Source organism: Stenotrophomonas rhizophila (genome assembly GCF_007667275.1).
Classification (GTDB): Bacteria; Pseudomonadota; Gammaproteobacteria; order Xanthomonadales; family Xanthomonadaceae; genus Stenotrophomonas; species Stenotrophomonas maltophilia_AE.
Genome location: NZ_VDQT01000001.1, coordinates 456,091 through 571,433 on the forward strand (window position 1 = coordinate 456,091; position 115,343 = coordinate 571,433).

Below are 115,343 nucleotides of genomic sequence, written 5' to 3' on the forward strand. Positions count from 1 at the left end.
CCACCCTGCAGTCCGACGACAGCCACGCCGGCGCCGACCTGAACCTCGACGTCATCCTCGACGTCCCGGTCACCCTGTCGCTCGAAGTCGGCCGCGCCCGCCTGCCGATCCGCAACCTGCTGCAGCTCAACCAGGGCTCGGTGGTCGAACTCGAACGCGGCGCCGGCGAATCCCTGGATGTCTTCGTCAACGGCACCCTCATCGCCCACGGCGAAGTCGTCGTCATCAACGACCGCTTCGGCGTGCGCCTCACCGACGTCGTCAGCCCCAGCGAACGGATCCGGAGACTGCGTTGATCGCCTCGGCCCTCCTCGCCACCGCCGCCCACGCGGCCAAGGTCGGCCAGCATGCCGCCGCCGCGCCCAGCATGTTCGGCGCCGTGCTGGCCCTGCTCGGCGTCCTGGCCCTGATCGTCGGCCTCGGCTGGGTGCTCAAGCGCATGCCCGGCAGCGGCTTCAAGCCCGCCGAAGGCCTGCGCGTGGTCGCCAGCCTCAACGTCGGGGCCAAGGAACGCGTCGTCGTCGTCGACGTCAACGGCCAGCAGCTGCTGCTCGGCGTCACCGCCGGCGGCATCAGCACCCTGCACCAGCTGCCCGAATCCCTGCCCACCCCGGAACCGGCGCGCCTGCCGGATCTGAAGAACCTGCCGAATTTCGCCCAGCTGCTGCAACAGCGGCTGCGCAAGGACAAATGATCATGCGTCGCCTCCGAGCATCCTGCATCCGTTACCTGCCGCTGCTGTTCGCGCTGCTGCTGTGCGCCCTGCCCGCACTGGCCTGGGCCGCGCCCGGCGCGCCCGCCGTGCCCAACCTGCCCGACGTGAACGTCGGCAAGATCGGCGGCGCACCGGTCAGCCTGCCGCTGCAGACCCTGCTGCTGATGACCGCGATCACCCTGATCCCGTCCATGCTGCTGGTGCTCACCGCCTTCACCCGCATCATCATCGTGCTCGGCCTGCTGCGCCAGGCACTGGGTACCGGCCAGACCCCCTCCAACCAGGTCCTGCTCGGCCTGGCCCTGTTCCTCACCGCCATGGTCATGCTGCCGGTGTGGCAGAAGGCCTGGGGCAGCGGCATGGCGCCCTACCTCAACGGCGAGATCGACTTCCAGACCGCCTGGACCCTGACCACCCAGCCGCTGCGCGCCTTCATGCTGGCCCAGATCCGCGAAACCGACCTGATGACCTTCGCCGGCATGGCCGGGCACGGCACCTACGCCAGCCCCGACGCCATCCCGTTCCCCGTGCTGGTCGCCTCCTTCGTCACCAGCGAACTGAAGACCGCCTTCGAAATCGGCTTCCTCATCTTCATTCCCTTCGTGATCATCGACCTGGTCGTGGCCAGCGTGCTGATGTCGATGGGCATGATGATGCTCTCGCCGATGCTGGTCTCGGCCCCGTTCAAGATCCTGCTGTTCGTGCTGGTCGACGGCTGGGTCCTGGTGGTCGGCACCCTGGCCGCCAGCTTCAACGCCGTCTGAGGTTGCCATGACCCCCGAACTTGCCCTGACCGAACTGCGCGGTGGCCTGATCACCGTGTTGTGGGTGGCCGGCCCGCTGCTGCTCACCGTGCTGATCGTCGGCGTGGTCGTCGGCGTTGTGCAGGCCGCCACCCAGCTCAACGAACCCACCATCGCCTTCGTCGCCAAGGCCGCCGCGCTCACCGCTGTGCTGTTCGCCCTCGGCAGCCTGCTGATTGGCCATCTGGTCGAATACACCGTCCTGCTGTTCCAGCGCATCCCGCACCTGATCGGATAGCAGCGCGATGGATTCGGCAACCCAGATGGCGGCCGACGGGCTCAACGCCTTCGGCATGATCGGCACCGTGCTGTGGACCATGCTGCGCATCGGCGCCATGATCATGGCGATGCCGCTGGTCGGCAGTCGCGCCGTCCCCTCGCGGGTCAAGGTCATGCTGTCCGGCGCACTGGCCATCGCCCTGTCGCCGATGCTGCCGCCGGTACCGGCCTGGACCGGGTTCGATGCCGCCACGGTGCTCAGCATCGCCCGCGAACTGGCCATCGGCATCTCCATCGGTTTCCTGCTGCGGCTGGTGTTCGAAGCCGGCGCGATGGCCGGCGAACTGGTGTCGCAGGGCACCGGCCTGGCCTTCGCGCAGATGAGCGACCCGATGCGCGGCGGCACCTCCGGTGTCATCGGCCAATGGTTCTACCTGCTGTTCGGCCTGTTGTTCTTTGCCGCCAACGGCCATCTCGCGCTGATCTCGCTGCTGATGGACAGCTACAAAGCCGTGCCGATCGGCACCGCGTTGCCCGATATCGACGCCTTCCTGAATGTCGCGCCGATGTTCCTGCTGCAGGTGCTCCGTGGTGCACTCACCCTGGCCCTGCCGCTCACCGTGGCCATGCTGGCGATCAACCTCGCCTTCGGCGTGCTCTCCAAAGCCGCGCCCGCGCTCAACCCGATCCAGCTCGGCCTGCCCGTCGCGCTGTTGCTGGGCCTGTTCCTGCTGACCGTGCTGGCCGGCGAAATGGGCCCGCCCGTGCAGCGCCTGTTCGACGCCGCCTTCCAGGCCGCCGACAGCGTCACCCACTGAGGCCGTCGCGAAAAACATACGGCCGGGTACGTCGCCGGCGTGATGGTCGCGTGATCAAAAACCGGGTTTTTGGCAGATTTTGCGCTTGCCTCGCCCGTGCCGATGTCGTCTCATGCGGCTACGGCAGGGGGAACGTGCCGGAGCAGTAGTCGGCATCGCAGCGCGCGAGCCAGACAAATTTGTCTGCTGCCTGAGCCAGGGAGAGTCAGCATGCTGATCGGCAGTTACACCCCGTGGTTGGTCGTGGTCTCGCTGGTGGTCGCCATCCTCGCGTCGTTCACCGCGCTGGACATGGCCAACCGGGTCACCACCGCCCCGTCCCCGCGCATCAGCGTGCTGTGGCTGCTGGGCGGCGGTTGCGCCATGGGCCTGGGCATCTGGTCCATGCACTTCATCGGCATGCTGGCGTTCCGCCTGCCGATCCCACTGGGCTACGACCTGCCGCTGACCGCGGTATCGCTGCTCGCCGCGGTGGCCTCATCGATCTTCGCGCTGTGGCTGGTTTCGCGGCCCACCCTGCCGCATTCGCGGCTTGCGCTGGGCGCGGTCCTGATGGGCTGCGGCATTGCCAGCATGCACTACATCGGCATGGCGGCGATGCTGATGCGGCCCGGCATCGAGTACCACGCCGGTTGGTTCACCTTGTCGGTGCTGGTCGCGGTTGCCGCCTCGTGGGTGGCGCTGTTCGTGGCCTTCCGCCTGCGCCACAACGACACCCGGCTGCACCACCGGATCGTGCCCGCGGTGCTGCTCGGTACCGCCATCGTCGGCATGCACTACACCGGCATGGCCGCCGCACGCTTCCCCGCCAACAGCATCTGCGGCGCCGCCGCCGGCGATGGCCTGCAGACCCAGTGGCTGGCCGCGCTGGTGATGGTGCTGACCATCGCGATCCTGGCCGTGGTGCTGCTGGTGTCTTGGCTGGACCAGCGCCAGCAGGCCCAGCTGCTGCGGCTGCGCAACCAGCGCCTGCGCAGCTCGCTGGACGACGCCGAGGCCGAACTCAGCCAGGCCGCGCTGCACGACCCACTGACCCACCTGCCCAACCGCCTGCTGCTGCAGCAGCATATCGACCAGGCACTGGTCGATGCCGAGCTGCGCGGCGGTCGCTTCGCAGTGATGTTCATGGACCTGGACGGATTCAAGCAGGTCAACGATGCCTATGGCCACCAGACCGGCGACTCGCTGCTGGTGGCGGTGGCCGCCCGCACCCGCCAACTGCTGCGCCCGACCGACGTGCTGGCGCGCCTGGGCGGTGACGAGTTCGTGCTGGTGGTGGCCATCGAGAACGACGAGGACGTGGCCGCGGTGGCCAACCGCATCCTGCAGGCGATCGGCAAGGGCAACCTGGTGCCCAGCCACGACCTGCAGATCACCGCCAGCATCGGCATCGCCATCTGCCCCGACCACGCGGCCAGCGAGCGCCAGCTGATGGGCTATGCCGACGCGGCGATGTACCAGGCCAAGGAAGCCGGCCGCAACGCCTACGTAGTGTTTGCCGCGTGGATGAGCGACAGCGCCGAACAGCAGTTCCGCCTGCTGGCCGACCTGCGCCGTGCGGTCGAGTTGAAGCAGCTGTTCCTGCAGTACCAGCCCAAGGTCCGGGTCAGCACCCACCAGGTGTGCGGCGCAGAAGCGCTGCTGCGCTGGCAGCACCCCGAGCACGGGCTGATTCCGCCCGACCGCTTCATCCGCCTGGCCGAACGCAGCGGGGTGATCAACGACCTCGGCCGCTGGGTCCTCAACGAAGCCTGCCAGCAGGTGCGGCGCTGGCACGACGCCGGCCACGACAGCTGGTCGGTGTCGATAAACCTGTCGCCGATCCAGTTCGGTTCACCCAACCTGCTGCAGGAGGTCAGCGACGCGCTGGAGAGGCATCGGGTCGAGCCGCGCCGGCTGGTGCTGGAGATCACCGAAAGCGCGGTGATGCGCGATACCGACACCAGCCTGCGCCTGCTGCAGTCGCTGGCGCGGCTGGGCGTGGGCATTTCCATCGACGACTTCGGCACCGGGTACTCCAGCCTGCTCTACCTCAAGCGGCTGCCGGCCACCGAGATCAAGATCGACCACGCCTTCATCCGCGACCTGGAAAACAGCTCCGAAGACGTGGTGATCGTCTCGGCCATCGTCGCCCTGGGTCACGCACTGGACATGGACATCGTCGCCGAAGGAGTGGAAACGGCCGGCCAGCGCTCGTACCTGGAGCGGCTCGGCTGCGACTTCCTGCAGGGCTACCTGCTCGGCCGCCCGGTCGACCCGGAGCGTTTCATGCAGCTGCACGACCTGCCCCGCCCGCGCATGTCGTTGGCCCCGGAGCTGAACACCCTCGGCGGCGGGCATTTCCTGGATTGAGGTGCCAGCCACGCAGGGCGTGGCTCTACGGGCGTTTCCTGGACTGATGCGCCAGCCACGCAGGGCGTGGCTCTACGGGCATTTCCTGGATTGATGCCCAGCCACGCAGGGCGTGGCTCTACCCGCCGTCGTGGCGTTGCGCCGACCACCCCGTAGAGCCACGCCCTGCGTGGCTGCGCACCGTCCATGTTCCCTACGTCGCTCGCGCGCGATACCGGGACGCTTACGCGAAGCGCAGGATCGCGACCCCGCTGACGATCAGCCCGGCGGCCATCCAACGGCGCCTCGGTACGCGTTCGCGCAGCACCCAGGCCGAAATCATCATCGCGAACACGATGGAGGTTTCACGCAGTGCTGAGACCATCGCCACCGGCGCCTGGGTCATTGCCCACAGCGCCAGCCCATAGGCACTCAGCGTACCCACGCCGCCCACGAGACCGTACTGCCAGTTCGACCGGGCGTAGGCCAGCAGCTGCGGCCGGCGCCTCCACAATGCCCAGAGCGGAAGCGGCAGGCCCGAGAGCAGGAACAGCCACAGCGTATAGGCGACCGGCGATCCCGACTGGCGTGCGCCCCAGGCGTCCACCAGCGTGTAGGTGGCAATCACCCCGGCGTTGGTCAACGGAAGCCCCAGCTGTCGGCGCACCAGTCCGTGCGCCATCGACAGTATCCCGGCACAGATCAACGCGATGGCCAGCCACGCCGCGACCGGCAGCGATTCACCCCACAACAGTGCCGCCAATACCGCCACCACGATCGGCGCGCAGCCCCGCATCACCGGGTAGGCCGCACTCATGTCGGTCCGCTGATAGGTGCGCGCCACCAGCACGTAGTACCCCGCCTGCAGCACCGTCGAGGCGGCCAGCCACGGCCAGCTGCGCGGATCGGGCGGGCGGGCGAAGGGCAGGCAGATCGCGGCGATCAGCGCCGCCGTGCCGGTGACCAGGATCGTGGTCAACAGGGTGTCGCTCCCGCGCTTGACCACGGCGTTCCAGCTGGCGTGCAGGAACCCGGCGAACAGGACCAGGCAGAACAGGAGGGGCGACATCGGCATCCGTGGCAATGACGGGGTTGGTAGGGTCGCATTCCAATCGACCGCACGTACATCCCCGCGTTCCGGAACGGTTCTTGCACCACCCCGGATAACCCCCGTGGTGCCCTGCCCCGATGTCCGAAAACGAAGAAGCCGGCGAAAAAACCGAACAACCTACCGAAAAACGCCTGCGCGATGCCCGTGAAGAGGGCAACATCCCGCGTTCGCGTGAGCTGGCCACCGCCGCGGTGTTCGGCGCCTCGGTGCTGGCGCTGATGGCGTTTTCCGGCAGCATGGCCAGCGGCAGCAGGGAATGGATGAAGGCCGCGCTGAGTCCCGAGCCCGGACTGCGGTTCGAGCCGCAGGGGCTGTTCAGCCACTTCGGCCACCTGTTCCTGCAGCTGATGCTGGCGATGTGGCCGCTGCTGCTGATCTGCCTGCTGGCCAGCTTCCTGGCGCCGGTGGCGATGGGCGGGCTGCGCTGGTCGAACAAATCGCTGATGCCCCAGCTCAACCGGCTCAGCCCGATGGCCGGCATGAAGCGCCTGTACGGGCCCGAAGCCATCGCCGAGTTCATCAAGTCGCTGCTGCGCATCCTGTTCGTCGGCGCTGCCGCCGGGCTGGTGGTCTGGCACGGCATCCGCTCCCTGCGCGACCTGATCCACCAGCCGCTGGAAGCGGCGATGGTCAACGGCCTGGGCTTCACCCTGAAGCTGATGCTGGCCACCGGCGGCGCGATGATGCTGCTGGCCGCCATCGACGCCCCGTACCAGCGCTGGAACTGGATGCGCAAGCTGAAGATGACCCGTGAAGAGCTGCGCCGGGAAATGAAGGAGAGCGAGGGCAGCCCCGAAATGAAGGGCCGGATCCGGCAGATGCAGCACCAGCTGGCCAATCGCCAGATGATGGAAGCGGTGCCCAGCGCCGATGTGGTGGTGGTCAACCCGACCCACTACGCGGTGGCCCTCAAGTACGACGGTGGAAAAATGGGCGCCCCCACGGTGGTGGCCTTGGGCGTGGACGAAACCGCCCTGCGCATCCGTGAAGTGGCCGACGGCAACAAGGTCGCCATCGTCTCGGCGCCGCCTTTGGCACGCGCCTTGTATCGGGAAGGTCAACTTGGAAAGGAAATCCCCGTGAGACTGTATTCGGCCGTTGCCCAGGTGCTGTCCTACGTCTACCAGCTGCGTACCTGGCAGGGCGGGCCGATGCCCGCGGCGCCGAACGTGGACATCGATGAGTTCGGCAAGGGAGGCCGCCCATGAGCGCCCAGCCTGCCGGCATGAACACCCGACGCGCCCTGGACATGATCCGCCAGGGCCTCGGCGCCCCGCTGATCGTGCTGGCCCTGCTGGCCATGGTGGTGGTACCGCTGGCCGCGCCGGTGCTGGACGCGCTGTTCACCTTCAACATCGCTATCTCGCTGATGGTGCTGCTGGCGGTGGTGTACGTCAGGCGTCCGCTGGACTTCACCATCTTCCCGATCGTGCTGCTGATCACCACCATGCTGCGGCTGGCGCTGAACGTCGCCTCCACCCGCGTGATCCTGCTCAACGGCCAGAACGGCCACGAAGCCGCCGGCAAGGTGATCGCCGCCTTCGGCGAATTCGTGATCGGCGGCAACTACGCGGTAGGCATCGTGGTCTTCGCGATCCTGACCATCATCAATTTCGTGGTGATCACCAAGGGCGCCGGCCGCGTCTCCGAAGTGACCGCGCGCTTCATCCTCGACGCCATGCCCGGCAAGCAGATGGCGATCGACGCCGACCTCAACGCCGGTTTGCTGACGCGCGAGGAAGCCAAGGTCCGCCGCGAAGAAGTCCGCGAGGAAGCCGACTTCTACGGTGCGATGGACGGCGCCAGCAAGTTCATCCGCGGCGACGCCATCGCCGGCATCCTGATCCTGTTCATCAACCTGCTGGGCGGGCTGGCGGTGGGCGTGCTCCAGCACGGCATGCCGTTCGGCGAAGCCGCGGCTACCTATACCCTGCTCTCGATCGGTGACGGCCTGGTGGCGCAGTTGCCCGCCCTGCTGGTGTCCTCGGCGGTGGCGATGCTGGTCACCCGCGCCTCGCGCTCGCAGGACATGGCCCAGGCCATGATGGGCCAGGCCTTCGGCCAGCACCGCGCGCTGAGCATTACCGCCTTCATCCTGATCCTGGTGGGCCTGGTGCCGGGCATGCCCAACGTCGCCTTCTTGACGCTGGGTGCCATCATCGGCTTCATCGCCTGGAAGCTGTGGAAGAAGAGCACCGCGGCTGAACGCGCCGCCGCCGCCCCGGCCGCGGCCGGCCCCGGCACCGCGCTCGGCCTGCCCGCAGGCACCCCCTCGCCCACCGCCGAACTGACCTGGGACGAGCTGCGCCCGGTCGACCCGCTGGGCCTGGAAGTGGGCTACCGGCTGATCCCGCTGGTGGACAAGAACCAGGGCGGCGAGCTGATGGCGCGGATCAAGGGCGTGCGCCGCAAGCTCACCCACGACATCGGCTTCCTGATTCCCTCGGTGCACATCCGCGACAACCTGGAACTGGGTGCCACCGCGTATCGCCTGCTGATCCACGGCGTGCCGGTGGCCACCGCCGAGATCCACCCCGACCGCGAACTGGCGCTGGACCCGGGCAGCGCGCTCGGCGCGCTGGAAGGCATCGCCGGCAAGGACCCCGCGTTCGGCCTGGACGCCACCTGGATCCAGCCGCACCAGCGCGCCCACGCCGAATCCATGGGATACACGGTGGTCGACCCGGCCACCGTGGTCGCCACCCACCTCTCGCACCTGATCCGCGAACACGCCCCGGAACTGCTCGGCCACGAAGAGGTCCAGCAGCTGCTGGCCAACCTGGCCAAGAGCGCGCCCAAGCTGGTCGAAGACCTCACCCCGAAGGCGCTGCCGCTGTCGGTGGTGGTGCGGGTGCTGCAGAACCTGCTGATCGAGCGCATCCCGGTGCGCCAGCTGCGCAAGATCGCCGAGTCGCTGGTGGAGCACGCGCCGATGAGCCAGGACCCGGGCGTGCTGACCGCCGCCGTGCGCAACGCACTGGGCCGTTTCATCGTGCAGGAGATCGCCGGGATGTCGGCGGAGCTGCCGGTGTTCACCCTCAACCCGCAATTGGAACGTGTCTTGCAGGAGTCCACCCAGGGCAACGGCGCCGCGCTGGAACCCGGACTCGCCGAGCGACTGCACCAGAGCCTGGCCGAATGTGTCGGCAAGCAGGAAGCGAAGAACGAGCCCGCGGTGGTGTTGGTGCCCGGTCCGGTACGTGCCGCGCTGGCACGGCTGGTACGCCACAGCGTTCCGTCGCTGTCCGTGCTGGCCTACAGCGAGGTGCCCGAGGACAAGCGGCTGAAGCTGGTCGGCACGATCAGCTGAGCCGGAACTCCGACAGCAACGCGTCAGAAAACAGACACCCCCATTTCGTATTCACCGCAGCAGGACAAGAAGGGAACCCCGGACCGTGCAGACCACCGACAACCAGCGCTTCCCTTCCACCCCCCAGCCCCAGTCCCGGTACCACAGCATGAAAATCAAACGCTTCGTCGCTCCCGATATGCGCTCGGCCATGAACCTGGTGCGCAAGGAACACGGTCCGGATGCCGTGATCCTGTCCAATCGCCGGATCGAGGAAGGCGTGGAGATCGTGGCCGCGGCGAACTATGACGAAGGCGCGGTGCAGCGTGCGCTGGAAGCGGCGCGCAAGGACGTGGCCCCGCCGCCGCCGGCCCCGCGCCCGCGCAATGCCGCCGATGCGGTGATCGCTGCGGTCACCCGCCGCAAGGCACCGCTGGCCGCGCCGGAACCGGTGGCCGCCACCACCTCGGCCGTGGCCGCCCTTGCCCGCGCCGCGGTCGGTGCCACCGGCCGCACCCTGGATACCGCCAACGAAATCGTACCGCCGCGGGGCAGCGCCGGTTTTGCGGCGACCCTGGCCCGGGCTGCGGTGCAGCCGGCCCGCGCCGATGCCCTGCCGGAACAGATCTTCGCCCCGTTCAACGTCGAACAGGCCGCCGCCCACGACGCAGCGCCGGGCCCTGCCCGGCAGAGCCACGAGGTAGCGCCGGGCTCTGCCCGGCCAGTGATCGAAGACGCACCGTCTCCGGTCCGCGCCACCCCCACTGCCCCCGCCAACCGCGCCCGCTTCATCATCGACCCGCCGCTGGACGATGCCCCGCTGTTTGAAATGCATGCCCCGGCCGGCCGCAGCCTGCCGCCGCAGCTGCCGCAGCTGCCGCAGATGCCGCCGCAGCAGATGCAGCGCGCACCGCTCGACGCGCCGCTGGCCCCGCTGTGGGAAACCGTGCCGGTGGTGGCCGCCCCGCTGAGCCCGGCCATGGCGATCGACGACTCGGCGGTGTTCGCCCCGCCGGCGCCGGTCGCGATGATCGAAACCGCCGCACCGGTCGTCCCGGCGTCGCCCGCCGTACCGGTCGCGGCGCCGGCGCTGCCGCCGCTCCAGGCCGCCGACGAACCGACGGCGGTCGCCGAGGTCGTGGAGGCCGCGCCGGCACCGGTTACCCCCGCCACCCCGCCCACGCTGACCCTGGTCCGCGACGACGAAGAGCTGCGCCAGCTGCGCCATGAAGTGGCCGGCATGCGCCATGTCATCGAGCGCGAGATGAACCGCTTCACCGACGAGCGCCTGCGCGGTTCGGCCGTGCGCGCCGCCGCGCTGGACCTGATGGACGAGTACGGCTTCGACGCCGGCATCTGCCGCGACGTGGCCCTGCAGATTCCGCTGGACACCGAAGCCCACCGTGGCCGTGGCCTCATGCTGGGGCTGCTGTCGAAGAAGCTGCCGATCGCCCCGGTCGACCCGCTGGAAGCCGGTGGGGTGATCGCCCTGGTCGGCCCGACCGGTGCCGGCAAGACCACCACCATTGCAAAGCTGGCCTCGCGCTTCGCCGAAGCGCATGCCGCCCGCGACGTCGCCCTGGTCACCACCGACACCGCCCGCATCGGCGCCCGCGAACAGCTGTACGGCTTCGGCCGCCAGCTCGGCATCGCGGTGCACGAAGCCAACAGCGGCAGCGACCTGGCGCAGCTGCTGGAACGCCTGAAGGACTACAAGCTGGTGCTGATCGACACCGCCGGCCTGGGCCCGCGCGACCGCGCCCTGGCCGCCCAGCTGCAGTGGCTGCGCGCCGCCGGGCAGGTCCGCACCCTGCTGGTACTGCCGGCCAACACCAGCTTCAGCGACATGGACGAAGTGGTCCGCCGCTTCAGCGCCGCCAACCCGCAGGGCGTGGTGCTGAGCAAGCTCGACGAGACCGGCCGCTTCGGCACCGCGCTGTCGGTGGCGGTCGACCACCGCCTGCCGATCACCTGGGTCACCGACGGCCAGGACGTTCCCGAAGACCTGCACCGGGCCAGTGCGGCCAATCTTGTACTTCGCCTTGAAGATTTGCGCCGCGCGGCCGATATGCCCTGCAACCCGGAGTTGAACCATGCCGTCGCGTGAGTATGAAAACCTGACCAGGACCTTCCCGTTGTCGGCCACCCGCAGCCAGCCGCTCGGCCCGGTGCGCACCATCGCCGTGACCGGCGGCAAGGGCGGCGTGGGCAAGACCAACGTGTCGGCCAACCTGGCCGTGGCGCTGGCCGGCATGGGCAAGCGCACGCTGCTGCTGGACGCCGACCTCGGCCTGGCCAACATCGACGTGATCCTGGGCCTGCAGCCCAAGCTGACCCTGGCCGACCTGGTCGCCGGGCGCTGCACCCTGGACGAGGTGATCCTGGAAGGCCCCAACGGCGTGCTGGTGGTCCCGGCCGCGTCGGGCCGCCGGCACATGGCCGAGCTGCAGCCGGCCGAGCACGTGGGCCTGGTCAACGTGTTCTCCGAACTGGAACGCGAGCTGGACTTCATGGTGGTGGACACCGCTGCCGGCATCACCGACGGCGTGCTGACCTTCTGCCAGGCCGCGCAGGACACCGTGGTGGTGGTCTGCGACGAACCGGCTTCGATCACCGACGCCTACGCGCTGATCAAGGTGCTCTCGCGCGAGCGCGGCGTGGACCGCATCCAGGTCGTGGCCAACATGGTGCGCGATCCCAACGAAGGCCGCGTGCTGTACGAAAAGCTCAGCCGGGTGTGCGAGAAGTTCCTGGCCGACGTGTCGCTGAACTACCTGGGCTGCGTGCCGCAGGACGACTGGCTGCGCCTGTCGGTGCAGCGCCAGCAGCCGGTGGTGAAGGCCTATCCGTCCAGCCCGGCCGCGCAGGCGATCGCCGAGATCGCCCGCCGCACCGCACGCTGGCAGGCCCCCACCGAGCCGCGCGGCGGGGTCGAGTTCTTCCTGGAGCGCATCCTCAAGCAACGCGGGGTGGCCGCATGAAAGGCGCCGCACAATACAAGGAGGTGCAACGCGCCGCCGCCAACGAGTGCATTGCCCAGCACTCGGACCTGGTCCGGCGCATTGCCCACCACCTGGCCGCGCGCCTGCCGGCCAGCGTTGAAGTGGACGACCTGATCCAGGCCGGCATGATGGGCCTGATCGAGGCCTCGCGCAGCTACGACGCCGACCAGGGCGCCTCGTTCGAAACCTACGCCTCGATCCGCATCCGCGGTTCGATGATCGACGAGATCCGCCGTGGCGACTGGGTGCCGCGGTCGGTGCACCGCCGCGCCCGAGATGCCGCCTCCACCATCCGCCGCCTGGAGCAGAGCACCGGCCGCGCCGCCAGCGCCACCGAAGTGGCCGCGGCGATGGACATGCCGCTGCCCGACTACCTGCGCCTGATGGAAGACGCCGCACGTGGCCAGGTGCTGAGCCTGGAATCGCGGATCGAAGACCAGGGCGAGCTGGACACCGTGGCCCAGGGCGGCCCGACCCCGCAGCAGGTGCTGGAGCGCGGCGAGTTCGGCCGCGAACTGGGCCATGCGATCGGCCTGCTGCCCGAGCGCGAACAGCTGGTGCTGTCGCTGTACTACGAGCAGGAACTGAACCTGAAGGAGATCGGCGCGGTGCTCGGGGTCAGCGAGTCCCGGGTCTGCCAGATCCATGGCCAGGCAGTGCTGCGCCTGCGTGGCCGACTCAAGATCTTCGAGGCGGCCGACGCCGGCCTCGAAAACAACTGATACCGAGGAAAGTGCTTTGAACAAGAACATGCGTATCCTGATCGTCGACGACTTCTCGACCATGCGTCGTATCGTCAAGAACCTGCTGGGCGATCTGGGCTTCACCAATACGGCCGAAGCCGAGGACGGGCATGCCGCGCTGGCCCTGCTGCAGAGCCAGCCGTTCGATTTCGTGGTCACCGACTGGAACATGCCGGTGATGACCGGCATCGACCTGCTCAAGGCGATCCGAGCCGACGCCAAGCTCAAGACCCTGCCGGTGCTGATGGTCACCGCCGAAGCCAAGCGCGAGCAGATCATCGAAGCCGCCCAGTCCGGCGTGAACGGCTACATCATCAAGCCGTTCACCGCGCAGACCCTGGAAGAGAAGCTCGGCAAGATCTTCGAGCGCCTGGCGGCGAGCGCCTGATGGAAACGCTTCGCGACAAATCGGCGCTGGTGCAGCGCCTGCAGGATGCCCTGGCCGCGCTGGAAAGCGGCGACGAAGCCGGCTGGCGCCGGGAAATCGACGCGCTGGCCGCACTGCGCACCCAGCCGATGATGGCCGGCCTCAACCGGCTTGCGCGCGAACTGGGCCAGGCGCTGGGCGAACTGCCTACCCTGCCCAGCGAAGCCGGCGAGCTGGATGATGCCTGCGCACGCCTGGACCACGTGGTGGCGATGACCGAACAGGCCACCCACCGCACCTTGGACCTGGCCGAGGAATGCCGTGCGCTCACCGAGCAGCTGCGTGCTAACGGGCTCAGCCCGGATCAGGACCAGCAGCTGGACCGCATCCGCCACAACCTCACCGAGATCGCGCTCACTCAGAGCTACCAGGATCTGACCGGGCAGATCATCCGCCGCGTGGTGGGGATCGTGCGCCGCGTGCACGAAGGCTTCGGTGCGCTTGGCCTGCCGCCGCCGGACGAGGCCGCCGCACGCCAGCGCGACAACGGCCTGGCCGGCCCGGCCGTGACCGGCCTGGACCGCCACCAGGTGTCGCAGGTGGACGCCGACGACCTGCTTTCCGATTTGGGGCTTTGAAACCATGAGTGCTGTTCCGGACGACATTGCTGCAGACTTCATCCTCGAGGCCCAGGAGATCCTGGATCGCCTCGGCGAACAGCTGGTGTCGCTGGAGCAGTCGCCCCAGGACAGCGACCAGCTCAACGCGGTGTTCCGCGGCTTCCACACCCTCAAGGGCGGTGCCGGCTTCCTCGGCATCCAGGCGATGGTGGAACTGTGCCACGCCGCCGAGGAAACCCTGGGCATGGCCCGTTCCGGCCAGGCCGTGCTGCAGGCGCATCACTTCGATGCCGCGCAGCAGTCGCTGGACTACCTGCAGTCGATGCTGGATTCGGTGGCCGCCGGCACCGAGCCGGGCTACGCGCCGCCGGCGCTGATCGCGCAGTTCGACGTCAACGGCCCGGCCGTGCCCGCAGCGGTGGCGGCCGCCACCCCGGCCAACCCCGACCTGATCACCGACGACGAGTTCGAAGCGCTGCTCGACACCCTGCACGGCGGCGCCGCACCCACCGCCGTGACGCCCACGAAAAAGGCCGACGACGGGCTGATCGGCGAAGACGAATTCGAAGCACTGCTCGACCAGCTGCATGGAGGCGCCGCCCCCGGCGCGCTGCAGGCAGCCGCGCCCGCGCCGGCACCTCGCCCGGCTCCGGCACAGGCACCGGCTGCAGCCAAGCCGGCCGCCAACAAGCCGGTGGCCGAAGCCGAACACACCGTGCGCGTGGACACCAAGCGCCTGGACGCCATCGTCAACCTGATCGGCGAACTGGTGCTGTCGCGCAACCGGCTCAAGACCCTGCGTGCACGCCTGCACGACGAAGAACTCGACCGTGCCGTGTCGACCCTGGACATCGCCACCGCGCGCCTGCAGTCGGCGGTGATGCGCACCCGCATGCAGCCGGTCGGCAAGGTGTTCTCGCGCTTCCCCAAAGTGGCCCGCGACGTGGCCCGCAACCTGAAGAAGGAAGTGGAGCTGGAACTGGTCGGCGCGGAAACCGAGCTGGACCGCAACCTGGTCGAAGCACTGGCCGACCCGCTGGTGCACCTGGTGCGCAATGCGATCGACCACGGCATCGAAATGCCCGACCTGCGCGAAGCGCAGGGCAAGACCCGCAGCGGCAACGTGCGCCTGTCGGCACAGCAGGAAGGCGACTACGTCAGCATCGAAGTGCAGGACGACGGCGCCGGCATCGACCCCGAGCGGCTGCGCGCCAAGGCCCGCGAGAAGGGCCTGATCGACCCCGAAGCCGCCGCCCGGCTGAGCAGCGAGGAGTGCCTGCACCTGGTGTTCCTGCCCGGGTTCTCGACCAAGCAGGAAGTCACCGACATTTCCGGCCGCGGCGTCGGCATGGACGTGGTGCAGTCGCGCATCCGCGAGCTGAGCGGGCAGATCCAGATCCAGTCCGAACTGGGCCGGGGCAGCCGTTTCCTGATCCGGGTGCCGCTGACCCTGGCGATCCTGCCGACCCTGCTGGTCCAGGCCGGCGAGGACATCTACGCGCTGCCGCTGGCCCGCGTGATGGAGGTGCTGCATGCACCGAACACCTCGCTGGGCTGGTTCGACGGCCGCGCCGTGCTGGACCGCCGCTCGCACACCCTGCCGCTGGTCGACCTGCGCCATTGGCTGGACGTGGAACCGGCCGCCTCCTCGCTGCTCACCATCGTGGTGCTGCAGGCCGGCGAAGCGCGTTTCGGCCTGGTCGTGGACCAGGTGCGCGGCCGCGAGGAAGTGGTGATCAAGCCACTGCCCAAGGCCCTGCGCGGGCTGCGCGGCTACGCCGGCGCCACCCTGATCGGCGACGGGCGCATGTCGCTGATCCTCGACGTGGACGGCCTGCGCTGAACGCAGCCGGGCAGAGCCCGGCGCTACGCCGTAGAGCCGGGCTCTGCCCGGCTGAACAACCCGCGTGGCTGAACCGCCGCCCCCCCCCCACCTCAAGACCCCCCCACGCGCGCCGATAACGGAACAATGGACAGACTCAGCCTCATTGGACTTTTCCTCGCCCTGGCCTCGCTGGTCGGCGGCAGCATCCTCAAGGGTGCCGGGCTGGCGTCGCTGTGGTCCCCTGCCGCTTTCGTGATCGTCATCGTCGGCACCATTGCCGCGATCCTGCTGCACACCTCCCCGGCGGTGTTCAAGCACGCCTTCAAGATCGTCAGCTGGGTGGTACGCCCGCCGAGCAGCGACCGCGCCGAGCTGATCCGCCAGATCGTGGAATGGAGCAACATCGCCCGCCGCCAGGGCCTGCTCGGCCTGGAAGCGCAGGTCGACGCCCAGGACGACCCCTTCCTGCGCAAGGGCCTGCAGCTGCTGGTCGACGGCGTGGAGCCGGAAACCATCCGCCACATGATGGAAATCGAACTCAGCAGCCAGGAAAGCCGGGACCTGGCCGCGTCCAAGGTGTTCGAAGGCATGGGCATCTATGCGCCCACGCTGGGCATCATCGGCGCCGTACTGGGCCTGATCGCGGTGATGAAGAACCTCGCCGACCCGAGCAAGCTCGGCCACGGCATCGCTGCCGCGTTCACCGCCACGATTTACGGCATCGGCTCGGCCAACCTGCTGTTCCTGCCGGTGTCGGCCAAGCTCAAGAGCGTGATCCACCACAACAGCCGCGACCGCGAAATGATCATCGAAGGCCTGATCTCGATCGCGCAGGGCGAAAACCCGCGCAACATCGAAACCAACCTGTCCGGGTTCCTGCACTGACATGGCCCGGCGCAAGGCCCACGAAGAGCATGCCAACCATGAGGCCTGGGCGATCCCGTACGCCGACCTCATGACCCTGCTGCTTGCCTTCTTCGTGGTGATGTACGCCATCTCGTCGCTCAACGAAGGCAAATACCGGGTCATGGCCGACGCGCTCACCACCGCGTTCGGTGGCGCGCCGCGCACGATCAACCCGGTCCAGGTCGGCAACCAGCAGGTGCAGGGCGGCGGCTGGGACAGTCCCTCTGTGATCAAGGCCGGCAACCGCGTGGGCCCGTCGGCACCTTCGCCAAGCAACGACCCCACCCTGCTGCCGGCGATGGCCTCGCAGATGCGCATGCCGGTCTCGGTGCACAACCAGGAACAGCTGCAGCGCGCCGAACGCCAGCTCAACGGCATCGCCGACCGCCTCACCGCCACGCTGGCGCCGCTGATCGACCGCGGCATGATCACCGTGCGCCGCACCGAGCTGTGGATCGAAGTGGAGATCAACAGCGACATCCTGTTCACCACCGGCTCGGCCACGCTCGACGTGCATGCGCGCGACACCCTGTCCTCGCTGGCCCAGGTGCTGCACGACGCCCCCAATGGGGTGCGCGTGGAAGGCCACACCGACGACGTGCCGATCGCCACCGCGCTGTTCCCGTCGAACTGGGAACTGTCGGCGGCGCGCGCGGCGAGCGTGGTACACCTGTTCGCCGACCAGGGCGTGCAGCCGGCACGGCTGGCGATGGTCGGCTACGGCCAGTTCCGTCCGCGCGAAGACAACGCCAGCGCGCAGGGTCGCAACCGCAACCGCCGGGTCATGGTGATCATCCTGGCCGATACCGCACAGGGCGTGGACCCGCTGGGTCCGCAGCTCACCGCCGAAACGAGCGCCGCGCCGGCCTCGACGCCGGCCGCCCCCTCCCCTGTTTCCCCCCTCGCGCCGGTGCAGCTGCCACCGGTGCCGGCCGGCAGCCGCGTTGGCGCCGCCGTTCCCCCCGCAATGAAGGAGTGAACCGATGCGTATCTGGGCAATCGCCAACCAGAAAGGCGGCGTGGGCAAGACCACCACGACCCTCGCGCTGGGCCGCGGCCTGGCCACGCTGGGCCACCGCGTGCTGCTGATCGACCTGGATCCGCATTCGTCGCTGACCCGCGCGTTCAACGTACCGCTGGACCCGCCGCCGGCCGGCGTGCTGGAACTGTTCGGCACCCCGCCGGCGGAACTGGGCGCGCTCGCCCACCACAGTGACGTGCCGGGCCTGGACTACATCTGCGCACAGGCCGCGCTGGCCACGCTGGAGCGCCGCAGCGCCAACCAGCCCGGGCTGGGCCTGGCCCTGCAGAACGCCATGGCCCGCCACCAGGACCAGCACGACTACATCCTGCTCGACTGCGCGCCGACCCTTGGCCTGCTGATGATCAACGCACTGGCCGCGGCCGACCGCCTGATCATCCCCACCCAGGCCGAACCGCTGGCCTTGCACGGGCTGGATGGCATGGTCCGCACCGGTGAGATGGTCGAGCGTTCGCGCCGCCGTCCGCTGCCGATGTCGATCCTGCCGACCCTGTTCGACCGCCGTACCCGCGCCGGCAACGAAACCCTGAAGCTGATGCAGGACCGCCACGGCCAGCGGGTCTGGGAAGACGCGATCCCGGTCGACACCCGCATCTGCAACGCCGCCAGCCTGACCGTGCCGCTCACCTCCGACGACTATCCCGGCCGCGGCCTGCTCGCCTACCGCCGCGCCCTGGACTGGATCCGCGCCGACGACGCGCAGCAGATGGAGCGCGCCGCATGAGCAGCACCGGCGTACTCGACGACTATCTGGTGGAACTGCTGGGCGACGCGGTGCCGGACGCGCCGGTCGTGGCCGCCCGCGCCGACGACGAAGACGGCGTCGGCGTTGCCGACGCCATCCGTGCCGAGTTCGCGGCGGCCCAGGCGCCCACCGGGTTCGACACCCCCACCTCACCGGGCGCACCGGCCAACCTGGCACTGCTGGATGAGCTGTTCAACGATCCCGCCCTGGGTCCGGTGAGCGCAGCGCCCGTCGCCGCCGCCTTCGACACCCCAACCTCGCCTGGCGCGCCAGCCAACCTGGCACTGCTCGACGAACTGCTCAACGATCCCGCCCTGGGCCCGGTCGGAGACGCGCGGCCGGGCTGGGACGACCTGCCCGCCGAGGAGCTTCAGCCCAGCGCGCCTGTCGCCGCGACGCCGGCACCCGTCGTTGCTTCCGAGCCTGTGCGCGTCGCCGCGCCGGTGCCCGCCCCGGTCGCCGCACCGGCGCCGGTCGCTGCGCCAGCGCCGGTCGTGCCGAGACCGGTTGCGCGCAGCGTCGCAGCGTCGCCGACGCCGGCGCCGTCCGGCCGCCCCAGCAGCTGGCAGGAACTCCAGGCCCAGGCCCGCAACCCCGCCTCCAGCCCGCGCAGCGACCGCCGCGCCAGCGAGCGCGCCTCGCGCTGGCTGCGCCTGCGCTGCGGTGCACAGGCCTATGCGCTGGAGCTGTTGAAGGTTCAGGAAGTGGTGCTGCCGGTACCGCTGCTGCCGCTGCGCGGCACCGCCTCGGCCATGCTGGGCATCATGAACCTGCGCGGCCAGGTGGTGCCGGTGATGGACCTGGGCATCCACCTGGGTGCCGGTCCGGCCCAGGACGACGCCAACACGCGCATCGTGGTGCTGGAAGAGAACGGCGAAACCATGGGCCTGCGCGTGTCGGCCGTGGAAGACGTGGCCAACCTGACCGATTCGCAGATCGAGCCGCCCGACACCGCCCGCATCTGCCAGATCTCCAACGACCTGTTCCGGGGGGTGGCGCGGGTCACCGCGCAGCCGATGATCCTGCTGGATGCCACCCAGCTGTTGAATTAGGAATGTGGCCGGCCGTGCGTGGGACATGCATGGCGTGTCGCTACGTCGCCGCAGTGTAGGGACACGCCATGCGTGTCCGCGGCATGTCCGGCAGCATCGGAACAATACCCCCCCTAAAGGTTTCGGAATTCAAGCCGTTATTGACCTTGGAACCGTTTGTCCGGAGCAACGATGAGCACTGTGGCCCTGGGTGATGATCTCGGAATCGAGAGCAGCACCGAGCTCAAAACACGCCTGGCCCCCTTGGTGGACCAGGGCGGCGACCTGACGCTGGACGCCAGCCAGGTCGGCCGTATCCATACCGCGTCGGTGCAGGTCCTGTGCGCGTTCGTCGAAGCCCGCCGCCAGGCCGGCAACCCGACCGCATTCGAGGGCTGCACCAGCACCTTCCGCGACGCCGCGCGACTGCTCGGCGTCACCCAGGCCCTGGGCCTGGATGCAACCCATGACAACCTGAAATCTGTGGAGAACGCGGCATGAGCGCACGTATCTTGGTGGTGGACGACTCGGCGTCGATGCGCCAGATGGTTTCCTTCGCCCTCACCTCGGCCGGCTTCTCCGTCGAAGAAGCCGAAGACGGCGCGGTCGCGCTCGGGCGCGCCAAGGGCCAGCGCTTCAACGCGGTGGTGACCGACGTGAACATGCCGAACATGGACGGCATCTCGCTGATCCGCGAACTGCGCCAGCTGCCGGACTACAAGTTCACCCCGATGCTGATGCTGACCACCGAGTCCGCCGCCGACAAGAAGTCCGAAGGCAAGGCCGCCGGCGCCACCGGTTGGCTGGTCAAGCCGTTCAACCCGGAACAGCTGGTCGCCACCGTCCAGAAAGTCCTGGGCTGATCCCGCCCCGCCCCTTCCTTCCCCTTTGGTAACCGGACCCGAACTGCCATGAGCATGGACCTGCAACGCTTCCACGCCACCTTCTTCGAGGAAAGCCGCGAAGGCCTGGACGCCATGGAAGCCGGGCTGCTGGCACTGGAATCGGGCCAGCAGGATCCGGAAATCATCAACTCGGTGTTCCGCGCCGCGCACTCGATCAAGGGCGGCGCCGGTACCTTCGGCTTCGACGCCATCGCCGCGCTGACCCACGTGCTGGAAACGCTGCTGGATGAGCTGCGCGCCGGCAAGCGCGCGCTGGAAGCCACCGCGGTCGATGCGATGCTGTCCTCGGTGGACGTGCTGCGCGCCCTGCTGCGCGAAGCCGAACACGGCCAGCCGGCCGACCCGCAGGCGGTGTCCGCGATCAAGGCGCGGCTGGAAGCGGTCCTGTCCGGCCAGGCCGCCGCTACCGCGGCACCGGCAGCAGCCAAGGTCGACGACACCCCCGAAGCGTGGCAGATCGGCTTCGTGCCGGCACCGTCGCTGTTCATGAGCGGCAACGATCCGCTGCGGATCATCCGCGAACTGGAACACCTGGGCTCGCTGCAGGTCGCCGCGCGAATGGAGCGCCTGCCCGGCTTCGACCAGCTCGACCCGCTCGAGGCCCACCTGGCCTGGGACCTGGGCCTGGTCGGCAAGGTCCCGCGCAGCAAGATCGAAGACACCTTCGCCTGGGTCGTGGACGACTGCGAACTGGACATCCGCCCGGCCGCACCGCCGAGCCTGGCCACCAGCGCCCCGACTGCAGCGCCTGCCGCCGTGGCCGCACCCGCAACCGCCGCGCCTGCGGCCGCCAGTGCCCCGGCCGCCGCGCAGGAAGCGGAAAGCTCGATCCGCGTGGCGGTGGAAAAGGTCGATGCGCTGATCAACCTGGTCGGCGAACTGGTCATCACCCAGGCCATGCTCAAGCAGGTCTCCAACGCCCTGGACCCGGTCCACGCCGAACAGCTGTTCGCCGGCCTGGACCTGCTGGAACGCAATACCCGCGACCTGCAGGAAGCGGTGATCGGCGTGCGCATGCTGCCGGTGGACGCCGTGTTCCGGCGCTTCCCGCGCCTGGTCCGCGACCTCTCCTCGCGCCTGGGCAAGCAGGTGCGCCTGCGCACGATCGGTGAAGGCACCGAACTGGACAAGGGCCTGATCGAAAAGATCGCCGACCCGCTGGTCCACCTGGTGCGCAACTCGATCGACCACGGCCTGGAAATGCCCGACGTCCGCCGCGACGCCGGCAAGGACGAGACCGGCACGATCACCCTGGCGGCATCGCACCAGGGCGGCCACATCGTGATCGAAGTCAGCGACGACGGCCGCGGCTTGAACCGCGACAAGATCCTCGCCAAGGCGCACGAGCGCGGCCTGGCCGTGCCGGACAACCCCACCGACGCGCAGGTCTGGGACCTGATCTTCCAGCCCGGCTTCTCCACCGCCGATGCGGTCACCGATCTTTCCGGGCGTGGCGTGGGCATGGACGTGGTCCGCCGCAACATCCAGGCGCTGGGCGGCGAAGTGCAGCTGGAAAGCCGCACCGGCAACGGCACCCGCGTGCTGATCCGCCTGCCACTGACCCTGGCCATCCTCGACGGCATGACCGTGTCGGTGGCCGGCGAAACCCTGATCCTGCCCCTGGCCTACGTGCTCGAAGCGCTGCAGCCACAGGCCGAAGACGTGCGGTCGATGGCCGGCGAAGGCCGCGTCCTGCGCGTGCGCGGTGAATACCTGCCGATCCTGTCGCTGAGCGAGTACTACGGCTACGGCCGCCGCGCCAGCGACGACTCGCTGGTGGTGGTGGTCGAAGGCGACGGCCAGAAGATCGCGCTGGAAGTGGACGAACTGGTCGGCCAGCAGCAGGTCGTGGTGAAGAACATCGAGAACAACTACCGGCGCATCGGTGGCGTGTCCGGCGCCACGATCCTGGGTGATGGACGCGTGGCACTGATCGTCGACATCGGCGGCCTGGTGCGCTCGCTGCGCGTACCGCAGGCGGCGTAAAAACAGCCCGGTAGCGCCGGCCGTTGGCCGGCTGGAACGCCCCCGTTGATGACGGGGGCGTTTTTGTTTGTCGGCGTCTGAACGTTTCATGGAAAAACGTGATGTCGGTCGGCACCGATACGGACGCGTATCCACGACCCATTCGCCACCGCATGGCAAAACCGTTGGCATTGCTTGCTTTCGCAACCATCGGCTGCAAACCGCAGCGCAGCGTGGACCTCGAAAAAATGTGACGTCGCGCGCTCAAGAAACCGGCCCGAGCCGCCGTTATCCGCAATAGCGATGACACATTCATCGCCCGCCTTACGCCCTGCCGCTTCGCCGCTTTCGCCTTTCGCCCTTCCGCACAACGTTTCCACGGCTGTGCGTCCCTGCCCTGCCCGGAGTTTCCCGCATGAAGTGGTTCCATGATCTGCCCATCAGCCGCAAGCTCGCGGTCGGGTTTGCCCTCACCACCGTGATGACCATCGGGCTGGGCGTGTTTGCCCTGCTGCGTCTGAACGGCGTCAACGCCGAGCTGGCCGAAATGGCGAGCAACGACATTCCCTCGGTGCAGCACCTGGGCGAAGTCCGCGCACAGCTGGGCGAGTTCCGCACGTTCGAACTGGCCCAGCTCACCATGCTCGACCAGGCCGACAAGGTCGCGGACTACAACAAGCGCATGGACGCCACTGCCAAGATCGTCCGCGACGAGCTGAATGCCTACGCCGCGCTGCCCGCCGGTGAGGAAGAGAAGGCGCTGTACCGGAAGGTGGCCGCCGACCTGGAGGTGTACTTCGCCGCCAACGCGGAAATGCGCACCGCCATCGCCGCCGCCGACGGCGTGCTCGCGCAGCAGATCTCCGACGAGAAGTCGCGACCGGCACGCCGCGCCATGTTCGAACACCTCAAGGAACTGGGTGCCTTCAGCAGCGGCCTGATGCTGTCCAAGATCGACGCCGCCAACGCGACCCACCGCGCCAGCGTGATGGCGATCATCATCACCGTCTCGCTGCTCACGCTGCTCGCCGTGGCCATGGGCGTGGTGATCTCGCGCGCCATCACCGGGCCGATCCGCCAGGCCATGCATGCCATCCAGTCGGTGGCGCGTGGCGACCTGTCGGTCAACATTCCGTCCAGCACCACCGCCGATGAAGCCGGCCGCATGCTGGCCGCTACCCGCGACATGACCCAGATGCTGCGTCGCTATTCCAGCGAAACCCAGCAGATGGTTGAAATGCACGCCGGCCCCGACATCAGCCACCGCATCCCGGAAGACTTCCCGGGCGTGTACGGCCAGCTCGCGGTGGGCGTCAACACGGTGATCTTCGAGCACCTGGATTCGATCCGCGACGCGATCGACGTGCTCAACCAGTACGCCGCTGGCGACCTGTCGCGGGACGCGCGCCGCCTGCCCGGCACCCGCGCGATCCTGCACGAATCGATGGACGCGGCCAAGGCCAGCCTGCTGGCGATCAATACCCAGATCCAGACCCTGGCCCAGGCCGCTGCGGCCGGCGACTTCAGCCAGCGCGGCGACGCCCAGCGCTTCGATCACGATTTCCGGATCATGATCGAACACCTCAACACCATGATGGACGTGGCCGACGGCAACCTCTCGCAGCTGTCGCACCTGCTGCAGGCCATTGCCAACGGCGACCTCACCGCCCGCATGCATGGGGAGTTCCACGGCGTGTTCGCCAGCATGCGCGACGACGCCAACACCACCGTCGCGCAGCTGACCCGGATCGTCAGCCGCATCCAGCATGCCTCGGGCAGCATCAGCACCGCCGCCGGCGAAATCGCCTCGGGCAACAACGACCTGTCGCGCCGTACCGAGCAGCAGGCCGCCAACCTTGAAGAAACCGCCGCCTCGATGGAGGAACTGACCTCCACCGTGCGCCAGAATGCCGAACACGCGCGCCAGGCCAACCAGCTGGCGATCGGCGCGCATTCGGTGGCGTCGCAGGGCGGTGAGGTGGTCGGCAAGGTGGTCAGCACCATGCACGAGATCGACGCCTCCTCGCGCCGCATCGCCGACATCATCACGGTGATCGACGGCATCGCCTTCCAGACCAACATCCTGGCGCTGAACGCGGCGGTGGAAGCGGCGCGTGCCGGCGAACAGGGTCGCGGCTTCGCCGTGGTCGCCTCCGAAGTGCGCACCCTGGCCCAGCGCTCGGCCAGTGCGGCCAAGGAGATCAAGGGCCTGATCGACGAATCGGTCGGCAAGGTCGCCGAAGGGTCGGCACTGGTCAACCAGGCCGGCGCCACCATGGGCGAGATCGTGGCGTCGGTACAGCGCGTGACCGACATCATGGCCGAGATCTCGGCCGCCTCGCAGGAACAGTCGGCCGGCATCGAGCAGGTCAACCAGACCGTGATGCAGATGGACGAGACCACCCAGCAGAACGCTGCGCTGGTGGAGGAAGCCACGGCGGCGGCGCGTTCGATGGAAGAGCAGGCCGGTCAGCTCAACGACGCGGTGGCGCTGTTCAAGCTGGATGGCCAGGCGGTGGCCGCCGCCGTGCCCACGCCGGCCATCGCGGGCGGACGTCCTGCCGCGGCACGTCCGCGCAGCGCGCCGGCACCGGTGCGCCGGCCGGCGGTGCGCGAACCAGCGCTGGCGGGCGAAGGCGACTGGCAGGAGTTCTGATCGCAACGGTCCGTCACCCTCGACACCCCGCTCCGGCGGGGTGTCGTCGTTGTGGCGTACCGCACTCCATTGCACCGCACAAAAGGCCCTACACAGATTCGCCCTACATTATTGTGAACCGCTGCCGATAAACGGACAGAGACCTGATTTCGCACGAAATCTGTACCCGCCCAACGCAGCAGAGTCCATGTCTGAAGGCAGCCTTGAAACCCACGACGCGTCCCACGCCGACCACGATGACGGCGCGGACGATCGTTACCTGGTCCGCAACCCCCGGCAGATCCGCCAGCTGCTGCAGGCGTTGATCGACCAGCGCTCGCTGCTCACCGCCCACCTGGGCGGCCGCGACCAGTCGTTCCCGACCGCGATCCTGGAGCTGGACGAGGACGACGACTACCTGCTGCTGGACGGCAGCCCGTCCGAATCCTCCAACCGCGCGGCCGAAGAGGCCGGCCACCTGCTCTGCTTCGCCCAGCTGGACCGGGTGATGGTGCGCTTCCGCCTCGACCACCTGGAGCGCACCGGCGGCCACGGCCACGTGGCGTTCCGCGTTCCCTTCCCCACCGAACTGGTGCACCTGCAGCGTCGCGAGCTGTACCGGTTGGAGACGCCGGTCACCGACTCCCCGCACCTGCTGTTCCCGATCAACGAGGACCGCAGCGAAGCCCTGCACCTGCGCGTGGTCGACATCAGCGGCGGCGGCCTGGCCGTCACCGTACCGGCGAACTGCAACGCGTTCTCGCTCCAGAAGCGCTATGACGCCCGCCTCGACATGCCCGACACCGGCGCCATGCAGGTCTCGCTGATCGTCTGCAACCAGCTGGCGCAGAAACTCCCCAACGGCGTGGAAATGAAGCGCATCGGCATGCGTTTCGACGGCCTGCCCCGCGGCGGCGACAGCGCCATCCAGCGCTACATCTTCCGCATCGACCGCCAGCGCAGCGCCCGCAAGAACGGCGAATGACAGCGACGTAGGAACCGATTGGGAGGCCGGGCAGGTCCGACCCTTGGTCGGACGCTCTTCCCTAAAGTCGTCGCGATCCAGGCCGATATCCGGAATGACGCCCCGGTTTTCCGACCGCCACGCCCGACCCAGGATTCCTTCCATGAACGACAGCAACCCCAACGCCGCCAGCAGCGGTGGCGAGTACCTCAGCTTCACCCTCGGCGCCGAGCACTACGGCGTGGACATCCTCAAGGTCCAGGAAATCCGCGGCTATGACTCGGTCACCCGCGTCCCCGACGCCCCCGACTACATCAAGGGCGTGATCAACCTGCGCGGCACCATCGTCCCGGTCATCGACCTGCGCCTCAAGCTGCGCCTGGACGACGCGCGCTATGACGCCTTCACCGTCATGATCGTGCTCAACGTCGACAACCGCGTCGTCGGCATCGTCGTCGACAGCGTCTCCGACGTGATTCCGCTCAGCGCCGACCAGATCCGCCCCACCCCCGAATTCGGCGCCGCCGTCGATACCCGCTTCATCTCCGGCATCGGCACCCAGGACGACCGCATGCTGATCCTGCTGGATATCGAAACCCTGCTCGACAGCGCCGACATGGGCCAGCCTGCCGCCGTCGAAGACGCCGCCGCCTGACCCACCCCCCATCGCGCCGATCGGATCGATTTTCGTTCAACAAAAATCCTTCAGTTCTGTCGCGAATGGCCGATAGCTGGATTCAGGAACCGGCTGCGTGGGCTCACCCACCACCGGGCCAACTATCCATATCCCCCGGAGAACCTCCCGATGAAGACCCTGCCCACCCTGCTTTCGATCGCCGTCCTCGCTGCATCCGCCTCCTCCGCCTTCGCCCAGTCGGCCGAAATGATCCCGCCGGAGCTGGCGGCGCGTTCGGTCGGCAAGGACGGCATGGTCTGCGGCAAGGTCGAAAAGGCCCGCTACGCCGAAGGCTCCGAAGGCCAGCCGACCTTCCTGTACATGGGCGGCGCCTTCCCGCGCCACACCTTCTCGGCCCGCATCGCCGGCGAAAACCGCGGCAAGTTCAGCTTCCCGCTGGAAACCCTGGAAGGCAAGACCGTCTGCGTGATCGGCAAGATCGCCCGCGACGCCTCGCGCGCTGAAATCGAAGTCAGCTCGCCGTCCGGCCTCAAGCTCGCCAACATCAAGTAATAGCCCCATGCCCTGCCACGCCGGCCCGCGCCGGCGTGGTCGTTGCAACCGGGCCTGATGCCCGGACGCGTCTGCCACCGGAGAGTGCACCACCATGCAATGGATCAAGAACCTCAAACTGATGCCGAAGTTGATGCTGACTTTCGGTGTAATCCTGCTGGTGATGCTGCTGCAGGGCGTGGTCGCCTACCGTGGCCTGCACTCCCTCAACAACGTAACCACCGAACTGGCCGGCAACCGGATGGAAAGCATCCGCATGGCCGGCGAGATGCGCGGCATGCTCGGTGAATACCGCAACTCCGCCTACCAGGGCCTGATCCGAGCCAGCGACGACGTCAAGGCCGAAGCCAAGACCCGCGCCGCCGACCTGCGCGGCAAGATCGCCGCCTCGATGAAGAAGTATCCCGAGCTGATCGACAGCCCGCAGCAGAAGAAGCTGTTCGACGCCTTCGCCAAGGACTGGAACGACTCGCTCGCTTCCTACGACGCCGTCACCGAAATGCTCGAGCTGGACCTGCCGGACGACGCCATCGATACCTTCGTCGGCGAAACCCGCACCAAACACCTCAAGGCCTCCGCCGCCCTGGAGACCCTGATCGCCGAAGACAACCGCCTTGCCCGCGCCTCGCGCGAAGAAGCGGAAAGCACTTACGCCACCTCCGCCACCCTCACCGTCATCGCCCTGCTCGGCGGCGCCGCGCTCGGCCTGGTGCTGGTCTACCTGTTCGCCCGCTCGCTGGTTGGCGCCGTCCGTGGCGCGGTGCTGGTGTCCAACGAAGTGGCCGGGGGCAAGCTCGATGGCCATATCGACGTCAGCCGCAAGGACGAAGTCGGCGACCTGATGCAGGCCATGCAGCGCATGCAGCGCGACCTGCGCGATCGCACCGAAACCGAACAGGCCGTGGCCCGCGAGAACCTGCGCATCCGCACCGCGCTGGATTACAGCTCCACCGGCGTGTACCTGACCGACAACCACCTCAACATCGTCTACGCCAACCGCGCCCTGGAACAGACCCTGTCCCAGTACCAGGACGAACTGCGCAAGCAGCTGCCGGACTTCGACGCCAGCACCTCGCTGGTCGGCCGTCCGTTGACCGTGCTCGAGCACCGTGGCGAAATGGACGCCGGCCTGCTGGCCAACCTCAAGCAGCACGGCGTGGCCCGCCGCGCCATGCAGTTCGGCGACGCCCAGTTCGCGCAGGTCGTGTCCACCATCCGCAATGAAGAAGGCGAAAGCGTCGGCCACGTGGTCGAATGGCGCGACCGCACCCCCGAAGCACTGGTGGAAGCCGAAGTGGCGCGCGTCATCGCCCAGGCCGCTGCCGGCGACCTGTCCGGCCGCATCACCGCCGAAGGCAAGGATGGCTTCTTCCTGCAGCTGGCCCAGCAGATCAATGGGCTGCTCGACGCCAACGCCTCCAGCATCGAACAGATCTCCGGCCTGCTCACCGCGCTGTCGCAGGGTGACCTGACCGTGCGCATGCACGGCGAGTTCGAAGGCGTGTTCGCCACCATGCGCGACGACGCCAACGCCACCGCCGAACAGCTCAGCGGCATCGTCACCCGCATCAAGCAGTCCAGCCAGGCGATCAGCTCGGCCGCCAGCGAAATCGCCACCGGCAACAGCGACCTTTCGCGCCGTACCGAACAGCAGGCCGCCAACCTGGAAGAAACCGCTGCCTCGATGGAGGAACTCACCTCCACCGTGCGCCAGAACGCCGAGCATGCCCGCCAGGCCAACCAGCTGGCCATCGGCGCGCACAGCGTGGCCTCGCAGGGCGGTGAAGTTGTCGGCCAGGTGGTGACCACCATGAGCGCGATCCAGACCTCGTCCAAGAAGATCGCCGAGATCATCTCGGTGATCGACGGCATTGCCTTCCAGACCAACATCCTGGCACTGAATGCCGCGGTCGAAGCGGCGCGTGCCGGCGAACAGGGCCGCGGCTTCGCCGTGGTCGCCTCGGAAGTGCGCACCCTGGCCCAGCGCTCGGCCGGTGCGGCCAAGGAAATCAAGGGCCTGATCGACGACTCGGTCGGCAAGGTCAATGACGGTTCGGCCCTGGTCCAGAAGGCCGGCGCCACCATGGGCGAGATCGTCGCCTCGGTGCAGCGCGTGACCGACATCATGGCCGAGATCTCGGCGGCCTCGCAGGAACAGTCGGCTGGTATCGAGCAGGTCAACCAGACCGTGGTGCAGATGGACGAAACCACCCAGCAGAACGCCGCGCTGGTGGAAGAAGCCACCGCCGCCGCGCGTTCGATGGAAGAACAGGCCGGCCACCTCAGCGACGCCGTGTCGATCTTCCGCCTGGACGAGCAGGACCAGGTCGCCGCCGCCCCGGCGCCGGCACCGGCACCGCGCCCGGTGGCCCGTCCGGCCGCCACCGCCGCACCGGCACGCAAGCCGACCAGCCGCGCGGTCGCCGCCGAACTTGCCGAAGGCGACTGGCAGGAGTTCTAAGCCGCACGGCAGGCTGCCGCAGCGGAAACGCAAGGCCCCGATGTTCCGGCATCGGGGCCTTTGCATGTTTGGAGCTGAATACGCTCAGCTCACGCACCTCAATAGCTGCGGTTTTCTGCCGATAACAACAGTGCCTCGACATGTTCGTCGACGTCGGCCCCCACGGCCTCCGCCCGCTCTCCAGGCATAGCAGTACGCCCCCGTTCGAAAAGACCCCATGCCCATGAATCTTTCCAGCCGCTTCTCCAACCTGTCCGTCCGCGGCAAGTTGAACCTGCTTACCGCCCTGATCGCCATCGGCGTGATCGCCCTGGCCATCATTGCCGCGCGCATGCAGTACCTCGACCTGGCCGAGACGCGCAAGGAAGGCCTGAAGACCCAGGTCGAACTGACCTACGGCATCTTCGACCATTACAAGCGCCTGGCCGGCACCGGCGAACTCACCGAGGAAGCGGCAAAGGCGGCTGCCCTGCAGGCACTGAACAGCATGCGCGCCGACGGCGACAGCGCCTACTACAACGTCCTGGCCACCGATTACACCCTGCTCATGCACCCCTTCGCCCCGACGCGCGTCGGCAAGGTGCAGAAGGACTACACCTCCAAGGATGGCGTGCCGATCTACCTGCAGCAGGTGGACATGGCCAAGACCGGCGGTGGCTTCACCTACTATTCCACCACCAAGCCGGGCAATGGCGACGCGCTGATCGAAAAGGCCACCTACGCCGGCATGTATGCCCCGTGGCAATGGGTGGTCACCAGCGGCGTGTACATGGACGATGTGCAGTCCGATGCACTCGCCTTCACCGGCATCATGGCCGGCAGCGGCGGCGCGCTGGTGCTGGTGGTGCTGGCCCTGAGCTGGCTGATCGGCAACCGCATCACCGGTCCGCTGCGCCAGGCCACCGGCGTGGCCGAAAGCATCGCCCGAGGCAAGCTGGACACCCGCATCGGCGCGCAGGCCCAGGACGAACCGGGTCGCCTGCTGGAAAGCATGGGCCGCATGCAGCAGCAGCTGCACGCAGTCATCGGCGCCCAGCGCGAGATGGCCAGCCAGCACGACGCCGGCCAGACCGGCTATCGCATGGACGAGACCGCGTTCCCGGGCGAATACGGCCTGATGGTGCACGAAACCAATACCCTGGTCGGCGCCCACGTGCAGACCATGCAGGACGTGCTGGCCGTGGTCCAGCGCTATGCGGTCGGCGACCTCAGCGCCGACATCGCCCGCTATCCGGGCGAGAAGGCAGCGATCAGCACCACCGTGGACGCGGTCAAGCACAACCTGGCCAGCATCAATGCCGAGATCAAGCGCCTGGGTGCGGCCGCCGCCGCTGGCGACTTCAGCCAGCGCGGCGACGTCGCCCGCTTCGATCATGACTTCGCGCAGATGATCGCCAGCCTCAACGCGATGATGCAGGTCAGCGACGACAACCTGGGCAAGCTCTCGCAGCTGCTCTCGGCCATTGCCGAAGGCGATCTCACCGCACGCATGCACGGCGAGTTCCAGGGCGTGTTCGCGACCATGCGCGACGACGCCAACGCCACCGTCGCCCAGCTGACCCAGATCGTCGGCCAGATCCAGGAAGCGGCGGGCAACATCAACCTGGCCGCGGGCGAAATCGCGACCGGCAACAGCGACCTGTCGCGCCGCACCGAACAGCAGGCCGCCAACCTGGAAGAAACCGCCGCCTCGATGGAGGAACTCACCTCCACCGTGCGCCAGAACGCCGAACATGCGCGCCAGGCCAACCAGCTGTCGATCGGTGCGCACAGCGTGGCCTCGCAGGGCGGTGAAGTGGTCGGCCAGGTGGTCACCACCATGAGCGCGATCGAAGCCAGTTCCCGGCGCATCGCCGAGATCATCTCGGTGATCGACGGCATTGCCTTCCAGACCAACATCCTGGCGCTGAACGCCGCTGTCGAAGCGGCCCGCGCCGGCGAACAGGGCCGTGGCTTCGCCGTGGTCGCCTCGGAAGTGCGCACCCTGGCCCAGCGCTCGGCCGGCGCCGCCAAGGAAATCAAGGGCCTGATCGACGACTCGGTGGCCAGCGTCGCCGACGGTTCGGCGCTGGTCCGGCAGGCCGGCACCACCATGGGCGAGATCGTCGCCTCGGTGCAGCGCGTGAACGACATCATGGCCGAGATCTCGGCGGCCTCGCAGGAACAGTCGGCCGGCATCGAGCAGGTCAACCAGACCGTGGTGCAGATGGACGAAACCACCCAGCAGAACGCCGCGCTGGTGGAGGAAGCTACCGCTGCGGCACGGGCCATGGAAGAACAGGCCACGCAGCTGGCCGACGCAGTGTCGATCTTCCGCCTCGACAACCAGGTCGCCGCGGCAGTGAGCGCCGTGGCCGCACGGGTGGCGCCGCCGGCGCCGCTGCGCAGCGTGAAGCCGGTGGTCGCGGCGAAGACGTCGGCAGCGAAGCCGTCCGCCGCCCCGCGTGCCGCGCGCACCACCCCGGCCGACGACGGCAACTGGCAGGAATTCTGACGTAGAGCGGGGCTCTGCCCCGCTGTCCGCCGCCCTCCCCTTCTTCCGAGTCCGTCCGTGACCACGCCCACCGCACCTGCCTCCGCCAGCACCCAGAACAGTCGTGAATTCGAGTTCGCCGACCGCGACTTCCGCCGCATCTGCGACCTGATCTACCAGCGTGTCGGCATTTCGCTGGCACCGGCCAAGCGCGACATGGTTTACGGGCGCCTGTCGCGGCGCCTGCGTGCGCTCGGCCTGCGCAGCTTCCAGGACTACCTGGACCAGCTGGAAAGCCAGGGCGGCGACGAGTGGCAGGCGTTCACCAACGCCCTGACCACCAACCTGACCGCGTTCTTCCGCGAACCGCACCACTTCGAAAAGCTCGACACCGAACTGCGCGCGCGCAGCGGCCGCGGCACCCTGCAGCTGTGGTCGTGCGCCGCGTCCACCGGCGAGGAGCCCTACTCGATGGCGATCACCGCCTGCGAGGCGTTCGGCACGCTCAAGCCACCGGTACGGATCCTCGCCACCGACGTCGACACCCAGGTGCTGGCCACCGCCAGCCGCGGCGTGTACGCCATCGACCGCGTGTCCGGGCTCGATCCAGCAATCAAGAAGCGCTACTTCCAGCGTGGCAGCGGCCCCAATGAAGGCCAATGCCGCGTGCACCCGGCGCTGCGCGAGCTGATCGAGTTCCGTCCGCTGAACCTGCTGGCGCCCCGCTATGACGTCGGCGGCCCGTACGACGCGCTGTTCTGCCGCAACGTGATGATCTATTTCGACAAGCCCACCCAGCGCGGGATCCTCTCGCGGCTGATCCAGCACATGGGCGACGACGGCCTGCTCTACACCGGCCATTCGGAGAACTACCTGCACGCCGCCGACCTGATCCAGCCCTGCGGGCGCACCCTGTACAAGCGCGCACCCGGGGCCCCGGCATGAACCTGGCCGCCCGCAACGACGACGTGATGCGCTACTTCGACAGTCGCTTCAAGGTCACCGCCGCCAAGCTGCTGCCGACCCAGTACCTGGTGGTGGACGATGACACCGCGCTCACCACCACCCTGGGCTCGTGCGTGGCCGCGTGCCTGCGCGACCCGGTGCTGAAGATCGGTGGCATGAACCACTTCCTGCTGCCCGAAGGCAATGTCGGCGACGGTGCCCCGGCGCGTTACGGCAGCTACGCCATGGAACTGCTGATCAACGACCTGCTCAAGCGCGGCGCGCACCGCAAGCGCCTGGAAGCCAAGGTGTTCGGCGGCGCCAACGTGCTCAAGGGCTTCACCAGCAACCCGGTCGGCACCCGCAACGCCGAGTTCGTGCGCCAGTACCTGCAGGCCGAGCACATCCCGGTGCTGGCCGAGGACCTGTGCGGCATCCACCCGCGCAAGGTGTGGTTCTTCGCCGACACCGGCCGGGTGGTGGTGCAGCGCCTGCCGCACGCACACGAAGCCGAAGTGGCCGCGACCGAATCGGCGGTGCGTGCGCGCCTGTCCAAGGCCCCGGTCACCGGTGGCGTGGAGCTGTTCGAATGATCACCGGTGCACCCTGCAGGGTCTTGATCGTCGACGATTCGGCGGTAGTGCGGCAGATGCTGAGCGAGATCCTCGCCAGCGACCCCGGCATCGAAGTGGTCGGCACCGCCGCCGACCCGCTGCTGGCACGCGAGAAGATCAAGCGCCTGGCCCCGGACGTGATCACCCTGGACGTGGAAATGCCGCGCATGGACGGGCTGGCGTTCCTGGAAAACCTGATGCGCCTGCACCCGCTGCCGGTGGTGATGATCTCCTCGCTGACCGAGCGCGGCGCCGACACCACCCTGCAGGCGCTGGCGCTGGGCGCGGTGGACTTCGTGTCCAAGCCCAAGCTCGACGTGGCCCGTGGCCTGCAGGGCTACGCCGAGGAGATCATTGGCAAGGTCAAGATGGCCGCGCGCTCGCGCGTGCGCACCCTGGCCCGACCGATCGCCCCGCGCGTGACCCTGGACCCGATCGCCGCCACGCCGAAGCGCTCCATGCAGTTCCGCACCACCGACCGCCTGATCGCCATCGGGGCTTCAGCGGGCGGCACCGAGGCGCTGCGCGTGGTGCTGGAGGGCATGCCGGCTGATGCCCCGGCGGTGCTGCTTACCCAGCACCTGCCCGCCACCTTCAGCACCGCGTTCGCCGAGCGCCTGGACCGCCATTCGGCGATGTCGGTGCGCGAAGCCAGCGATGGCGAAGCCGTGCTCCCCGGCCATGCCTACCTGCCCCCGGGCGGCAAGCACCTGCGGGTGATCCGTGACGGTGCGCGCTGGCGCTGCCGTATCGATGACGGCCCGGCCGTGAACCGGCACAAGCCGGCCGTGGACGTGCTGTTCCGTTCCGTGGCCGAAAGCGCCGGTGCCAACGCCATCGGCGCGATCCTCACCGGCATGGGCGACGACGGCGCCCGTGGCCTGCTGGAACTGAAGAACGCCGGCGCGCCCACCCTGGTGCAGGACGAAGCCACCAGCGTGGTGTGGGGCATGCCAGGCGCCGCGTTCAAGCTTGGTGCCGCCGAAGAGCAGGTACCGCTGGAGCGCATCGCAGAACGCCTGATGGCGTTGGCGCGGGGGTAACGCCCCGACGCTGCGCGTCGCCGCACGACCAACGGTCGTGCGCTACCGGGCCCGACCTGGTTGCACGACCAACGGTCGTGCGCTACCGGACCCGACCCGGTAAGTCACGACCGTTGGTCGTGACGCTCTCAACCGTCACGCCCAATACAACCGCATCGGGTTGTCCACCAGCAGCCTCTGCTGCAACCCGGCGGTCACCGCGATCCGCGGAATGACATCCACCAGCGTGCCGTCATCGGGCATGTGCGATTTCAGGTTCGGGTGCGGCCAATCCGTGCCCCACAGCACCCGATCCGGGAACTGCTCCACCAGGTAGCGTGCGAACGGCACCACATCGTCATACGTCGGTGGCCCGGACTGCGACAGCCGTTCCGGACAACTCACCTTCGTCCATACGTTCGGATGCTCCCGCATCAGCCGCACGAAGCGCTGGAACTCCGGGCCGTCCACCGGCTGGCTCACATCCGGCCGCCCCATGTGGTCCACCACCACCGTGGTCGGCAGCGAGGTGAAGAAATCCCAGCGCTCGGCCAGGTCGGCGGCCTCGAAGTACACGACAACATGCCAGCCCAGCGGCGCGATCCGTTCAATGATGGCGTGGTAGTACGCATCCGGCTTCGGATCCACCAGCCGCTTCACGAAATTGAAGCGCACCCCGCGTACACCCGCCTCGTCCAGCTCGCGCAGTTCTTCATCGGTGACCGTATCGCGCACCGTGGCCACGCCGCGCGCGCGGCCGTCGGCACTGCGCAGCGCATCCACCAGCGCCCTGTTGTCGGCACCGTGGCAGGTCGCCTGCACGATCACGTTGCGCTCGAACCCCAGATGATCGCGCAGCGCGAACAGCTGCGCCTTGCCCGCATCGCAGGGCGTGTACTTGCGCTCGGGCGCATACGGGAACTGGTCCCCCGGGCCGAACACATGGCAATGTGCATCCACCGCGCCTGGCGGCGGCACGAACACCGGCCGGCTCGGGTCGGGGCAGAAATCCAGCCAATCGGCATCCTTCACGAAGTCCGCCATTACAGCCCCCTTGCCTTCAGCTGCGCATCCAACCTCGGGTACACCCGGCGCGCGTTGCCCGACAGCACCTTGCTTCGATCCGCTGCCGACAGCCCCAGCGCTTCCACATAGCGCAGGGTGTCGTCGAAATACTGCCCGGTTTCCGGGTCGATGCCACGCACCGCGCCGACCATCTCCGAGCCGAACAGGATGTTGTCGATGTCGATCACCTTGAACAGCAGGTCCATACCGGGCTGATGGTAAACGCAGGTGTCGAAGAACACATTCTTCATCACGTGCTCGTTCAGCGGCGGCTTGCCCAGCATATCGGCCAGGCCGCGGAAGCGACCCCAGTGGTAGGGCACCGCGCCGCCGCCGTGCGGAATGATGAAGCGCAGCTCCGGGAAGTCACGGAACAGGTCGCCCTGCAGGAACTGCATGAACGCGGTGGTATCGGCGTTGAGGTAATGCGCGCCGGTGGCGTGGAAATTGGCATTGCAGCTGCCGGACACGTGCACCATCGCCGGCACGTCCAGCTCCACCATTTTCTCGAAGAATGGATACCAGGCGCGGTCGGTCAGCGGCAGCCCGGTCCAGTGCCCGCCCGACGGGTCCGGATTGAGGTTGCAGCCCACGAAGCCCAGTTCGTTGACACAGCGCTCCAGCTCGGCGATCGAGTTCGCGATCGGCACGCCCGGCGACTGCGGCAGCTGGCACACGCCGATGAAGGTCTCCGGGTACAGCGCCACCACCCGCGCGATCAGGTCGTTGCAGCGCCGGGTCCATTCCGCGCTCACCGCCTCGTCGCCGATATGGTGGGCCATGGTGCTGGCACGCGGCGAGAAGATCGTCATGTCCGCGCCGCGCTCGCGCAGCAGGCGCAACTGGTTGCCCTCCACGCTCTCGCGCAGTTCGTCGTCGCTGATCACCGGGTACACCGGCGCCGGCAGCGATGGGTCGTTGAAATGCGCCACCTGCGCCTTGCGGAACGCATCGTGGCTGGCGGGGGCGGTCGTGTAGTGACCGTGGCAATCGATGATCATGTGGGGCCTCGTGGGGGAGGAATTACCAGCCGAACAGCTGGGCGAAGTGGACGTCCACGCGCAGGCCGACGATCAACGCGTCGGGGATGTCGGTGCTGCGGGTCGGCGCGTAGATCGGATCCGGGTTGATCACATACTGCAGGTTGGGCATCAGCCGGATGCCCTTGTGCACCGCCCAGCCATAGCTGAGCTCGGCGATGATCTCGTCGGCATTCGGCGCACCGCTGCCGCCGTTGCGTGCGCGGCGGTCGCGCAGGAACGCGATCTGTTCATCGCTGAAGTGGGTGTTGGACACGAACATCGCCAGGGTGTCCTGGTCGCGGCCGGCGAAGGTACCGGTCTTCACGAAGCCGACCGCGGCGAACTGGTCTACCGGGGCTTCGTTGCCGGTGTTGACGTAGGCGCGGGCGAACAGCGCCAGGTTGCGCTTGCCCTCCCCCCGCCACACGGTCTGGTCGGCCATCGCGTACCAGCCCGCGCGTGCGCCCTCCTGCATCGCCGTGGGCTTGCCGGTCAGCGCGGCGGAGTTGCCGTTGGCGTCGAAATAGGAGCTCTTGCCGCCATCGGTGTTGCGGTACATGCCCAACCGGTAGGTGCGCGGCAGGCGGTCATTGGCGAAGCTGGTCTGGTAGCCGGCCTCATAGGCCGTGATGGTGCCGGTGCCCTCGCCCACGGAGAAGTCCAGGCCGTTCTTCCCCGCCTTGTTCAGCTCGTTGTTGTAATCGAACGCGCCGCCCTGCACATACCAGCGATCATTCACGTCGTAGCGCAGGATGCCGGCCCAGGACGAGTTCGGGAACGCGGTGATGCCCAGGTCGGTGATCGCGCCATACGGGGTGAGGCACATGGCGTTGCTCATGAACACGCAGTTGAGCGCGGAATTGTTGAAGTAGCTGTTCACCGGCGCGCGGCCAGCGGTGATGCTCAGGCCGTTGTCGAAGCGGTGGCGCACGGTCAGCCGGGTCAGGCGACCCCCGGCCACCGGCCGCCAGGTCTGCTGCGCGCTGATCGAATTTCCGATCTTTTCGCGCGCCAGGTTGCGCCCGGCAAACCAGGCCCACTGCGCGTCCACGTCGGTGTTGTGCACGCCGAACAGCGCGTCCAGGTCGAACTTCGACTGGGCCATGATCCAGTACGAACCTTCGGTGCCCTGCTCCACCCCGCCTACGGGGTTGGAGGCGACGTTACCAACGACATCGAGGGTCAGGTCGACGCCTTTGGGCAGGGTGCCCTCGGCGGCGGCCGGTGCGGCCAGCGCAGCGCTCAGCAGCAGCGCCAGCGGGGTGTGACGGAGGATGGACATGGAATCTCCCTCCCCGCTGCCGTGGGCAGCGGGTTCAATGCATAGGGGGGGGCGCCGCGGGCAGCCCGCGGCGCGTCGGTCAGGCCTCGCGGACGCCCAGATGGCGCAGGCGGGCGCGGCGGGTGCCGATCTGTTCGGCCATCACCTTCTCGTCCAGCTTGCCTTCCCACTTGGCGATCACCAGCACCGCGATCGCGTTGCCGACCAGGTTCACGAAGGTCAGGCCTTCGGCCAGGATGCGGTGGATGCCCAGGATCAGCGCGATGCTGGCCACCGGAATCGTCCCGGTGGTACCCAGCGTCGCCGCCAGCACCACGAACGCCGCACCGGCCACGCCGGCGGCGCCCTTGGAGGTGAGCAGCAGTACCGCGATCAGCCCCAGCTGGTGCCACACGGTCAGCTCGGTGTTGGTCGCCTGGGCCAGGAACAGCGCCACCGTGGTCAGGTACAGGCAGGTGCCATCGAGGTTGAACGAGTAGCCGGCAGGAATCACGAAACCCACCACGCCCTCTTCGCAGCCCAGCTTCTTCATCTTCTCGATCAGGCGCGGCAGGACGGTTTCGGTGGAGGTGGTGGCCGCCACGATCACGATTTCATCGCGCAGGTAGGCCAGCAGCCGCCACAGGCTGGCGCCGGTCCACCAGCACACGGCGCCCAGCACGAACACCGTGAACGCCGCGCAGACCACGAAGAACTCGATGATCAGCTCACCCAGCGACAGCAGCGAACCGGCGCCGAACTGGCCCACGGTGAAGGCGATGGCACCGAACGCACCGATCGGCGCGAAATACATGACATAGCCGATGATCTTGAACAGCGCAGCAGAGGTGCCTTCGATCACCTTCATCACCGGCGCGCCGCGCTCACCGATGGAGGCCAACGCCACACCGAACAGCACCGCCACGAACAGCACCTGCAGCACGTGCGCTTCAGTGAACGCACTGACCAGCGTGTTGGGGATGATCGCCATGACGTACGACACGATCGACTGGTCGTGCGCGGTATGCACATAGCCCTGGATGCTGGCCATGTCGATGGTGGCCGGGTCGATGTTCATGCCGGCGCCGGGCTGCCAGAGATCCACCGCCACCAGGCCCACGATCAGCGCCAGGATGGTGATCACCTCGAAATAGATCAGTGATTTCAGCGCGAGCCGACCCACGCTGCGCATGTCGCGCATGCCGGCGATGCCGTGCACCACCGTCACGAAGATGATCGGGCCGATCATCATCCGGATCAGCTTGATGAAGGCATCGCCAAACGGCTTCATCGCCGAACCCCAGTCTGGCTGCAGCCAACCCAGCACCACGCCGATGATGGTGCCGGCCAGCACCTGGAACCACAATTGGCCGAAGACGCCGAAGCGGCCCTGCCGCTTCTCAACAACAGTCATGACAACCCTCCCAGGTCATAAGAATAGAGACGTCGCGCGTATTCAGTCGAACAGCACGCCGTCGAACAGCTTTCGGGCGGTGCGCAGGATGGCCGCTGCGGCCACCTGCCCGTCGGCATCGCGTTCCAGCACGCAGCCGGTGCTGCCGCTGGGGTGTTCGATGTCCAGCTGCAGGCGGCTACCGTCTGGCACCACCGCGAGCGCATGGGCCGGTGAGCTGGGCAGCAGGCAGGCCGTGGCCACGGTGACCGCGCCCAGCACCCCGATGGAGGCGTGGCAGCGGTGAGGTATGAACGAACGCACGCAGATCGCGCCACCGTCGCGCGGGGCAGCCACCAACATCATCTTGGGCACCGACTGCGCGCTGACATCGCCCAGGTTCATCAACGGCCCAGCCTGCAGGCGGATCGCCTCCAGTCGCGCCTTCAACGTGTGATCGGCATCCAGCGTGGCGCGGTCTTCGTACCCGCTCACGCCCACATCGCTGGCGCGCAGCACCACGCAGGGCATGCCGTTGTCGATCAGGGTGAGCTCCACCCCGTCGAGCACATCTACCGCGTTGCCGGTCGGCAGCAACGCGCCGCAGCTGGAACCGGCGATGTCGGCGAAGGTTAGCGGAACAGGCGCTGCTGTGCCCGGCACACCGTCGATCCGCGCCGAACCGTCGTAGCGCACCTGGCCGCCGGGCGTCTGTACGTTGGCGATGGCTACCTTGCCGGTGTTCACCATGAAGATGCGCACGTCGGTGCTTTCGCCGGTGGACTGCACGAGCCCGCGTTCCAGCGCGAACGGCCCGACCCCGGCGAGCAGGTTGCCGCAGTTCTGTGCGTCGCTCACGACGGCCTGGTCAACGAACACCTGCAGGAACAGGTAATCCACGTCCGCGCCGGGGTGGCGCGAGGGCGAAACCACCGCGACCTTGGAGGTCAGCGGGTCGGCGCCGCCCATGCCATCGATCTGGCGTGGGTCCGGCGAGCCGTACGCGCGCAGCAGGAACGCATCGCGCGCAGCCGCATCGGCAGGCAGGTCGCTGGCCAGGAAATAGCCGCCCTTGGACGTGCCACCGCGCATCCACATGGCGGGCACGCCCTTACTCATAGCGCAGGCCCTTGGCCGCCAGCCGTTCGCGCATCGCGTAGATGTCCAGGCCCAGCTCGCCCTTGGCCAGGCGTTCGCGCTTCTCCGCCTCGCGCGCCTCGCGCGCCTGGGATTCGGCGGCGACACGTGCCGCATCGGCACGCGGCACGATACATACGCCGTCATCGTCGGCGATCACCACGTCGCCGGGGTGGACCAGCGCGCCGCCGCACACCACAGGGACGTTGACCGAGCCGAGTGTCTCCTTGACCGTGCCCTGCGCGTGGATGGCCCGGCACCAGACCGGAAAGCCCATCGCGGTCAGGTCACGCACATCGCGCACGCCGGCATCAATCACCAGTCCACGGCAGCCACGCACCTGCGCCGAGGTCGCCAGCAGGTCGCCGAAGTAGCCGTCGGTGCAGTCGCTGGTCGGCGCCACCACCAGCACATCGCCCTCGCGCAGCTGCTCCATGGCCACATGCATCATCCAGTTGTCGCCGGGGGGCACCGACACGGTGATGGCGCTGCCGGCAATGCGGGCGCCGCTGAAGATCGGGCGCAGCCGCGGGTGCAGCAGGCCACTGCGGCCCTGCGCCTCATGCGCGGTGGCCACGCCTGCCTGGGCCAGGAGCTGGAGTGCGCCGGCAGCGGCGCGTTCGACACGGGTGACGACGCGGGACATCCATCCATCCTTCTATGACGATGATGAAGTCTTGTCCGCCAGCGCCCACCCCCTCAAGATCGATTTCCGCAACAGCCATTGGGTTTGGTTATAGTTGATCCATGAAACGGCCGTTTGAGCTGAACCTGAAGCATCTGCATGCGCTGGTCGCCGTGCACCACCACGGCGGCATCAGCGCCGCTGCGCCGCACGTGAATCTTTCCCAGCCCGCGTTGACCCAGGCCATAGCCCGCCTGGAGACCCAACTGGACGCATCCCTCTTCGACCGCCAACCCGGCGGCATGGCGCCCACCGAAGCGGCGGAACTGCTGGTGCCCCGCATCGAACGTGCATTGGGGTACATCGCCGATGGCGTGCGGGTGGCACGGCGTGCGCAGCGCCTGCCTGCGTTGCCTGCCGTTGAGCGACGCGTCACGCTCGGCCAGCTGCGCGCACTCGTGGCGGTGGATGACGCCGGCAGCTTCACCCTGGCTGCAGCGCGCGCCGGCATCTCACAGCCAGCGATCTACCGCGCCGTGCATGAGCTGGGTACCGCCATCGAAACCCCGCTGACCGAACGCCACGGCAAGACCGTGCAGACCACCCCGGCCGCCACCCGCATGCTTCGGTTGGTGCGGCTGGCGTTGTCCGAACTGGCAGCGGGCCTGGATGAAGTGGCCCTGCTGCGCTCCGAACAGGGCGGCAAGGTCACGCTCGGGGTGATGCCGCTGGCCCGCGCGATCCTGCTGCCACAGGTATTGGCGCGCTTTGCCCGCGCCCACCCGGGTGCAACGGTCAACGTGATCGAAGGGCCTTATGCGGAACTGCTGGGCGATCTGCGCGCCGGCAGCCTGGACCTGTTGATCGGTGCGATGCGCGACACCCTGCCCGTGCGCGATGTCGCGCAGGAAGGCCTGTTCGACGATGACCCGGTGATCGTCGCGCGCAGCGGGCACCCGCTGGCCGGCAGCGACCCGCTCGACTTCGACCGGCTGCTGGCTTTCCCGTGGGTGATCGCCGCCACCGGCGCACCTGTGCGCGCCCGCTGGGAACGCATGTTCCGCCAGCATGGCCACGAACCGCCGCGCCTGCGCATCGAATGCGGCTCGGTGCTGATCACCCGCGGCCTGCTGCTGGAAGACGACTGGCTCACCCTGATGTCACGCGACCAGTTCGTGATCGAACGCCGCGCCGGCCTGCTCAGCGAAATCGGCAGCGCCGGCGACGACCTGCGCCGCCGCATCGGCCTCACCACGCGCGCCGACTGGCATCCCACCCGCCTGCAGCAGGCGTTCGTGGAAACCTTCCGTGCCGTCTGCGCCGAACGCAGCAACGATGCCGACAACGCGTGGCCATTCCGCTATCTGACCCCCTGAAGACTGCCCCGGCGGTATCGGGGTCGCGTCATGGCGGCTTCGGATGCTTGATCCGCGCGTTGCGCGGTTGCCACGCATGGCGTGGCACTACGAATTGCTGGCGAACGCGATAGGGCCTGGATTCGTCACAAGCGGGCGACCAAACAAAAACCCCCGGTTCTCACCGGGGGCTTTCGTTCAACACATCAGGCGATCAGGCTCAGGCGGCAACCGTCTTGGCCACGTCCTGGTAGTCCTCGATCTGGTCGAAGTTCATGTAGCGGTAGATGTCCTTGCTGCTGGCATCCAGCACGCCGATGTCGGCCATGTACTCTTCCTTGGTCGGGATGCGACCCAGGCGCGAGCAGATCGCGGCCAGCTCGGCCGAACCCAGGTACACGTTCGAGTTGCGGCCCAAGCGGTTCGGGAAGTTGCGGGTAGAGGTCGAGAACACCGTCGCGCCCTCGCGCACCTGTGCCTGGTTGCCCATGCACAGCGAGCAGCCCGGCATTTCCATGCGCGCACCAGCGGTGCCGAAGGTGCCGTAGTGGCCTTCCTTGGTCAGCTCCGACGCATCCATCTTGGTCGGCGGTGCGACCCACAGCTTGGTCGGGATATCGCGCTTGCCTTCCAGCAGCTTGGCGGCCGCACGGAAGTGACCGATGTTGGTCATGCACGAACCGATGAACACTTCATCGATGGCCGCACCGGCCACGTCCGACAGCGTCTTGACGTCGTCCGGATCGTTCGGGCAGGCCACGATCGGCTCGTGGATGTCGGCCAGGTCGATCTCGATGACGGCGGCGTACTCGGCATCGGCATCCGGCTCCAGCAGCTCCGGATTCGCCAGCCACGCTTCCATCTTCTCGATGCGGCGCGCCAGCGAACGGGCGTCCTGGTAGCCTTCGGCGATCATCCACTTCAGCAGCGTGATGTTGCTGGTGAGGTACTCGATGATCGGTTCCTTGCTCAGGTGCACCGAGCAGCCGGCAGCCGAACGCTCGGCCGAGGCGTCGGACAGTTCGAACGCCTGCTCGACCTTCAGGTCCGGCAGACCTTCGATTTCCAGGATGCGGCCGGAGAAGATGTTCTTCTTGCCCGCCTTGGCGACGGTCAGCAGGCCCGACTTGATCGCGTACAGCGGAATCGCGTTGACCAGGTCACGCAGGGTCACGCCCGGCTGCATCTTGCCCTTGAAGCGCACCAGCACCGATTCGGGCATGTCCAGCGGCATCACGCCGGTGGCAGCAGCGAAGGCGACCAGGCCGGAACCGGCCGGGAACGAGATGCCCACCGGGAAACGGGTGTGCGAATCGCCGCCGGTGCCGACGGTGTCGGGCAGCAGCATGCGGTTGAGCCAGCTGTGGATCACGCCGTCGCCCGGGCGCAGCGAGATGCCGCCACGGGTGGAGATGAACTCCGGCAGCGTGTGGTGGGTCTTGACGTCCACCGGCTTCGGGTACGCGGCGGTGTGGCAGAACGACTGCATCACCAGGTCGGCCGAGAAGCCCAGGCAGGCCAGGTCCTTCAGCTCGTCACGGGTCATCGGGCCGGTGGTGTCCTGCGAGCCCACCGAGGTCATCTTCGGTTCGCAGTAGGTGCCCGGACGCATGCCCTGGCCTTCCGGCAGGCCACAGGCGCGGCCGACCATCTTCTGCGCCAGCGAGAAGCCCTTGCCGGTGTCCGGCGGGTCCATCGGCAGCCGGAACAGGTCGGTCGGGGCCAGGCCCAGCGCTTCGCGCGCCTTGGCGGTCAGGCCACGGCCGATGATCAGCGGAATGCGGCCACCGGCGCGCACTTCGTCGAACAGCACGTCGGACTTCACCTGGAACTCGGCGATGACCTGGCCATCCTTAAGCGCCTTGCCGTCGTACGGGCGCAGCTCGACAACGTCGCCCATGTTCATCTGCGACACGTCCAGCTCGATCGGCAGCGCGCCGGCATCTTCCATGGTGTTGTAGAAGATCGGTGCGATCTTCGAGCCCAGGCACACGCCGCCGAAGCGCTTGTTCGGGATGAACGGAATGTCCTCACCGGTGAACCACAGCACCGAGTTGGTGGCCGACTTGCGGCTCGAACCGGTACCGACCACGTCGCCCACGTAGGCGACCAGGTGGCCCTTGTCCTTCAGCGATTCGATGAACTTGACCGGGCCGCGCTTGCCGTCTTCTTCCGGCTCGATGCCATCGCGCTTGTTCTTCAGCATGGCCAGCGCGTGCAGCGGGATGTCCGGGCGGGTGGTGGCGTCCGGGGCCGGCGACAGGTCGTCGGTGTTGGTTTCGCCGGTCACCTTGAGCACGGTGATGGTCAGGCTCTGCGGCACTTCCGGGCGGCTGGTGAACCACTCGGCATCGGCCCAGCTCTGCAGCACGCCCTGGGCGTTCGCGTTGCCGGCCTTGGCCTTTTCCTGCACGTCGTGGAAGGCATCGAACACCAGCAGGGTGTTCTTCAGCGCGGTGGCGGCGATCGCGCCGACCACGGCGTCGTCCAGCAGCTGCACCAGCGGCGCGACGTTGTAGCCGCCCAGCATGGTGCCCAGCAGTTCGGTGGCGCGCTCGCGCGAGATCAGCGCGTTGGTTTCGCTGCCGAAGGCGATGGCGGCCAGGTACGAGGCCTTGACCTTGGCGGCGTCATCGACGCCGGCCGGCACGCGGTGGGTGAGCAGGTCGAGCAGGAACTCGGCCTCGCCTGCCGGCGGGTTCTTCAGCAGTTCAATGACGTCGGCCGTCTGCTGGGCGCTCAGCGGCAGCGGCGGGATGCCAAGCGCGGCGCGCTCGGCTACGTGGTGGCGGTAGGCTTCCAACATGACAACTCCCGGGAAATTCTTTGAAAAGACTTCGGTTGAATACGGCGGTTGAGTTACGGGCTCAGGCTTGCGGCACGATCAGCTTCAGGCCCTTGAAGTAGTCGCGGTAAAATTTGTCGTTCCAGGTGATCAGGCCGTCGCACTGCAGCAGTGCGTGCGCGCCGACCATGAAATCGTCGATGCCGCGGCGGTCGCTGCCGCGCTGGCGATGGCGGCGGTGCATCTCGCCGGCGCGCAGTGCCGACTTGGCTTCCAGCGGGCTGAAGCGGATGCCCATTTCCTCAAGCGCTTCCTGCACTTCGGCACCACCGCGCAGCGCGGCGCAGATCTCGGCCAGCACCACGCCGCAGATCACCACCCGCCCGCCGACCAGGCTCTGCCGCAGGCAGGCTTCCACCGCGTCGGCCTGGGGGCCGTTGCTGAGCAGTTCGATCACGACCGGGGAATCGACGGCGATCATGCGGGGCTCATTCGGGGTCGCGCACGGCAACGACGGCCGCTTCGGCGGAATCGAACCCGTCCAGCGCGAACTTGCCGCGTGCACGCGAAATGGCGTCGTCGACGCTCTTGCGCAGGATGATGCGGCTGCCGTCGAGCTCCACTTTCAACTGGGTGCCCTTGGTCAGGCCGAGCGCGTCGCGGACCGCCTTGGGCAAGGTGATCTGTCCGCGTTCTGCAACGGTGGCTTCCATCGGTAGGCCCTCCAAAGTATGCACAAATTATACATACTTCCCCGGGCATACTTCTACCCAGCCCTGTTCAGGAACGCTGTCCCGGAACCGCCAGCGCCCTGCCACGCCAATGACATGGGCGATACATACGTATAGGTAGCCTGATGCCCTGCCGACGACCGAGGCTTGGCTGAAGGGTTCATACTGACCCCCAGGCCGGAATGTGGTCACCGGCAACCGCAAGCAGGCCCGCAGGGGCCACTGCAAGCCATCCGCAAAAGGAGTTTCCCCGCATGAGCGATTCGTTCTCCACCCGCAGCCAGCTGGACGTCGCCGGCAGCACCTACGACTACTTCAGCCTGCCCAAGCTCGGACAGCAGTTCGACATCTCCCACCTGCCCTACTCGATGAAGATCCTGCTGGAGAACCTGCTCCGGCACGAGGACGGCGGCGCCACGGTGGGCCGCGAGCACATCGAAGCGGTGGCGAAATGGGACCCGAAGGCCGAGCCGGACATCGAGATCGCCTTCATGCCGGCCCGCGTGGTGCTGCAGGACTTCACCGGCGTACCCTGCGTGGTCGACCTGGCCGCGATGCGCGACGCGGTGGTCAAGCTGGGTGGCCGCCCGGAACAGATCAATCCGCGGATTCCCTCCGAACTGGTCATCGACCACTCGGTGCAGGTGGATGTGTTCGGCACGCCTGACGCCCTGGACCTCAACGGCAAGATCGAATTCCAGCGCAACCAGGAACGATACGGCTTCCTGCGCTGGGGCCAGAAGGCGTTCGACAACTTCAAGGTGGTGCCGCCCAACACCGGCATCGTCCACCAGGTGAACCTGGAGAACCTGGCGCGGGTGGTGATGACCGCGGACAAGGACGGCAAGGCCGTTGCCTACCCGGACACCGTGTTCGGCACCGACAGCCACACCACCATGATCAATGGCATCGGCGTGCTCGGCTGGGGCGTGGGCGGCATCGAGGCCGAAGCGGCCATGCTGGGCCAGCCCTCCTCCATGCTGATTCCGCAGGTGGTGGGCTTCAAGCTCACCGGCCGCCTGCCCAAGGGCGCCACCGCCACCGACCTCGTGCTGACCGTTACCCAGATGCTGCGCAAGCACGGGGTGGTCGGCAAGTTCGTCGAGTTCTTCGGCGAAGGCCTGCAGCACCTGCCGCTGGCCGACCGCGCCACCATCGGCAACATGGCGCCGGAGTACGGCGCCACCTGCGGCATCTTCCCGATCGACAACGAATCGCTGACCTACCTGCGCCTGTCCGGCCGCAGCGAAGCACAGATTGCACTGGTTGAAGCCTATGCCAAGGCCCAGGGCCTGTGGCACGACGCCGACACCGCACCCGCCAGCTACAGCGCCACGCTCGAACTGGACATGGGCGAGGTGAAGCCGTCGCTGGCAGGCCCCAAGCGCCCGCAGGACCGCGTGCTGCTGCAGGACGTCAAGCAGAACTACCGCGACAACCTGGGCGGCCTCACCACCAACCGCGACAAGCGCAATGAAGACGTGGCCACCTTCGTCAACGAAGGAGGCGGCGCCGCGGTCGGCAACGAGCAGCTGGCCAAGGGACATGCCGACGTCGAACTGGACGGCAACCGCTTCCGGCTCAAGGACGGCGCTGTGGTCATCGCCGCGATCACCTCCTGCACCAATACCTCCAACCCGGCGGTGATGATCGGCGCCGGCCTGCTGGCCCGCAACGCCGCCGCCAGGGGCCTGGACCGCAAGCCGTGGGTGAAGACCTCGCTCGGCCCGGGCTCTCGCGTGGTCACCGACTACCTGGAAAAGGCCGGCGTACTCACCGAGCTGGAAAAGATCGGCTTCTACGTGGTCGGCTATGGCTGCACCACCTGCATCGGCAACTCCGGCCCCCTGCCCACCGAAATCAGCGCCGGCATCGCCAGCGGCGACCTGGTGGTGACCTCGGTGCTGTCGGGCAACCGCAACTTCGAGGGCCGCGTGCACCCCGAGGTGAAGATGAACTACCTGGCCAGCCCGCCGCTGGTGGTGGCCTATGCCATCGCCGGCACCACCGACATCGACCTCACCACCGAACCGCTCGGCACCGGCAGCGACGGCCAGCCGGTGTACCTGCGCGACATCTGGCCCAGCAACAAGGAGATCGGCGACGTGATCGCCGCCACCATCGGGCCGGAGATGTTCAAGCAGAACTACGCCGACGTGTTCAAGGGCGACAGCCGCTGGAACAACATCCAGTCGCCCGACGGCGACCTGTACGAATGGGACGGCAGCTCCACCTACATCAAGAACCCGCCGTACTTCGAGGGCATGACCATGCAGGTCGGCCATATCGACGACGTGCACGGGGCGCGGGTCATGGGCCTGTTCGGCGACTCGATCACCACCGACCACATCTCCCCGGCCGGAAACATCAAGAAGGATTCCCCGGCAGGTCGTTTCCTGCAGGAACGCGGCGTGCAGCCGGCCGACTTCAACAGCTACGGCAGCCGCCGCGGCAATGATGACGTGATGGTGCGCGGCACCTTCGCCAATATCCGCATCAAGAACCTGATGTTCGGTGGCGAGGAAGGCGGCAACACCCTGTACTTCCCGCAGGATGGTGGCGAACCGCAGAAGCTGGCCATCTACGACGCGGCGATGAAGTACAAGGCCGAGGGCGTGCCGCTGGTGGTGTTCGCCGGCAAGGAATACGGCACCGGCTCCTCGCGCGACTGGGCGGCCAAGGGCACCAACCTTCTGGGCGTGAAGGCGGTGGTCGCCGAGAGCTTCGAGCGCATCCACCGCTCCAACCTGGTCGGCATGGGCGTGCTGCCGCTGCAGTTCAAGGCCGGCGAGAACGCCCAGTCGCTGGGCCTGGACGGCTCGGAAGTGGTCGACATCACCGGCCTGGCCGATGGCGCCAGCAAGACCGCAACGCTCACCGCCACCCGTGCCGACGGCACGGCCAGGAGCTTCGAGGCCCACGTCATGCTGCTGACCCCCAAGGAAGTGGAGTACTTCAAGCACGGCGGCCTGCTCCAGTACGTCCTGCGCCAGCTGGCGGCCCGCTGAGCAAGCCTGCCTTCGTAGAGCCGGCCTCTGGCCGGCTCTACACGTACCCTGCACGCTTTATTCACAACCTCTTCGCGTTTTCCATTCGGCCCGGTATGCTGCCGGGGACCGAAACGACGGATACTGTCCGCCGGCATCACACCATCAACGTTTCCTGGAGGGGGAATATGAGTCTGGAACGTCCCTGGCTGAAGAGCTATCCGAACGGCGTACCTGCCGAAATCGACGTCAACGAGTTCCATTCGGTCTCGGCCGTGTTCGACGCCTCGGTGGCCAAGTACCGCGACCGTCCCGCCTATTCCAGCTTCGGCAAGGTGCTCACCTATGGTGAAACCGACGCCCTGGTCGAACAGTTCGCCGCCTACCTGCTGGGCGAACTGAAGCTCAAGAAGGGCGACCGCGTCGCCCTGATGATGCCCAACTGCCTGCAGTACCCGGTCGCCACCTTCGGCGTCCTGCGGGCCGGCCTGACCGTGGTCAACGTCAACCCGCTGTACACCGCGCGCGAGCTCAAGCACCAGCTGGTCGACTCCGGCGCAGCGGTGCTGGTGGTGGTGGACAACTTCGGCGACACCGTGCAGCAGGTCATCGCCGACACCCCGATCAAGCAGGTCATCACCACCGGCCTGGGCGACATGCTCGGCCTGAAGGGCGTGGTGGTGAACTTCGTGCTGAAGTACATCAAGAAGATGGTGCCCAACTACACCCTGCGCGGCGCCATCCGCTTCAACCAGGCGTTGAAGCTGGGCAGCGGCCACACCCTGCCGAAGGTGGAACTGGACCACGACGACGTGGCCTTCCTGCAGTACACCGGCGGCACCACCGGCGTGGCCAAGGGGGCAATGCTCACCAACCGCAACCTGGTCGCCAACATGCAGCAGGCGTCGGCGTGGATTTCCGCGTCGGGCATCGAAATGGGCAAGGAAGTCATCATCACCGCCCTGCCGCTATACCACATCTTCGCACTGACCGCGAACGGACTGGTCTTCATGAAGTTCGGTGGCTGCAACCACCTGATCACCAACCCGCGCGACATGAAGGGCTTCGTTAAGGAGCTCAAGTCGACCCGCTTCACCGCGATCACCGGCGTCAACACGCTGTTCAACGGCCTGCTCAACACCCCCGGCTTCGACGAGGTGGACTTCTCCTCGCTGAAAGTCACCCTGGGCGGCGGCATGGCGGTGCAGCGCGCCGTGGCCGAGCGCTGGAAGAAGACCACCGGCGTCACCCTGGTCGAGGCCTACGGCCTGACCGAGACCTCACCGGCGGCCTGCATCAACCCGCTCGACCTGCCTGAGTACAACGGCGCGATCGGCCTGCCGATTCCGTCCACCGACGCCTGCGTGAAGGACGACAACGGCGCCACCCTGACGCCGGGCGATGTCGGCGAGCTGTGCATCCGCGGGCCGCAGGTGATGAAGGGTTACTGGCAGCGCCCGGAAGACACCGCCAAGGCCATCGACGCCGACGGCTGGCTGCACACCGGCGACATGGCGCGCATGGACGAGAACGGCTTCTTCTACATCGTGGACCGCAAGAAGGACATGATCCTCGTGTCCGGCTTCAACGTGTACCCGAACGAAGTCGAAGACGTCATCGCGATGATGCCGGGCGTCCTCGAAGTGGCAGCGGTCGGCGTACCGGACGAGAAGTCCGGCGAAATCGTCAAGGTGGTCATCGTCAAGAAGGACCCGAACCTGACCGCCGAAATGGTCAAGGAACACGCCCGCGCCAACCTCACCGGCTACAAGCACCCGAAGATCGTCGAGTTCCGCAAGGAACTGCCGAAGACCAACGTCGGCAAGATCCTGCGCCGCGAGCTGCGGGATGCGCCGGCGGCGTAACCAACCTGCGCCAGGTAATACCCGGAACGCCCGCCCACCAGCGGGCGTTCTGCTATCCAGCACCGGCGCCATACCAACGCGTAGTGACACGCCATGCGTGTCAATCAGCCCAAGATCCCTCAACCGTATCCGACCGGCATCGCCTCACCAGCCACCTCCCAGACACCCGGGATTCTTCCAACACCTCAAGTGGCGCCACAGCCAGCCATTTCTCCTTGCACCGTCTCAACCAACATCGGCTCGAACCACCATGAAGTTGCACCCTTCCATCCGCTCACAAGGAGTCGTAAAGAAGCGCGAACAGGATGATCATGAAGGACAACATCCCTGCGTCCAGAAGCCGCGTCGCCAGACGATGCAAGCTCTCCACCTCCCTGCTCAGCCCCACCCCGTCCAGCTTCCCCGCGCGAACGTCACGCAACGCCTTGTATGCAACCTGCAACCCAGGAGAGGCACTGGACGCGCCCCTCTTCTGCCATAGCCCCGGATGGTCACGAGCAAGTCGCATCTTGAACTCATAAAGCAGATGGAAATAAGCAGGATAGGTAAACAGCATTCCGAACAGCGCGGCCAGGACAATCGAGGTCATGATCAGATCTCAATCTGAGCCTTCGTAAAGGACGGAGCGACTGCATTGACCGCCCGCGTTGGTGTCCACCACCTCATCAGACACGATTTTTCCCGGAAATCCGAAGCCGGAACAAGTGCCGTGGACGTGGTCTGCATTTACTTCCCTACGTCCGCCGTCCATCCTTGAGTGATGTCTCTAGCCTTCTGCTGGAAGGGATCTTCTGCAGTAGCCCTTTCCGCTCACTCCATATTGGAGGGTATCCAGACGGCTCTTGGCGATTTTCTTTGCCTGGTCATCGGCTTCTGACTCCAACACCCTCAGCAGCAAGGCCTCAGCTTCCGCACAATCAGCCTCATTTTCCATCACCGAAAGACGACCAGAGAGGTTGATCATTGCCATGGGTTCATTCATAGCTGCACCCCTCCTCAACCAGTAAAGCGATCTGCTCGAATCAGAGACAGCCCATTGATAATGGTTGATGAGCCTGGTGACAGCCGAAACATCGCCCGTGTCAGCACTCCGTTCCAACTGTGTGACTTGCTCATTGCTCAAATAAAATCGTCGCCCAGGCGATCCCGAGTCGTCAGTCGACTCATCATCGCCGCCCAGGGAGCAGGACAACAACGGAACGACAAGCAGCACAACCAACAAGATCCTGGTGATCGGACAGGTATTCAATGCGAACCCCCTTTGCCTCCTCGTCTGCACGAAATGCTTTCGCCACGTTATAGCCAACAATCAATTGCGAGCCTTCCCAACGGAGAATGATCGACTCACCCTCAAACACGGCCACCCGGTCGCGATACTCGTCCAACTTGGCACCCGTCTTTCCCAGCAGAAGCCGCACCGCAGCAGATGTAGTCGCGCGACATTGAACAAGCATGGCCTCGGCCACAAGCCTCCTACCCGGACTTTTGGCCTGCGCCACGAGCGTACTATCACAATCGAAGATGCCTTCCAACGAGCAGCCAACGGATAGTAGGGCGAAGACCAGAAGTGTGGATAGGATCAGGCTTATCTCCACGATTCTCACACTGCCGAAGTCCTCGCTGAAGCGAACTCATATCAATGGATGTCAACTATCGCAGCATCGGCCTTCCGAACATCGAAGGTGAGAGCGCGCGGGAGCAGCACACCATCCACAATCGGGAAGGGATCCGGATTGTCCTTCAACAGGACATTCTCGAAGGTAACACTCCAAACATCGCCGCCATCCACCACCGTCCCGCCCTCTTGAGGCAGGAAGACACTCTTTGGATATCGATCATCTAAAACCAGAAGTGCGACCTTCTTCGCATACGTTTCAGACGCAAAAGGCTGAGAGCTGTTCAATGCAATCATTGCGATGCTTTGATCCATGGCCTTTCCGGCACTGGAACACCCAGGAGCAGCAAAGAGGAGTGCAGCCACTACAGCTACAAGCAGGCATGAGCGGGATTGGAGCTTCATGGATTGCTCGGTCGTGCTTGGATGTGCGCGGATCGGTCAGGACTGCGCGTCAGCATCTGCATGAGCAACCAGTTGGAAAAACTTCGTGAATCCTGCAGGGCCTCTGGAGGCGCTGCCGACCTCAACTCCTCCTCAGCCCCCTCAGTGAACGCCTTGGATCTTTCGATAAGTAGAGGCTGTAGCCAAACAATAGTGGCGCACTCGTCCGGCACGGCGTCAGGGGCTACATCCTCCAAAGCTTCCGAAAACTGAAGAACGATGGATCTATCATCACTCGCTCCACCGCGCGCTTGCAGAACCCAGACCCTTTGCATGATCCGAGACAGCACCGACGTCCCATCTGCCGCCGTGATTCTGCGAGTCTCATGCAGCGAACCGCGCACGCCACCGGTTGCTTTTACCCAACTGTCTAGAATTTCAGCCCATGCGTCGAAACACCCCTGCCGAGAGTCGAAGTAGTCGGCAGGCAAGCCACGCTGCGCCTGCGACGGCATTGCACGCGGGCTAACGGTAGTAACGCAGCCGGATACTACCAATGACAGGCAGATAAGAAGTAGGCGTTTCATCGGCGAAGTGCCCCCCACACGGAGTCGTAAATAAACGCGAACAACATAACTGGGTAAACAGCATCCCCAGCAGCGCGGCCAGGACAATCAAGGGCATGCTCATATCTCCATCCGAGTCTTCGTAAAGGAAAGAGCGAATACCCTGACCGCTCGCGTTGGGGTCCCACCTCCCAGCAGACGCGATTGTTCACAGAAATCCGGACCCGGAACAAGTGCCGTGGACGTGGGCTGCCCCTGCCTTTATGGCACGTCGCGGTCCGCCTAGGAATGCAATGATTCTGCGCACCCTGACCGCGCCTGGCCCTACCTGAAACGACGTTCATTGGATCGAGAAGGGTGCGATACGCCCTTATCCCCGGCCGTACGTCAGTTTCATTCCATCTTCATGGCCCCCGCCCCCCGCCGCAGCAATCTATGCATTCCAGCCCCCACCCCCGGTGTAGGATCGCGGCGTGTGGACCCGTCCGGCCTGCCGCCCACCGTCCTCCCTGCAGGCCAACCCGCCGAGGTAATCCCCATGCAATCCATCGAAAAGCTTCCGTATTCCCGCGGCTACGCGACCATCCGCACCGAATCGACCCCGGACAACGCCGCCCACTGGCTGTTCATGCACGCCGACGCCGCCACCGGCATCCGTCCCTGCTGCCGCAAGGACATGCTGGATGAGATGTGGAGCGTGATGAGCCAGATCACCCTGTCCCCCGCCGAGCGCAACAGCGGCCGCCTGCGCCACTTCGTGCTCGCCTCCGATGCCACCGCCTACAACCTGGGCGGCGACCTTGCGCTGTTCGCCCAGCTGATCCGCGAAGGCAACCGCGACCGCCTGCTGGCCTATGCGCAGCGCTGCGTGGAAGGCGTGCACCACCTGCACACTGGCTTCGGTGGCGACGTGCGCTCGATCGCACTGATCCAGGGCGATGCGCTGGGCGGTGGCCTGGAAATGGCCCTGGCCTGCCACACCATCATCGCCGAGGAAGGCTGCGGCATGGGCCTGCCCGAAGTGCTGTTCGGGCTGTTCCCGGGCATGGGCGCGTACTCGTTCCTGTGCCGCCGCGTGGCGCCGCAGCTGGCCGAGAAGATCATCCTGGAAGGCCGGGTCTACTCGTCCGAAGAGATGCATGCCATGGGCGTGGTCGACGTGCTGGTGCCGAAGGGCCAGGGCGTAAAGGCGGCCGAAGACCTGATCCGCCAGCAGCAGCGCACGCCGCGCACCTACCTGGCCATGAACGCCGCCCGCAACCTTGCACAGGCGGTGGGCTACGACGAACTGCTCGAAATCACCAAGATCTGGGTGGATTCGGCATTGGCCCTGGAAGACAAGTCGCTGCGCACCATGGACCGGCTGATCAAAGCGCAGACCCGCCGTGCCCAGTTCGATGCCGCGTAAGCGCGGCACCGTCAACAAGGGGGTCAGGTAAAAAAGCCCGGTGATGACCGGGCTTTTTTTCCTTTCAACGCATGTCGATCCCGCCGTCGTCGCTGGACGACGCGCCGGGGCGCCGCCGCTCCTCCAGCGCCTGGCGGCCTTCCTTGACCGCGCCGCGGATCAGCTTCATCCGCTCGCGCCATTCGCTCTTGAGCTGCCAGTCGGCCAGGTGCATCACCTCGCCGGCACGGTACGCCACCCGCACCAGTCCCAGGTTGCTGGCCACGCCCTTGATGGCATGCGCCTGCTCGCGAAGGTGCGGCCAGTCGCCGCGCTCGCCCGCTTCCATGGCCACGCCCACGCACTGCGTGGCGTCGGCCAGGCACTGGCGGATGAACTCCTGTTCGAAGCCGTCGCCCATGCCCAGCGCAGCCAGCTCGTCGAGCACGCCGGTGTCCAGCACGCCCACCGCCACCGGCGGCGGCTGCACCACTGCCGTGCGCACCTTGAGGCCGTCATTGGCGGCAATCTCGGCCAGCGTGTCGAGCAGCTTGACCGGGACCACCGGCTTGCCGAAGAACGTGTGTGCGCCGGCCTGGGTGCACTGCTGGATCGACTCGGGGGTGACGTCGGCGCTGAGCACCAGCACCGGGGTGCGCGGCGCGCCACCGGCCTGCAGCACGCGCAGCTCCTTGAGCATGTCCAGCCCGCTCATCCCCGGCATGTGCAGGTCGACGATGGCCACGTCGTAATCGCTCTCGGCCATGGCATCGAGCACCGCTTCGCCACCGTTGACGCACACCACCTTGTGCCCGGCCTTCTGCAGCAACCGCTGCAGCACCAGCCGGTTGGCCTGGTGGTCGTCGGCGACCAGCACTTTCATGCTGCGCACGCGGGCGCGATGGCGCAGGAACGGGTCGGCGAACGCGATCACATTGTCCGGTGCCCCGCTGCCGCCCTCCCCGACCACGGCCGGGGTGTATTCGCCGGCCACCACCGGCGGCAGCGCGAACGGCAGTTCGAACCAGAAGCAGCTGCCCTGCGGCGGGTTCTCGGCATAGCCGATCTGTCCGCCCATTGCTTCCACCAGCCCCCGTGAAATCGAGGTCCCCAGGCCGCTGCCCTCGTGGCGGCGGCCCAGGCTGACGTCGGCCTGTTCGAAGGCCTGGAACAGGCGCGCGCGCATGTCCGGGACCACGCCGATGCCGGTGTCGAGGATGTCGAAGCGCAGCCGGACCTGGCCCTCGTTCTCTTCGCGCAGCTGCGACACCCGGATCTCGACGCGGCCGTGCTCGGTGAACTTGACCGCATTGCCGGCCAGGTTGAGCAGGATCTGGCGGAGGTGGCCGAGATCGCCGCGGAGCAGCTTGGGCACGCCGGCGGCCACCTTGACCTGGTAGTCCAGCCGCTTGAGCCTGGCCTGCGGCATCAGGATCAGGCCGATCGACTGCACCACCTCGTCCAGCGAGAAGTCCTCGGCGACCACGCGCAGCTTGCCGGCTTCGATCGCCGAAATGTCCAGCACCTCTTCCACCAGCGCCAACAGGCTGCGCGAGGACGCCTGGATGGTGTTGACGCACTCGCGCTGTTCTTCGTCGAGGGTGGTGGTGGCCAGCACCTCGGTCATGCCGGACAGGCCGTTCAGCGGCGTGCGGAATTCGTGGCTCATGTTGGCCAGGAAGCGGCTCTTGGCTTCGCTGGCGCGGCGCGCCTCGTCCATCGCGTGGGTCAATTGGCGCAGCAGCGTGGCGAAGTACAGCGGCACCGCCGCCAGGCCCAGCCACAGGCCGAAGCCCAGCCGCGCGTTGGCCTGCCAGTACCCGGTGCCCAGCACGGTCACACCGAAGCTGACCAGCGCCATGCCCACGGCCGCGTACAGGTATTTGTTGCCGTAGCGCATGCCGTTGCCCACGGTCACCCACATCACCACGATGTAGACCCAGGCCAGCGGCTCGCCCATCTGCACCATGCCCGCGGCGATCAGGCCGTAGTCGGCCAGCATGCCGGCCACGCGGCGCGGATCGGAACGCCCGGGGCGTGCCAGCAGCCACGCGAACAGCAGCACCGACAGGGTCAGGCCGGTCAGCACGATGCCCAGCACCACCTGGTATTGATGATGCGGCAGGTCATGGCGCGGACCGGGGAGCAACACGTAGCCCAGGATCAGCACGATCAGCACCATGCGCACGATCGCCTGGCCGTGCTCGGTATCGGGTCGGTTGCCCAGCCGCTGCTTCAACGCATGGATCATGCCCTGCACGTCACAGCCCCGGTCGCGCCGACGCAGTGGAATGCTGCGCGCAGATCTCATCCAGCTGTTGCCGGCCGCGCAGCAGCGCATCCACGCAGCGCGGGTCGAACAGACGGCCGCGCTGCGCGTACAGGTAGGCCAGGGTCGCTTCCATCGTCCACGCTTCCTTGTAGGGTCGCGGCGAGATCAGCGCATCGAACACGTCGGCCACCGCCACGATGCGCGCTTCCAGCGGAATCGCGTCGCCGCGCAGGCCGTCGGGATAGCCGCTGCCGTCATAGCGCTCGTGGTGGCGCAGCGCGATCAGCGCGCCAACCTGGATGAAGCGGTTCTGGCTGCCGCTGAGCAGCTCGTAGCCGATCCGGGGGTGCCGGCGCATGATCGCCAGCTCCTCCTCGTCCAGCTTGCCCTGCTTGAGCAGCACCGCATCGGGAATGGCGATCTTGCCCATGTCGTGCAGCGGGGCCGCCATTTCGATCAGCTTGACCTCTTCCTCGGGCAGGCCCAGCTGTTCGGCGATCAGCCCGGCCACGTGGGCCATGCGCTCCAGGTAGGCGCTGGTGCCGGCGTCACGGAACTCGATCGCGCGGGCCAGCCGCGACAGCGTTTCGCGCTCGCGCTCCTCGACCTCGTGCATGCTGGCCAGCAGGCGCTGTTCCAGCGACATCGCCCGCTGCTTCACGTTTTCGGACTGCTGGCGCAGCTGCAGGAGGTTGTAGCAGCGTGCGCGCAGTTCGCGCGGCCGGATCGGCTTGACCAGGAAGTCGATCACCCCGGCTTCGAGCGCGGCCTGGCGGATCGGTTCGTCGCCGACCACGGTAATCAGGATCACCGGGATGTCGCGGTGCTTGGGCAGGCGGCGGAACCGACGGGCGAACTCCAGCCCGTCCATTTCCGGCATGCGGTAATCCAGCAGCAGCAGGTCCACCCCGTGCGATTCGCACCAGGCCAACGCGGTGAGCGGGTCGCCGAAATCATGCACGCTCAATTCGGGCGCGATGTCCTCGATGACATGCCGCAGCATCGTGCGCGCGGACGTCTGATCGTCAACGATGACAATATTCAAGGCTGCTTCCGTCGTGTTTCTGGACCACACTGGAACGTGCTGCGAAAAGGATACTCCGCTGCTCTGAACTCCGGCACCTTGCATGGGACCCACCTCCGGTCATGTTTCCCCTGTTCATGATCGTGGTGGCGCCGTGATGCGTGTCACGCAGGCGCCGCCCAGTTCTCATGATCCGCGGCCGTCGCCCATAGGGCGACTCAATAGGCCACGCGGAAACCATACTCGTACGGCCATCCCAGCGGAACCCCGCCGGGAGGGCTACGGCGGCCCTTCCGGAACTACGTCTCAGTTTTCGGGGCGCATGTAGGGGAAAAGCAGGACATCCCGGATCGAGCTGCTGCCGGTCAGCAGCATCACCAGCCGGTCGATGCCGATGCCCAGGCCGCCGGTCGGGGCCATACCGTACTCCAGCGCACGGATATAGTCGGCGTCGTAGTGCATGGCCTCGTCGTCGCCACCTTCCTTGGCCGTGACCTGGGCCTGGAAGCGCGCCGCCTGGTCCTCCGGGTCGTTCAGCTCGGAGAAGCCGTTGGCCAGCTCCTTGCCGTTGATGAACAGCTCGAAGCGGTCTGTGTAGCCCGGCTGGTCGTCGTTGGCGCGGGCCAGCGGCGAGACCTCGACCGGGTGGTCGGTAATGAAGGTCGGCTGCACCAGGGTGTGCTCGACGGTGGCTTCGAAGATCTCCAGCAGCAGCTTGCCCCAGCCGTAGGACGGCTTGACCCGGATCTTCAGGCGCTCGCAATGGCGCAGCAGCGCCTCGCGGTCGGTGCAGTCGGCTTCGCTGATCTCGGGATTGTGGTGGCGCACCGCCTCGTCCATGCGCCAGCGACGGAACGCCGGGGCCAGGTCGATGGTGGCGCCGTCCCACTCCACCGTGGTGGTGCCCAGCACCTTGCTGGCCACGTCACGGATCACGCCTTCGGTCAGGTCCATCACTTCGTTGTACGTGGCGTAGGCCTCGTACAGCTCCATCATGGTGAATTCCGGGTTGTGCCGGGTGCTGACGCCTTCGTTGCGGAAGTTGCGGTTGATCTCGTACACCCGCTCCAGCCCACCCACGACCAGGCGCTTGAGGTACAGCTCCGGGGCCACGCGCAGGTACAGGTCCAGGTCCAGCGCGTTGTGGTGGGTGGTGAACGGCTTGGCCGTGGCGCCGCCGGGGATGTAATGCATCATCGGCGTTTCGACTTCCAGGAAGTCGCGGTTGTCCAGCCAGGCGCGCATGGCGCGGATGATCCGCGAGCGCTTGATGAACACCTCGCGCGACTCCGGGGTCACGATCAGGTCGACATAGCGCTGGCGGTAGCGCTGTTCCACGTCGGCCAGGCCGTGCCACTTGTCCGGCAGCGGACGCAGCGACTTGGTCAGCAGGCGGATGCTGGTGGCCTTGACCGACAGCTCACCGGTCTTGGTACGGGTCAGCCCGCCTTCGACGGCGATGATGTCGCCCACGTCCCAGCCCTTGAAGGCGGCATACACATCGCCCAGCGCGGTGCCCTGCAGGAACAGCTGGATACGGCCGGACTCGTCCTGGATCTGGGCGAAGCTGGCCTTGCCCATCACCCGCTTGGCCATCAGCCGGCCGGCCATCTTCACCGTGCGGTCGTTGGCTTCCAGCGCTTCGGCGGTCCACTGTCCGGCATCGGCAAACTCGGCCTGCAGTTGGCCGGCGAAATCCTCGCGACGGAAGTCGTTCGGGTAGGCGATGCCCTGCCCGCGCAGCGCGGTCAGTTTCGCGCGGCGCTCGGCGATGAGGCTGTTCTCGTCGACGGAGGGCTGCGGCGCGGGGGTCTGATCGTTCATGGCGTGGGTCTGTGTCTGGGGAAGATGGACAGGAAAGGGTAAAACAGGGCCGGGCCGCACGCGGCGGCCCGACGGTCAGGCGTCGACGCGTTTGGCACCGACTTCAAGGCCCGACTTCAGGCTGGCTTCGACGAATTCGTCGAGGTCGCCGTCGAGCACCTTCTGCGTATCCGAACGTTCAATGCCGGTGCGCAGGTCCTTGATGCGGCTCTGGTCGAGCACGTAGTTGCGGATCTGGCTGCCCCAGCCGATGTCGGACTTGGTCGCTTCCACCGCATCGCGCTCGGCGTTGCGCTTCTGGATTTCCAGCTCGTACAGCTTGGCGGCCAGCATCTTCATCGCGTTGTCGCGGTTCTGGTGCTGGCTGCGGCCGGTCTGGCAGGCCACGACCGTGTTGGTCGGGATATGAGTGATGCGCACCGCCGACTCGGTCTTGTTGACGTGCTGGCCACCGGCGCCCGACGACCGGTACACGTCGGTACGCAGGTCGGCCGGGTTGATGTCGATCTCGATGTTGTTGTCGACTTCCGGAGACACGAACACCGAGGTGAAACTGGTGTGGCGGCGGTTGTCCGAATCGAACGGCGACTTGCGCACGAGGCGGTGCACGCCGGTTTCGGTCTTCAGCCAGCCATAGGCGTAGTCGCCTTCCACGCGCAGCGTGGCCGACTTGATGCCGGCGACGTCGCCGCCGGACACTTCCATCAGCTCGGTCTTCCAGCCACGCGATTCGCACCAGCGCAGGTACATGCGCAGCAGGATTTCAGCCCAGTCCTGGGCTTCGGTGCCGCCAGCACCGGCCTGGATGTCGACGAACGCGGGGGCGTTGTCCATCTTGCCGGAGAACATGCGCTGGAATTCCAGCTGTTCCACGTGCTTCTGGTACTTGTCCAGGTCGGCGACCACGGCCAGGGCGGTTTCTTCGTCCTGTTCGCTTTCAGCCAGTTCCAGCAGTTCGCCGGATTCGGTCAGGCCATCAAGAATGGTGGCGATGCCGCCCACGGTCTTTTCCAGGCTGGAACGCTCGCGGCCCAGGGTCTGGGCGTATTCGGCGTTGTTCCAGATATCGGGGTTTTCCAGTTCCCGGGTTACTTCTTCCAGACGCTCTTTCTTGGCGTCGTAGTCAAAGATACCCCCTGAGCGAGACCACGCGATCGGTCAGATCGGTGATTCGCTGGCGCACGGGATTGAGCTCGATCATATCGGCGGTCATGAAGGCTTGGGACAAGAGGCGAATTGTAGCGCAGAGCAGCCTGTTCATGTTTGAGGCCCGAGGGCGGATCGGCGGCGTCCGGAGCAGGCGCGTGGCATGGGTTCCTGCGGGCCGGCCAACGGCCGGCGCTACCGGATTTCGTCATGCATGACGGGTGGCGCCACCGGCCGGGGTCGGCGGACGGGGGACGCGTCACCGCCCGGCGGCGGCCCCGGTAGCGCCGGCCGTTGGCCGGCCCAAGGGGTCCGTCACCGCACCTCGAACTCGCCCACCAGCACGGTATCGGCACTGTTCTTCAGGCGCATCGTGACCTGCTGGTCCTGCTGGCGGCGGCTGCCCCAGTGCGTGCTCAGGCGAAGCGTGAGCGTGGTCGCCCCGGTCACCAGCTGCTCGCGGCTGCCGAAGTAGTTCGCCTCCACCTTGTACCGGCCTGGCTTGGCCCGGCGCAGCGAGAACTGCTCCGGACCATAGCCGCCGGTGAAGTCGCGCGACATCTGCCCACCCTGGTAGCTCAGCCGGTTGCCGTAGAACACGCGCTCGCCGTTGGGATCGGTCACCCACAGGTCCATGTCGCTGTTGTCGCTGTCCCAGCTGAGCACCACGCGCAGGTCAAGCGGCATGGCCCGGCGCAGGCGCGGATCGACCGCGCCCGCGTCGACCCCGGTGCGCGCCACCAGCGTGGTCAGCTCGTCCAGTGCAATCAGCGAGATGCCGTCGAAGCGGGCGTCCCACGGCCGCACGACCACCTCGTTGAACGCGGCCAGTGCCGCGGCCGGCTGCTTGTCGGCCTCCAGCGCCAGGGCCAGGTCGCGGAAGCTCTGCGGCTCTTCCTCGCCCAGCGCCAGCACGTCGCGGAACACCGGTACCGCCAGCGCCGGCGCCTTGGCCTGCATCAGGCGGTAACCGAGCACGCGCAGCACGTGGCGGTTTTCCAGCTGCATCTCGGCCAGGTTCGACAGCACCCGCAGCGCGAGGTCGCGCTCGCCGTGGGCCAACAGGATGTCCGCCACGTCCAGATAGAACGCGCTGCTGTCGGCATGCGCTGCGCGTTCCTGCAGGTACAGCGCGTAGACCGCGTCGGGGCGCGCGGCGCGCAGGCGGCGTGCGTACACCGAGTCCGGCGCCCATGCCGCCACCGTGATGCGCAGGGCGCCCTGGTTGACCCCGGTGTCGACGCCCTCGTCGGCCGCCGCGCCAGCTGCCCGTTGGGCGCCATTGACCGCCACCCTGTCCAGCGCGCTGGATGCAACCGCGGCACGTTCGCTGCGCGCGTCTTCAGCCGCCAGCATCATCGGCGCGGGCGGCGGCGCCGGTGCTGCGGCGGGCATGGGCGCGGAGCGCTGCTTGAGCGGCGCGGCCGAAGGCGGCGCGCCCTTCGGCCAGGCCCGGTTCCACCAGGCCTCGCGCTCGGCATATTGCGCAGCGAGGTTGTCCAGCCGCGCACGGCGCGCGGCGGCCTCGTCCCCGGCCTTGACCGCATGCAGCCGGTCGTACGCCTGCTGCAGGGGTGGCGCCGGGCGGATGCCATAGCGCAGGTAATCGTCCAGGGTTTCCAGCACCAGCAGCGAGGTGTCGGGACCGACCAGGCCGAACCGCAGCGCCAGCGCTTGCAGGGCCGCGCGATGCGTGGCGGGGTCTGCCGCCAGGTGCCGGCGCTGCGCGTCGGCCCAGGCATGTGCGACCAGCGCACCGCCCGTGTCGCGCGCATCGGCCAGCGGCACTGTCACGGTTCGACCCGCGTCATCGGCGGTCGGCACGTGCAGGCGCAGCAGCGCATCCGCACGCTGCACCCGCGCCAACACCCGCACCCAGCCCTGCCCCGCGCGCGCGTCATCCACGTGCAGGTCGGTCAGCCCTTCACCCTGGACCACGACATCAGCGGCATCTTCGCGCAGCAGCTGCGCCGCGGTGGCCGCAGCCTCGCCGGCACCGGCCAGCACCAGCAGCCGCCCATGCCCTGCCCGCGTCCAGTCGCGCAGGCGGTCCGTGTCGGTACGTGCACCGGCACTGCTCAGCGCGTACAGGCGTTGCCCGCCGCGCAGCACGGGCCGCGTGCGCTTGCCATAGTTGGCCAGCCCATCGCTGACCAGCAGGTATTCGTCGATGTCGGGCTGTGCGGTCCAGTCGCCGAGCGCGCTGGCGCCGTCCTGTGGCAACGCGGAAAGGTACTGGCGCAGCGCGCTCCAGTCGCCGTTGCGGATCGCGAAGCGCCGCGTCGGCTCGGCGCGGTCGCGCAGTACGGTCAGCTGCACCTCGCCATTGCCGATCGCGCTGAAGTAGCGTGCCAGCACCGCCAGCTCGGCGGCGGCATCGCGCGAGCGCGCGGATCCCGAGGCGTCCCAGAGCAGGCCCACCCGTCGTGGCAGCGGGCGTTCGCGGGTCTGCACCGGCACCGGGACCTGCACCATCAGGTATTGCTCGCCACCGAAGTGGCCACGCAGCGCATCCACTCCGCGTGGCAGCGGCAGGGTCCAGCCCAGCTGTGCCGGCAGCGATTCGCCAGGCCCCGCCCACACTGCCCGCCAGGCCCCTTCACGCAGTGCCAGCGCCACCGGTCCCCTGCCCGTCGCAGTCGGCACGCCGGTGCCGACCGCGTCCAGCCGCAGCTGCACCGCCTGTGCGTTGCGCGCGAACTGCAGCGGCAGCGTCCAGCGCAGGCCGTGTGCGCCCACCGGCAATGCCTCGCGCACGGTCAGCGCTACGCGGCGGGTGCCGCGTGCCGGAATCGGATAGATGCGCAGTCGGAACTGGTTGCCGACGGTCTGTTCGAGCAGCCCCGGGTCGACCTGGCGTCGCTCGATCGCTTCAAAAACCTGACGCCCCTGCGCCTTGGGAACCGGAACCGCATCGCGCAGGATCCCGTCGATATCCAGCGCGAACGCGGTCACCTGCTGGCCCTCGGCCAGCGGGAACTCCAGCACGCCTTCCAGCTCGCGCCGGTTCGGGTTGCGGAACAGCAGTTCGATCCGCGTCTCGCCCAGGCCGGCGGCCACATGGCTGTCGATCCGCGCCTGCTCCAGCACCACCGGCTGTTCGGCACCGGCAACCTTGAGTACAGGCTCGGCCGCGCGCTGCGCGGCCGCCAGCTGGATGCCCATGCCCCCGCCAACCCATAGCAGCAACCCCAAGCTGATACCGCGCAGCACGTTGTCCATGTCCCGCTCCCGATCCGATGACGACAGGTTGAACGCATCAGCGCGGCAAACGGGGTTGCGTGTTCCAGCCGCCTGCCAGGGTCATGGACAGGAACCGCCGGGCAGTCCACGATCCCAGCCCCAAGGAACGTTGCCCTGCAAGGACTCCGCATGCGCCGGTCGCTCTCTCTCCTCCTGCTTGTCGTCGTGCTGCCGGCGGTACATGCCGCTCCCGCCGAGGCCATCCCCTCCGGCCTCGAATTCCGCCACGAGGACTGGACCCTGGCCTGCGACAACACCCGCACCTGCCGCGCGGCGGGCTACCAGCGCGACGATGGCGACAGCGAACCGGTGTCGATCCTGCTCACCCGGCCCGGCGGCCCCGGGCAGCGCGTGAGCGCCGAGCTCATGCTCGGCCAGTACGAGGAAACCACCCTCCCGAAGCAGCTGCAGCTGCAGATCAACGACGCAACGCCGGCGTTGCTGCAGTACGACGCGGATGCCGGTACCGCCATCTTGTCCGAGGCCCAGGTGAGTACCCTGCTCGCCTCGCTTACCCGCATCAGTCGCATCGTGCTGATCGCCGAGGATGGCCGACGCTGGACGGTGTCCGATCGCGGCGCCTCAGCGGTGCTGCTCAAGATGGACGAGTTCCAGGGCCGACTCGGCACGCCGGGCGCACTGGTGCGCAAAGGCACGCGGGCTGAAGCCACGGTGCTGCCGGCGCTTCCGGTACCGGTGGTCACCGTGGTCAAGGCGCCACCCACCCGTCCCGCCGATGCAGCCCTGGCCACGTCGACTGCCTTGCGTGCAGCGCTGGCCGCTGCAACTTCCGCCGACGACTGTGCCGCACTTCATCCTGACGACAGCATGTTCGCCGACGAGGGCCCGCAGCAGATCACCGTGCAGCGCCTCAGCGCGGACAAGCTGCTGGTGTCGCAGAACTGCTGGCGCGCGGCCTACAACACTGGTGACGGCTACTGGGTGGTCAACGACCATGCCCCATACCACCCGACGCTGGTTACCGCGTCTGCGGCGGACGGCGATGTGCGCAGCATCGAACAGGCGCACAAGGGTCGCGGTCTTGGCGACTGCTGGTATACCGCAAGCTGGGTCTGGAACGGCACGCGCTTCGTCAAGACCGCAGAAGCCAGCTCGGGCCTCTGCCGCCTGGTCGCCGCCGGCGGCGCGTGGCAGATGCCGACACTGGTGAGCGAGGTCAAGGACGCGCCTTGAGGCGATCACCGGTCAGAACGGAAACACGGCCGACGTCGCCTGTGCGGCGTTGAACAACTTCTGCAGCAACCGGTAGTGCCTTGGCCACTCCGTCCGGACCCAACGTGCCGGATAATGGAACGACACTACGTTTCGTGGATTGCCACCGCAGCAGGTGGCTTCCCCATCACGCGTCGGCGCAGTGCTCGACGATCAGCTGGATCGCGCCGTTGCCGCGGTAGTCATCGCTGACAAGGCGGTAGGCGATGTGCACGGTGTTGGCCGGCGCTGTACCGCGCCAGCCGCTGAAATGGATGGCGTTGATCGGCTCGGCGCGGCCGGGCACGCGCAGGCTCAGCTTGAGGTGCTTTTCCTTCAGCACCTGCCAACGTGCCACCTGGAAATGGCCGTCGAACAGCGGCTCGGGGAATCCCTGCCCCCACGGGCCGGCCAGGCGCAATGCTTCGGCATGGCGGAAATCCAGTTCGGCCGGGGCCAGTTCGCCGTCGCTCAGCAGCTGCTGCTGCAGCGCGGCCGGGTCCATGCTCGCGCGCACGACGGCCACGAACGCCTGCTGGAAATCCTGCAGCCGCGCATGCGGCAGGCTCAGCCCCGCGGCCATGGCGTGGCCGCCGAACTTGTCGATCAGCCCGGGATGCGCGGCATTGACCAGAGCCAGCGCATCACGGATGTGGAAGCCGGCAATGGAACGCGCCGAGCCGCGCAGCGAGTCGCTGCCCGGTTCGGACGGCGCGAACGCGATCACCGGCCGGTGCAGGCGGTCTTTCATTTTCGAGGCGACCAGCCCGACCACGCCGGGGTGCCATTCGGCGTCGAACAGGCAGGCCGCGATCGGGCGTTCGCCCTCGGCGCCCAGCACGGCCTTTGCAACCGCAAGTTCGGCGTCGTCGGTCATCAGCTGCTGCACCGCGCGGCGCTCGGCGTTGATCTGTTCGAGCGTCTGCGCGATCTCCCGGGCCTGGCTGCGGTCCTCGGTTAGCAGCAGCTCGATGCCCAGCGCCATGTCCTCCAGGCGTCCGGCCGCGTTCAAGCGTGGCCCCAGCGCGAAGCCGATGTCGGTGGCGCTCAGGCGGGCGGCGTCACGGCCGCTGGCCTCGATCAACGCCTGCAGGCCGACGCAGCCCTGCCCGGCACGCAGGCGGCGCAGGCCGGCAGCGACCAGCGCACGGTTGTTGGCATCCAGCGCGACCAGGTCGGCCACGGTGCCTACCGCGACCAGGTCCAACAGGGTCAGCAGGTCGGGTTCGGTGCCCGCTGCAAAGGCACGATGCACGCGCAGGTGGCGACGCAGCGCCATCAGCACGTAGAAGATGACCCCGACGCCGGCCAGTGCCTTGCTCGGGAAGGCGTCGCCGTTGATGTTGGGATCGACGATGGCATCGGCCGGCGGCAACTGCTCGCCGGGCAGGTGGTGGTCGGTGACCAGCACCTGCCAGCCCAGTGCCTTGGCCGCAGCCACCCCGGCATGGCAGGCGATGCCATGGTCCACCGTGACCAGCAGGCCCGGCTGCAGTGGTGCGAGCTCGGCGACCAGGGACGGCGACAGCCCATACCCGTGCAGCATGCGGTTGGGCACGGCGTGGACCACATCGCGCGCGCCGAGCATGCGCAGGCCGCGCACACCAACCGCACATGCGGTGGCACCGTCGCAATCGAAGTCGCCCACCACCAGGATGCGGGTGCCGGCGGTGATCGCCGCTGCCAGCAGGTCCACCGCGGCCTGCATGCTGCCCATCAGCTCCGGCGCATGCAGCTGTGCCAGCTTCGGCTGTGCCTGTGCCGCATCGACAACACCACGCGCCGCGTACAGGCGCTGCAGCAACGGCAACATGTCGCCGGGCCACTGGCCAAGGTCAGCCACGGGACGGCGTTGGATCTGGAGCGCATCAGGAGAAGTCAAAGCGGGCTCGATAAACAGCGGAAACGCCGATGGCGACCATGATACGCGCCGTGAATCCACATGACAGGCGCCCCCGAGCGCGTAGAGCCACGCCCTGCGTGGCTGCCCGGTACCAACGACCGATCACCCCTCGTGAAGTTGAACCGGCTTCTTCCAGAACCGCCAGCGCTGGCCCTTGTCCAGCTCGAAGCGGGCGCCATCCTCGAAGTCGAGCACCAGCCGGCGTAGTTCGCCGCGCTGCAATGCCGACAGCAGCGGACGGATCGCATCATTGCCCAGCTGTTCCAGCGAACGCAGCTGGCGCAGGTCGACCAGGGCATCCACCTGCTGGTCGCCATCGGCCTGCACGCCCGCCGCTTTGGCCAGCGCCTGCAGCAACGCGTCGCGGCTGCGGACCTGGGCATGCGCGGTACGCACCGCCCCGGGCAGCTCGCCGCCACCCCAGAACCACAGCGAATTCACCGCTCGCTTGCCAGCGGCCACGCGCTGGGCATTCCAGGGATGCTGGTGCAGCACCACCTGCGCCTCGGTCAGCAACGCGCGCCAACGGCGCCCGGCATCGCCTTCGGGCAGGTAGGCGAACAGGTCATCGCCCAACACGTCATCGGGAGCGGCGAATGCCGGCAGCGTGGTGCCCGGCGGCAGGCGCAGGTACCAGCGCGACGGCGTCGGCGCGTCTAGGCTGAATCCATACCCGGCGAACAACGGCTGCAGGGCGGGAAGCAGTGCCGCCACATCGTCCGCTTCCAGTCGCAATGTGTCGCCATGACCCATCATCCGCGCGCCGTGCATGTCCGGCACCACGTTGGCCGGGTCGGCGCGCAGCCACACCCCGTCGTGGGCATCGCCCGCGTCGAGCTGCCGGGTCAGCGCGGCGACCGGCCAGTCGGCCGGTTGCAGCTGGAAATGCCGCTGCAGCTGGGCGCGTTCGCCGGCATCGACATGGCTGCGCTCGGCACGGCCGAGCGCCCTGGCCACGTCATCCGGCAACGGCGACGCGGGGAAGCGGCTGCGCGCGGGCAGCAACAACGTCGCCGTGGCCATGGTCGGGTCAGTCCAGGTACTGGACGCTGACGATTTCGTAGTCGCGCTTGCCGGCCGGCGCGTCGATGGTGACCGCATCTCCTTCCAGCTTGCCGATCAGCGCCCGCGCCAGCGGCGAGGAGATCGCGATCAGGCCGAGTTTGATGTCAGCCTCGAGGTCGCCCACGATCTGGTAGCGCTTCTCTTCATCGCTTTCCACGTCGGCCAGCTCGACCGTGGCACCGAACACGACCTTGCTGCCGGCGTTGAGCTTGCTGATGTCGATGATCTCGGCATGCGACAGCTCGCCTTCCAGCTGCTTGATGCGGCCTTCGATGAAGCCCTGCTCTTCGCGCGCGGCGTGGTATTCGGCGTTTTCCTTCAGGTCGCCGTGCTCGCGCGCTTCAGCGATCGCAGCGATGACCTTCGGACGCTTGACCCCCTTCAGATGGTCCAGCTCCTCGCGCAGGCGCTGTGCGCCCTTCAACGTGATCGGGGCTCTCATGCATTCAACTCCTTGTGCAGCTCCTGCAGCGACCAGACCGGGCCGGTACCGCGGAATTCCAGGGATTGCACCAGCGCCTTGGCGCCGGCAATGGTGGTCGAGTAGGTCACGCGGTGCTGCAGCGCTTCACGACGGATCGAGAAGGAGTCGTTGATCGCGGCACGACCTTCGGTGGTGTTGACGATATACACGATGTCGCCGTTCTTGATCGAATCGACGATGTGCGGACGACCTTCCACCACCTTGTTGACGATCTCGCAGCTCATGCCATGTTCCTGCAGCCACGCGGCGGTGCCACGGGTGGCCACCAGCGAGTAGCCACGCTCCAGCAGCGCCTGCGCCACCGGCAGCACGCGCTTCTTGTCCGGGTCGCGGACCGACACGAAGGCCTTGCCCAGCGGCGGCGCCTTGATGCCGCCGGCCTCCTGGGCACGTGCGAACGCAGCGCTGAAGCTGCGGCCGACGCCCATGACTTCACCGGTGGAGCGCATTTCCGGCCCGAGGATCGGGTCCACGCCCTGGAACTTGGCGAACGGGAAGATCGCTTCCTTGACCGAGTAATAGTCCGGCACGATCTCCTTGGTCGCACCCTGCTCGGCCAGGGTCTTGCCGGCCATGCAGCGCGCGGCGATCTTGGCCAGCGGCATGCCGGTGGCCTTGGACACGAACGGCACGGTGCGCGACGCACGCGGGTTCACTTCCAGCAGGTACACGATGTCCTCGCCGTTGTCGCCGGCCTGGATCGCGAACTGGGTGTTCATCAGCCCGACCACGTTCAGGGCCTTGGCCAGTTCAACCACCTGGCGGCGCAGCTCGGCCTGGGTTTCGGCCGACAGCGAGTACGGCGGCAGCGAGCAGGACGAATCGCCCGAATGCACGCCGGCTTCCTCGATGTGCTCCATCACGCCACCGATCAGCACGTTGCCGTCCTTGTCGGCAATGATGTCCACGTCCACTTCCACCGCGTTGTCGAGGAAGCGGTCCAGCAGCACCGGCGAATCGTTGGAGACCTTGACCGCGTCGCGCACGTAACGCGCCAGGTCGGCTTCGCCGTAGACGATTTCCATCGCGCGGCCGCCCAGCACGTAGCTCGGACGCACCACCAGCGGGTAGCCGATCTCGCGGGCCAGCAGCAGCGCTTCCTGGTCGTTGCGGGCAATGCGGTTCGGCGGCTGCTTCAGGCCCAGCTTGTCGACCAGCTGCTGGAAGCGCTCGCGGTCTTCGGCCAGGTCGATGGAGTCCGGCGAGGTGCCGATCACCGGCACGCCGTTGGCTTCCAGCGCGCGCGCCAGCTTCAGCGGGGTCTGGCCGCCGTACTGCACGATCACGCCCTTGGGCTGTTCCAGCTCGACGATTTCCAGCACGTCTTCCAGCGTCAGCGGCTCGAAGTACAGGCGGTCGGAGGTGTCGTAGTCGGTCGAGACGGTTTCCGGGTTGCAGTTGACCATGATGGTTTCGAAGCCATCATCGCGCAGCGCCAGCGCGGCGTGCACGCAGCAGTAGTCGAACTCGATGCCCTGGCCGATGCGGTTCGGACCGCCGCCCAGGATCATGATCTTGTCGCGGTTGCTCGGCGCCGCTTCGCATTCGTCCTCGTAGGTCGAATACAGGTAGGCGGTGCTGGTACCGAATTCAGCCGCGCAGGAGTCGACGCGCTTGTACACCGGGCGCACCTTGTGCGCACGGCGCAGCGCGCGCACGGCCGCTTCGTTGGTGCCGGTCAGCTCGGCCAGGCGCGCGTCGGAGAAACCGGCGCGCTTGAGCTTGCGCAGGCGCGCGGCGTCGAGGGCGTCGATGCCTTCGGCAGCCACCTGGGTTTCGGCCTGGATGATCTCTTCGATCTGGTCCAGGAACCACGGGTCGATATGCGACAGCGCGAACACTTCTTCCACGCTGAAGCCGGCGCGGAACGCATCGCCCACGAAGAACAGGCGCTCCGGGCCCGGGGCCTTGAGTTCGCGCTTCAGGGTGGTGATGTCGTCTTCGCTGGACAGGTCCAGGCCGGTCGGGTCGAGGCCGATCTTGCCGGTTTCCAGGCCACGCAGGGCCTTCTGCAGCGATTCCTGGAAGGTGCGGCCCATCGCCATCACCTCGCCCACCGACTTCATCTGGGTGGTCAGGCGCGCGTCGGCGGCCGGGAACTTCTCGAAGGCGAAGCGCGGGATCTTGGTGACCACGTAGTCGATCGACGGCTCGAACGAGGCCGGGGTCAGGCCGCCGGTGATTTCGTTCTTCAGTTCGTCCAGGGTGTAACCCACCGCCAGCTTGGCGGCGACCTTGGCGATCGGGAAGCCGGTGGCCTTGGAAGCCAGCGCCGACGAACGCGACACGCGCGGGTTCATTTCGATCACCACCACGCGACCGGTGGTCGGGCTGATGCCGAACTGCACGTTCGAACCGCCGGTATCCACGCCGATCTTGCGCAGCACGGCGATGGAGGCGTCGCGCAGGCGCTGGTATTCCTTGTCGGTCAGGGTCTGCGCCGGGGCCACGGTGATCGAGTCACCGGTGTGCACGCCCATCGGGTCCAGGTTCTCGATCGAGCAGACGATGATGCAGTTGTCGGCGGTGTCGCGCACCACCTCCATTTCGAATTCCTTCCAGCCCAGCACCGATTCTTCCACCAGCACTTCGGTGGTCGGCGACAGTTCCAGGCCGCGGGTCACGATATCGACCAGCTCTTCGCGGTTGTAGGCGATGCCGCCACCGCTGCCGCCCAGGGTGAAGCTGGGGCGGATAATGGTCGGGTAGCCGACGCGGGTCTGGATCTCGATGGCTTCTTCAAGCGTGTGGGCCACGGCCGCGCTGGGGCACTCCAGGCCGATCTCGCCCATGGCCACGCGGAACAGCTCGCGGTCTTCGGCCATGCGGATCGCGTCGCGCTTGGCGCCGATCAGCTCGACGTTGTACTTCTCCAGCACGCCGTTGTCGGCCAGGTCCAGCGCGCAGTTCAGCGCGGTCTGGCCGCCCATGGTCGGCAGCAGCGCGTCGGGCTTCTCCTTGGCGATGATCTTTTCGACCGTCTGCCAGTTGATCGGCTCGATGTAGACCGCGTCGGCCATTTCCGGGTCGGTCATGATGGTGGCCGGGTTGCTGTTGACCAGCACCACGCGGTAGCCCTCGTCGCGCAGGGCCTTGCAGGCCTGGGCGCCGGAGTAGTCGAACTCGCAGGCCTGGCCGATGACGATCGGGCCCGCGCCGATGATGAGGATGGTCTTAAGGTCAGTGCGCTTTGGCATTGTCTTCTCTAGGTCTGTACAGCGTGTCGGGGGTGATCGCACGCTGTCGATCAGGAAACTTCAGGGCTGCAGCGCCGCGCCCAGGGCAGCGGCAGTGCAGGTGCGCGCGATCCGTCGCGCTGCCGCCGGTCAGGCCTTGGCCTGCGCCATCAGGGCAATGAAGCGGTCGAACAGCGGGCTGACATCGTGCGGGCCCGGCGAGGCTTCCGGGTGACCCTGGAACGAGAACGCCGGCACGTCGGTGCGCGCGATGCCCTGGTTGGTGCCGTCGAACAGCGAACGGTGGGTCACGCGCAGGGTGGCCGGCAGGGTTGCTTCGTCCACCGCGAAGCCGTGGTTCTGCGAGGTGATCATCACCCGGCCGTCGTCCAGGTCCTGCACCGGGTGGTTGGCGCCGTGGTGGCCATGGCCCATCTTGACCGTCTTGGCGCCGGAGGCCAGCGCCAGCAGCTGGTGGCCGAGGCAGATGCCGAACACCGGCAGCTGCTTGTCCAGGAACACCTTGATCGCCTCGATGGCGTAGTCGCACGGCTCCGGGTCACCCGGGCCGTTGGACAGGAACACGCCGTCCGGATTCATCGCCAGCACCTCGGCGGCCGGGGTCTGCGCCGGCACCACGGTGATGTCGCAGCCGCGCTCGGCGAGCATGCGCAGGATGTTCAGCTTGGCGCCGAAGTCATAGGCCACCACCTTGAACTGCGGGGCGGCAGTGACGAACGTATTCGAATCCAGGTCGAGCTGGCCCTCGTTCCAGCTGTATGCCTTTTCGGTGCTGGTCACCTTGGCCAGGTCCATGCCCTTCAGGCCCGGGAACTTGCGCGCCGCTTCCAGCGCCACGTCCACGTTGAGGTCGTCGCCGGCCATCAGGGCGCCGTTCTGCGCGCCGCGTTCGCGCAGGATGCGGGTGAGCTTGCGGGTGTCGATGCCGGAAATGGCGACCACGCCACGCTGCAGCAGCCAGTCCTGCAGCGACACTTGGCTGCGCCAGTTGCTGGGACGGCGCGGCACGTCGCGCACGATCAGGCCGGCCGACCACACCTGGCGGGCCTCGTCGTCCTGGTCGGTCATGCCGGTGTTGCCGATATGCGGGTAGGTCAGCGTGACCATCTGCCGTGCGTAGGAGGGATCAGTCAGCACTTCCTGGTAACCGGTCATGGCGGTGTTGAACACCACTTCACCGACGGACAGGCCGGGCGCGCCTACGGATTCGCCCTCGAATACGGTGCCGTCTTCGAGGACGAGGATTGCGGCTTGGGTCACGGGAATCTCACTTTGGCTACCGAGGGGGTCGCCGAAGTCACGCCACGCTTCACGGAAAAGCGGTTGCAAAAAAGCGCGGACTGCGGTGCGGGACCGGTCCGGCTGTCGTGATTCGGCGAGCGGGAATTGTAATGGGAAGGTCACCCGGGCGCCAGTGGTAACGCGTATTCAGCGCCGGATGGTGTCGGACTGCGTGGACACGCATGGCGTGTCCCTACACGGCAGGTTCAAGGCGGCGTAGCGACACGCCACGCGTGTCCCGCCAGCCCCCGCCTCGTTCAGCTGTCTTTCCCCGCCAGCAGATCCCGCACCCGATAACTCCCTGCCGGGCGTCCATTCAGCTGAACGGCGGCAAACAGCGCGCCGCGCGCGAAGATGTCGCGGTTGGTGGCGCGGTGGGTCAGCTCGATGCGCTCGCCCAGGCCGGTGAACTGGACCAGATGCTCGCCGACGATGTCCCCGGCCCGCAGGCTGGCGTAATGCGGCTGCGCGCCGCCCTTCTGCGCCGCCGCGCCCAGGGTCAGCGCGGTGCCCGACGGCGCGTCCTGCTTGTGTACATGGTGCGATTCGACGATGTCGCAGTCCCAAGCGGCCAATGCGGCGGCCGCGCGCTCGACCAGCTCGTCGAGCACGGCCACGCCCAGCGAGAAGTTGGACGCCCACACCAGCGGGATCCGGCCGGCGGCCTGGATCAGCGTCTGGCGCTGGGTTTCGCTGATCCCGGTAGTACCGGACACCAGCCCTGCCCCACGCTCCACGCACAGCGCCAGCACCGGGTCGAATCCCTCCGGCAGGCTGAAGTCGATGGCCACGTCGAACGGCGGTGCGCCGTGCAGTTCGCTGGCGGCGAAATGCGGCACGCCTTCGACCACGCGCTGGGCCGGCGAACGGCGGGTGATGGCGGCAACGACCTGCAGGTCGTCGCGCTCTGCCGCCAGCCGCAGCAGGGCCTGGCCCATGCGGCCGGACGCGCCGTGGATGAGAATGCGAAGCGGGGACGTAGTCATGCACGCAGGCTAGCGGGTGCGGGCAAGCGTGCACAAGAGGCAACATCGACAACGTCAGCTGACCCGTACGTGGCCTTGTCGCGATTGCATCCTGCGGGCGCGGCGACGCTTGCCTAGTTTCTCCGCATCCCCCGCCCAGGCCAGCCCCCATGCTTGTCATGTCCCGCAGTTCCAGCAGCCCGTCCCTGTTTGTCGGCCCCTTTTCCACGCGCGCAGGCGCACCGGGAAAATGCCGGTCGCTGCCCGATGTACACCCGTTCGCGGGCAGCCTGTCGATCATCCACAACCGGCTGCCGCGGGCCGGCTCGGGCCTGTCGCTGCATTCGCGGCTGGACGACCAGGAGGACCTGCTGCCCGACCTGGGCTCGACCGGCTCGCTGGAAGCCGGCGACCTGCGCCAGGAAACCCCGTCGCCCGACACCCTGCAGCAACTCGCCGAGTGCCGGGCCCTGCTCGACCTGCCCCGGCATTGCGCGGTCCAGCGCGATGCAGAGGGACGCCTGGGTGCGGTCGCAGACGGATCGGCCGAGTACCTGCTGGCCCACGCCCACGGACTGGACGCGGCGGCCGCGCTGCGCACCGCCGGCGCCCTGCGCCGCGGCGGGTTCCAGCCGACCGGGGAGCGCGTCTCGACCGTGGGCGACATTGCCGACGCCATGGCGCGACTCGGCCAGCGCGAGCGCCGGCGCGCACTCCCTGCTTCCGTCTGCGCCGCCACGGCGTCCGCCTTGACCGCCTCGATGGCGCAGGATGGAGCCGGCGCCGATCCCTGGCATCAGTTCGGACTGGACCTGGCGCGCAACCCGTACACCCTCGACGGCGTGCCGCAGGCGTCGCTGCAGGCCTTCCAGCGCGCGACGCAGGCGCTGCCGCCGGTCCAGCAGCGACTGGTACGGGAACTCCACCAGGGCATGCTGGCCCCGCTGGAAGCCTGCATCTTCTTCGGCAACGTCCTGCATCCGGACGGCGCCCTGCTGCGCGGTGACGATGGCGGCCACCCTGACGCGCCCCGCGCCGACACCCGCTTCCACTTGACCATCGACGCGACGGCGCCTGACGACGCCCGTGCCGTGCTTGTGGTGCACCACGACCGCCCGCTCGGTGCCGCGCTGCCGCGCACTGCCGGCCTGGACGCGCTACCCGAGCGACGCATCCTTGACCCGGATTCGGCATACCGCGTAACCCTGCGCGCCCGCTGCTCCGAGAACGGCACGGTCAGCGTCGACGGCGAGCATTCGGTGCGGCTGCGCTACCCGGCCGCGGTCGCGCCGACGACGGCGCCGCAGGCACTGCCGTCGGCCACCATCGACGCGCGCGTGCATGGGCAGCTGACCGCCGACATCATGGACCTGCATGCGCAGGCGATCAGCGGCCACCCGCATGCGGTGGCGCTGTACCTTGCCCGGCCGGCCGGCAACCAACCCCCGCCCATCGTCGGCCTGCTGGCGCTGGCCCGCCAGCTGGACGCACAGACCGGTCGCCAAAGCCTGTTGCCGCCCGAACTGGCGCGGTTCGCCTTTGCTGAACTCCGGCGCTGCGCCGAATCCGCGCGCGGGCAGGACGACCGCGACCGGTTGCCGCTGCTGCGACGGGCGTTGTTCAGGGCCGGCGAAAGCATTGCCGGCCTGGCCCAGGGCATGCCAGCGCATGGGCACTGGCAGCATGCGCGCCAGGAGCTGTGCGCGCTGCTGGAGACCGTGTTCTACCGCAGCGCCGAAGCGAGCCGCGTACCCGCGCTGGTTGTTCCCGCAACCCGCAGCGAGCGGCAGGAGCGCGACCGCCAACTCGGCCAGCTGATCCAGGTCGCCAGGGCCGCGCGGTGGGCGGAACTGGATGCGCTGCTGCCGGTAGAGCGCTTTGGCATGTGGCGAACCACCAGGGTGCAGCGCCCGGCGGCGTGCGCCTTCCAGCATGGCGAAAGTGGCCGTTACCTGGAAGTCGCGCTGGCCTGCCTGAACACACTCGGGCAGCGCGTGGCGCCGATCACCCTACCGGTTCGAACAGACCACTCCGCTGCATCGCCCCGCTGAACCCGGCGCTGATCGCTTCGTACTGCTGCGGTCCGAGCGACTTGCCGGACCGCAGGTCGGCCAGCAGCGCGCGGGCAACGGGATTCAGGGCAGAGACCAGGGTCTTGCTGCGACAGGCCAGGGGCAGCAGCGTCGCGAACGGCGCCCGACCGTGCAGCAGCTCCTGCAGCCGTTCGATGACCTGCACCTCGGCGTCGGACCGGCCTTTTTCCCAGGTCTCGATGCGCGCCATCTTGGGCGTCGGCTCGCCGTTGCGGATATCGACCGGAGTCCGCGTCAGCGACCGCTTGCGGTCGTGCGACAGCACATCCGGGGCCGGACCAGCGAGCGCCGGCGGGCAGGAATCAACCTTCATCACATCTCCATGGGCACGGACTCCGCATGCGGCGCGGAACCTCCAGCCCCCCACCTTGCCAGAGTCCCGGCACCACGGCCGGGCTCAACGCGACAGGTGGCTCAGCGCTTGCGCCCGGGCGTGGGTGCGGTCGGTCCGCAGGTGTCGCATCCGCCGCAGGCCGCGCTGCCGCTGCTGGCAGGCGGGGCGATCCAGCGCCCTGCCCGCTGCAGCCACGCCGGCCGCTGCGGCTTCAGCAACGCCAGCGCGATCGCCCCGCGCAGCCGCCGCACGGTGCCGGGAAACTGCTTCTTCAGCACCACCCACGCACTGACCAGCACGGCCAGCGCGATCACGGCGTACTGCAGCAGCAGGCCGGCGTCCATCAGCCGCCTCCCAGCGCCACGGTCACCTGGTAGGTGACCAGCGAAGCGATGTAGGCCGCGGCGAACAGATAGAAGGTGGCAAAGCCCATCTGCTTCCACGAGTTGGTTTCGCGCTTGATCGTGGCCAGGGTGGAAATGCACATCGGCGCGTAGATGTACCAGACCAGCAGCGACAACGCGGTGGCCAGCGACCAGCCGTCGCTGATCAGCGGGGTCAGCGCCTGGCTGGCCGCTTCGTCATCGGCGGCCGACAGCGCATATACGGTGGCCAGCGAGGCCACCGCCACTTCGCGTGCGGCCAGGCCCGGAATCAGCGCGATGCAGATCTGCCAGTTGAAGCCCAGCGGGGCGAAGAACACCGCCATGGCATGCCCGATCCGGCCGGCAAAGCTGTAGTCGATGGCCGGCATCGTCGCGTCGGCGGGCGCGCCGGGGAAGGACAGCAGGAACCACAGCAGGATGGTCAGCGCCAGGATGATGCCGCCGACCCGCTTGAGGAAGATCATGCCGCGTTCGTACAGGCCGACCGCCAGGTCCCGCGGGTGCGGCAGGCGGTAGGACGGCAGCTCCAGCATCAAAGGATGCTCGCTCTTGTCGCGGCGCCACTTCTTCATGGTCCAGGACATTGCCAGCGCGCTGACGATGCCGGCCGCGTACAGCCCGAACAGCACCAGGCCCTGCTGGTTGAACACGCCCCACACGGTCTTCTGCGGGATGAACGCACCGATCAGCAGCGCGTACACCGGCAACCGCGCCGAACAGGTCATCAGCGGCGCCACCAGGATGGTGGCGAGGCGGTCGCGCGGGTCCTGGATGCTGCGCGTGGACATGATGCCCGGTACCGCGCAGGCGAAGCTGGACAACAGCGGGATGAACGAGCGCCCGGACAGTCCGGCCGCGGCCATCATGCGGTCCAGCAGGAACGCCGCGCGCGGCAGGTAGCCGGACTCTTCCAGCGCCAGGATGAAGGCGAACAGGATCAGGATCTGCGGCAGGAAGATCACCACCCCGCCCACGCCGGCGATGATGCCGTCGGTAAGCAGGCTGTTCAGCGGGCCGGCCGGCAGCGTGCCTCCCACCCATTCGCCGAGGGCGGCGGTGCCGGCGTCGATGAGGTCCATCACCGGCGTGGCCCAGGCATACACCGCCTGGAAGATCAGGAACATCACCACCGCCAGGGTCAGCAGCCCGAACACCGGGTGCAGCAGCCAGCGGTCCAGCGCGTCGTCGACCTTCGCGGTGCGGGTCGGCATGTTCACCGCGGCGGCGAGGATACCGCGCACCTGCACGTGGTAGTCCTCCCCGGCGGTCGCTGCCGGGACCGGGGCATCCAGGTGCGGCACCATCGCGTCCAGCCGCTCGACCAGCGCCTGCGCGCCATTGCGGCGCACCGCCACGGTTTCCACAACCGGCACGCCCAGCGCGCGCTCCAGCGCCGGCACATCGATGCGGATGCCGCGGCGCTCGGCGGCGTCCACCATGTTCAGCGCCACGATCATCGGCTTGCCCAGCTCGCGCAGTTCCAGCGCGAAGCGCAGGTGCAGGCGCAGGTTGGTCGCGTCGATCACGCACAGCAGCACGTCCGGGGCGGCCTCACCCGGGTAGAACCCCCGGCACAGGTCGCGGGTGATCGCTTCGTCCAGGCTGGCCGGCTGCAGGCTGTAGGCGCCCGGCAGGTCAAGCACGGCGAATTCACGCCCGGACGGCGCGCGCATGCGGCCTTCCTTGCGCTCGACGGTGACGCCGGTGTAATTGGCCACCTTCTGGCGGCTGCCGGTGAGCTGGTTGAACAGCGCGGTCTTGCCGCTGTTCGGGTTGCCGACCAGGGCAACGCGCAGGGTCGCGGCAGCGTTCATGCGGCCGCTCCCGGGGCCTGGGCGCTGACCTCGATACGCGCCGCCTCGGCCAGGCGCAGCGCGAAGCGGGTGAACCCGACCTGCACCAGCAGCGGCTCGCCGCCGATGGGACCCCGGGCTACCAGGCGCACATCTTCCCCCTTCACGAATCCCAGCTCCTGGAGCCGGCGGGCGATGGCGTCGTTTGCATGAAGTTCGCGCACCGACTCCACCAGGGCGGAGGCGTGCAGCGGCAGATCGGACAACGTCACAGGTCGCCTTCTGGTCGATAAGAATGGTTATCAATTCTAGCATCGCCGCGCCGCGTCATGGCCCGGCCGGCGTGGCCCGCTATGATCCATACATGTATGAAGCAGGCGCAGGCCCCGAGATGAGTGACGCTTTACGGATCGAACGCAGCGCTGCGGTGCTGACCCTGTGGCTGGACCGCCCCACCCTGCACAACGCCTTCGATGCCGGCCTGATCGCCGCGCTCACCGCAGCGCTGGACGCGGCCGGACGCGACCCGGAGGTGCGCGCGGTGGTGCTGGCGGCCACCGGCGCCTCATTCTCGGCCGGCGCCGACATGCAGTGGATGCGGGGCATGGCCGCGGCCAGCGAGGAAGACAACCGCCAGGACTCGCTGGCGCTGGCCCGGCTGATGCGGACCCTGGACGAACTGCCCAAGCCGACCATCGCGCGCGTCCACGGCGCCGCGTTTGGCGGCGGGGTCGGCCTGGTGGCCTGCTGCGACATCGCCATCGCCAGCACCAATGCCCGCTTCGGCCTCACCGAAAGCCGGCTGGGCCTGCTCCCAGCCGTCATCTCGCCCTATGTGATCGATGCGATCGGGCCGCGCCAGGCCCGCCGCTGGTTCACCACCGGCGAGCACTTCGACGCCGAGACCGCGCTGCGGATCGGGCTGGTGCACCAGCTGGTCGAACCTGAACGCATCGACGAAGCCGTGCAGCGCCAGCTGGGCCTGCTGGACAAGGCCGGGCCGATCGCCGCGGCGTCGGCCAAGCAGCTGGTCCGCCGGGTTGCTGGCGGTCATGACCGCGATGCGCTGGACCGCGACAACGCCGCGCTGATCGCCCGCCTGCGGGTCTCGGCCGAGGGCCAGGAGGGCCTTGGCGCGTTCCTGGACAAGCGTGCGCCGCATTGGGTCAGCCAGGATTGAGGGTAGCCGCTGGCCGCTTTGTTTCCCATCCCGCGTATCTCCCTGTCGTGGCCCGCCAGGCAACTGCGCCGTTACTTTCTTCCAGGATGCTCCGTGATCGCACTTGAGTTCCGTTTGCCTTCCGCCTGCCCGGCCTGCCGTCATGGATGACTTCGTCCGCATCGTCGAAGTCGGTCCACGTGACGGGCTGCAGAACGAGGCCCAGCCGGTGGCCACCGCCGACAAGATCGAGCTGATCCGCCAGCTCTCGCTGACCGGCCTGCGCACCATCGAAGCCACCAGTTTCGTCAGCCCGCGCTGGGTACCGCAGCTGGCCGACGCCGCCGAGGTCTATGCCGGCATCGAACGCCGTCCCGGTATCGCCTACCCGGTGCTGGTGCCCAACGAGCAGGGCTACGACCGTGCCCTCGCGGTTGGCGTGGAGGAAGTGGCGGTGTTCACCGCCGCCTCGGAAACCTTCAACCGTACCAACACCAATGCCGGCATCGACGAATCGCTGGCGCGCTTCGCTCCGATCCTCGAGCGCGCGCGCACCGATGGGGTAAAAGTGCGCGGCTATGTGTCCACCGTGCTCGGCTGCCCCTACCAGGGCGAGGTCGCCGTCAGCGAAGTGGTGCGCGTCGCACGCGCGCTGCACGACATGGGGTGTTACGAAATCTCGCTCGGCGACACCATTGGCGTCGGCACCCCGCGCAAGGCCCGCGCCATGCTGCGCGCGGTCGCCAGCGAAGTGCCGATGCCCGCCCTGGCCGTGCATTTCCACGATACCTACGGCCAGGCGCTGGCCAACATCGATGCGTGCCTGGACGAAGGCGTGCGCGTGGTCGATTCAGCCGTATCCGGCGCTGGCGGCTGTCCGTATGCCAAGGGTGCCAGCGGCAACGTGGCCAGCGAAGACGTGGTGTACCTGCTGCACGGCATCGGCATGCGTACCGGCATCGATCTGCCGGCGCTGGCCGCCACCGGCCGCTGGCTGGCCGCACGGCTCGGCCGCGAGACCGGCAGCAAGGCCGGCAGGGCCCTGGCCGCGACATGAGCCGACGCCGCCCGCGCACGGATGCTGCGGTCGGTGACCACCTCACCGGGCACGTGCATGCGCTCGCGGCGCTGGAGCAGGCGCTGGCGCAGCCGCCGGGCGAAGACGTGCATGTCCTGCTGCGGGATGTGCAGCAGGCCCTGCAGGAGGCCATGGACGAGCGCCAGCTGGCGCTGCGCCGCTACGCCGCGCTGTTCGACGCGGTGCCCGACCCGGTCAGCATCCTCAGTGAATCGGGGGTGGTGCTGGACCTCAACAAGGCCGGCGTGCGTGCCTACGGGCGCAGCCGCGAAGACATCATCGGCCAGCCGATCGAGCTGCTCAACCCGGACCTGCCCAGCGACCACCTCGATCCGGTCTGGGAAGCGCTGCGCCGGGGCGAAACCTACGTCATCGAAGTTACCAACATGCGTGGTGACGGCAGCCGCTTCCCGGTGGAAGTGCATTCTGCCGGCTTCGAGCACCAGGGCGAGCACTGCATCGTGGCGGTGGCGCGCGACCTGAGCAGCCGCTGGCAGGCCGAATCACGTTACCGGCTGCTGATGGAATCGATCGACAAGGGCGTGATCCTGTTCGACCGCGACCTGCATGTGATCTCGGCCAATCCGGCCGCGCACCGCATCCTGGGCACGCAGGGCAATGGCGGCAGCCTGGCCGCCATGCTGACCCCGGACGACTGGATCAGCGTGGACGAGCACGGGCACCCGCTTACCCGCGAGCAGTGGCCGGCCAGCGAAGCGCTGAACCGCGGACGCATCATCCGCAGCACCATCGTGGGCCTTTACCACCGGCCGCGCGGACGCATGATCTGGATTTCCACCACCAACGTGCCGGTATACGGCAACGGGCGCGACATTCCCGACCATGTGTTCGCGCTGTTCAGCGACATCACCGAACTCAAGCGCAACAACACCCTGTTCGACCGCGCCCAGTCGCTGGCGCACATCGGCGGCTGGGAGTGGGACCGCGGCCTGCAGCGCCTTTACCTCACCGATGAAGCGGCGCGCATCCTCGGCCAGGAGCTGCCGCTGCAGGACATGTCGCACCTGATGGACTGCCTGCGCCTGGACGACCGCGCGCAGCTGCAGCAGGCCCTGCTGGACGTGATCGACCGGCAGGTGCCGTTCGAGCTGGAACTGCAGGGGCAGCGCAGCGACGGCCACTCGTTCTGGGTGCGCATGATCGGCGAGGCCGAGGCCGGCGACGTCAACGCCGCGCGCATCGCCGGCACCGTGCAGGACATCACCTCGCGCAAGCATGCCGAGGAAACCCTGCGCATCCAGGCACGTACCGACCCGCTCACCGGCATCATGAACCGCGATGCGGTGCTGACCGACCTGGCCACGCGCATGGGCAGCCCCACCCATTGCCGGGTTGGCGTGCTGTACATCGACCTGGACCGCTTCAAGACCGTCAACGACCTGCTGGGCCACAACGCCGGCGACGAACTGCTGATCGATGCGACCCGGCGCATTTCCACGGCGATCGGCACGGAAGGACTGGTGGCGCGTTTTGGCGGCGACGAGTTCCTGGTGGTCTGCGACACCCGCGACCAGTCCGACCAGCCCGAGCGCCTGGCCGAAGCGATCACCCGCGCCTTCTCCACGCCGTTCCGTTTCGGCAGCGACGAGTTTTCGGTGACCACCAGCATCGGCATCGCCCGCGCACCGCAGGACGGCCTGCGCCCGCAGCAGCTGATCCAGAATGCGGACATCGCCATGTACGACTGCAAGCGGCGCACCCGCAACGGCTGGCAGGTGTTTTCCCCGGAACTGGCGCAGCGCCAGCACGACCGCCTGCAGATAGAAAGCCGCCTGCACCGTGCGTTGGACGATGACGAGTTCCATCTGGTCTACCAGCCGCAGGTGAACCTGCATACCGGCCAGCTGGTGGCCGCCGAAGCGCTGATCCGCTGGCGCAACTCGCAGCTGGGCGAACTGCGCCCGGACATCTTCATCGGCCATGCCGAGAGCACCGGCGACATCGTGCGGATCGGGCTGTGGGTGCTCAACGAAGCCTGCCGCCAGGTGCGCCAGTGGCAGGACGCCGGCCTGGGCATCGTGCGGGTGGCGGTGAACGTGTCTTACCGCCAGTTCGTCGGCGAGGACCTGGCCCGCAACGTGCGCCAGGCGCTGGACCAGTACGGCCTGCCCGGCAGCGCGCTGGAACTGGAATTCACCGAGCGGGTACTGATCGAGGACGCGCCCGACACCCTGCAGACCTTCGCGCGGCTGCGCGAGATGGGCGTGCTGCTGACCATCGACGACTTCGGCGAAGGCTACAGCGCGCTCAATTACCTGCGCCGGCTGCCCATCCACGGGCTCAAGCTCAGCCAGATGTTCGTCGAAGGGGTACCCGGCAACCGCTCGGACGTGGCGGTGTGCGAGGCTGTGTGCGGCATCGCCCGCAGCCTGGGCCTGGGCCTGGTCGCCGAAGGCATCGAATCTGAAGAACAGCGCCGGTTCCTGCACGACATGGGGGTCACCGTCGGCCAGGGCTTCCTGTTCGCGCCCGGCATGGCCCCGGACGAGTTCGCCCGCCGCCTGCCGCCGCGCCACTGAGCGCCCGCCTGCGCTGCACAACGGCGAACGGGCCGGCATCCGCTAGAATCGGCGGTTCTTGAACCTGCGGGATCGTGCAATGCAGCTGTCTTCCGTACGCGCCGTCGTCACCGGCGGTGTTTCCGGCCTCGGCCTGTCGGTGGCCCGGCACCTGGTGGCCCAGGGCGCCCGCGTGGCCCTGTTCGACCTCAATGATGAAAAGGGCGCGGCCGCCGTGGCCGAACTCGGCGCCGACGCGGCCCGCTATTTCAGCACCAATGTCAGCGACGAGGCCGCCGTTGCCGCGCAGATCGATGCGGCGCACGATTTCCTCGGCGGCCTCAATGCCGTGGTCAGCTGCGCCGGCATCCTCGGCGCCGGCCGCGTGCTGGGCAAGGAGGCGCCGATGCCGCTGGCGACCTTCCAGAACACGGTCATGGTCAACCTGGTCGGCAGCTTCAACGTCGCCAAGGCGGCCGCCAACCGCATGCAGCACAACGCCGCCGGCGACGACGGCGAGCGCGGGGTGATCATCAACACCGCCAGCGTCGCCGCTTATGAAGGCCAGATCGGCCAGGCCGCATATGCCGCGTCCAAGGGCGGCGTGGTCGGCATGACCCTGCCGATGGCGCGCGAACTGTCGCGCTTCGGCATCCGCGTGATGACCATCGCCCCGGGCATCTTCTGGACGCCCATGGTCGATGGCATGCCGCCGGCCGTGCAGGAGTCGCTGGCGGCCTCGATCCCGTTCCCGCCGCGCCTGGGCAAGCCGGAAGATTTCGCCGGCCTGGTCGGGCACATCCTGACCAATACCTATCTCAACGGCGAGACCATCCGCCTGGATGGCGCGGTGCGCCTGGCCCCGAAGTAATCCACCCTACCTCCCACAACCAACCTTCATTCCATGAAAGCCAACGACATCAAGAAAGGCAACGTCGTCGAGTACAACGGCGGCGTCTACCAGATCCGCGACATCGAACGCAGCTCGCCACAGGGCCGCGGCGGCAACGTGCGCTTCCGCTTCATCATGTACAGCGTGCCGGGCGGCAACAAGCTGGACGCCAGCTTCGATGCCGACGACAACCTGCCGGAAGTCGAACTGCTGCGCCGCCAGTCCACCTATTCGTACAAGGACGGCGATGCGTTCGTGTTCATGGACGATGAGGACTACACCCCGTACACCCTGGACGCGGATGTGATCGGCGATGACGCCGGCTACATCACCGACGGCCTGACCGGCATCTACGTGCAGGTGATCGACGACCAGCCGGTGGCCGTGCAGCTGCCCAGCAGCGTGGTACTGGAAGTGGTCGAGACCCCGCCGGAAATGAAGGGCGGTACCGCGACCAAGCGTCCGAAGCCGGCCAAACTGAGCACCGGCATCGAGATCATGGTGCCGGAGTACATCACCAACGGCGAGCGCGTGCTGGTGAATACCGCGACCGGCGAGTTTGCCGGCCGCGCCGACTGAGGTAGCGCCGGGCTCTGCCCGGCTGCGCCTGCGTTCTTCATTGCGTGGGACACGCATGGCGTGTCTCTACGCAGGCGGTTCGTTATTCCGTGGGACACGCATGGCGTGTCTCTACGCGGGCGGTTCGTTATTCCGTGGGACACGCGCGGCGTGCCGCTACGCGGGCGGTTCGTTATTCCGTGGGACACGCATGGCGTGTCGCTACGCGCGGTGATTCTCAGGGGCGCTCGGCCAATGCCGGCGCCCCGGCGAAATCGCCACAGCCGTGGTACTGGCGGGCGCCTACGGTGAGCATCACGGTGGCGCCGAAGGCCTGCCCGCTCATGTCGTCGTGGCACACCGTGCGCTGGAAGCTGACCTTGACGTCGGTGCCATCGGCGGCCTTGCCCGACCAGCCATCCTTGCCCTGGGTCGGCGACAGCACCTCGAACTTCTGCTCGCCGTAACCGGTCTCCACCCGCAACACGGGGGTGTCGCCGGCGCTGACCTGCGCCAGCCATCCCGGCTCGTTGCCGGTGGCGCGGAAGGCAGGCGCGGCGGATGCGGCGGCGGCGGGAGCCAGCTCGCCCTCCTTCCCCGAGCCGGTACAGCTGCGATCCGGCTCGCCCTTGAGGGTCAGCGTGCCTTCGGTAGTGCCCTTGGTCCAGAACACGTTGCCCTGCCCGTCGCCGAACTTCGCGCCCGACGCCGCCGGCTCGGACGCCATCAGGAACGTGCGCCCGCCGACCACCACCGTGGCCGAATCCTGGCCGCGATAGGTTGCCTGCACCGCCAGGCCGTCGCACTGGAAGGCAAAGACGCGCTCATCGGACGTGGGCGCTGCCGCCGGCGGCGGCGCTTCGTTGCCGGCCGCGACCGCGTCGGGCCCGGCGCCGTCAGCCTGCTGCGCCGGCTGGCACGCGGCCAGGCCGGTGGCGATGGCCAGGCTGAGAATGAAGGGAGATACGCGCATGTTCGACTCCTTGCCGATGTTCTGGTTCAACCGGGGATCGTAGCCTTCAGGGTGTGACCAGAGGTGAAACGCCGTCGGCTGGATCGCCCGGCTGCTGGGGTGCACGACCAACCCGTAGAGCCACGCCCTGCGTGGCTGCGCGGTGCCGACGAAAAGCAGCCACGCAGGGCGTGGCTCTACGTCCCTTCGCGGGCCAGTTGTCGCATCCGGCTGCCCAGCCGGGCCAGGGTGTCGTCGATCGTGGCCAGCTCCTGCTGCTGCACCGCCGGCAATCGCGCGCGCATGCGGTCCTGCAACGCCGTCCATGCCGGCACGCCGCGGGCGCTGATCTGCCGGGCAGCCTCTGCCGCTGCGAGCCGCTCATCCGCCGTCGGCAACCCATATCCCTTGCCTCCCACCAACCCGGCTGGATTCACCAACTGCCCTGCATCCTCCAGCAGCTTGAGCAACGCTGCGTGGGCTTCATCGCCAGCGGCACCCGAGTCGCCCAACGTGCGCTTCAACCCATCCCGCGCACGCAACTCTTCCCGGTACCGCGCTGCCTGTTCCAGCAGCAGCAGCGCGGAGGTCGCACGCAGGCCGCCCCGTTCCGCCCAGTGCGCACGCTGCGCCGCAGGCAACGCCAACCATCCGGTCACCTGGGTGGTCGGCAGTGCCAGTTCCGCACGCGCCACATCGAACAGCTGCTGGTAATGCGCCTGTGCCGACGGAAAGTAATAACCCAGCCGCATCGCCTCGCGGCGGTCGTCCAGCACCGCGCCATCGGCGCGACCCTGACGCTCCAGCCGGCGCAGCAGGCCACCAGGGCTCAGCCGGTTCAGGCCGGGATCGGCCCAGCGCGGCACGCCTTCCTGCAGCAGCTTGCCGGTTTCCACCGCGCAGTTGTTGCTGACAAAGCGATACCGCCCGTCATAGCTCCAGTGCACCTGGCCCACGCGCTCAAGCAGGCTGGCGACGTCGCTTTCATCAAGCGCCAGCGGCACCGACTTCAGCCCGCGCAGCTCCAGCTGGGTGTATTCGTTGATCACCTGATTGAGCGGCAACACGAACAGGCGCGACGGATAGGCACCGGTCAGGCCGCGCCAGCTGGAAATCTGCACATCGCCGACGAACGCGCGGAACGACAGCACCCGATGCTCGGCCAGGTCCAGCCGACAGACCGGACCGCGCGGACGCCCCGGCGCGCAGATCACCAGCCGCAGCATGCTGTGGCCCCAGCGGCTCATCAGCTGGTCGTTGCCTTCGGCCAGCAGGTAGTCCACCGCGTACACGCGCTGCGGGTCCAGCTCCAGCAACGAGGCCTCGCCGGTGACCTCGCCGGCCTGTACCAGCGCCATGCGCGGGTCGCAGGTGGCCCGCGGCCCCGACCCGATGTGCTCGGCAAACCATGCCGCCAGCGCCGGGCGGCGACACGCGTAATCGGCATCGAGCAGGTAATGCTCGGCATTGACCGCCAGATATTCGGCCGGACTGTGGCGCTCGTACGGATCGGGACTGCGTTCGGTGAATGCATTGGCGCCGCGGCCCCAGCGCCACGGGCGCTGCTGCCAGCCGGCCAGGTCCCGCCAGCGTGCGCTGTACGACCAGCCACCGTCGGTGGCGCGGTCCAGCACGTGGGTCAACTCGTGGATCAGCGCGGCCTGCACTGCACGCGGGAGGGGTTGGCCGGGCTGAACCTCGTCCAGCAGGCTTCGCCGCAGGGTGACCACGGTCTTGCGGGTGCGGCCATGCACCCTGTCGGGAAGCTGGTCCGACCAGGAAAGGGTCACCGGGGCGACGAAGCGCGCCTGCCATGACGCAGGCAGAAGCGCGGGCGCCTGCTGCAGCACCTGCTCGGCGTTCGCCCGCTGGCCAGGATCAAGCCCATCGGCCTGCAACTGCAGCTGAAGTGCAGCCTGCGCGGCCGGGGCGGCCAGCAACGCCGCCAGGGCCGCCGCGCATCGGCGCAGGGCCCGGCGGCGCAGCTGCATCAGCGGGCCAGCAGGGCCTGGGCCAGCTGCATGTCGCTGGCGTCGCGCTGGGCCGCGCCGGTTTCGCGCAGGTGCACGAGCGCCGCTTCCAGGCGGGCACCACGGATGGCGCCATCGGTGGCCACGAACGCGGCTGCGTCTTCGCGCGCGTCCACCACCACCTTGTCATCGTCCGAGCTGGACGAACCGGCCGAGGAGGCACCGGACGCCGAACCCGCCGAGGAGCCGGCGAAGCTGGAGGCGAATGCCGAAAGCGGCAGGGCGAGCACGGCAAACAGCAGGATCGATCGCTTCATCTTGGGTTCGTTGAGGACAGGAAGAGGCAAAGCGTATCGGCTATGTGAAATCCTGTCGCCTGTTACAAGTCGAACACCTTGCCGGGATTCAGCAGCCCTTGGGGATCAAACGCACGTTTGACCGCCTTCATCAGCTCGATTTCGGCTGCACCGCGGGTGCTGTCCAGGTAGCCCTTCTTGACCAGGCCGATGCCATGCTCGGCCGAGATGCTGCCGTGGAATTCCTTCAGCACCTGCGCCAGCAGCTTGGTCACGTCTTCGCATTGCTGCAGGAACCGCGCATCGTCGGTGTCGTCGGGCTTGAGCACGTTGATGTGCAGGTTGCCGTCGCCGATATGGCCGAACCAGACCACGTCGAAGTGCGGATACGCCTCGCCGATCAACGCCTGGGTGCGCGCCATGAAGGCCGGCATGGCCGAGATCCGCACCGACACGTCGTTCTTGTAGGGCTTGTAGCGCGCCACCGCCTCGGTGATGCCTTCGCGCAGGCGCCACAGCTGCGCGGCCTGCGCATCGCTGGTGCTGATCACCCCGTCACTGACCCAGCCCTGCTCCATGCAGGCCTCGAACGCAGCCATCGCCGCCGCCTCCTGCGCTTCGTCGTCGGCCGCGAACTCGGTGACCACATAGAACGGGTGGACCTCGGCGAACGGCGCCTGCGCGCCATGCGCCAGCACGTGCTCCAGCGCACGGTCGGTGAAGAACTCGAAAGCCTGCAGCTGCAGCCGCTCGCGGAACGCCGCGAACACCTGCATCAGCACCTCGAACGACGGAAGCGCCAGCAGCATGACGTTGCTGGCCGGCGGCGGATCGGTGAGCTTCAGGGTGGCCTCGACGATCACCCCGAGCGTGCCTTCCGACGCGATCAGCAGCTGGCGGAAGTCGTAGCCGCTGGAATTCTTGATCAGCCCCTTGTTCAGCTCGAGCAGTTCGCCACTGGCGGTAACCACCTTCAACCCCGCAATCCACTCGCGCGTATTGCCGTAGCGGATCACGCGGATGCCGCCGGCGTTGGTGGCGATGTTGCCGCCGATCGAGCAGGAGCCGCGCGCGGCGAAGTCCACCGGGTAGATCAGCCCGTGTTCGCGCGCGGCGTTGTGCACGGCTTCCAGCGCCATGCCGGCCTGCACGGTCAGGGTGCGGTCGACCGCATCGAAGGCCAGCGGCTTGTTCATGCGCTCCAGGCTGAGCACCAGTTCACCGTGGGCGGCCACGGCGCCCCCGCTCAGACCGGTACGGCCGCCCGACGGCACCACCGCCACGCCCTGTGCGCTGGCCCAGCGCAGGATGGCCTGCACCTCGGCCACGCTGCCCGGCAAGGCGATCGCCAGCGGCGCCGGCGTCCAGCGCCGGGTCCAGTCCCGCCCGTAATGCTCCAGTTCGGCCGGCGCGGTGGTGAGCCGCAGCCCGGGGCAGTCCTGCAACAGCGAATCAAGGCGCGGATCAGTCATATGAACAGAGGAGCCGGGGCAATTCCAAAGGGTAGCGCACGCAGGGAACGGTGTCGCCGTTCCCAACGTCGCTTGCCGACGGCCCGAAGGGTGCCCGGCCGTGGCCGGGCATACCGTTGGTCGTGCGACCTCGCCAACAATTAGTCGCATCTGAAACCGCTCACCCTCGCCATGGCGCACCGCACCATCCCCGCCTCGTTCTGGCATAGTGGGCAGCTCCCGCCCAACATGCTGCCGCTTGCCCATGTCGCCGAAGAAGACCTCGTTCCCGAAGCAGGATATCCGCGTGCTGTTGCTGGAGGGGGTGAGCCAGACCGCGATCGACGTGTTCAGCGCCGCCGGGTATTCGCAGATCGAACTGCACAGCAAGGCGCTGCCCGAAGACGAGCTCAAGGCGCGCATCGCCGAGGCGCACATCGTCGGCATCCGCTCGCGCACCCAGCTCAGCGCCGAGGTGCTGGCCCACGCCAAGCGACTGATGGCGGTGGGCTGCTTCTGCATCGGCACCAACCAGGTGGACCTGGAAGCGGCCGAGCTGGCCGGTATTCCGGTGTTCAACGCGCCCTACTCCAACACCCGCAGCGTGGCCGAGCTGGTCATTGCCGAGGCCATCATGCTGACCCGCGGCATTCCGCAGAAAAACGCCGAATGCCACCGCGGCGGCTGGTCCAAATCGGCCGCCGGCAGCCATGAAGTGCGCGGCAAGACCCTGGGCATCGTCGGCTATGGCCACATCGGAACCCAGGTCGGCGTGATGGCCGAAGCGATGGGCATGCAGGTGATCTTTCATGACATCGAAACCAAGCTGTCGCTGGGCAATGCCCGTGCTGCGATCGACCTGGACGACCTGCTGGCGCGCGCCGACATCGTCACCGTGCATGTTCCGGAAACGGCAGCCACGCAGTGGATGATCGGCGCGGCGCAGCTGGGGAAAATGCGTCCTGGCGCGCACCTGATCAACGCCGCGCGCGGCACCGTGGTGGATATCGAAGCGCTGGATGCGGCGCTGCGCTCGGGCCACATCGGGGGTGCGGCGCTGGATGTGTTCCCGGTCGAACCGAAGGGCAACGGCGATGCGTTCGTGTCGCCGCTGACCGCGCACGACAACGTGATCCTGACCCCGCACGTGGGGGGCAGCACGCTGGAAGCGCAGGACAACATCGGCGTGGAGGTGGCGGCGAAGCTGGTGCGTTACAGCGACAACGGCAGCACGCTGTCGGCGGTCAACTTCCCTGAAGTCACCCTGCCCGAGCACGAAGACAGCCTGCGCCTGCTGCACATCCACCAGAACGTGCCGGGCGTGCTGTCCCGGGTCAACGAGATTTTCTCGCGCCACAACGTCAACATCGACGGCCAGTTCCTGCGCACCGACCCGAAGGTCGGCTACGTGGTGATCGACATCACCGCCAGCGAGGAACAGGCGGCGGCGGTGCGCGAAGAGCTGGCGGCGATTCCGGGCACGCTGCGCACGCGCGTTCTGTATTGATCCAGTGCATGACGACCAACGGTCGTCATCTACCGTATCGGGCATGACGACCAACGGTCGTCATCTGCCGTATCGGGCATGACGATCAACGGTCGTCATCTACCGCGTGGGGCGTGACGACCGACGGTCGTCATGCCGCACCGGGGATGGCGAACGATGGCTGTACACACCGGTAGGTACCGACCGTTGGTCGGTACGGACTCACCGCGCCAGCCACCGCCTGGCCATGCGCGGCAACGAATCGTCACCGTCCGGCGTCTCGATCGCGGCATTGGCCACATCGGTTACCTCGCGCCATGCCAGCGCCAACGATTCCTCGCTGATCGCGAATGCCTCGCTTCCCACGGCTCGCACGACATACCGGGCGTCATAGTGCCAATGGCCGGGGACGTCCGGCCGTTCCGGGATCCAGTGCTTGTCGATATCGAACAGCACAGCCCCATCCTCCAGCACCAGCCCCGTCATGCCGGACTCCTCCTCGGCCTCGGTCAGCGCAACCTTGGCCAGGTCGCGCTCGCCGTCCGCATGCCCGCCCAGCTGCAGCCACCGGTTCAATTTCCGGTGGTGGGTCAGCAGCACCCGCGCGCCATCGGCGCTGACCAGCCACGCGCTGCCGGTGAAGTGGCCGGCCAGGCGGCTGCGCAGGAAGGGATTCTCCGCGTCGTCGAGCAGTGTGCCGAATTCGTCAGCCAGCGCGGCATGCTCGGGGTGGCGACGGGCGTAATAGGCCAGTTGCTCGCGCAGCGCGAGGTCAAGTCCTACAACGGATTCAGGGATTTGGGGCATGGCAGGCCGGGCAGAAGGCGGATTTGGCCAATTATCGCCCGGCATGCTGCATTTGCGCTTGTAAGCAGGCTCAGGCTTTGGCTAAGGTACAGCGGGTCGTCCGATTGGGGCGGCCGACCATGAACTCAAGGGTCTGCGGCGATGGATCGCAGGCCCGTCATTGTTGTAGCGGGGCAATGCCCCGCTCTACCGTCTTTTTTCCTGGGAAGCACTGCATGCTGAAGTCTCTGTTGAGGGTCAAACCGGTCGAACCGGCCGGCCACGTCGATGCCGGCGAGCCGATCGAAGGCAGCCTGGATGGCGAAGCCTCGCTGAAACGGACCCTCACGGCGAAACATCTCATCATGCTGGGTATTGGTGCGGTGATCGGCGCGGGTATCTTCGTGCTGACCGGCCAGGCCGCTGCCAACCATGCCGGCCCGGCGGTGATGCTGTCGTTCGTGATCGCCGGCTTCGCCTGCGCCCTGGCCGGCCTGTGCTACGCCGAGTTCGCGGCAATGATGCCGGTCTCCGGCAGTGCCTACTCCTACTCCTACGCCACCCTCGGCGAAGGCATGGCCTGGTTCATCGGCTGGTGCCTGGTGCTGGAGTACCTGTTCGCCTCGGCCTCGGTCGCGGTCGGCTGGTCTGCGTACCTGATCAGCTTCATCACCACTACGCTGCACATGCCGTTCCCCGACGCGCTCAGTGCGGCGCCGATCGCCTGGACCGGCCACGAGTTCATTTCCTCTGGCAAGCTGTTCAACCTGCCGGCGGTGCTGATCGTGGCGGCGGTGTCGGGCCTGCTGTATGTGGGCGTGACCCAGTCGGCCTTCGTCAACGCGATCATCGTGGCGATCAAGGTCACCGTGATCTGCCTGTTCATCGGCTTCGGCGCGCAACACATCGACATGGCCAACTGGACCCCGTTCATTCCGGAGAACACCGGCGTGTCCGGCGAGTTCGGCTGGAGCGGCGTGTTCCGCGCAGCCACCATCGTCTTCTTTGCCTATATCGGTTTCGATGCGGTCTCCACCGCCGCCGGCGAAACCAAGGACCCGCAGCGCAACATGCCGATCGGCCTGCTCGGCTCGCTGGCCGTGTGCACCATCGTCTACATCATCGTCTGCGCGGTGCTGACCGGCATGATGCAGTACACCCTGCTCGGCACCGACAAGCCGGTGGCGACCGCGCTGGAGCCGTATGCGAGCCTGTCCTGGCTCAAGACCGCGGTGGAGATCGGCGCCATCGCCGGCCTGTCCTCGGTGGTGCTGGTGATGATGATGGGCCAGACCCGAATCGCCTACACGATCTCGCGCGACGGCCTGATCCCGAAGATCTTCGGCAAGGTCCATGCCCGCTTCCGCACCCCGTACTGGGCCACCATCGTGGTCGGCGTGCTGGCCGCCGCCCTGGCCGGCCTGATGCCGCTGAACGTGCTGGGCGAACTGGTCTCGATGGGCACGCTGCTGGCCTTCGCCACCGTCTGCATCGGCGTGCTGGTACTGCGCTATACCCGCCCCGAGCTGCCCCGTCCGTTCCGCGTACCCGCCGTGTGGCTGATCTGCCCGGTCGGCGCGCTGGCCTGCCTGTTCCTGTTCTGGCAGGCGTTCGTGGTGCACTGGCACCTGTTCGTGGGCTGGACCGTGCTGGGCCTGCTGATCTACTTCGGCTATGGCATGCGCCACAGCAAGCTCAACAAGGTTTCGTGATCCCATGCTGAAACAACTGTGGGCCACCAAGCACCCGCACGCCGCCCATGAAGATGCCAACGGGCTGAGCCTGAAACGCACCTTGGGCCCGTGGGGCCTGACCGCGCTGGGCATCGGCGCGGTGATCGGCGGCGGCATCTTCGTGATCACCGGGCAGGCCGCGGCCAACCACGCCGGCCCGGCGATCATGCTGTCGTTCGTGCTGGCCGCGATCTGCTGCGCGTTCTGCGCCATGGCGTATGCGGAATTCGCCTCGATGGTGCCGGTGTCCGGCAGCGCCTACACCTACACCTACGCCACCTTCGGCGAGCTGGCGGCCTGGTTCATCGGCTGGATGCTGGTGCTGGAGTACGGGGTGTCGGCCTCGGCGGTGGCGGTCAGCTGGACCGGCTACTTCCTGAGCCTGCTCAGTCATTTCGACATCTACCTGCCATCGGCGCTGGTGAGTGCACCGCTGGACGCGCAGCTGCGCCCCACCGGCGCGATCGCCAACCTGCCCGCCGCGATCCTGGTGCTGCTGCTGACCTGGCTGTGCTACGTGGGCATCAGCAAGTCCTCGGCCATGAACATGGCGATGGTGGTGCTGAAGACCGGGCTCATCGTGCTGGTGATCGTGGTCGGCTGGAAGTACGTGGACCCGGCCAACTGGTCGCCGTTCATCCCGGCCAACGAAGGCCCCGGCAAGTTCGGCTTCGAAGGCGTGCTGCGCGGCGCAGCGATGGTGTTCTTCGCGTACATCGGCTTCGAGGCGGTGTCGGTGGCGGCGCAGGAATCGCACCGGCCGCAGCGCGACATGCCGATCGGCATGCTGCTGTCGCTGGTGATCTGCACGGTGCTGTACATCGCCATGGCAGCGGTGATGACCGGGCTGGTGCCCTACACCCTGCTGGGTACCGATGAGCCGGTGGTGACCGCGGTGGCCGCCCATCCCAGCCTCGGCTGGCTGCGGGTGGTGGTCGAGATCGGCGCGTTGATCGGGCTGTCGTCGGTGGTGCTGGTGATGGTGATCGCGCAGCCGCGCATCTTCATGATCATGGCCAACGACGGGCTGCTGCCGAAGGTGTTCACCCGGATCCACCCGACCTACCGCACGCCGCACATCAACACGGTGATCACCGGCATCGGCATCGCCCTGCTGGCCGCGTTGTTCCCGCTGGACGTGCTGGGCGAGCTGACCTCGATGGGCACGCTGATCGCGTTCGCGGCGGTCTGTGCCGGCGTGATGATCCTGCGCCGCACCCAGCCGGACCTGCCGCGTCCGTTCCGCATCCCGGCCGCCTGGCTGGTCTGCAGCCTGGGCGTGCTGAGCTGCCTGGCCCTGCTGTCGGCCATGACCCTGCACAACTGGATGCTGATGGGCGTCTGGACCGTGATCGGCTTCGCGATCTATTTCGGGTACAGCTTCAAGCACAGCCGCCTGCGCGGCTGATGCGAACCTGGCCAGGCCGGAATCCGGTAGGTGACGACCGTTGGTCGTCACCCTTGGCCCTGCCCCGGGAACCTGCTTTTAACGCGCAACGCCGTTAAAATGCCCGCCATGAACAACGCCCCCTACGACACGGCTCGTCTGAGCGACCTGGCCCAGGTGCTGATCGACAACATCCGCGAGCTGGCCCAGGCCGGCTGGACGCCGGCGACCAGCAGCAACTTCTCGCACCGGCTGGATGACCAGCATGCGGCGATCACCGTGTCCGGCAAGGACAAGGGCCGCCTGATCGAAGACGACATCATGGTGGTCGACTTCGACGGCAAGGCCGTGGGCCGGCCGCTGCGCCCGTCTGCCGAGACCCTGCTGCATACCCAGCTGTATCGCCGTTTCCCGGAAATCGGCTGCGTGCTGCACACCCATTCGCCCGTGCAGACCATTGCCTCGCGCCTGTACGCGGCCAACGGCCACATCCGGCTGGAAGGGTATGAACTGCTGAAAGCCTTCCATGGCAACAGCACCCATGAAACCGCCGTCGACGTGCCGGTGTTCGCCAACACCCAGGACATGGATGAGCTGGCGGCCAAGGTAGAGCAGAAGCTCGATGAAGGCTGCATGTGGGGTTACCTGATCGACGGGCATGGCCTGTACGCGTGGGGCCGGGACATGGCCGAGGCGCGTCGCCACCTCGAGGCGTTCGAGTTCCTGCTGCACTGCGAGCTGGAACTGCGGAAGCTGCGCGGGCCCTGAGGCGTTGCCGGTTGGGCGGATGCCGCGTGGGCCGGCCAACGGCCGGCGCTACCGGGCGTGGCGGTTGGGACACTGAATTCCGGGACGGCTGAACGGTTGCCGGGCAGAGCCCGGCACTACACACTGTTGTCCCCCCTCGCCGTTCAAGCTGCCGCCATGAGCCGACTGCGCATTTACAACCACGACGCCCCCGACACCCCGCTGCTGGACACCCAGGACGGCGCGACCATCGCCGCCGAGCTGGAGAAGATCGGGGTGACTTTCGAACGCTGGCAGGCCGCCCACGAGGTCGCCCCGGGTGCCAGCCAGGACGAGGTGTTCGCCGCCTACCGTACCGACATCGATCGGCTGGTCGCCCAGCACGGCTTCAAGAGCGTGGACGTGGCCTCGATCGCCCCGGACAACCCCAACCGCGCCGAGCTGCGGAAGAAATTCCTCGATGAGCACTTCCACAAGGAAGACGAGGTCCGCTTCTTCGTCGCCGGGTCGGGTCTGTTCACCCTGCACGTCGAGGACAAGGTGTACGAGATCGAGTGCGTGAAGGACGACCTGATCGCGGTGCCGGACGGCACCACCCATTGGTTCGACATGGGCGATGAACCCAGCTTCGTGGCCATCCGCTTCTTCACCGAGCCGGATGGCTGGGTCGGGCACTTCACCGGCACCGACATCGCGCAGAAATTCCCCCGCTACATTCCGACCAAGGCGTCCTGATCCATGCCCCACCCCACTGTCATCCTGACCGACATCGAAGGCACCACCAGCAGCATTTCGTTCGTCAAGAACGTGCTGTTCCCGTATGCGCGACAGGCACTGCCGGCATTCGTCGCCGCGCACGGCCAGCAGCCGGAGGTGCGTCGCTGGCTGGACGCGGTGGCGGTGGAAATCGGCGGTGCCTGCCAGGACCCGCTGATCGTGGAAACCCTGCAGGGCTGGATCGACCAGGACCGCAAGCACACCGCGCTGAAGGCGCTGCAGGGCATGATCTGGGAAGCCGGTTACCGCAATGGCGACTACAAGGCCCACTTCTACCCGGAAGTGGCGGCCGCGCTGCGCGGCTGGCACGCGCAGGGCAAGCCGCTGTACGTGTACTCGTCCGGGTCGGTGCCCTCGCAGAAGCTGTTCTTCGGCTTCAGCGAAGCCGGCGACCTGACCGGCCTCGTGTCGGGGTGGTTCGACACCGAGATCGGCGGCAAGCGTGAGGCCGGCAGCTACCGCAACATCGTCAAGGCCATCGGCGTTCCTGCAGGCGAGATCCTGTTCCTCTCCGATGTGGTCGAGGAGCTGGATGCCGCGCGCGAAGCCGGCCTGCAGACCCGGTTGCTGGACCGGCGCGAGGACTACGCCATGCCGCGTAACGGCGCCGCCGCAAATGGCCACGACCGCGTCGAGAATTTCCAGCAGATCACGCTGAACTAACGCTTTCGGTGGGGTCGGTTCCCGAACGACGCCGTGCATAAATGCACAAGTGGTGCGGCTGCAGGATGCGGATGAGCATTCCACCGCCGATAGAGGTCGCCACCTCATTAACGCATGACCCTTGCCGGAGACATCCCTCCGACGCAGGTCATGCGTCCCAGCACCCTTCGCCACTACGTGCGGTCGTTTGGGAACCGACCCTACCGCCTGCGTTGGCTGTACGATTGCAACGGCCCCCTTGGATCGTCAGAGCCAAGCTCGGAATTCATGGCTTAGCCCCGCGGGATTCGATCCTCATCGGTCTCAATCCGAATTCCACGGATGGAGGCAGCCGTTGCCTCCCGCCCAAACAACGCAAGTAGTTGGTACGCTTCCGACAACGTAAGTTCATTACGAATGTCTGCGTAGGTGAAACTACCGAGACCGTTGGGCGTGAACACCAAGCTGTCGATGAACCGCCTCTTTGCCCCTGGAGACAGTCGATCCAACGGCGTCTGCATCGCGCGCATGGACGCCAAGTAGGTGTGAAGGTCGGCCTCGCTCTTGATTCTGGCCAACTTTCCGGAGATCTCACGCTGCAGCGCCGCTCGGCTCTCAGCGTCCTGAGATTGCGCAGGGTTCACGGCAGCATCCGTAGTGTCCGCTTGAACGGAACCTGCCACGAAGCCAGATAGCAGTAGAGACATAAGGACAGTGTTCACAGTCAACCTCACTAGTTGGGAGTCGGTGTTCACGGCTTCTGTCCGCGGACTCTACGCCCGCATGTGCACGAATCAAGAGCCGTTTCCGACGTCGCAACAGCTGCATCGGCGTTCCGTTGCCGACACAGGTCGTAGGGTGTTTGACGTATGGTCTGAAGGCGGCAGACCTCTCCGATGGAGGTCATGCGTCCCAGCGCCGATCCGCGTTGCGTGCGGTCGTTCGGGAACCGACCCTACCGATCCCCATACGTGCCAGTCATTCCATCCAGCACGGCGTCGGTGGTTACCGGCTGGACATCGCGTCTGCTACCGAGCGTATCCGCAGCGCCTTGCGCACCGTTTCCAGCCCGGCACCGGCCTTCACGTTGATCCGCACCGGTTCGCCGGGGACCAGGTCGATGGCGTTGTCGTCCAGGGTGGCGTCCATTCCCTCGAATTCGACCCATACGCCGCGCGCCAGCTGCGCCGAGCGCAGCTCCAGCACGACCTGATCGCCGTCCTGCGTCCAGCGGCTGTCGATCTGCGCCTTGGGCAGCTGCATGTCCTTGGCCGCCGCGAAGTAGACCACCTGGCGCGACAGCACCCGCGTGCCATCCAGCAGTTCCACCACCGCGACCGTACGCGCGGGGTCGACCCTGCCAAGCAACTCGGCATCAGCGAAGCGCCCGACCTCCAGCGCCGACAGCGCAGGCACGGTCACCGCGTGCTGCTGCTTCGCAACCTGTCGGCCATCCACATCCATCACCCGCATCCGCCACTGCGCGTTCAGCGGCTGCTGCAGGTCGTTGAGAAGGCTGATGCGGGTAATGCCTTCGTCACGCAATGCCGCCACGGCATGGTCGGCGAAGAAGCGCTTCGCGTGGAAATGCAGGGCCTTCCAGCGCCCGGCGTAGTCGATGCTGGACCAGGACGCGCCCGGCCACACGTCGTTGAGCTGCCAGTACAGCGAGCCCATGGTGTAGGGGCGCGACGCGCGGTGATGCAGCGCGGCAAGCTGGATGCCTTCAGCCTGCATCACCTGGCTGAGGTACACGAAGTCGCTGAAGTCACGCGGCGTGCCGAACTCGCGCTCGATGTACTGCAACAGGCGCTGGTTGCCCTCGCCCGCCATGAACTTCTGGTGCGCACGCACGGTGCCGCTGTCCACACGCAGTTCGTCGGCCGGGATGATGCCCTCCAACGTGCGCAGCACCGGCCAGGCCTGCAGCCCGTATTCGGACATGAAGCGCGGCGTCTCGCGCAGGTAGGCCTGCACCGGCAGCGCCGGGTTGCCCCACACCTGCCAGTAGTGCTTGTCGCCACGGGTCGAGTCGTTGGCCACGGTGTCCAGGTCGTTGCTGGGCGAACTGGACCAGTACGGCACGCCCAGTCCCTCCCCGGCCACCACCCTGCGCAGGTCGTTGCCGAACAGGTCCACATAGCCCTGCCACACGCGGGCGGCGAACGCCGGATCGGCCGCCTTCAGGTCGCGACCGTGGCCCCAGTCCTTCCACGCGGTTTCTTCCTCGTTGTTGCCACACCACAGCACGACGCTGGGATGCGCGCGCAGCCGTCGCACGTTGTCGCGCGCCTCGGCCACCACGTTGGCGCGGAATGCCGGATCGTAGCCGGGCTGCATGCCGCCGCCGAACATGAAGTCCTGCCAGACCAGCAGGCCCAGTTCGTCGGCGATGTCGAAGAACGCGTCGTCTTCGTAGTAGCCGCCCCCCCAGTTGCGCAGCATGTTCATGTTGGCATCGCGGGCCGCGGTCAGCTCGCGGCGGATACGTGCCGGATCAATCCGCGCCGGGAACATGTCGAACGGAATCACGTTGGCGCCCTTGGCGAAGATCGGCACGCCATTGATGACGAAGGCAAAGCCCTGCCCGCCCTTGGCATCTTCCTCGCGGCGCAGCTCCACCGTGCGCAGGCCGGTGCGGATGCTGCGCTCGGCCGCTTCCGATGTTCCGGCATCGACGCTGGCACGCACCGTGTAACGCGCCTGCTCGCCATGACCCACCGGCCACCAGCGCCGCGGCTGGTCCAGTCGAACCGGCAACGACACAGACTGCTGGCCCTTGCGCAGCATCACCGCTCGCTCGACCGTCGCGGCAACCTTTCCGTCCGGATCGATCATCGCCACACGCAGCCTGGCAGTGCGCGCGGCGGCGCTCTCCACGTCCACGGCCACGGTCAGGTCGGCGCGCCGGGCGTCCAGCGCCGTCGCCTGCACGGCGACATCGGTGATCCGCTGTGCGTCCCATGCCTCCAGCCGCACCGGTCGCCAGATGCCTGCGGTGACATAGCGCGGACCCCAGTCCCAGCCGAAGTGGTAGCCGGGCTTGCGCACGAAATTGCCGACCATCGCGTCGCGCGGCTCATCGCCGTAAGGCGACGGATAGTTGCCGGCGATCTTGTGCGGCATCGCCTGCACACCCGGCAGCAACGTGGTGATCGGGGAACGGAACACGATCCGCAGCACGTTGCCGCTGGCCCGCAGCTGCCCATCAACCCGCGCCCGCCAGGTGCGGTGGCTGTTGTCGGCACGCAGCAGTGCGCGGTCATTGAGGACGACCTCGGCGAAGGTGTCCAGGCCCTCGAAGACCAGCTCGGCATGCGGGCGGGCCAGGGTGGCGGCATCCACATCGAAACGCGCCTGGTATTCCCAGTCCGCCAGGCCGATCCACTGCAGCTGCGCCTCGGGCGCGCCGGCGTGCGGATCGGGGATCACGCCATGGGCCAGCAGGTCGGTGTGCACCGACCCGGGCACGCTGGCCGTGCGCCACTGCGCGGCCTCGGGATGCGCCTTGAGCTGCGCATTGCCGGGCAGCAGCCGGAACGTCCATGCCGCCTGCAGCGGTGCCGCGGCCGCGGGCAGCGCATGCAGCGCAAGCAGAACCAGAGTTGCAACGCCCCACGCCCATCGCTTCATGCATCACCTCGCTGGCGCCGGCACCTGGCCGGCGCACATCACCCTGCCCCGGACCTCAACGCACCACGTTCAGCACTTCGTAACACGCGCCCATGGTGTGGTAGTCGGTCTTGCCGGCCGGGCTCTTCTCGTTGCTGTACTTGCGGTTGTCCGCATCCAGGATCCGATACCACGCGCCATGCTGGTGGTCGATCATGTGCGCCCAGGCATAGGCCCACAAGCGGTCGTACCAGTCCCAGTACACCGCGTCGCCGGTGCGTGCGGCCAGCAGCGCCGCCGTGGCCAGCGACTCGGCCTGCACCCAGAAGTACTTGTCGTCGTCGCACACGCTGCCGTCCGGCGCGAAGCCGTAATACAGCCCGCCGCGCGTCTCGTCCCAGCTGCGGTTCACGGCGGTGTCGAACAGGTGGCGCGCGGTCGGCACCAGCCAGTCGGCCTGGACGTGGCGGTCGAGGATCAGCAGCAGCTTGGCCCACTCGGTCTGGTGGCCCGGCTGGAAACCCCATGGACGGAACAGGTGCTTGGGATTGTCGAGGTTGTAGTTCCAGTCGATCTGCCAGTTGCGGTCGTAGTGCTCCCAGACCAGCCCGTTGCCCTGCGCCGCCTGGCGACGGGTCATGTGGTCGGCCAGCAGCAGCGCACGGTCGCGGTAGCGCGCTTCACCACTGGCCTCGAACGCGGCCAGCATCGCTTCGCACATGTGCATGTTCGCGTTCTGGCCACGGTAGTCGCTGAAGTTCCAGTCCGCGTCCGCTTCGTCCCGGTACAGGCCGAAGTCCGGTTCCCAGAAGCGCTTCTCGAGCAGCTCCCAGGTCTCGTCCATCCAGGCGCGCGCTTCGCCGATACCGGCCTTCAGCGCGCAGCTGTAGGCCAGCAGCACGAAAGCCACGCCATAGCAGTGGTTGGTGGCATCTTCGACCACGCCGTCGCGCAGCGTCCACGCATAGCCGCCGGTCGCCGGGTTGCGGTGTACCTCGCGCAGGTAGCGGATGCCATGCTCGACCGCCTTCAGGTCGTCCGGCTTGCCGAACTCGCGGTAGGCCATGGCATGGTTGAACACGAAACGGGTGCTGCTCACCAGGTGGCGGTGGCCGCTGTCGTAGACGGTGCCATCGTCCAGGTAATAGTGGAAGAAGCCGCCTTTGGGGTCGATCTCGTGCGGCTGGTAGAACGCCATGGTCTGCGCGATATGCGCGCGCAGGAAATCGGCCGAGCGGAAATCGGGCTGGGCGGGAACGGCGGTGGTCATGCGGCGGTTTCCTGTTGTTGCTGCAGCAGTTGCTGGACATCGGCCAGGGTCGGCATCGCGGCGAACGCGCCCTTGCGGGTCACGGCCAGTGCACCGACGGCGGCACCGAAACGAATGGCCTCCTGCAGGCCGGCAGGATCGCGGCAGAAGTCGACGAAGGCCGCGCCATCGGCGCCGCGCTCGCCAAGCGCGAACAGCAGTCCGCCAACGAACGCATCACCGGCCGCCGTGGTGTCCACGGTGGGCACCTGGAAGCCGGTCACCACGCCGCTACCATGGCGGGTATGCCAGCGCATCGGCGCGGCGCCGTCGGTGACCACCACCGCTTGGGCCTGGGCCGCCAGCAGGCGCTGGATGACCATGCTGCTGCCATCGGCTCCCAGCGGCGCGGCCAGGTATTCCAGTTCCTCGCGCGAAAGCTTGACCAGGTCGGCCAGCACCAGCGCCTGCCACAGCGTGTCGGTCGGATCGACGTCGCTCGGCCACAGCGCCGGGCGCAGGTTGAGGTCGAGGCTGACCATCGCACCGGCGGCGCGGGCACGCTGCATGCCCTGCAGCGTGGCCTGGGCAATGGCGGTTTCGGTCAGGCTGTTGGAGCACACATGGAAGCTGCGGGTGCCGTCGAAGCAGGCCGCGGTGAAGTGCTCGGCGCGGAACAGCAGGTCCGCGGCCGGCGGCCGGTAGAAGCTGAAACTGCGTTCGCCATGTGCGTCGAGCGCCACGAACGCGAGCGCGGTCTTGGCCGCGTCGGTGCGCACGATGCAGTCGGTGGCAACCCCGGCGCTGGCCAGGCTGTCGGCGAGGAAATCACCGAACATGTCCTGGCCGAGCATCCCGGCGAAATGGGTGTCCGCGCCCAGCCGCGCGGCGGCCACGGCGACGTTGGCGGGGGCACCGCCGGCGTACTGCAGGAAGGCGCGCGGGGTATCCGGCGTGGCCGGCGGTTGCGCAAGTAGATCGATCAAAATTTCGCCGAAACAGACAATCTTTGTCATGACGCGCTCAGCCCCCCTGGCTGAAACCGGCACGCGGGCGCGAGCCCCACATGCCGTAGAAGAGGATGTAGCCGTAGCACAGCAACGGCAGGATGAAGGACAGGTGCAGCCCGATGCGGTCGGCCAGCAGACCCTGCAGGAACGGGATGATCGCGCCACCGACGATGGCCATGATCAGCAGGCTGGACGCCTTGTTGGTCAGCGCGCCCAGGCGTTCGATGCTGAGCGCGAAGATGGTTGGGAACATGATCGAGTTGAACAGGCCGATCGCGACTACCGAGTACATCGCCACATGGCCTTCGCTGGCCATGGTCAACGCCAGCAGCAGCGCATTGGCGGCCGCGAACAGGGTCAGCAGGATGCGCGGCGAGAACCGGGTCATGATCGCCGAACCGGCGAAGCGGCCGATCATCGCCATGGTCCAGTACGCCGACACGTAGCCGGTGGCCTGCTGCTCGGTCAGCCCGCCGATGTTGGGCATCGACAGGTAGTTGACCAGGAAGCTGCCGATCGACACTTCGGCGCCGACGTAGAAGAAGATGCCCAGCACGCCGAACAGCACGTGGCGGTGGCGCAGCGCGTCCATCAGGGTGTGCTTGCCCGGGTCGGCCTGTTCGGTGGTCTCGTTCAATGCCGGCAGGCGGAACAGGTAGACGAACACCGCCAGCAGCGCCAATGCGATCGCCAGGCCCACGTACGGGCCCTGCACCGACTGCGCTTCCTGGGTGCGGTAGGCCAGCTGTTCCGCTGCGCCCAGCGCGGCAAGTTCATCGGCGCTCTTGACCGTGTTGCCCAGGATCAGAAGACCGCCGAACAGCGGCGCGATCGCGGTGCCCAGCGAGTTCAGCGCCTGCGCCAGGGTCAACCGGCTCGACGCGGTCTGCTCCGGGCCCAGCAGCGCCACGTAGGGGTTGGCCGCCACCTGCAGCACGGTGATGCCGGTGGCCAGCACGAACAGCGCGCCGAGGAAGGCCTCGTACACGCGCAGTTCGGCCGCCGGCCAGAAGCCCAGTGCACCGACGGCAGCGATGGCCAAGCCGGCCACGATCCCCTTCTTGTAGCCCAGGTGCGCGACCAGCCGACCCGCCGGCAGTGACATCAGGAAGTACGCGCCGAAGAAGGTGAACTGCACCAGCATCGCCTTGGCGTAGTTCAGTTCGAACACCGCCTTCAGGTGCGGAATCAGGATGTCGTTGAGGCAGGTCAGGAAGCCCCACATGAAGAAGATCGTCGTGGCCACGGCCAGTGCCATGCGCGGATTGACCACGGGCGCGGCGGAAGACGAGGTGGGCAGGCGTGGCGTTGGAGAAATGGGCATTCGGTACGCGCCTCATTGCGCGGGCGGGTGAAAGGGAGTCGACGTCAGCCGGCCACGGGGCCACTGCTGTCACGGATACGGAGCTGCACCGGGGCCACGGTGCGGCGCGGTGCGGCGGTGGGATCATCCAGGCGCTGCAGCAGCAGTTCGGCGGCCTGGCGGCCGCGCTCGCGCGGATTGACGGTAAGCGTGGTCAACGGCGGCATCGCCACCGCCGCCTCGGAAATGTCATCGAAACCGGTCACCGCGAAATCGCGCCCCGGCTGCACGCCGCGCGAGGCCAGGCCCAGCATCAGGCCCAGTGCCACGGTGTCGTTGTAGCAGACCGCTGCGGTGGGCACGTCGCCGGCGAACAGCTCACCCGACCGGGCCGCAGCTTCCAGCCGGTTCGGCGCCGATTCGATCAGCCAGTCCGGCTGCACGGAAAGCCCGGCCTCGGCCAGCGCCTGCGCATAGCCGGTGCGGCGCTGGTGGCAGGAACTGGAATCGGCGTGGCCGCCGAAGAAGGCGATGCGCCGGTGGCCGCGCTCGATCAGGTGCTGCGTGGCCAGGTAGGCCCCCTGCTGGTTGTCCAGGGTCAGGAAATCCCAATCGCCGCCCTTCAGCTCGCGGTTGAACAGCAGCACGTTGGCATTGAAGCCCAGCGCCTGGCGCACCTCGGTGGCATCGCTGCCTTCGGCCGGCGACAGGATCAGCCCGGCCGGGGTGTGTTCCATCAACGTGGTCAGCACCGCCTGCTGTCGCACCGGCGATTCACCGGTGCTGCCGAGCAGGGTCACGAAACCCTTCGCGCCCAGCGCCTCGTCGACGCCGGAGGCGAACTCGGCGAAGAACGGGTTGGACAGGTCGTTGATCACCAGCGCCACGCTGGTCGAGGTGCGGCGACGCAGGTTGGCTGCGCCCCGGTTGTACACATACCGCTGCCGGCGCAGTTCGGCCTCGACCCGCGCGCGGGTGTCGACATTCACCAGCGGGCTGCCCCGCAGCACGAGCGACACGGTCGCGCGCGACACGCCGATGGCATCGGCGATGTCGGTCACGGTGACCGCGCGTGCGGCGCCGGCACGGGGCGTGCTGGCGCGGGTTCCCTTGGCAGCGGAAGTGTCCTTTTTCATCGTGGCGTCGGCGTCCTCATGGTCCTGCAAGCCTAAACGATCGCATCGGTCAACGGATCGCGGCGCGCGGGCTCATTCCAGGCGGGCCCCCGGGGTGGCGCAGTACGACACCGGCAGCGCATCGACCTGGGTGCCCCAGCCCGCTTCCGGAGCGGTGTCGCCCAGGGTGTAGGCGATGGTGCCGCCCTGCTGCAGGCGGCTCCAGTCGAGCCAGACCGGGGCATGCGCCTGGCCGTCCACCTGCACGCCCTGCACATACTGCAGCTTGCGGCCATCGGCGCCCGGCGCCTGCAGGCGCAGGGTGCGGCCCTGGCCCAGGTCGACCTCGACCTTGGCGAAGCGCGGGGTATGCAGCAGGAACTGGCCGCTGCCGGGCACCGCCGGGTACAGGCCCAGCGCACTGAACAGGTACCAGGCCGACATCGTGCCCAGGTCATCGTTGCCGGTGACGCCATTGGGCGCGTTGGTGAACAGCTGCTGCGCGGCACGCACCACCGTGGCGGTCTTCCACGGCTGGCCGATCAGCGTGTACATCCACGGCGCATGCAGGTCCGGCTCGTTGTTGGGGTTGTAGCGGTACTGGTTGTAGTAGCTGTACGGACCGACCACCCACTCCTTGCGCGCGGCCTGCAGCGGCGACTGCAGCAGCGCGTCGTAGGCGAAGAAGGCATCCAGGCGCTTGCCGGCCTGTTCGCGGCCATGCATGGCCTGGACCAGGCCGGGGATGTCCTGCTGGGCCAGCCACTGGTACTGCCACGCGGTGCCCTCGTGGAAACCGTGGTGCGAACGCGGGCTGTAATGGCCGTCGGCCGGCAGGTACCACTTGCCATCGTCCATGCGCGGACGCGGGAAGCCACTCATGCCGGTTTCTTCGTCGCGCACGCTGGGATCCCACACCTTCTGCCAGTTGCGGCCGCGCTGGCGCAGCACGCCGGCGTCATCCGCATGTCCCAGGCCGTCGGCCATCTGCGCCAGTGCGCAGTCGGCCAGCGCGTATTCCAGGGTCGCCGAGCCGCCGTGGTGCGGATCGACATCCATGCCCTTGGAGGGGAAGGCGCGGTCGTAGGCGACATAGCCGTTCTGCACGTAGCCCGGGTTGCCCGAGCGGCCGGCATGGCGCGAGTTCATCGGCGGCAGTTCGAACGCGTTGCGGCGCAGCGCGGTATAAGCCTCGCCTTCGCGGCCGGCCAGCGCGCCGAAGCGCCACAGGTCGACCATGAAGGGGGTGACCGGGTCGCCGGTCATGATGTTGGTTTCGAAGTTCGCGTAGCCCCAGCGCGGCAGCCAACCGCCCTGTTCGTTGATCGCCAGCAGGCTGCGGCCGATGTCGCGGGTCACTTCCGGGCGGGTCAGCGCCAGCCACTGGTTCTGCGCGCGGTAGGTGTCCCACAGCGAGAAATACTCGTAGTAGGTCCAGCCGTCCGCACGGTGGATCTGGTCGTCGTAGCCGCGGTAGCGGCCGTCGGCGTCGCTGCCGGTGAGCGGCTGCAGCAGTGCGTGGTACAGCGCCGTGTACAGCACGGTGCGGTCGTCGGCCTGCTTGCTGTCCACGCGCACGGTGGCCAGTTCCTTGCGCCACTGCTGCTGGGACAGGCTGCGCATGCGCTCGAAGCCCAGCAGGCGGCCTTCCTGCATGCCGTCGCTGCGCAGGTTGGCACGTGCGCCTTCGGCATCGACGTGGGAAATCGCGCTGACCGCCGTCACGGCGCGGCCCTTGGACAGATCGAAGCTCAGCCAGGCACCGCTGGGCTTGAGTTCGCCTTCCATGCCGTGGCGTGCGCCGGGCAGCCCGCCGCCCTCGCCCCAGGTGCCGAACGCCTTGAACGGACGGTCGAACTCGATCCGGAACCAGGTGGTGTACTGGTGGCCGCCGCAGAAGCTCTTGGTGACCAGCTTGCCCTCGACCACGCGGTCGCCGACCACATCGACCACGCTGCCGATGACCGAATGGCGTTCGTTGGCCTGGCCGACGTTGACCAGCACATGGCCGGTGCCGGCGTCAGCCGGGAAGGTATAGCGCTCGGCGGCGGCGCGGGTGCGCGCGGTGGCCTCGGCGTCGATGCCGCCGTAGCTGGTCAGGCGCACCTTGTAGTAGCCCGCCTGGCCGACTTCACCTTCGTGGGTGTAGCTGGAGGCGTAGGTCTTGTGGTCGAAGCTCTTGGCGTTGTCGGTGTCGAAGTCGCCACCCGGACCGACCGTGCCCGTCACCGGCAGTACCGAAACCTGCCCGCCCTGCTCCCAGCAGCCGGCACCGGACAGGAACGAATGGCCGAATCCCCGGATCTTGGGGTCGTCGTAGCGCCAGCCGGCGTAGTGTTCGCCGATCGGGCTGACCTGGATCAGGCCGAACGGGGCCGATGCGCCCGGGAAGGTATTGCCGTCATCCTTGCTGCCGATGAAGGTGTTGACCTCGCGCTCCAGCGCGGCCGGGGCGGCCTGCAGCAGGGGTGAGAAGGCCAGAACGGCCAGGCAGGTCGTCAGGGCGAGAGGGGACGGCAATCGGCGCATGCAGTGGTTCCTGTGGGTCGATGACGGTACTTCGGGGTGCGTTTGGATCGCTCCAAAGTCACGGCGACGTGAATTTAGATCGATTTAAGTAAACCACGGACAAATCCGTCGATGCATTCTGCGGCGCAACATGAGAGCCCCTTTGTAGCGCCATCGGCGAAAACGGCCGGCGGGTGCGCACCTGAATCGTTCACAGCCCGGCTCCGCCCTTGTCCCGAGGGCCTCAACACCCTAGGCACACTCCGGGTCCTGGCGTCCATATTGCGCAGCAGCATGCTTTCCCTCGCCGCGCCGTGTTAAAAATTCGCCGCCAACGGTTTAGATCGATCCAACTCCAAACCGTCATCATCTCGGCCTGGCGAGCTGGGGCCTCCCCAGGTTCGCCGCCAATTTTAGATCGATTCAACCAACTATCAGCACCGGTTCAATCCAACGGAGAGAGTGGAATGAAGCAGATGTCCCGCATGCACGGCCGCGACGCATTGTCCGCCGCGATCACGTTCGCCCTGGCCGCGGCCGCCTTCGTGCCGGCGACCGTGTTCGCCCAGCAGGCCGCCGCCGCGGGCGAAACCCCGTCGGCCACCACGCTCGACAGCGTGCAGGTCACCGGCTACCGCTACGCGATCGAAAAGAGCCTGCAGCAGAAGCGTGACGCCAACGCTGTGGTCGAAGTGATCACCGCCGAAGACGTGGGCAAGTTCCCGGACAAGAACGTGGCCGATTCGCTGCAGCGCGTGCCGGGCGTGGTGATCACCCGCGACGGCGGCGAAGGCAAGAGCGTCAGCGTGCGTGGCCTCGACCCGGACCTGACCCTGACCCAGTTGAACGGCAACTACATCGCCACCTCGGAAACCAACGACGAGGCCAGCCGTTCCTTCAACTACACCCTGCTGCCGTCGAACATGCTGTCCAGCGCCGAGCTGTTCAAGTCGCCCGAAGCGCGCATCGACGAGGGCGGCATCGGCGGCACGGTCATCCTGCATACCCGTCGCCCGCTGGAGATGGAGTCCAACTCCGGCTACGTGACCCTGGAAGGCACTTCCTCGGACAACAGCCGTGACGTCGACCCGCAGGCGTCGGCGCTCTACTCCTGGCACAGCGACGACGAGCGCTTCGGCGTGCTGGTCGGCGTGACCCAGCAGAAGCGCACCAGCCGCACCATGGAAGCCACCACGGAAAACTACCAGTGGTATGGCACCGACACCACCGCACGCGATGTGTTCGGCAATGAAATGAACCAGGGTGGCGTGAACTACTGGTGGGGCAATTCCGGCTTCAACGACCAGAACGGCCGCAACTACACCGACTTCTACATGCCGACCTCGGTGAACTTCGCGGTCAAGGAAGAAGAGCGCCAGCGCAAGGGCGGTCAGTTCACCTTCCAGTTCAAGCCGACCGACAACGTCACCCTGACGGCGAACTACTTCCGCTTCGAGCTGGAGGGTGATTACACCCAGAACATGCTCAAGATTCCGGAATGGAACATGGCCCGCTACAACCAGGACGGCAACTGGGCCGGCGGTCGCCTGCTCAACGGGCTGACCATGGACCCGAGTGGCACCATCGTCACCGGCGCGCAGTTCGAGAAGATCCCGGGCAAGACGTACTACTGCAGTGAGGACGAAGCTGCCGCCGCCGGCCTGCCGCCGGGTGGCTGGGGTCCGGACGACTGCACCATCCCCACTCCGCAGCTGACCGGCGATTACAGCCGCGAAAAGGCGCTGTCGCAGACCGCCGACCTGAGCGTCGACTGGGACATCAGCCCGCTGTGGAAGGCGTCGTTCAGCGGCGGCCGCACCTGGTCCGAAGGTGGCCCGTCGATGAAGTTCCGCATGTCGGCGAAGCCGCGCCGCCGCGTCGATGGCGTGTGGCAGACCGGCAACCAGTATTCGGCATGGGACCTGACCGGCACGCCGTCGGCCACGTTCTCGCCCGACCTGCAGCAGCAGCTGATGAACGGCATTGCTGAAGTGGACACGGGCTCGACCGATTCGTCCTGGATGCAGACCGAGATCAAGCAGAACCACTTCCAGGCCGACTTCACCAAGCTGTTCGAGACCGGCTGGCTGGATTCGTTCCAGTTCGGCGCCAAGTACAGCGATGGCAAGGTCCACCGCAATACCGGCAACACCTACTGGGTCTGCCAGGGCACCGACCCGGCCGACTATGACAACAACCGCTACCAGGCGGGCTGCGACAACACGGCGGGCATCGCGCAGCCGGGCTTCTTCCTGTCCAACCCGATCAGCGGCATCAACGGCGGTTTCAACGCGAACGTGTTCCCGGGCATCAACTACCCGGCGTACATCAATTACCTCAACGACCGCTACGGCGGTTCGCACAACCGCACCGAAGAAGATTTCGTCTACAACGTCAACGAGAAGGTCTACGCCGGTTACTTCCAGGCCAACTTCCGTACCGACCGCCTGCGCGGCAACGTGGGCATGCGGGTAGTGCGCACCGAGCAGTTCGCGCAGTCCAGCGATGCGATCGAACGCTTCAACGATTACTTCCTGGACAATGCGTCCGGCGCGCCGATGTCGTGCACCGACCCGGCGGCGGCAGCGTTCCCGACGTACGGTTGCGAAAGCGGCTTCGTCCGCCTGCCCGACAGCCTGGCGCGGCAGAAGTCGTTCGAGCTGATCGGCACGGACAAGACCTACACGGACTTCCTGCCAAGCTTCAACATCGCCTGGGACATCACCGAGAACCTGGTGCTGCGCGGCGCGGCGTCGAAGGTGATCGCGCGCCCGAGCTACACCAGCATTGCCGCACCGGGTGCACTGAGCTACTACAGCGCGGAGTACGTGAACGACCGTCGCGTCGCCGGTGGTGCGCCGCAGGAAGGTTGGCAGGGCCACGGCAGCAACAAGAACCTGGAGCCTTTCGAGGCCACCCAGTTCGACGTGGGCCTGGAGTGGTACTTCAAGCCGGGCGCGGTGGCGGGTATCGGCCTGTTCCGCAAGAACGTGGACAACTTCACGGTGCCGGTGGTGCGTGACGTGCAGATGGTGGTCGGCGGCGAGTCGGTCACGGTGCAGGATTACGAGACCCAGGCCAACGGCCGCGATGGCGTGTCGCAGGGCGTGGAGCTGTACGGCCAGTACACGTTCGACATGGGCTTCGGTGTGCAGGCCAACTACACCTACAACGACACCAACCTGGCCTCGATCGTGCTCGATGGTGAGAGCATCGGTTCGTCGCCGCTGGTCGGCAGTGCCAAGAACCAGGCCAACGTCACTGTGTTCTATGAAAGCGACGCGTTCCTGGCGCGCGCTTCGTACAACCGCCGTGGCGAAGTGGTCGGTGGGCTCAACGGTGGCATGACCGAGTACACCGAGCCGTACGCGCAGCTCGACCTCAACGTGGCCTACAACTTCACCGATGCGCTGACCTTCACCGCGTCGGTGCTGAACGCCACCAAGGAAGAACAGCGCGTCCACCTCGGCAACGACACCGATGCCCGCCTGATTTCCAGCCTGTACTCGGGTCGCCAGCTGTACTTCGGCGCGACCTACAAGTTCTAAGCTTCACCCCCACCCCGCCTTCGGGCGGGGGCAACGCTCCTCCACGGCAACCGCGCTTTCACAGGCGGTTGCCGTTTTTTCTCTTGTTTTCAGCTGAGCGTTTTTTTGCCGAGGGCGTTGGAAGCGTGGCGGACGGTCTTCGATGAGGTTCATTGCGAGCGTTGAGGGCCCCGTCGCGGCCGGCAGGCCCCTATGCAAATGTCCCCCGGCCGACGCCTGCGGCGACGGCCTCCTCCTTTACTTTGCCAGGGACCTACCGGCCGCGACGGGGCTTGGCTTGCGGTTCGCGATGGAAAAGCGGAAGTCAGCGCGACGCCGGCGGGGTGAGTGTGGGGCCGCCATGCCCTTGTAGGCGAAGTAAAGGAGGAGGCGGCGGCCGCAGGCCGACGCCGGGGGACATTCGCCGGAAAGGGTATGGCGGCCCCGCACTCACCCCACCGGCACCCGCTTTTCAGCACCGATCGTCTGCATCCAATGCAGCGCGCAGTGCGGCGACCGTGTTGGCGTCGGTCTGGGTCCAGTCGTTGTCCAGGCCACGCAGGTCAGAATTGCGATAACGCATCTCCGAGAGCCGGACCGTCTTTGCAGACGCGTGCAGTTCGCGGCAACCGGTGGTTGTCGCGATGCCGGCGATGTTGTCCGGGCCGATGCCCGCGCCGGCCATCACCGCCAGCCGATCACCTGCCTGCGCGACCAGCCGGGCCAGCATGTCGCCGCCCCCTTGTGCACTGGCCTGGCCGCCGGAACTCAGTACCCGCTGGCAGCCAAGTGCGATCACCTGCTCCAACGCCGCCGGCAGGTCGCGCGCGGCGTCGAACGCGCGGTGGAAGGTCACCTCCAACGGGCCGGCCGCCGCCACCAGGTCACGGCACAGCGGTACGTCGATGTCGCCCGTCGCGTCCAGTGCCCCGATCACCACGCCGTCGCAGCCCAGCTGCCGGCACTGCGCGATGTCGCGCAGCATGATTTCCGTCTCCAGCGCGTCGTAACGGAAGTCGCCCGGGCGCGGCCGGATCAGCACGAACAGCGGGATCTGCAGGCGCTCCCGCGCCGCGGCGATGCTGCCATGGGAGGGCGTGGTGCCGCCCTCCGCGAGGTTGTCGAACAGCTCGATGCGGTCTGCACCGCCCTGCTGCGCGGCCAGGGCCGATGCAACCGAGTTCGACGCAATCTCGAGGGTGTGCCTCGCCATGTTCAGCTCTGCTCGCTGGTGTAGACCGATGCGGAATCGCGCAGGTCGTCCTGGCGGTCCTTGTCGCACACCGCATAGACGAAGCCACGGTGCAACGCATACGCGCCTACCTCGCCGTCGCGGCCCAGCGCCAGGAAGCATACCTGCAGGGTCTTGCTGGCCTCCGGTCGCTTGCGCACCACACGGGCGATTGCTTCACGACAGGCCTCTGCCGGCGAGCGCCCCTGGCGCATCAGCTCCACCACCAGGAACGAGGCCGCGTTGCGGATCATCTCCTCGCCCACGCCCGACGCGGTCGCCGCACCCACCTCGTTGTCCACGTACAGACCGGCACCGATGATCGGGCTGTCGCCCACCCGGCCGTGCAGCTTCCACGCCATGCCGCTGGTCGTGCAGGCACCGGCCAGCTGGCCCTGCGCGTCGATGGCCAGGATGCCCAGGGTGTCGTGATTGCTGCTGTCGCCGGGACGGGTACGCCGCTCGGCATTGATTTCCGGGGTGTACTGCGCCGTCTTCAACCACTCGCGCCACGCCTTCTCCGCCGCCGGGGTCAGCAGCTTCTGGCGGCGGAAGCCCTGCTGCACGGCGAACTGCTGCGCGCCCTCGCCCACCAGCATCACGTGCGGGGTCTGTTCCATCACCTTCCGCGCGACCGACACCGGGTGCAGGATCTCGGTCAACGCCGCCACCGAACCGCACTGCCCGTCACCGGCCATGATGCTCGCATCCAGGCTCAGCACACCGTCACGGTCCGGATTGCCGCAGCGCCCCACCGTCGGGTTGCACAGCTCGCTTTCCGCCCAGCGTGCGCCGGTCTCCACCGCGTCCAGCGCGCTGCCGCCGGACGACAGCACCTTCCACGCAGCCTGGTTGGCGCCCACGCCGAAATCCCAGGTGGACACCACCCGCGCGCGTCCGCTGCCGCTGGCCTGCACCCGCGGAAATGCCATGACACCTGCCGCCAGCGCACCGGCCTGGAGGAATTGCCTGCGATCAGTCACTCGTTGCTCTCCCACTGCCATGAACCGGCCCGGGAAGGCCGGGAAAGAATGCTTACGCCGCCGCGCAGCGGTGCTCGGCGTGCCACACCGCCGCGCCGATCACGCCCAGCTCGCCGTGCTCGACCCGCCACACCGGCACCTGTTCCAGGACCCGCCGCATCACGCCCTTGGCGAGGAAGCGGCTGCGGAAGTGGCCGTCATCGAGGAAGCGGGCGACGTGGCTGGAAATGCCGCCCGCCAGGTACACCGAGCGCGCGCCGAAGGTCACCGCCAGATCGCCGGCCAGGCTGCCCAGCCATCCGCAGAACACGTCCAGCGTTTCCACCGCCAGCGCGTCCTCGCCCGCGTGCGCGGCGGCGATCAGCGCTTCGGTCGAGGACCACTGCGGGGTCACGCCACGGATCGCGCACAGCGCGGGGTACAGGTTCATCAGCCCGCTGCCGGACAGAATCCGTTCGTTGTCCACGTGTTCCCAGCGCGCCAGCATCTGCTGCAGCACCTGCAGTTCCAGTGCGGTGCCAGCGCCCAGTGCCGCGTGTCCGGCTTCGCTGGCCAGCACCGCACGGGCGCCCGCCTCGAAGCGCAACGCACCGCCCAGTCCCGTGCCCGGCCCGAGCACCAGCGCCGGCCAGCGGCTGCCCGCGGTCGGGTCGCCGTTCAAGGGCACCAGCGTCTCCGCGGCAACGTGCGGGATCGCGTACGCGACCGCCTCGAAATCATTGATCAGGTCGAGCGTGGCCAGTCCCGCCTCACGCCGGGTGGCCGCCACCGACACCGGCCATGGCAGGTTCGTGTTGACCAGATGGTCGCCTTCCAGCACCCCCGCAATGGCCACCACCGCCGTGCCCGGCGCAGGCGCCTGTGACGCGCGGAACGCGGCGAGGATGGCCGCCAGGCTGGCGAAGTCGGCGCAGGCATAGCGGCGCAGGTGGCGGATGCGCGGCGGCTGGCCGGGCACCACGTCCGCCAGGGCCAGTCGCGCATAGGTGCCGCCGACATCGGCGACGATCAGCGTGTCGCCGTGCGAACCCGGGCGTGGCGGCGCGATCGAACCCTCGGGGTGGACCGGATGGGCGTCCGGAAACGGTGTCGCAACGCTCACTCGCGGGCCTTGGGTTGTGTGGAATGCATCGCCGGGATTTTCGGTGATCGGGTCTGCTTTGCAAAGCCGGGGCGGGCCGTACCTGGGCGTATTGGACCGCTTGGTTGCCAGGCAGGGCCTGGCACTACGG

General features: G+C 67.5%; 93 protein-coding genes (2 of these 93 only partly in view). 49 read left to right on the forward strand and 44 right to left on the reverse strand.

What is annotated here, in order from left to right; genetic code table 11:
* The 6 genes from fliN to FSZ13_RS01895 all read left to right on the forward strand — a co-directional run.
* Positions 1-296, forward strand: partial view of a flagellar motor switch protein FliN gene (fliN, locus tag FSZ13_RS01870; protein WP_145477735.1) — the 3' portion only. 46 nt of this gene lie to the left of the window's left edge; only the last 296 of its 342 coding nucleotides appear in the window; its start codon lies beyond the left edge, outside the window; the stop codon is at positions 294-296.
* Positions 293-694, forward strand: a complete 402-nt coding sequence (gene fliO / locus FSZ13_RS01875; protein WP_428999960.1) for a flagellar biosynthetic protein FliO — start codon at positions 293-295, stop codon at positions 692-694. The genes fliN and fliO overlap by 4 nt, the downstream gene beginning before the upstream one ends.
* A 2-nt stretch (positions 695-696) precedes the next feature.
* Entirely contained in the window at positions 697-1,479 is a 783-nt protein-coding gene (fliP, locus tag FSZ13_RS01880) for a flagellar type III secretion system pore protein FliP (RefSeq protein ID WP_145477736.1), read from the forward strand.
* A gap of 7 nt (positions 1,480-1,486) precedes the next feature.
* Positions 1,487-1,756: a flagellar biosynthetic protein FliQ gene (locus FSZ13_RS01885; protein ID WP_102945495.1), complete on the forward strand. Its 270-nt coding sequence runs from the start codon at positions 1,487-1,489 to the stop codon at positions 1,754-1,756.
* A 7-nt stretch (positions 1,757-1,763) separates the two neighbouring features.
* Positions 1,764-2,555, forward strand: coding sequence for a flagellar biosynthetic protein FliR (gene fliR / locus FSZ13_RS01890; protein WP_145477737.1), 792 nt, complete (start codon positions 1,764-1,766; stop codon positions 2,553-2,555).
* Between the two features lie 210 nt (positions 2,556-2,765).
* Positions 2,766-4,907 (forward strand): putative bifunctional diguanylate cyclase/phosphodiesterase, encoded by a 2,142-nt coding sequence (locus FSZ13_RS01895; RefSeq protein ID WP_145477738.1) that lies wholly within the window; start codon positions 2,766-2,768, stop codon positions 4,905-4,907.
* Positions 4,908-5,130: 223 nt separating this feature from the next.
* Here the strand turns inward: FSZ13_RS01895 and FSZ13_RS01900 are convergent, their stop codons facing one another.
* A complete protein-coding gene (locus FSZ13_RS01900; protein WP_145477739.1) occupies positions 5,131-5,961 on the reverse strand; it encodes a DMT family transporter in 831 nt (276 codons plus the stop codon).
* 113 nt (positions 5,962-6,074) lie between these two features.
* Between FSZ13_RS01900 and flhB the strand changes: the two genes are divergently transcribed.
* From flhB to FSZ13_RS02020, 25 genes are all read left to right on the forward strand, one after another.
* Positions 6,075-7,205, forward strand: a complete 1,131-nt coding sequence (gene flhB, locus FSZ13_RS01905) for a flagellar biosynthesis protein FlhB (protein WP_145477740.1) — start codon at positions 6,075-6,077, stop codon at positions 7,203-7,205.
* Complete coding sequence (gene flhA / locus FSZ13_RS01910) at positions 7,202-9,307, forward strand: flagellar biosynthesis protein FlhA (protein WP_145477741.1); 2,106 nt, start codon at positions 7,202-7,204, stop codon at positions 9,305-9,307. The genes flhB and flhA overlap by 4 nt, the downstream gene beginning before the upstream one ends.
* A 148-nt stretch (positions 9,308-9,455) precedes the next feature.
* Positions 9,456-11,393 carry an AAA family ATPase gene (locus tag FSZ13_RS01915; protein WP_260844065.1) on the forward strand — a complete coding sequence of 646 codons (1,938 nt, stop codon included), beginning with the start codon at positions 9,456-9,458 and terminating at the stop codon, positions 11,391-11,393.
* Complete coding sequence (locus tag FSZ13_RS01920) at positions 11,380-12,267, forward strand: MinD/ParA family ATP-binding protein (protein ID WP_145477742.1); 888 nt, start codon at positions 11,380-11,382, stop codon at positions 12,265-12,267. The genes FSZ13_RS01915 and FSZ13_RS01920 overlap by 14 nt, the downstream gene beginning before the upstream one ends.
* Positions 12,264-13,010 carry an RNA polymerase sigma factor FliA gene (locus FSZ13_RS01925; RefSeq protein WP_145477743.1) on the forward strand — a complete coding sequence of 249 codons (747 nt, stop codon included), beginning with the start codon at positions 12,264-12,266 and terminating at the stop codon, positions 13,008-13,010. The genes FSZ13_RS01920 and FSZ13_RS01925 overlap by 4 nt, the downstream gene beginning before the upstream one ends.
* Before the next feature lie 16 nt (positions 13,011-13,026).
* Positions 13,027-13,419, forward strand: a complete 393-nt coding sequence (gene cheY, locus FSZ13_RS01930) for a chemotaxis response regulator CheY (RefSeq protein WP_017357461.1) — start codon at positions 13,027-13,029, stop codon at positions 13,417-13,419.
* Positions 13,419-14,036, forward strand: a complete 618-nt coding sequence (locus FSZ13_RS01935) for a protein phosphatase CheZ (RefSeq protein ID WP_145477744.1) — start codon at positions 13,419-13,421, stop codon at positions 14,034-14,036. Before cheY ends, FSZ13_RS01935 begins: the two co-directional genes overlap by 1 nt.
* A 4-nt stretch (positions 14,037-14,040) precedes the next feature.
* Complete coding sequence (locus tag FSZ13_RS01940) at positions 14,041-15,861, forward strand: chemotaxis protein CheA (RefSeq protein ID WP_145477745.1); 1,821 nt, start codon at positions 14,041-14,043, stop codon at positions 15,859-15,861.
* A 126-nt stretch (positions 15,862-15,987) separates the two neighbouring features.
* Positions 15,988-16,728: a flagellar motor protein gene (locus FSZ13_RS01945; protein ID WP_145477746.1), complete on the forward strand. Its 741-nt coding sequence runs from the start codon at positions 15,988-15,990 to the stop codon at positions 16,726-16,728.
* A 1-nt stretch (position 16,729) separates the two neighbouring features.
* Positions 16,730-17,728 (forward strand): flagellar motor protein MotD, encoded by a 999-nt coding sequence (motD, locus tag FSZ13_RS01950; RefSeq protein WP_145477747.1) that lies wholly within the window; start codon positions 16,730-16,732, stop codon positions 17,726-17,728.
* A 4-nt stretch (positions 17,729-17,732) separates the two neighbouring features.
* A complete protein-coding gene (locus tag FSZ13_RS01955; protein ID WP_145477748.1) occupies positions 17,733-18,515 on the forward strand; it encodes a ParA family protein in 783 nt (260 codons plus the stop codon).
* Positions 18,512-19,588, forward strand: a complete 1,077-nt coding sequence (locus tag FSZ13_RS01960) for a chemotaxis protein CheW (RefSeq protein ID WP_145477749.1) — start codon at positions 18,512-18,514, stop codon at positions 19,586-19,588. Before FSZ13_RS01955 ends, FSZ13_RS01960 begins: the two co-directional genes overlap by 4 nt.
* A 171-nt stretch (positions 19,589-19,759) precedes the next feature.
* A complete protein-coding gene (locus tag FSZ13_RS01965; protein ID WP_145477750.1) occupies positions 19,760-20,068 on the forward strand; it encodes an STAS domain-containing protein in 309 nt (102 codons plus the stop codon).
* On the forward strand, positions 20,065-20,430 hold the full coding sequence (locus FSZ13_RS01970) for a response regulator (RefSeq protein WP_038688521.1): 366 nt from the start codon (positions 20,065-20,067) through the stop codon (positions 20,428-20,430). The genes FSZ13_RS01965 and FSZ13_RS01970 overlap by 4 nt, the downstream gene beginning before the upstream one ends.
* Positions 20,431-20,478: 48 nt before the next feature.
* Positions 20,479-22,458: a chemotaxis protein CheA gene (locus tag FSZ13_RS01975; protein WP_145477751.1), complete on the forward strand. Its 1,980-nt coding sequence runs from the start codon at positions 20,479-20,481 to the stop codon at positions 22,456-22,458.
* Positions 22,459-22,559: 101 nt separating this feature from the next.
* Positions 22,560-22,691, forward strand: a complete 132-nt coding sequence (locus tag FSZ13_RS18685; protein ID WP_260844066.1) for a hypothetical protein — start codon at positions 22,560-22,562, stop codon at positions 22,689-22,691.
* A gap of 161 nt (positions 22,692-22,852) precedes the next feature.
* On the forward strand, positions 22,853-25,093 hold the full coding sequence (locus FSZ13_RS01980; RefSeq protein WP_145477752.1) for a methyl-accepting chemotaxis protein: 2,241 nt from the start codon (positions 22,853-22,855) through the stop codon (positions 25,091-25,093).
* 187 nt (positions 25,094-25,280) lie between these two features.
* Complete coding sequence (locus FSZ13_RS01985; RefSeq protein ID WP_145477753.1) at positions 25,281-26,057, forward strand: flagellar brake protein; 777 nt, start codon at positions 25,281-25,283, stop codon at positions 26,055-26,057.
* Between the two features lie 142 nt (positions 26,058-26,199).
* On the forward strand, positions 26,200-26,691 hold the full coding sequence (locus tag FSZ13_RS01990; RefSeq protein WP_145477754.1) for a chemotaxis protein CheW: 492 nt from the start codon (positions 26,200-26,202) through the stop codon (positions 26,689-26,691).
* A 150-nt stretch (positions 26,692-26,841) separates the two neighbouring features.
* A complete protein-coding gene (locus FSZ13_RS01995) occupies positions 26,842-27,225 on the forward strand; it encodes a hypothetical protein (RefSeq protein WP_145477755.1) in 384 nt (127 codons plus the stop codon).
* A 94-nt stretch (positions 27,226-27,319) separates the two neighbouring features.
* On the forward strand, positions 27,320-29,686 hold the full coding sequence (locus tag FSZ13_RS02000) for a methyl-accepting chemotaxis protein (protein WP_145477756.1): 2,367 nt from the start codon (positions 27,320-27,322) through the stop codon (positions 29,684-29,686).
* A 223-nt stretch (positions 29,687-29,909) separates the two neighbouring features.
* A complete protein-coding gene (locus FSZ13_RS02005) occupies positions 29,910-32,180 on the forward strand; it encodes a methyl-accepting chemotaxis protein (RefSeq protein WP_145477757.1) in 2,271 nt (756 codons plus the stop codon).
* A 57-nt stretch (positions 32,181-32,237) separates the two neighbouring features.
* Positions 32,238-33,104: a CheR family methyltransferase gene (locus FSZ13_RS02010; RefSeq protein WP_145477758.1), complete on the forward strand. Its 867-nt coding sequence runs from the start codon at positions 32,238-32,240 to the stop codon at positions 33,102-33,104.
* Positions 33,101-33,697, forward strand: coding sequence for a chemoreceptor glutamine deamidase CheD (gene cheD / locus FSZ13_RS02015; RefSeq protein WP_145477759.1), 597 nt, complete (start codon positions 33,101-33,103; stop codon positions 33,695-33,697). Before FSZ13_RS02010 ends, cheD begins: the two co-directional genes overlap by 4 nt.
* A complete protein-coding gene (locus FSZ13_RS02020; protein ID WP_145477760.1) occupies positions 33,694-34,761 on the forward strand; it encodes a protein-glutamate methylesterase/protein-glutamine glutaminase in 1,068 nt (355 codons plus the stop codon). Before cheD ends, FSZ13_RS02020 begins: the two co-directional genes overlap by 4 nt.
* Positions 34,762-34,896: 135 nt before the next feature.
* Here FSZ13_RS02020 and FSZ13_RS02025 read toward each other — a convergent pair whose 3' ends face one another.
* The 6 genes from FSZ13_RS02025 to FSZ13_RS02050 form a co-directional block, all read right to left on the reverse strand.
* Positions 34,897-35,784, reverse strand: coding sequence for an amidohydrolase family protein (locus FSZ13_RS02025; RefSeq protein WP_145477761.1), 888 nt, complete (start codon positions 35,782-35,784; stop codon positions 34,897-34,899).
* Positions 35,784-36,806, reverse strand: a complete 1,023-nt coding sequence (locus FSZ13_RS02030; protein WP_145477762.1) for an amidohydrolase family protein — start codon at positions 36,804-36,806, stop codon at positions 35,784-35,786. Before FSZ13_RS02030 ends, FSZ13_RS02025 begins: the two co-directional genes overlap by 1 nt.
* Positions 36,807-36,828: 22 nt before the next feature.
* Positions 36,829-38,109: a carbohydrate porin gene (locus FSZ13_RS02035; protein WP_145477763.1), complete on the reverse strand. Its 1,281-nt coding sequence runs from the start codon at positions 38,107-38,109 to the stop codon at positions 36,829-36,831.
* Between the two features lie 79 nt (positions 38,110-38,188).
* Positions 38,189-39,502, reverse strand: coding sequence for a C4-dicarboxylate transporter DctA (gene dctA / locus FSZ13_RS02040; protein ID WP_145477764.1), 1,314 nt, complete (start codon positions 39,500-39,502; stop codon positions 38,189-38,191).
* Between the two features lie 42 nt (positions 39,503-39,544).
* Complete coding sequence (locus FSZ13_RS02045) at positions 39,545-40,600, reverse strand: 4-oxalomesaconate tautomerase (protein WP_145477765.1); 1,056 nt, start codon at positions 40,598-40,600, stop codon at positions 39,545-39,547.
* Positions 40,593-41,264, reverse strand: a complete 672-nt coding sequence (locus FSZ13_RS02050; RefSeq protein WP_145477766.1) for a 4-carboxy-4-hydroxy-2-oxoadipate aldolase/oxaloacetate decarboxylase — start codon at positions 41,262-41,264, stop codon at positions 40,593-40,595. Before FSZ13_RS02050 ends, FSZ13_RS02045 begins: the two co-directional genes overlap by 8 nt.
* A gap of 101 nt (positions 41,265-41,365) precedes the next feature.
* On the opposite strand from FSZ13_RS02050, the gene FSZ13_RS02055 reads away from it, so the two are divergent.
* Positions 41,366-42,619, forward strand: coding sequence for a LysR family transcriptional regulator (locus tag FSZ13_RS02055; protein WP_145477767.1), 1,254 nt, complete (start codon positions 41,366-41,368; stop codon positions 42,617-42,619).
* Positions 42,620-42,818: 199 nt separating this feature from the next.
* Here FSZ13_RS02055 and acnB read toward each other — a convergent pair whose 3' ends face one another.
* The 3 genes from acnB to FSZ13_RS02070 all read right to left on the reverse strand — a co-directional run bounded on the left by acnB (position 42,819) and on the right by FSZ13_RS02070 (position 46,096).
* Positions 42,819-45,404 (reverse strand): bifunctional aconitate hydratase 2/2-methylisocitrate dehydratase, encoded by a 2,586-nt coding sequence (gene acnB, locus FSZ13_RS02060; protein ID WP_068851565.1) that lies wholly within the window; start codon positions 45,402-45,404, stop codon positions 42,819-42,821.
* Positions 45,405-45,465: 61 nt separating this feature from the next.
* Positions 45,466-45,864, reverse strand: a complete 399-nt coding sequence (locus FSZ13_RS02065) for a type II toxin-antitoxin system VapC family toxin (protein ID WP_145477768.1) — start codon at positions 45,862-45,864, stop codon at positions 45,466-45,468.
* Between the two features lie 7 nt (positions 45,865-45,871).
* Positions 45,872-46,096 carry an AbrB/MazE/SpoVT family DNA-binding domain-containing protein gene (locus FSZ13_RS02070; RefSeq protein WP_145477769.1) on the reverse strand — a complete coding sequence of 75 codons (225 nt, stop codon included), beginning with the start codon at positions 46,094-46,096 and terminating at the stop codon, positions 45,872-45,874.
* A 272-nt stretch (positions 46,097-46,368) separates the two neighbouring features.
* On the opposite strand from FSZ13_RS02070, the gene acnA reads away from it, so the two are divergent.
* Positions 46,369-49,122: an aconitate hydratase AcnA gene (gene acnA / locus FSZ13_RS02075; protein ID WP_145477770.1), complete on the forward strand. Its 2,754-nt coding sequence runs from the start codon at positions 46,369-46,371 to the stop codon at positions 49,120-49,122.
* 167 nt (positions 49,123-49,289) lie between these two features.
* Complete coding sequence (locus FSZ13_RS02080; protein WP_145477771.1) at positions 49,290-50,966, forward strand: long-chain fatty acid--CoA ligase; 1,677 nt, start codon at positions 49,290-49,292, stop codon at positions 50,964-50,966.
* 274 nt (positions 50,967-51,240) lie between these two features.
* Here the strand turns inward: FSZ13_RS02080 and FSZ13_RS02085 are convergent, their stop codons facing one another.
* The 4 genes from FSZ13_RS02085 to FSZ13_RS02100 all read right to left on the reverse strand — a co-directional run bounded on the left by FSZ13_RS02085 (position 51,241) and on the right by FSZ13_RS02100 (position 52,986).
* Positions 51,241-51,555, reverse strand: coding sequence for a hypothetical protein (locus FSZ13_RS02085; RefSeq protein WP_145477772.1), 315 nt, complete (start codon positions 51,553-51,555; stop codon positions 51,241-51,243).
* A 177-nt stretch (positions 51,556-51,732) separates the two neighbouring features.
* Positions 51,733-51,936, reverse strand: coding sequence for a hypothetical protein (locus tag FSZ13_RS02090; protein ID WP_145477773.1), 204 nt, complete (start codon positions 51,934-51,936; stop codon positions 51,733-51,735).
* A 196-nt stretch (positions 51,937-52,132) separates the two neighbouring features.
* Positions 52,133-52,498: a hypothetical protein gene (locus FSZ13_RS02095; RefSeq protein WP_145477774.1), complete on the reverse strand. Its 366-nt coding sequence runs from the start codon at positions 52,496-52,498 to the stop codon at positions 52,133-52,135.
* A gap of 104 nt (positions 52,499-52,602) precedes the next feature.
* Entirely contained in the window at positions 52,603-52,986 is a 384-nt protein-coding gene (locus tag FSZ13_RS02100; protein ID WP_145477775.1) for a hypothetical protein, read from the reverse strand.
* Positions 52,987-54,069: 1,083 nt separating this feature from the next.
* Between FSZ13_RS02100 and FSZ13_RS02105 the strand changes: the two genes are divergently transcribed.
* The gene (locus tag FSZ13_RS02105) at positions 54,070-54,939 is read left to right on the forward strand and encodes a crotonase/enoyl-CoA hydratase family protein (RefSeq protein WP_145477776.1); all 870 of its coding nucleotides are present in this window, start codon (positions 54,070-54,072) and stop codon (positions 54,937-54,939) included.
* 64 nt (positions 54,940-55,003) lie between these two features.
* Here the strand turns inward: FSZ13_RS02105 and FSZ13_RS02110 are convergent, their stop codons facing one another.
* From FSZ13_RS02110 to FSZ13_RS02130, 5 genes are all read right to left on the reverse strand, one after another.
* Positions 55,004-57,169 carry an ATP-binding protein gene (locus FSZ13_RS02110; protein WP_145478515.1) on the reverse strand — a complete coding sequence of 722 codons (2,166 nt, stop codon included), beginning with the start codon at positions 57,167-57,169 and terminating at the stop codon, positions 55,004-55,006.
* A 10-nt stretch (positions 57,170-57,179) separates the two neighbouring features.
* Positions 57,180-58,319: a response regulator gene (locus FSZ13_RS02115; RefSeq protein WP_145477777.1), complete on the reverse strand. Its 1,140-nt coding sequence runs from the start codon at positions 58,317-58,319 to the stop codon at positions 57,180-57,182.
* A 201-nt stretch (positions 58,320-58,520) separates the two neighbouring features.
* Positions 58,521-60,038: a lysine--tRNA ligase gene (gene lysS, locus FSZ13_RS02120; protein WP_145477778.1), complete on the reverse strand. Its 1,518-nt coding sequence runs from the start codon at positions 60,036-60,038 to the stop codon at positions 58,521-58,523.
* A 75-nt stretch (positions 60,039-60,113) separates the two neighbouring features.
* Positions 60,114-61,239, reverse strand: a protein-coding gene (prfB, locus tag FSZ13_RS02125; protein ID WP_145478516.1) for a peptide chain release factor 2 whose coding sequence is annotated in 2 segments (ribosomal slippage) — positions 60,114-61,163 and positions 61,165-61,239 — 1,125 coding nt in all. Because the reading frame shifts where the segments join, the coding sequence is not laid out codon by codon here.
* A 260-nt stretch (positions 61,240-61,499) separates the two neighbouring features.
* Positions 61,500-64,406, reverse strand: a complete 2,907-nt coding sequence (locus FSZ13_RS02130) for a VIT domain-containing protein (protein ID WP_145477779.1) — start codon at positions 64,404-64,406, stop codon at positions 61,500-61,502.
* A gap of 150 nt (positions 64,407-64,556) precedes the next feature.
* Here FSZ13_RS02130 and FSZ13_RS02135 point away from each other — a divergent pair, with 150 nt between their 5' ends.
* Positions 64,557-65,621 (forward strand): DUF1176 domain-containing protein, encoded by a 1,065-nt coding sequence (locus FSZ13_RS02135; protein ID WP_145477780.1) that lies wholly within the window; start codon positions 64,557-64,559, stop codon positions 65,619-65,621.
* 166 nt (positions 65,622-65,787) lie between these two features.
* On the opposite strand, the gene recJ is transcribed toward FSZ13_RS02135, so the two are convergent.
* The 6 genes from recJ to dapB form a co-directional block, all read right to left on the reverse strand.
* Positions 65,788-67,521 (reverse strand): single-stranded-DNA-specific exonuclease RecJ, encoded by a 1,734-nt coding sequence (recJ, locus tag FSZ13_RS02140; protein ID WP_145477781.1) that lies wholly within the window; start codon positions 67,519-67,521, stop codon positions 65,788-65,790.
* Between the two features lie 123 nt (positions 67,522-67,644).
* On the reverse strand, positions 67,645-68,565 hold the full coding sequence (locus tag FSZ13_RS02145; protein WP_145477782.1) for a phosphoglycerate mutase: 921 nt from the start codon (positions 68,563-68,565) through the stop codon (positions 67,645-67,647).
* 7 nt (positions 68,566-68,572) lie between these two features.
* Positions 68,573-69,037 carry a transcription elongation factor GreA gene (gene greA / locus FSZ13_RS02150; protein ID WP_186308850.1) on the reverse strand — a complete coding sequence of 155 codons (465 nt, stop codon included), beginning with the start codon at positions 69,035-69,037 and terminating at the stop codon, positions 68,573-68,575.
* 8 nt (positions 69,038-69,045) lie between these two features.
* On the reverse strand, positions 69,046-72,288 hold the full coding sequence (gene carB, locus FSZ13_RS02155; protein ID WP_145477784.1) for a carbamoyl-phosphate synthase large subunit: 3,243 nt from the start codon (positions 72,286-72,288) through the stop codon (positions 69,046-69,048).
* Between the two features lie 129 nt (positions 72,289-72,417).
* Entirely contained in the window at positions 72,418-73,548 is a 1,131-nt protein-coding gene (gene carA / locus FSZ13_RS02160) for a glutamine-hydrolyzing carbamoyl-phosphate synthase small subunit (protein WP_145477785.1), read from the reverse strand.
* 278 nt (positions 73,549-73,826) lie between these two features.
* Positions 73,827-74,555, reverse strand: a complete 729-nt coding sequence (dapB, locus tag FSZ13_RS02165; RefSeq protein ID WP_145477786.1) for a 4-hydroxy-tetrahydrodipicolinate reductase — start codon at positions 74,553-74,555, stop codon at positions 73,827-73,829.
* A 158-nt stretch (positions 74,556-74,713) separates the two neighbouring features.
* Here dapB and FSZ13_RS02170 point away from each other — a divergent pair, with 158 nt between their 5' ends.
* A complete protein-coding gene (locus FSZ13_RS02170) occupies positions 74,714-76,585 on the forward strand; it encodes a hypothetical protein (RefSeq protein ID WP_145477787.1) in 1,872 nt (623 codons plus the stop codon).
* Here the strand turns inward: FSZ13_RS02170 and FSZ13_RS02175 are convergent.
* The 4 genes from FSZ13_RS02175 to FSZ13_RS02190 all read right to left on the reverse strand — a co-directional run bounded on the left by FSZ13_RS02175 (position 76,539) and on the right by FSZ13_RS02190 (position 79,412).
* Positions 76,539-76,940 (reverse strand): hypothetical protein, encoded by a 402-nt coding sequence (locus FSZ13_RS02175; RefSeq protein ID WP_145477788.1) that lies wholly within the window; start codon positions 76,938-76,940, stop codon positions 76,539-76,541. The genes FSZ13_RS02170 and FSZ13_RS02175 overlap by 47 nt on opposite strands.
* A 101-nt stretch (positions 76,941-77,041) precedes the next feature.
* Complete coding sequence (locus FSZ13_RS02180; protein WP_145477789.1) at positions 77,042-77,305, reverse strand: DUF6587 family protein; 264 nt, start codon at positions 77,303-77,305, stop codon at positions 77,042-77,044.
* A complete protein-coding gene (gene feoB, locus FSZ13_RS02185) occupies positions 77,305-79,161 on the reverse strand; it encodes a ferrous iron transporter B (RefSeq protein ID WP_145477790.1) in 1,857 nt (618 codons plus the stop codon). Before feoB ends, FSZ13_RS02180 begins: the two co-directional genes overlap by 1 nt.
* Positions 79,158-79,412 (reverse strand): FeoA family protein, encoded by a 255-nt coding sequence (locus FSZ13_RS02190; protein ID WP_145477791.1) that lies wholly within the window; start codon positions 79,410-79,412, stop codon positions 79,158-79,160. The genes feoB and FSZ13_RS02190 overlap by 4 nt, the downstream gene beginning before the upstream one ends.
* A 119-nt stretch (positions 79,413-79,531) precedes the next feature.
* Here FSZ13_RS02190 and FSZ13_RS02195 point away from each other — a divergent pair, with 119 nt between their 5' ends.
* From FSZ13_RS02195 to yeiP, 5 genes are all read left to right on the forward strand, one after another.
* Entirely contained in the window at positions 79,532-80,320 is a 789-nt protein-coding gene (locus FSZ13_RS02195; RefSeq protein WP_145477792.1) for an enoyl-CoA hydratase-related protein, read from the forward strand.
* Positions 80,321-80,462: 142 nt separating this feature from the next.
* The gene (locus FSZ13_RS02200) at positions 80,463-81,356 is read left to right on the forward strand and encodes a hydroxymethylglutaryl-CoA lyase (RefSeq protein ID WP_145477793.1); all 894 of its coding nucleotides are present in this window, start codon (positions 80,463-80,465) and stop codon (positions 81,354-81,356) included.
* Positions 81,353-83,917 (forward strand): sensor domain-containing protein, encoded by a 2,565-nt coding sequence (locus tag FSZ13_RS02205; RefSeq protein ID WP_145477794.1) that lies wholly within the window; start codon positions 81,353-81,355, stop codon positions 83,915-83,917. Before FSZ13_RS02200 ends, FSZ13_RS02205 begins: the two co-directional genes overlap by 4 nt.
* Positions 83,918-83,996: 79 nt before the next feature.
* On the forward strand, positions 83,997-84,767 hold the full coding sequence (locus tag FSZ13_RS02210; protein WP_145477795.1) for an SDR family NAD(P)-dependent oxidoreductase: 771 nt from the start codon (positions 83,997-83,999) through the stop codon (positions 84,765-84,767).
* A gap of 33 nt (positions 84,768-84,800) precedes the next feature.
* On the forward strand, positions 84,801-85,367 hold the full coding sequence (gene yeiP, locus FSZ13_RS02215; RefSeq protein WP_145477796.1) for an elongation factor P-like protein YeiP: 567 nt from the start codon (positions 84,801-84,803) through the stop codon (positions 85,365-85,367).
* A 217-nt stretch (positions 85,368-85,584) separates the two neighbouring features.
* On the opposite strand, the gene FSZ13_RS02220 is transcribed toward yeiP, so the two are convergent.
* The 4 genes from FSZ13_RS02220 to FSZ13_RS02235 form a co-directional block, all read right to left on the reverse strand.
* Positions 85,585-86,319, reverse strand: a complete 735-nt coding sequence (locus FSZ13_RS02220) for an MliC family protein (protein WP_145477797.1) — start codon at positions 86,317-86,319, stop codon at positions 85,585-85,587.
* Positions 86,320-86,495: 176 nt separating this feature from the next.
* Positions 86,496-88,289, reverse strand: a complete 1,794-nt coding sequence (locus tag FSZ13_RS02225) for a DUF4105 domain-containing protein (RefSeq protein ID WP_145477798.1) — start codon at positions 88,287-88,289, stop codon at positions 86,496-86,498.
* A complete protein-coding gene (locus FSZ13_RS02230) occupies positions 88,289-88,585 on the reverse strand; it encodes a DUF2388 domain-containing protein (protein ID WP_145477799.1) in 297 nt (98 codons plus the stop codon). Before FSZ13_RS02230 ends, FSZ13_RS02225 begins: the two co-directional genes overlap by 1 nt.
* A gap of 62 nt (positions 88,586-88,647) precedes the next feature.
* On the reverse strand, positions 88,648-90,036 hold the full coding sequence (locus tag FSZ13_RS02235) for an FAD-binding oxidoreductase (protein WP_145477800.1): 1,389 nt from the start codon (positions 90,034-90,036) through the stop codon (positions 88,648-88,650).
* A gap of 244 nt (positions 90,037-90,280) precedes the next feature.
* Here FSZ13_RS02235 and serA point away from each other — a divergent pair, with 244 nt between their 5' ends.
* Positions 90,281-91,522 (forward strand): phosphoglycerate dehydrogenase, encoded by a 1,242-nt coding sequence (gene serA / locus FSZ13_RS02240; RefSeq protein WP_145477801.1) that lies wholly within the window; start codon positions 90,281-90,283, stop codon positions 91,520-91,522.
* A 201-nt stretch (positions 91,523-91,723) separates the two neighbouring features.
* Here serA and FSZ13_RS02245 read toward each other — a convergent pair whose 3' ends face one another.
* Positions 91,724-92,353 carry an NUDIX hydrolase gene (locus FSZ13_RS02245; protein ID WP_428999961.1) on the reverse strand — a complete coding sequence of 210 codons (630 nt, stop codon included), beginning with the start codon at positions 92,351-92,353 and terminating at the stop codon, positions 91,724-91,726.
* Between the two features lie 170 nt (positions 92,354-92,523).
* Between FSZ13_RS02245 and FSZ13_RS02250 the strand changes: the two genes are divergently transcribed.
* The 5 genes from FSZ13_RS02250 (at position 92,524) to mtnC (ending at position 97,594) form a co-directional block, all read left to right on the forward strand.
* Entirely contained in the window at positions 92,524-93,999 is a 1,476-nt protein-coding gene (locus FSZ13_RS02250) for an amino acid permease (protein ID WP_145477802.1), read from the forward strand.
* Positions 94,000-94,003: 4 nt separating this feature from the next.
* Positions 94,004-95,428, forward strand: a complete 1,425-nt coding sequence (locus FSZ13_RS02255) for an amino acid permease (protein WP_145477803.1) — start codon at positions 94,004-94,006, stop codon at positions 95,426-95,428.
* Between the two features lie 108 nt (positions 95,429-95,536).
* Positions 95,537-96,175: a methylthioribulose 1-phosphate dehydratase gene (locus FSZ13_RS02260; protein WP_428999962.1), complete on the forward strand. Its 639-nt coding sequence runs from the start codon at positions 95,537-95,539 to the stop codon at positions 96,173-96,175.
* 156 nt (positions 96,176-96,331) lie between these two features.
* On the forward strand, positions 96,332-96,889 hold the full coding sequence (locus tag FSZ13_RS02265) for a 1,2-dihydroxy-3-keto-5-methylthiopentene dioxygenase (protein ID WP_145477805.1): 558 nt from the start codon (positions 96,332-96,334) through the stop codon (positions 96,887-96,889).
* Between the two features lie 3 nt (positions 96,890-96,892).
* Entirely contained in the window at positions 96,893-97,594 is a 702-nt protein-coding gene (mtnC, locus tag FSZ13_RS02270) for an acireductone synthase (RefSeq protein ID WP_145477806.1), read from the forward strand.
* A 984-nt stretch (positions 97,595-98,578) separates the two neighbouring features.
* On the opposite strand, the gene FSZ13_RS02275 is transcribed toward mtnC, so the two are convergent.
* The 6 genes from FSZ13_RS02275 to FSZ13_RS02300 form a co-directional block, all read right to left on the reverse strand.
* The gene (locus FSZ13_RS02275) at positions 98,579-101,206 is read right to left on the reverse strand and encodes a beta-mannosidase (RefSeq protein WP_145477807.1); all 2,628 of its coding nucleotides are present in this window, start codon (positions 101,204-101,206) and stop codon (positions 98,579-98,581) included.
* 55 nt (positions 101,207-101,261) lie between these two features.
* Entirely contained in the window at positions 101,262-102,455 is a 1,194-nt protein-coding gene (locus FSZ13_RS02280; protein WP_145477808.1) for an AGE family epimerase/isomerase, read from the reverse strand.
* Positions 102,452-103,450: a carbohydrate kinase family protein gene (locus FSZ13_RS02285; protein WP_145477809.1), complete on the reverse strand. Its 999-nt coding sequence runs from the start codon at positions 103,448-103,450 to the stop codon at positions 102,452-102,454. The genes FSZ13_RS02280 and FSZ13_RS02285 overlap by 4 nt, the downstream gene beginning before the upstream one ends.
* Positions 103,451-103,457: 7 nt before the next feature.
* The gene (fucP, locus tag FSZ13_RS02290) at positions 103,458-104,768 is read right to left on the reverse strand and encodes an L-fucose:H+ symporter permease (protein ID WP_145477810.1); all 1,311 of its coding nucleotides are present in this window, start codon (positions 104,766-104,768) and stop codon (positions 103,458-103,460) included.
* Between the two features lie 44 nt (positions 104,769-104,812).
* The gene (locus tag FSZ13_RS02295; protein WP_145477811.1) at positions 104,813-105,883 is read right to left on the reverse strand and encodes a LacI family DNA-binding transcriptional regulator; all 1,071 of its coding nucleotides are present in this window, start codon (positions 105,881-105,883) and stop codon (positions 104,813-104,815) included.
* Between the two features lie 72 nt (positions 105,884-105,955).
* Positions 105,956-108,391 (reverse strand): GH92 family glycosyl hydrolase, encoded by a 2,436-nt coding sequence (locus tag FSZ13_RS02300; RefSeq protein WP_145477812.1) that lies wholly within the window; start codon positions 108,389-108,391, stop codon positions 105,956-105,958.
* Positions 108,392-108,837: 446 nt separating this feature from the next.
* On the opposite strand from FSZ13_RS02300, the gene FSZ13_RS02305 reads away from it, so the two are divergent.
* A complete protein-coding gene (locus FSZ13_RS02305; protein ID WP_145477813.1) occupies positions 108,838-111,918 on the forward strand; it encodes a TonB-dependent receptor in 3,081 nt (1,026 codons plus the stop codon).
* A gap of 451 nt (positions 111,919-112,369) precedes the next feature.
* Here the strand turns inward: FSZ13_RS02305 and FSZ13_RS02310 are convergent, their stop codons facing one another.
* The 4 genes from FSZ13_RS02310 to FSZ13_RS02325 all read right to left on the reverse strand — a co-directional run.
* A complete protein-coding gene (locus FSZ13_RS02310) occupies positions 112,370-113,110 on the reverse strand; it encodes a copper homeostasis protein CutC (protein ID WP_145477814.1) in 741 nt (246 codons plus the stop codon).
* A 2-nt stretch (positions 113,111-113,112) separates the two neighbouring features.
* The gene (locus FSZ13_RS02315) at positions 113,113-114,111 is read right to left on the reverse strand and encodes a N(4)-(beta-N-acetylglucosaminyl)-L-asparaginase (RefSeq protein WP_145477815.1); all 999 of its coding nucleotides are present in this window, start codon (positions 114,109-114,111) and stop codon (positions 113,113-113,115) included.
* A 52-nt stretch (positions 114,112-114,163) separates the two neighbouring features.
* Positions 114,164-115,159 carry a glucokinase gene (locus FSZ13_RS02320; RefSeq protein ID WP_145478518.1) on the reverse strand — a complete coding sequence of 332 codons (996 nt, stop codon included), beginning with the start codon at positions 115,157-115,159 and terminating at the stop codon, positions 114,164-114,166.
* Between the two features lie 178 nt (positions 115,160-115,337).
* Positions 115,338-115,343 carry the end of a calcineurin-like phosphoesterase C-terminal domain-containing protein gene (locus FSZ13_RS02325; RefSeq protein ID WP_145477816.1) on the reverse strand. Its footprint extends 1,593 nt past the window's final position, so only the last 6 of its 1,599 coding nucleotides appear in the window; the start codon falls outside the window, past its right edge — the gene reads right to left on this strand; it ends in the stop codon at positions 115,338-115,340.

What these genes read in the sequence shown, in the direction of transcription:
- dctA (WP_145477764.1), bottom strand. Translation starts at nt 39,502, where the DNA reads ATGACTGTTGTTGAGAAGCGGCAGGGCCGCTTCGGCGTCTTCGGCCAA.
- FSZ13_RS01900 (WP_145477739.1), bottom strand. Translation starts at nt 5,961, where the DNA reads ATGCCGATGTCGCCCCTCCTGTTCTGCCTGGTCCTGTTCGCCGGGTTC.
- FSZ13_RS01945 (WP_145477746.1), top strand. Translation starts at nt 15,988, where the DNA reads ATGGACAGACTCAGCCTCATTGGACTTTTCCTCGCCCTGGCCTCGCTG.
- FSZ13_RS02300 (WP_145477812.1), bottom strand. Translation starts at nt 108,391, where the DNA reads ATGCGCCGATTGCCGTCCCCTCTCGCCCTGACGACCTGCCTGGCCGTT.
- FSZ13_RS01995 (WP_145477755.1), top strand. Translation starts at nt 26,842, where the DNA reads ATGAAGACCCTGCCCACCCTGCTTTCGATCGCCGTCCTCGCTGCATCC.
- FSZ13_RS02055 (WP_145477767.1), top strand. Translation starts at nt 41,366, where the DNA reads ATGAAACGGCCGTTTGAGCTGAACCTGAAGCATCTGCATGCGCTGGTC.
- FSZ13_RS01920 (WP_145477742.1), top strand. Translation starts at nt 11,380, where the DNA reads ATGCCGTCGCGTGAGTATGAAAACCTGACCAGGACCTTCCCGTTGTCG.
- FSZ13_RS01975 (WP_145477751.1), top strand. Translation starts at nt 20,479, where the DNA reads ATGAGCATGGACCTGCAACGCTTCCACGCCACCTTCTTCGAGGAAAGC.
- FSZ13_RS02085 (WP_145477772.1), bottom strand. Translation starts at nt 51,555, where the DNA reads ATGACCTCGATTGTCCTGGCCGCGCTGTTCGGAATGCTGTTTACCTAT.
- FSZ13_RS02035 (WP_145477763.1), bottom strand. Translation starts at nt 38,109, where the DNA reads ATGTCCATCCTCCGTCACACCCCGCTGGCGCTGCTGCTGAGCGCTGCG.
- FSZ13_RS02145 (WP_145477782.1), bottom strand. Translation starts at nt 68,565, where the DNA reads ATGGCCACGGCGACGTTGTTGCTGCCCGCGCGCAGCCGCTTCCCCGCG.
- FSZ13_RS01960 (WP_145477749.1), top strand. Translation starts at nt 18,512, where the DNA reads ATGAGCAGCACCGGCGTACTCGACGACTATCTGGTGGAACTGCTGGGC.
- yeiP (WP_145477796.1), top strand. Translation starts at nt 84,801, where the DNA reads ATGAAAGCCAACGACATCAAGAAAGGCAACGTCGTCGAGTACAACGGC.
- FSZ13_RS02220 (WP_145477797.1), bottom strand. Translation starts at nt 86,319, where the DNA reads ATGCGCGTATCTCCCTTCATTCTCAGCCTGGCCATCGCCACCGGCCTG.
- FSZ13_RS02260 (WP_428999962.1), top strand. Translation starts at nt 95,537, where the DNA reads ATGAACAACGCCCCCTACGACACGGCTCGTCTGAGCGACCTGGCCCAG.
- FSZ13_RS02175 (WP_145477788.1), bottom strand. Translation starts at nt 76,940, where the DNA reads ATGAAGGTTGATTCCTGCCCGCCGGCGCTCGCTGGTCCGGCCCCGGAT.
- flhA (WP_145477741.1), top strand. Translation starts at nt 7,202, where the DNA reads ATGAGCGCCCAGCCTGCCGGCATGAACACCCGACGCGCCCTGGACATG.
- FSZ13_RS02025 (WP_145477761.1), bottom strand. Translation starts at nt 35,784, where the DNA reads ATGGCGGACTTCGTGAAGGATGCCGATTGGCTGGATTTCTGCCCCGAC.
- FSZ13_RS02030 (WP_145477762.1), bottom strand. Translation starts at nt 36,806, where the DNA reads ATGATCATCGATTGCCACGGTCACTACACGACCGCCCCCGCCAGCCAC.
- FSZ13_RS01990 (WP_145477754.1), top strand. Translation starts at nt 26,200, where the DNA reads ATGAACGACAGCAACCCCAACGCCGCCAGCAGCGGTGGCGAGTACCTC.
- cheD (WP_145477759.1), top strand. Translation starts at nt 33,101, where the DNA reads ATGAACCTGGCCGCCCGCAACGACGACGTGATGCGCTACTTCGACAGT.
- FSZ13_RS02255 (WP_145477803.1), top strand. Translation starts at nt 94,004, where the DNA reads ATGCTGAAACAACTGTGGGCCACCAAGCACCCGCACGCCGCCCATGAA.
- FSZ13_RS02135 (WP_145477780.1), top strand. Translation starts at nt 64,557, where the DNA reads ATGCGCCGGTCGCTCTCTCTCCTCCTGCTTGTCGTCGTGCTGCCGGCG.
- FSZ13_RS02275 (WP_145477807.1), bottom strand. Translation starts at nt 101,206, where the DNA reads ATGAAGCGATGGGCGTGGGGCGTTGCAACTCTGGTTCTGCTTGCGCTG.
- feoB (WP_145477790.1), bottom strand. Translation starts at nt 79,161, where the DNA reads ATGAACGCTGCCGCGACCCTGCGCGTTGCCCTGGTCGGCAACCCGAAC.
- FSZ13_RS02250 (WP_145477802.1), top strand. Translation starts at nt 92,524, where the DNA reads ATGCTGAAGTCTCTGTTGAGGGTCAAACCGGTCGAACCGGCCGGCCAC.
- FSZ13_RS02210 (WP_145477795.1), top strand. Translation starts at nt 83,997, where the DNA reads ATGCAGCTGTCTTCCGTACGCGCCGTCGTCACCGGCGGTGTTTCCGGC.
- FSZ13_RS01940 (WP_145477745.1), top strand. Translation starts at nt 14,041, where the DNA reads ATGAGTGCTGTTCCGGACGACATTGCTGCAGACTTCATCCTCGAGGCC.
- FSZ13_RS01965 (WP_145477750.1), top strand. Translation starts at nt 19,760, where the DNA reads ATGAGCACTGTGGCCCTGGGTGATGATCTCGGAATCGAGAGCAGCACC.
- FSZ13_RS01955 (WP_145477748.1), top strand. Translation starts at nt 17,733, where the DNA reads ATGCGTATCTGGGCAATCGCCAACCAGAAAGGCGGCGTGGGCAAGACC.
- FSZ13_RS02205 (WP_145477794.1), top strand. Translation starts at nt 81,353, where the DNA reads ATGAGCCGACGCCGCCCGCGCACGGATGCTGCGGTCGGTGACCACCTC.
- FSZ13_RS02245 (WP_428999961.1), bottom strand. Translation starts at nt 92,353, where the DNA reads ATGCCGGGCGATAATTGGCCAAATCCGCCTTCTGCCCGGCCTGCCATG.
- fucP (WP_145477810.1), bottom strand. Translation starts at nt 104,768, where the DNA reads ATGCCCATTTCTCCAACGCCACGCCTGCCCACCTCGTCTTCCGCCGCG.
- FSZ13_RS02295 (WP_145477811.1), bottom strand. Translation starts at nt 105,883, where the DNA reads ATGAAAAAGGACACTTCCGCTGCCAAGGGAACCCGCGCCAGCACGCCC.
- FSZ13_RS01885 (WP_102945495.1), top strand. Translation starts at nt 1,487, where the DNA reads ATGACCCCCGAACTTGCCCTGACCGAACTGCGCGGTGGCCTGATCACC.
- FSZ13_RS01895 (WP_145477738.1), top strand. Translation starts at nt 2,766, where the DNA reads ATGCTGATCGGCAGTTACACCCCGTGGTTGGTCGTGGTCTCGCTGGTG.
- FSZ13_RS02130 (WP_145477779.1), bottom strand. Translation starts at nt 64,406, where the DNA reads ATGGACAACGTGCTGCGCGGTATCAGCTTGGGGTTGCTGCTATGGGTT.
- FSZ13_RS01935 (WP_145477744.1), top strand. Translation starts at nt 13,419, where the DNA reads ATGGAAACGCTTCGCGACAAATCGGCGCTGGTGCAGCGCCTGCAGGAT.
- FSZ13_RS02305 (WP_145477813.1), top strand. Translation starts at nt 108,838, where the DNA reads ATGAAGCAGATGTCCCGCATGCACGGCCGCGACGCATTGTCCGCCGCG.
- FSZ13_RS02225 (WP_145477798.1), bottom strand. Translation starts at nt 88,289, where the DNA reads ATGCAGCTGCGCCGCCGGGCCCTGCGCCGATGCGCGGCGGCCCTGGCG.
- lysS (WP_145477778.1), bottom strand. Translation starts at nt 60,038, where the DNA reads ATGAACGATCAGACCCCCGCGCCGCAGCCCTCCGTCGACGAGAACAGC.
- FSZ13_RS02180 (WP_145477789.1), bottom strand. Translation starts at nt 77,305, where the DNA reads ATGGACGCCGGCCTGCTGCTGCAGTACGCCGTGATCGCGCTGGCCGTG.
- FSZ13_RS01970 (WP_038688521.1), top strand. Translation starts at nt 20,065, where the DNA reads ATGAGCGCACGTATCTTGGTGGTGGACGACTCGGCGTCGATGCGCCAG.
- FSZ13_RS02115 (WP_145477777.1), bottom strand. Translation starts at nt 58,319, where the DNA reads ATGCAAGGTGCCGGAGTTCAGAGCAGCGGAGTATCCTTTTCGCAGCAC.
- fliR (WP_145477737.1), top strand. Translation starts at nt 1,764, where the DNA reads ATGGATTCGGCAACCCAGATGGCGGCCGACGGGCTCAACGCCTTCGGC.
- FSZ13_RS02105 (WP_145477776.1), top strand. Translation starts at nt 54,070, where the DNA reads ATGCAATCCATCGAAAAGCTTCCGTATTCCCGCGGCTACGCGACCATC.
- FSZ13_RS02170 (WP_145477787.1), top strand. Translation starts at nt 74,714, where the DNA reads ATGTCCCGCAGTTCCAGCAGCCCGTCCCTGTTTGTCGGCCCCTTTTCC.
- FSZ13_RS02235 (WP_145477800.1), bottom strand. Translation starts at nt 90,036, where the DNA reads ATGACTGATCCGCGCCTTGATTCGCTGTTGCAGGACTGCCCCGGGCTG.
- FSZ13_RS02000 (WP_145477756.1), top strand. Translation starts at nt 27,320, where the DNA reads ATGCAATGGATCAAGAACCTCAAACTGATGCCGAAGTTGATGCTGACT.
- FSZ13_RS02080 (WP_145477771.1), top strand. Translation starts at nt 49,290, where the DNA reads ATGAGTCTGGAACGTCCCTGGCTGAAGAGCTATCCGAACGGCGTACCT.
- FSZ13_RS02100 (WP_145477775.1), bottom strand. Translation starts at nt 52,986, where the DNA reads ATGAAGCTCCAATCCCGCTCATGCCTGCTTGTAGCTGTAGTGGCTGCA.
- FSZ13_RS02285 (WP_145477809.1), bottom strand. Translation starts at nt 103,450, where the DNA reads ATGACAAAGATTGTCTGTTTCGGCGAAATTTTGATCGATCTACTTGCG.
- FSZ13_RS02065 (WP_145477768.1), bottom strand. Translation starts at nt 45,864, where the DNA reads ATGATCGCCGTCGATTCCCCGGTCGTGATCGAACTGCTCAGCAACGGC.
- FSZ13_RS02045 (WP_145477765.1), bottom strand. Translation starts at nt 40,600, where the DNA reads ATGAGTAAGGGCGTGCCCGCCATGTGGATGCGCGGTGGCACGTCCAAG.
- FSZ13_RS18685 (WP_260844066.1), top strand. Translation starts at nt 22,560, where the DNA reads ATGTCGGTCGGCACCGATACGGACGCGTATCCACGACCCATTCGCCAC.
- mtnC (WP_145477806.1), top strand. Translation starts at nt 96,893, where the DNA reads ATGCCCCACCCCACTGTCATCCTGACCGACATCGAAGGCACCACCAGC.
- FSZ13_RS01985 (WP_145477753.1), top strand. Translation starts at nt 25,281, where the DNA reads ATGTCTGAAGGCAGCCTTGAAACCCACGACGCGTCCCACGCCGACCAC.
- FSZ13_RS02280 (WP_145477808.1), bottom strand. Translation starts at nt 102,455, where the DNA reads ATGACCACCGCCGTTCCCGCCCAGCCCGATTTCCGCTCGGCCGATTTC.
- flhB (WP_145477740.1), top strand. Translation starts at nt 6,075, where the DNA reads ATGTCCGAAAACGAAGAAGCCGGCGAAAAAACCGAACAACCTACCGAA.
- FSZ13_RS01915 (WP_260844065.1), top strand. Translation starts at nt 9,456, where the DNA reads ATGAAAATCAAACGCTTCGTCGCTCCCGATATGCGCTCGGCCATGAAC.
- FSZ13_RS02195 (WP_145477792.1), top strand. Translation starts at nt 79,532, where the DNA reads ATGAGTGACGCTTTACGGATCGAACGCAGCGCTGCGGTGCTGACCCTG.
- acnB (WP_068851565.1), bottom strand. Translation starts at nt 45,404, where the DNA reads ATGTTGGAAGCCTACCGCCACCACGTAGCCGAGCGCGCCGCGCTTGGC.
- carB (WP_145477784.1), bottom strand. Translation starts at nt 72,288, where the DNA reads ATGCCAAAGCGCACTGACCTTAAGACCATCCTCATCATCGGCGCGGGC.
- FSZ13_RS02005 (WP_145477757.1), top strand. Translation starts at nt 29,910, where the DNA reads ATGAATCTTTCCAGCCGCTTCTCCAACCTGTCCGTCCGCGGCAAGTTG.
- acnA (WP_145477770.1), top strand. Translation starts at nt 46,369, where the DNA reads ATGAGCGATTCGTTCTCCACCCGCAGCCAGCTGGACGTCGCCGGCAGC.
- FSZ13_RS02020 (WP_145477760.1), top strand. Translation starts at nt 33,694, where the DNA reads ATGATCACCGGTGCACCCTGCAGGGTCTTGATCGTCGACGATTCGGCG.
- FSZ13_RS02310 (WP_145477814.1), bottom strand. Translation starts at nt 113,110, where the DNA reads ATGGCGAGGCACACCCTCGAGATTGCGTCGAACTCGGTTGCATCGGCC.
- FSZ13_RS02230 (WP_145477799.1), bottom strand. Translation starts at nt 88,585, where the DNA reads ATGAAGCGATCGATCCTGCTGTTTGCCGTGCTCGCCCTGCCGCTTTCG.
- FSZ13_RS02200 (WP_145477793.1), top strand. Translation starts at nt 80,463, where the DNA reads ATGGATGACTTCGTCCGCATCGTCGAAGTCGGTCCACGTGACGGGCTG.
- FSZ13_RS01925 (WP_145477743.1), top strand. Translation starts at nt 12,264, where the DNA reads ATGAAAGGCGCCGCACAATACAAGGAGGTGCAACGCGCCGCCGCCAAC.
- FSZ13_RS02265 (WP_145477805.1), top strand. Translation starts at nt 96,332, where the DNA reads ATGAGCCGACTGCGCATTTACAACCACGACGCCCCCGACACCCCGCTG.
- FSZ13_RS02070 (WP_145477769.1), bottom strand. Translation starts at nt 46,096, where the DNA reads ATGGAAGCCACCGTTGCAGAACGCGGACAGATCACCTTGCCCAAGGCG.
- FSZ13_RS02090 (WP_145477773.1), bottom strand. Translation starts at nt 51,936, where the DNA reads ATGGCAATGATCAACCTCTCTGGTCGTCTTTCGGTGATGGAAAATGAG.
- FSZ13_RS02110 (WP_145478515.1), bottom strand. Translation starts at nt 57,169, where the DNA reads ATGATCCATGCGTTGAAGCAGCGGCTGGGCAACCGACCCGATACCGAG.
- dapB (WP_145477786.1), bottom strand. Translation starts at nt 74,555, where the DNA reads ATGACTACGTCCCCGCTTCGCATTCTCATCCACGGCGCGTCCGGCCGC.
- FSZ13_RS02050 (WP_145477766.1), bottom strand. Translation starts at nt 41,264, where the DNA reads ATGTCCCGCGTCGTCACCCGTGTCGAACGCGCCGCTGCCGGCGCACTC.
- fliP (WP_145477736.1), top strand. Translation starts at nt 697, where the DNA reads ATGCGTCGCCTCCGAGCATCCTGCATCCGTTACCTGCCGCTGCTGTTC.
- motD (WP_145477747.1), top strand. Translation starts at nt 16,730, where the DNA reads ATGGCCCGGCGCAAGGCCCACGAAGAGCATGCCAACCATGAGGCCTGG.
- serA (WP_145477801.1), top strand. Translation starts at nt 90,281, where the DNA reads ATGTCGCCGAAGAAGACCTCGTTCCCGAAGCAGGATATCCGCGTGCTG.
- FSZ13_RS01980 (WP_145477752.1), top strand. Translation starts at nt 22,853, where the DNA reads ATGAAGTGGTTCCATGATCTGCCCATCAGCCGCAAGCTCGCGGTCGGG.